101 protein-coding genes, 1 tRNA gene and 1 pseudogene are annotated in these 112,719 nt (G+C 71.8%); 52 read left to right on the top strand and 51 right to left on the bottom strand.

Annotated features, from left to right (window positions below; translation table 11 throughout):
- Window positions 1-39: 39 nt before the first annotated feature.
- The 3 genes from AC07DF_RS39475 to AC07DF_RS39465 form a co-directional block, all read right to left on the bottom strand.
- Window positions 40-906 (bottom strand): chaplin family protein, encoded by an 867-nt coding sequence (locus AC07DF_RS39475; RefSeq protein ID WP_478982084.1) that lies wholly within the window; start codon window positions 904-906, stop codon window positions 40-42.
- Between the two features lie 131 nt (window positions 907-1,037).
- The gene (gene chpH / locus AC07DF_RS39470) at window positions 1,038-1,271 is read right to left on the bottom strand and encodes a chaplin ChpH (RefSeq protein ID WP_030608446.1); all 234 of its coding nucleotides are present in this window, start codon (window positions 1,269-1,271) and stop codon (window positions 1,038-1,040) included.
- Window positions 1,272-1,420: 149 nt separating this feature from the next.
- The gene (locus AC07DF_RS39465; protein WP_478982081.1) at window positions 1,421-2,746 is read right to left on the bottom strand and encodes a M20/M25/M40 family metallo-hydrolase; all 1,326 of its coding nucleotides are present in this window, start codon (window positions 2,744-2,746) and stop codon (window positions 1,421-1,423) included.
- A 196-nt stretch (window positions 2,747-2,942) separates the two neighbouring features.
- Between AC07DF_RS39465 and AC07DF_RS39460 the strand changes: the two genes are divergently transcribed.
- The 4 genes from AC07DF_RS39460 (at window position 2,943) to AC07DF_RS39445 (ending at window position 8,960) form a co-directional block, all read left to right on the top strand.
- Window positions 2,943-3,027: transfer RNA gene (locus AC07DF_RS39460), tRNA-Leu, on the top strand.
- A 280-nt stretch (window positions 3,028-3,307) separates the two neighbouring features.
- Window positions 3,308-7,174 (top strand): Pls/PosA family non-ribosomal peptide synthetase, encoded by a 3,867-nt coding sequence (locus AC07DF_RS39455; protein WP_478982079.1) that lies wholly within the window; start codon window positions 3,308-3,310, stop codon window positions 7,172-7,174.
- Window positions 7,175-7,248: 74 nt separating this feature from the next.
- Window positions 7,249-8,580 (top strand): M1 family metallopeptidase, encoded by a 1,332-nt coding sequence (locus AC07DF_RS39450; protein WP_478982077.1) that lies wholly within the window; start codon window positions 7,249-7,251, stop codon window positions 8,578-8,580.
- Between the two features lie 5 nt (window positions 8,581-8,585).
- Entirely contained in the window at window positions 8,586-8,960 is a 375-nt protein-coding gene (locus AC07DF_RS39445; protein WP_478982075.1) for a YchJ family protein, read from the top strand.
- A gap of 13 nt (window positions 8,961-8,973) precedes the next feature.
- Here the strand turns inward: AC07DF_RS39445 and AC07DF_RS39440 are convergent, their stop codons facing one another.
- Entirely contained in the window at window positions 8,974-9,675 is a 702-nt protein-coding gene (locus AC07DF_RS39440; protein ID WP_478982073.1) for a FadR/GntR family transcriptional regulator, read from the bottom strand.
- Window positions 9,676-9,812: 137 nt separating this feature from the next.
- Here AC07DF_RS39440 and AC07DF_RS39435 point away from each other — a divergent pair, with 137 nt between their 5' ends.
- Genes AC07DF_RS39435 through AC07DF_RS39420 form a run of 4 tightly spaced genes read left to right on the top strand, consistent with a single transcriptional unit; the run spans window position 9,813 to window position 13,617 of the window.
- A complete protein-coding gene (locus AC07DF_RS39435; RefSeq protein WP_382497895.1) occupies window positions 9,813-10,331 on the top strand; it encodes a gluconokinase in 519 nt (172 codons plus the stop codon).
- 49 nt (window positions 10,332-10,380) lie between these two features.
- Window positions 10,381-11,778, top strand: coding sequence for a GntT/GntP/DsdX family permease (locus tag AC07DF_RS39430; protein ID WP_478982070.1), 1,398 nt, complete (start codon window positions 10,381-10,383; stop codon window positions 11,776-11,778).
- Window positions 11,779-11,791: 13 nt separating this feature from the next.
- The gene (locus tag AC07DF_RS39425) at window positions 11,792-12,556 is read left to right on the top strand and encodes an SDR family oxidoreductase (protein ID WP_193480350.1); all 765 of its coding nucleotides are present in this window, start codon (window positions 11,792-11,794) and stop codon (window positions 12,554-12,556) included.
- Window positions 12,557-12,585: 29 nt separating this feature from the next.
- Window positions 12,586-13,617, top strand: a complete 1,032-nt coding sequence (locus tag AC07DF_RS39420; protein WP_478982120.1) for an L-idonate 5-dehydrogenase — start codon at window positions 12,586-12,588, stop codon at window positions 13,615-13,617.
- 76 nt (window positions 13,618-13,693) lie between these two features.
- Here the strand turns inward: AC07DF_RS39420 and AC07DF_RS39415 are convergent, their stop codons facing one another.
- From AC07DF_RS39415 to AC07DF_RS39400, 4 genes are all read right to left on the bottom strand, one after another.
- Window positions 13,694-14,308, bottom strand: coding sequence for a cytochrome b/b6 domain-containing protein (locus tag AC07DF_RS39415; protein WP_478982067.1), 615 nt, complete (start codon window positions 14,306-14,308; stop codon window positions 13,694-13,696).
- Entirely contained in the window at window positions 14,292-15,017 is a 726-nt protein-coding gene (locus tag AC07DF_RS39410; RefSeq protein ID WP_478982118.1) for a molybdopterin-dependent oxidoreductase, read from the bottom strand. The genes AC07DF_RS39415 and AC07DF_RS39410 overlap by 17 nt, the downstream gene beginning before the upstream one ends.
- Window positions 15,018-15,176: 159 nt before the next feature.
- Window positions 15,177-16,715 carry an APC family permease gene (locus AC07DF_RS39405; RefSeq protein WP_478982065.1) on the bottom strand — a complete coding sequence of 513 codons (1,539 nt, stop codon included), beginning with the start codon at window positions 16,713-16,715 and terminating at the stop codon, window positions 15,177-15,179.
- Window positions 16,716-16,751: 36 nt separating this feature from the next.
- Window positions 16,752-17,702, bottom strand: a complete 951-nt coding sequence (locus AC07DF_RS39400) for a hypothetical protein (protein ID WP_478982063.1) — start codon at window positions 17,700-17,702, stop codon at window positions 16,752-16,754.
- A 348-nt stretch (window positions 17,703-18,050) separates the two neighbouring features.
- Here AC07DF_RS39400 and AC07DF_RS39395 point away from each other — a divergent pair, with 348 nt between their 5' ends.
- From AC07DF_RS39395 to AC07DF_RS39380, 4 genes are all read left to right on the top strand, one after another.
- On the top strand, window positions 18,051-18,974 hold the full coding sequence (locus AC07DF_RS39395; RefSeq protein WP_478982061.1) for a DMT family transporter: 924 nt from the start codon (window positions 18,051-18,053) through the stop codon (window positions 18,972-18,974).
- 81 nt (window positions 18,975-19,055) lie between these two features.
- A complete protein-coding gene (locus AC07DF_RS39390; RefSeq protein WP_478982059.1) occupies window positions 19,056-19,571 on the top strand; it encodes an NUDIX hydrolase in 516 nt (171 codons plus the stop codon).
- A gap of 45 nt (window positions 19,572-19,616) precedes the next feature.
- A complete protein-coding gene (locus AC07DF_RS39385; protein WP_215122459.1) occupies window positions 19,617-20,009 on the top strand; it encodes a YidH family protein in 393 nt (130 codons plus the stop codon).
- A complete protein-coding gene (locus tag AC07DF_RS39380; RefSeq protein ID WP_478982056.1) occupies window positions 20,006-20,341 on the top strand; it encodes a DUF202 domain-containing protein in 336 nt (111 codons plus the stop codon). Before AC07DF_RS39385 ends, AC07DF_RS39380 begins: the two co-directional genes overlap by 4 nt.
- Window positions 20,342-20,370: 29 nt before the next feature.
- On the opposite strand, the gene AC07DF_RS39375 is transcribed toward AC07DF_RS39380, so the two are convergent.
- On the bottom strand, window positions 20,371-21,315 hold the full coding sequence (locus tag AC07DF_RS39375; RefSeq protein WP_478982054.1) for an NADP-dependent oxidoreductase: 945 nt from the start codon (window positions 21,313-21,315) through the stop codon (window positions 20,371-20,373).
- Window positions 21,316-21,522: 207 nt separating this feature from the next.
- On the opposite strand from AC07DF_RS39375, the gene AC07DF_RS39370 reads away from it, so the two are divergent.
- Together AC07DF_RS39370 and AC07DF_RS39365 are read left to right on the top strand one after the other, a co-directional pair.
- Window positions 21,523-22,557, top strand: coding sequence for a phosphotransferase family protein (locus AC07DF_RS39370; RefSeq protein WP_478982052.1), 1,035 nt, complete (start codon window positions 21,523-21,525; stop codon window positions 22,555-22,557).
- Window positions 22,558-22,562: 5 nt separating this feature from the next.
- The gene (locus tag AC07DF_RS39365) at window positions 22,563-23,777 is read left to right on the top strand and encodes an acyl-CoA dehydrogenase (protein WP_478982050.1); all 1,215 of its coding nucleotides are present in this window, start codon (window positions 22,563-22,565) and stop codon (window positions 23,775-23,777) included.
- Window positions 23,778-24,009: 232 nt separating this feature from the next.
- Here the strand turns inward: AC07DF_RS39365 and AC07DF_RS39360 are convergent, their stop codons facing one another.
- The 3 genes from AC07DF_RS39360 to AC07DF_RS39350 are packed head-to-tail and all read right to left on the bottom strand — an operon-like array spanning window position 24,010 to window position 27,067.
- A complete protein-coding gene (locus AC07DF_RS39360) occupies window positions 24,010-24,603 on the bottom strand; it encodes a TetR/AcrR family transcriptional regulator (RefSeq protein ID WP_478982048.1) in 594 nt (197 codons plus the stop codon).
- Between the two features lie 29 nt (window positions 24,604-24,632).
- The gene (locus AC07DF_RS39355; RefSeq protein WP_478982046.1) at window positions 24,633-26,297 is read right to left on the bottom strand and encodes a class I adenylate-forming enzyme family protein; all 1,665 of its coding nucleotides are present in this window, start codon (window positions 26,295-26,297) and stop codon (window positions 24,633-24,635) included.
- Window positions 26,294-27,067, bottom strand: a complete 774-nt coding sequence (locus AC07DF_RS39350) for an SDR family oxidoreductase (protein WP_478982044.1) — start codon at window positions 27,065-27,067, stop codon at window positions 26,294-26,296. Before AC07DF_RS39350 ends, AC07DF_RS39355 begins: the two co-directional genes overlap by 4 nt.
- Before the next feature lie 173 nt (window positions 27,068-27,240).
- On the opposite strand from AC07DF_RS39350, the gene AC07DF_RS39345 reads away from it, so the two are divergent.
- Window positions 27,241-28,476: an exo-beta-N-acetylmuramidase NamZ family protein gene (locus tag AC07DF_RS39345; protein WP_478982042.1), complete on the top strand. Its 1,236-nt coding sequence runs from the start codon at window positions 27,241-27,243 to the stop codon at window positions 28,474-28,476.
- 106 nt (window positions 28,477-28,582) lie between these two features.
- Window positions 28,583-29,899, top strand: a complete 1,317-nt coding sequence (locus tag AC07DF_RS39340) for a serine-threonine protein kinase (protein WP_478982040.1) — start codon at window positions 28,583-28,585, stop codon at window positions 29,897-29,899.
- A gap of 28 nt (window positions 29,900-29,927) precedes the next feature.
- On the opposite strand, the gene AC07DF_RS39335 is transcribed toward AC07DF_RS39340, so the two are convergent.
- On the bottom strand, window positions 29,928-32,726 hold the full coding sequence (locus AC07DF_RS39335) for a penicillin acylase family protein (protein ID WP_478982038.1): 2,799 nt from the start codon (window positions 32,724-32,726) through the stop codon (window positions 29,928-29,930).
- A 261-nt stretch (window positions 32,727-32,987) separates the two neighbouring features.
- On the opposite strand from AC07DF_RS39335, the gene AC07DF_RS39330 reads away from it, so the two are divergent.
- Both AC07DF_RS39330 and AC07DF_RS39325 read left to right on the top strand, forming a co-directional pair.
- Window positions 32,988-33,593, top strand: a complete 606-nt coding sequence (locus AC07DF_RS39330) for a hypothetical protein (RefSeq protein WP_382589857.1) — start codon at window positions 32,988-32,990, stop codon at window positions 33,591-33,593.
- A 93-nt stretch (window positions 33,594-33,686) separates the two neighbouring features.
- Complete coding sequence (locus AC07DF_RS39325; protein WP_478982035.1) at window positions 33,687-34,430, top strand: 3-keto-5-aminohexanoate cleavage protein; 744 nt, start codon at window positions 33,687-33,689, stop codon at window positions 34,428-34,430.
- A gap of 142 nt (window positions 34,431-34,572) precedes the next feature.
- On the opposite strand, the gene soxR is transcribed toward AC07DF_RS39325, so the two are convergent.
- A complete protein-coding gene (gene soxR / locus AC07DF_RS39320; protein ID WP_478982033.1) occupies window positions 34,573-35,037 on the bottom strand; it encodes a redox-sensitive transcriptional activator SoxR in 465 nt (154 codons plus the stop codon).
- Between the two features lie 101 nt (window positions 35,038-35,138).
- Here soxR and AC07DF_RS39315 point away from each other — a divergent pair, with 101 nt between their 5' ends.
- Complete coding sequence (locus AC07DF_RS39315; RefSeq protein ID WP_478982031.1) at window positions 35,139-35,600, top strand: MaoC family dehydratase; 462 nt, start codon at window positions 35,139-35,141, stop codon at window positions 35,598-35,600.
- Here the strand turns inward: AC07DF_RS39315 and AC07DF_RS39310 are convergent.
- The 3 genes from AC07DF_RS39310 to AC07DF_RS39300 form a co-directional block, all read right to left on the bottom strand.
- Window positions 35,591-36,235, bottom strand: coding sequence for a TetR/AcrR family transcriptional regulator (locus AC07DF_RS39310; RefSeq protein WP_478982029.1), 645 nt, complete (start codon window positions 36,233-36,235; stop codon window positions 35,591-35,593). The two genes, AC07DF_RS39315 and AC07DF_RS39310, sit on opposite strands and share 10 nt — an antisense overlap.
- A gap of 70 nt (window positions 36,236-36,305) precedes the next feature.
- Window positions 36,306-36,551: a YiaA/YiaB family inner membrane protein gene (locus AC07DF_RS39305; protein ID WP_478982028.1), complete on the bottom strand. Its 246-nt coding sequence runs from the start codon at window positions 36,549-36,551 to the stop codon at window positions 36,306-36,308.
- 59 nt (window positions 36,552-36,610) lie between these two features.
- Window positions 36,611-37,762 (bottom strand): acyl-CoA dehydrogenase family protein, encoded by a 1,152-nt coding sequence (locus AC07DF_RS39300; RefSeq protein WP_478982027.1) that lies wholly within the window; start codon window positions 37,760-37,762, stop codon window positions 36,611-36,613.
- Window positions 37,763-37,830: 68 nt separating this feature from the next.
- Between AC07DF_RS39300 and AC07DF_RS39295 the strand changes: the two genes are divergently transcribed.
- The 3 genes from AC07DF_RS39295 to AC07DF_RS39285 all read left to right on the top strand — a co-directional run bounded on the left by AC07DF_RS39295 (window position 37,831) and on the right by AC07DF_RS39285 (window position 40,316).
- The gene (locus tag AC07DF_RS39295; RefSeq protein WP_454363484.1) at window positions 37,831-38,481 is read left to right on the top strand and encodes a TetR/AcrR family transcriptional regulator; all 651 of its coding nucleotides are present in this window, start codon (window positions 37,831-37,833) and stop codon (window positions 38,479-38,481) included.
- Window positions 38,482-38,527: 46 nt separating this feature from the next.
- On the top strand, window positions 38,528-39,238 hold the full coding sequence (locus tag AC07DF_RS39290; RefSeq protein ID WP_478982024.1) for an ArsR/SmtB family transcription factor: 711 nt from the start codon (window positions 38,528-38,530) through the stop codon (window positions 39,236-39,238).
- A 109-nt stretch (window positions 39,239-39,347) separates the two neighbouring features.
- Entirely contained in the window at window positions 39,348-40,316 is a 969-nt protein-coding gene (locus AC07DF_RS39285) for a DMT family transporter (RefSeq protein WP_478982022.1), read from the top strand.
- Here the strand turns inward: AC07DF_RS39285 and AC07DF_RS39280 are convergent.
- From AC07DF_RS39280 to AC07DF_RS39230, 11 genes are all read right to left on the bottom strand, one after another.
- A complete protein-coding gene (locus AC07DF_RS39280; protein ID WP_478982019.1) occupies window positions 40,305-41,678 on the bottom strand; it encodes an MFS transporter in 1,374 nt (457 codons plus the stop codon). The two genes, AC07DF_RS39285 and AC07DF_RS39280, sit on opposite strands and share 12 nt — an antisense overlap.
- Window positions 41,679-41,890: 212 nt before the next feature.
- Window positions 41,891-42,973: a Zn-dependent alcohol dehydrogenase gene (locus AC07DF_RS39275; RefSeq protein ID WP_478982017.1), complete on the bottom strand. Its 1,083-nt coding sequence runs from the start codon at window positions 42,971-42,973 to the stop codon at window positions 41,891-41,893.
- Between the two features lie 19 nt (window positions 42,974-42,992).
- Complete coding sequence (locus tag AC07DF_RS39270; RefSeq protein WP_478982015.1) at window positions 42,993-44,381, bottom strand: aldehyde dehydrogenase family protein; 1,389 nt, start codon at window positions 44,379-44,381, stop codon at window positions 42,993-42,995.
- A gap of 128 nt (window positions 44,382-44,509) precedes the next feature.
- Entirely contained in the window at window positions 44,510-45,844 is a 1,335-nt protein-coding gene (locus tag AC07DF_RS39265) for an ABC transporter ATP-binding protein (protein WP_478982013.1), read from the bottom strand.
- Window positions 45,845-46,027: 183 nt separating this feature from the next.
- A complete protein-coding gene (locus tag AC07DF_RS39260; RefSeq protein WP_478982011.1) occupies window positions 46,028-46,972 on the bottom strand; it encodes a class F sortase in 945 nt (314 codons plus the stop codon).
- Between the two features lie 814 nt (window positions 46,973-47,786).
- Window positions 47,787-48,368, bottom strand: a complete 582-nt coding sequence (locus AC07DF_RS39255) for a hypothetical protein (protein WP_391111242.1) — start codon at window positions 48,366-48,368, stop codon at window positions 47,787-47,789.
- Between the two features lie 93 nt (window positions 48,369-48,461).
- Window positions 48,462-49,727, bottom strand: a complete 1,266-nt coding sequence (locus AC07DF_RS39250) for an MFS transporter (RefSeq protein ID WP_478982009.1) — start codon at window positions 49,725-49,727, stop codon at window positions 48,462-48,464.
- 28 nt (window positions 49,728-49,755) lie between these two features.
- Window positions 49,756-51,216 (bottom strand): CitMHS family transporter, encoded by a 1,461-nt coding sequence (locus AC07DF_RS39245; protein ID WP_478982006.1) that lies wholly within the window; start codon window positions 51,214-51,216, stop codon window positions 49,756-49,758.
- A gap of 135 nt (window positions 51,217-51,351) precedes the next feature.
- On the bottom strand, window positions 51,352-53,595 hold the full coding sequence (locus AC07DF_RS39240) for a molybdopterin oxidoreductase family protein (protein ID WP_478982004.1): 2,244 nt from the start codon (window positions 53,593-53,595) through the stop codon (window positions 51,352-51,354).
- Window positions 53,596-53,688: 93 nt separating this feature from the next.
- On the bottom strand, window positions 53,689-54,306 hold the full coding sequence (locus AC07DF_RS39235; RefSeq protein WP_478982002.1) for a TetR/AcrR family transcriptional regulator: 618 nt from the start codon (window positions 54,304-54,306) through the stop codon (window positions 53,689-53,691).
- Complete coding sequence (locus AC07DF_RS39230) at window positions 54,303-54,914, bottom strand: hypothetical protein (RefSeq protein ID WP_478982000.1); 612 nt, start codon at window positions 54,912-54,914, stop codon at window positions 54,303-54,305. Before AC07DF_RS39230 ends, AC07DF_RS39235 begins: the two co-directional genes overlap by 4 nt.
- A 154-nt stretch (window positions 54,915-55,068) precedes the next feature.
- Between AC07DF_RS39230 and hmgA the strand changes: the two genes are divergently transcribed.
- From hmgA to AC07DF_RS39215, 3 genes are read left to right on the top strand one after another with little or no spacing between them, the layout of a single operon-like run.
- A complete protein-coding gene (gene hmgA / locus AC07DF_RS39225) occupies window positions 55,069-56,430 on the top strand; it encodes a homogentisate 1,2-dioxygenase (protein WP_478981998.1) in 1,362 nt (453 codons plus the stop codon).
- 26 nt (window positions 56,431-56,456) lie between these two features.
- Window positions 56,457-57,206, top strand: a complete 750-nt coding sequence (locus AC07DF_RS39220) for a GntR family transcriptional regulator (RefSeq protein WP_478981996.1) — start codon at window positions 56,457-56,459, stop codon at window positions 57,204-57,206.
- Window positions 57,207-57,232: 26 nt separating this feature from the next.
- Complete coding sequence (locus AC07DF_RS39215; RefSeq protein WP_478981994.1) at window positions 57,233-58,387, top strand: type ISP restriction/modification enzyme; 1,155 nt, start codon at window positions 57,233-57,235, stop codon at window positions 58,385-58,387.
- 113 nt (window positions 58,388-58,500) lie between these two features.
- Here AC07DF_RS39215 and AC07DF_RS39210 read toward each other — a convergent pair whose 3' ends face one another.
- Window positions 58,501-58,962, bottom strand: coding sequence for a GNAT family N-acetyltransferase (locus AC07DF_RS39210; protein ID WP_478982116.1), 462 nt, complete (start codon window positions 58,960-58,962; stop codon window positions 58,501-58,503).
- A gap of 139 nt (window positions 58,963-59,101) precedes the next feature.
- Complete coding sequence (locus tag AC07DF_RS39205; protein WP_478981992.1) at window positions 59,102-59,818, bottom strand: TetR/AcrR family transcriptional regulator; 717 nt, start codon at window positions 59,816-59,818, stop codon at window positions 59,102-59,104.
- A gap of 63 nt (window positions 59,819-59,881) precedes the next feature.
- Between AC07DF_RS39205 and AC07DF_RS39200 the strand changes: the two genes are divergently transcribed.
- Window positions 59,882-60,838, top strand: a complete 957-nt coding sequence (locus tag AC07DF_RS39200; protein WP_478981990.1) for an ATP-binding cassette domain-containing protein — start codon at window positions 59,882-59,884, stop codon at window positions 60,836-60,838.
- Window positions 60,835-61,617 carry an ABC transporter permease gene (locus AC07DF_RS39195; protein ID WP_478981988.1) on the top strand — a complete coding sequence of 261 codons (783 nt, stop codon included), beginning with the start codon at window positions 60,835-60,837 and terminating at the stop codon, window positions 61,615-61,617. Before AC07DF_RS39200 ends, AC07DF_RS39195 begins: the two co-directional genes overlap by 4 nt.
- Before the next feature lie 183 nt (window positions 61,618-61,800).
- On the opposite strand, the gene AC07DF_RS39190 is transcribed toward AC07DF_RS39195, so the two are convergent.
- From AC07DF_RS39190 to AC07DF_RS39180, 3 genes are all read right to left on the bottom strand, one after another.
- A complete protein-coding gene (locus tag AC07DF_RS39190; RefSeq protein ID WP_184562045.1) occupies window positions 61,801-62,067 on the bottom strand; it encodes a hypothetical protein in 267 nt (88 codons plus the stop codon).
- 126 nt (window positions 62,068-62,193) lie between these two features.
- Window positions 62,194-63,012: an anti-sigma factor gene (locus tag AC07DF_RS39185; RefSeq protein WP_478981985.1), complete on the bottom strand. Its 819-nt coding sequence runs from the start codon at window positions 63,010-63,012 to the stop codon at window positions 62,194-62,196.
- Window positions 63,009-63,551, bottom strand: coding sequence for a sigma-70 family RNA polymerase sigma factor (locus AC07DF_RS39180; protein ID WP_311124859.1), 543 nt, complete (start codon window positions 63,549-63,551; stop codon window positions 63,009-63,011). The genes AC07DF_RS39185 and AC07DF_RS39180 overlap by 4 nt, the downstream gene beginning before the upstream one ends.
- Window positions 63,552-63,778: 227 nt before the next feature.
- On the opposite strand from AC07DF_RS39180, the gene AC07DF_RS39175 reads away from it, so the two are divergent.
- From AC07DF_RS39175 to AC07DF_RS39160, 4 genes are all read left to right on the top strand, one after another.
- The gene (locus tag AC07DF_RS39175; RefSeq protein WP_478981983.1) at window positions 63,779-65,311 is read left to right on the top strand and encodes a DUF4331 domain-containing protein; all 1,533 of its coding nucleotides are present in this window, start codon (window positions 63,779-63,781) and stop codon (window positions 65,309-65,311) included.
- 106 nt (window positions 65,312-65,417) lie between these two features.
- Entirely contained in the window at window positions 65,418-67,001 is a 1,584-nt protein-coding gene (locus tag AC07DF_RS39170; RefSeq protein WP_478981981.1) for a tetratricopeptide repeat protein, read from the top strand.
- Complete coding sequence (locus AC07DF_RS39165; RefSeq protein ID WP_478981979.1) at window positions 66,998-68,593, top strand: HoxN/HupN/NixA family nickel/cobalt transporter; 1,596 nt, start codon at window positions 66,998-67,000, stop codon at window positions 68,591-68,593. Before AC07DF_RS39170 ends, AC07DF_RS39165 begins: the two co-directional genes overlap by 4 nt.
- 114 nt (window positions 68,594-68,707) lie before the next feature.
- A complete protein-coding gene (locus AC07DF_RS39160; protein ID WP_478981977.1) occupies window positions 68,708-70,354 on the top strand; it encodes a serine/threonine-protein kinase in 1,647 nt (548 codons plus the stop codon).
- A gap of 4 nt (window positions 70,355-70,358) precedes the next feature.
- Here AC07DF_RS39160 and AC07DF_RS39155 read toward each other — a convergent pair whose 3' ends face one another.
- On the bottom strand, window positions 70,359-71,165 hold the full coding sequence (locus tag AC07DF_RS39155) for an SGNH/GDSL hydrolase family protein (RefSeq protein WP_478981975.1): 807 nt from the start codon (window positions 71,163-71,165) through the stop codon (window positions 70,359-70,361).
- Window positions 71,166-71,445: 280 nt separating this feature from the next.
- Here AC07DF_RS39155 and AC07DF_RS39150 point away from each other — a divergent pair, with 280 nt between their 5' ends.
- The 6 genes from AC07DF_RS39150 (at window position 71,446) to AC07DF_RS39125 (ending at window position 77,763) form a co-directional block, all read left to right on the top strand.
- Window positions 71,446-72,651 (top strand): S8 family peptidase, encoded by a 1,206-nt coding sequence (locus AC07DF_RS39150; protein WP_478981973.1) that lies wholly within the window; start codon window positions 71,446-71,448, stop codon window positions 72,649-72,651.
- A 495-nt stretch (window positions 72,652-73,146) separates the two neighbouring features.
- The gene (locus tag AC07DF_RS39145) at window positions 73,147-73,968 is read left to right on the top strand and encodes a glycosyltransferase family 2 protein (RefSeq protein WP_478981971.1); all 822 of its coding nucleotides are present in this window, start codon (window positions 73,147-73,149) and stop codon (window positions 73,966-73,968) included.
- A complete protein-coding gene (locus tag AC07DF_RS39140) occupies window positions 73,965-74,993 on the top strand; it encodes a glycosyltransferase family 2 protein (protein WP_478981969.1) in 1,029 nt (342 codons plus the stop codon). The genes AC07DF_RS39145 and AC07DF_RS39140 overlap by 4 nt, the downstream gene beginning before the upstream one ends.
- Window positions 74,986-75,786, top strand: a complete 801-nt coding sequence (locus AC07DF_RS39135; protein ID WP_478981967.1) for a polysaccharide deacetylase family protein — start codon at window positions 74,986-74,988, stop codon at window positions 75,784-75,786. Before AC07DF_RS39140 ends, AC07DF_RS39135 begins: the two co-directional genes overlap by 8 nt.
- 75 nt (window positions 75,787-75,861) lie before the next feature.
- Window positions 75,862-76,956: a DUF5925 domain-containing protein gene (locus AC07DF_RS39130; RefSeq protein ID WP_478981965.1), complete on the top strand. Its 1,095-nt coding sequence runs from the start codon at window positions 75,862-75,864 to the stop codon at window positions 76,954-76,956.
- Window positions 76,957-76,989: 33 nt separating this feature from the next.
- Window positions 76,990-77,763 carry a DUF72 domain-containing protein gene (locus AC07DF_RS39125; protein WP_478981963.1) on the top strand — a complete coding sequence of 258 codons (774 nt, stop codon included), beginning with the start codon at window positions 76,990-76,992 and terminating at the stop codon, window positions 77,761-77,763.
- 188 nt (window positions 77,764-77,951) lie between these two features.
- On the opposite strand, the gene AC07DF_RS39120 is transcribed toward AC07DF_RS39125, so the two are convergent.
- Window positions 77,952-78,320, bottom strand: a complete 369-nt coding sequence (locus AC07DF_RS39120) for a GntR family transcriptional regulator (RefSeq protein ID WP_382497996.1) — start codon at window positions 78,318-78,320, stop codon at window positions 77,952-77,954.
- 71 nt (window positions 78,321-78,391) lie between these two features.
- Here AC07DF_RS39120 and AC07DF_RS39115 point away from each other — a divergent pair, with 71 nt between their 5' ends.
- Both AC07DF_RS39115 and AC07DF_RS39110 read left to right on the top strand, forming a co-directional pair.
- Window positions 78,392-79,321 (top strand): N-acetyltransferase family protein, encoded by a 930-nt coding sequence (locus tag AC07DF_RS39115; RefSeq protein ID WP_478981960.1) that lies wholly within the window; start codon window positions 78,392-78,394, stop codon window positions 79,319-79,321.
- A complete protein-coding gene (locus AC07DF_RS39110) occupies window positions 79,302-79,802 on the top strand; it encodes a ribonuclease FAU-1 family protein (RefSeq protein ID WP_478981958.1) in 501 nt (166 codons plus the stop codon). The genes AC07DF_RS39115 and AC07DF_RS39110 overlap by 20 nt, the downstream gene beginning before the upstream one ends.
- Before the next feature lie 8 nt (window positions 79,803-79,810).
- On the opposite strand, the gene AC07DF_RS39105 is transcribed toward AC07DF_RS39110, so the two are convergent.
- Window positions 79,811-80,443, bottom strand: a complete 633-nt coding sequence (locus tag AC07DF_RS39105) for a class I SAM-dependent methyltransferase (protein ID WP_478981956.1) — start codon at window positions 80,441-80,443, stop codon at window positions 79,811-79,813.
- A 138-nt stretch (window positions 80,444-80,581) separates the two neighbouring features.
- Between AC07DF_RS39105 and AC07DF_RS39100 the strand changes: the two genes are divergently transcribed.
- Window positions 80,582-80,716: a hypothetical protein gene (locus AC07DF_RS39100; RefSeq protein WP_478981954.1), complete on the top strand. Its 135-nt coding sequence runs from the start codon at window positions 80,582-80,584 to the stop codon at window positions 80,714-80,716.
- Between the two features lie 27 nt (window positions 80,717-80,743).
- On the opposite strand, the gene AC07DF_RS39095 is transcribed toward AC07DF_RS39100, so the two are convergent.
- Window positions 80,744-81,193, bottom strand: coding sequence for a GNAT family N-acetyltransferase (locus AC07DF_RS39095; RefSeq protein ID WP_478981952.1), 450 nt, complete (start codon window positions 81,191-81,193; stop codon window positions 80,744-80,746).
- A 190-nt stretch (window positions 81,194-81,383) separates the two neighbouring features.
- Here AC07DF_RS39095 and AC07DF_RS39090 point away from each other — a divergent pair, with 190 nt between their 5' ends.
- A complete protein-coding gene (locus AC07DF_RS39090) occupies window positions 81,384-82,388 on the top strand; it encodes a lytic polysaccharide monooxygenase auxiliary activity family 9 protein (protein WP_478981950.1) in 1,005 nt (334 codons plus the stop codon).
- Window positions 82,389-82,495: 107 nt separating this feature from the next.
- Here the strand turns inward: AC07DF_RS39090 and AC07DF_RS39085 are convergent, their stop codons facing one another.
- Both AC07DF_RS39085 and AC07DF_RS39080 read right to left on the bottom strand, forming a co-directional pair.
- Entirely contained in the window at window positions 82,496-83,353 is an 858-nt protein-coding gene (locus AC07DF_RS39085) for an esterase/lipase family protein (protein ID WP_478981948.1), read from the bottom strand.
- Between the two features lie 174 nt (window positions 83,354-83,527).
- A complete protein-coding gene (locus AC07DF_RS39080) occupies window positions 83,528-83,974 on the bottom strand; it encodes a MarR family winged helix-turn-helix transcriptional regulator (RefSeq protein ID WP_478981946.1) in 447 nt (148 codons plus the stop codon).
- 97 nt (window positions 83,975-84,071) lie between these two features.
- On the opposite strand from AC07DF_RS39080, the gene AC07DF_RS39075 reads away from it, so the two are divergent.
- Window positions 84,072-84,446: a cupin domain-containing protein gene (locus AC07DF_RS39075; protein WP_478981944.1), complete on the top strand. Its 375-nt coding sequence runs from the start codon at window positions 84,072-84,074 to the stop codon at window positions 84,444-84,446.
- A 16-nt stretch (window positions 84,447-84,462) separates the two neighbouring features.
- Here the strand turns inward: AC07DF_RS39075 and AC07DF_RS39070 are convergent, their stop codons facing one another.
- Window positions 84,463-85,446, bottom strand: a complete 984-nt coding sequence (locus AC07DF_RS39070; protein WP_478981942.1) for a DNA polymerase Y family protein — start codon at window positions 85,444-85,446, stop codon at window positions 84,463-84,465.
- Window positions 85,443-88,958 (bottom strand): DNA polymerase III subunit alpha, encoded by a 3,516-nt coding sequence (locus AC07DF_RS39065; protein ID WP_478981940.1) that lies wholly within the window; start codon window positions 88,956-88,958, stop codon window positions 85,443-85,445. The genes AC07DF_RS39070 and AC07DF_RS39065 overlap by 4 nt, the downstream gene beginning before the upstream one ends.
- Window positions 88,959-89,112: 154 nt before the next feature.
- Between AC07DF_RS39065 and AC07DF_RS39060 the strand changes: the two genes are divergently transcribed.
- Entirely contained in the window at window positions 89,113-90,141 is a 1,029-nt protein-coding gene (locus tag AC07DF_RS39060; RefSeq protein WP_478981938.1) for a DUF3533 domain-containing protein, read from the top strand.
- Window positions 90,142-90,202: 61 nt separating this feature from the next.
- Here AC07DF_RS39060 and AC07DF_RS39055 read toward each other — a convergent pair whose 3' ends face one another.
- The 3 genes from AC07DF_RS39055 to AC07DF_RS39045 form a co-directional block, all read right to left on the bottom strand.
- Entirely contained in the window at window positions 90,203-91,285 is a 1,083-nt protein-coding gene (locus AC07DF_RS39055) for a S1 family peptidase (protein ID WP_478981936.1), read from the bottom strand.
- 447 nt (window positions 91,286-91,732) lie between these two features.
- A complete protein-coding gene (locus AC07DF_RS39050; protein WP_382498022.1) occupies window positions 91,733-92,638 on the bottom strand; it encodes a S1 family peptidase in 906 nt (301 codons plus the stop codon).
- Window positions 92,639-92,905: 267 nt separating this feature from the next.
- A complete protein-coding gene (locus AC07DF_RS39045) occupies window positions 92,906-94,111 on the bottom strand; it encodes a DUF5685 family protein (RefSeq protein ID WP_478981934.1) in 1,206 nt (401 codons plus the stop codon).
- Window positions 94,112-94,399: 288 nt separating this feature from the next.
- On the opposite strand from AC07DF_RS39045, the gene AC07DF_RS39040 reads away from it, so the two are divergent.
- Window positions 94,400-94,837 carry a cell division protein SepF gene (locus AC07DF_RS39040; protein WP_184597617.1) on the top strand — a complete coding sequence of 146 codons (438 nt, stop codon included), beginning with the start codon at window positions 94,400-94,402 and terminating at the stop codon, window positions 94,835-94,837.
- Between the two features lie 51 nt (window positions 94,838-94,888).
- Here AC07DF_RS39040 and AC07DF_RS39035 read toward each other — a convergent pair whose 3' ends face one another.
- Together AC07DF_RS39035 and AC07DF_RS39030 are read right to left on the bottom strand one after the other, a co-directional pair.
- On the bottom strand, window positions 94,889-96,079 hold the full coding sequence (locus AC07DF_RS39035) for an acyl-CoA dehydrogenase family protein (protein ID WP_478981931.1): 1,191 nt from the start codon (window positions 96,077-96,079) through the stop codon (window positions 94,889-94,891).
- Window positions 96,080-96,527: 448 nt separating this feature from the next.
- Window positions 96,528-98,138: an MFS transporter gene (locus tag AC07DF_RS39030; RefSeq protein ID WP_478981929.1), complete on the bottom strand. Its 1,611-nt coding sequence runs from the start codon at window positions 98,136-98,138 to the stop codon at window positions 96,528-96,530.
- Window positions 98,139-98,403: 265 nt separating this feature from the next.
- Here AC07DF_RS39030 and AC07DF_RS39025 point away from each other — a divergent pair, with 265 nt between their 5' ends.
- Window positions 98,404-99,633: a glycosyltransferase family 39 protein gene (locus tag AC07DF_RS39025; RefSeq protein ID WP_478981927.1), complete on the top strand. Its 1,230-nt coding sequence runs from the start codon at window positions 98,404-98,406 to the stop codon at window positions 99,631-99,633.
- Window positions 99,634-99,859: 226 nt separating this feature from the next.
- A complete protein-coding gene (locus AC07DF_RS39020) occupies window positions 99,860-100,843 on the top strand; it encodes a phosphatase PAP2 family protein (protein WP_478981925.1) in 984 nt (327 codons plus the stop codon).
- A gap of 58 nt (window positions 100,844-100,901) precedes the next feature.
- Here the strand turns inward: AC07DF_RS39020 and AC07DF_RS39015 are convergent, their stop codons facing one another.
- On the bottom strand, window positions 100,902-101,117 hold the full coding sequence (locus tag AC07DF_RS39015) for an I78 family peptidase inhibitor (RefSeq protein WP_399021236.1): 216 nt from the start codon (window positions 101,115-101,117) through the stop codon (window positions 100,902-100,904).
- A 390-nt stretch (window positions 101,118-101,507) separates the two neighbouring features.
- Between AC07DF_RS39015 and ctaD the strand changes: the two are divergent.
- Window positions 101,508-103,079: pseudogene (ctaD, locus tag AC07DF_RS39010) on the top strand (aa3-type cytochrome oxidase subunit I); the annotation flags it as partial.
- On the opposite strand, the gene AC07DF_RS39005 reads toward ctaD, so the two are convergent.
- The 3 genes from AC07DF_RS39005 to AC07DF_RS38995 all read right to left on the bottom strand — a co-directional run bounded on the left by AC07DF_RS39005 (window position 103,078) and on the right by AC07DF_RS38995 (window position 106,015).
- Window positions 103,078-104,118: a helix-turn-helix transcriptional regulator gene (locus tag AC07DF_RS39005; protein WP_478981922.1), complete on the bottom strand. Its 1,041-nt coding sequence runs from the start codon at window positions 104,116-104,118 to the stop codon at window positions 103,078-103,080. The pseudogene ctaD and the gene AC07DF_RS39005 sit on opposite strands and share 2 nt — an antisense overlap.
- Before the next feature lie 72 nt (window positions 104,119-104,190).
- The gene (locus AC07DF_RS39000) at window positions 104,191-105,477 is read right to left on the bottom strand and encodes an ABC transporter substrate-binding protein (protein WP_478981920.1); all 1,287 of its coding nucleotides are present in this window, start codon (window positions 105,475-105,477) and stop codon (window positions 104,191-104,193) included.
- The gene (locus tag AC07DF_RS38995) at window positions 105,452-106,015 is read right to left on the bottom strand and encodes an MTB12 C-terminal domain-containing protein (RefSeq protein WP_478981918.1); all 564 of its coding nucleotides are present in this window, start codon (window positions 106,013-106,015) and stop codon (window positions 105,452-105,454) included. The genes AC07DF_RS39000 and AC07DF_RS38995 overlap by 26 nt, the downstream gene beginning before the upstream one ends.
- A gap of 140 nt (window positions 106,016-106,155) precedes the next feature.
- Here AC07DF_RS38995 and AC07DF_RS38990 point away from each other — a divergent pair, with 140 nt between their 5' ends.
- Genes AC07DF_RS38990 through AC07DF_RS38980 form a run of 3 tightly spaced genes read left to right on the top strand, consistent with a single transcriptional unit; the run spans window position 106,156 to window position 110,066 of the window.
- Window positions 106,156-106,632, top strand: a complete 477-nt coding sequence (locus AC07DF_RS38990) for a hypothetical protein (RefSeq protein ID WP_478981916.1) — start codon at window positions 106,156-106,158, stop codon at window positions 106,630-106,632.
- A gap of 9 nt (window positions 106,633-106,641) precedes the next feature.
- Entirely contained in the window at window positions 106,642-109,428 is a 2,787-nt protein-coding gene (locus tag AC07DF_RS38985; protein ID WP_478981914.1) for an ABC transporter permease subunit, read from the top strand.
- On the top strand, window positions 109,425-110,066 hold the full coding sequence (locus tag AC07DF_RS38980; protein WP_478981912.1) for an ATP-binding cassette domain-containing protein: 642 nt from the start codon (window positions 109,425-109,427) through the stop codon (window positions 110,064-110,066). Before AC07DF_RS38985 ends, AC07DF_RS38980 begins: the two co-directional genes overlap by 4 nt.
- An 88-nt stretch (window positions 110,067-110,154) precedes the next feature.
- On the opposite strand, the gene AC07DF_RS38975 is transcribed toward AC07DF_RS38980, so the two are convergent.
- The gene (locus tag AC07DF_RS38975) at window positions 110,155-110,793 is read right to left on the bottom strand and encodes a LysM peptidoglycan-binding domain-containing protein (RefSeq protein ID WP_478981910.1); all 639 of its coding nucleotides are present in this window, start codon (window positions 110,791-110,793) and stop codon (window positions 110,155-110,157) included.
- A gap of 543 nt (window positions 110,794-111,336) precedes the next feature.
- Between AC07DF_RS38975 and AC07DF_RS38970 the strand changes: the two genes are divergently transcribed.
- Together AC07DF_RS38970 and AC07DF_RS38965 are read left to right on the top strand one after the other, a co-directional pair.
- Complete coding sequence (locus AC07DF_RS38970; RefSeq protein ID WP_478981908.1) at window positions 111,337-112,119, top strand: hypothetical protein; 783 nt, start codon at window positions 111,337-111,339, stop codon at window positions 112,117-112,119.
- An 85-nt stretch (window positions 112,120-112,204) separates the two neighbouring features.
- A complete protein-coding gene (locus AC07DF_RS38965; RefSeq protein ID WP_478981906.1) occupies window positions 112,205-112,594 on the top strand; it encodes a hypothetical protein in 390 nt (129 codons plus the stop codon).
- Window positions 112,595-112,719: the final 125 nt, after the last annotated feature.

The following is a 112,719-nucleotide window of genomic DNA, read 5'->3' as shown; positions in this document are numbered from 1 at the left end:
CGGGGCCCGCTCCGTTTGGCTGGGTGTCTGCCGCGGGTGTCAGGCCGAGGCACGCGCCTTGCGGTAGAGGATCGCGCCCGCCAGCAGCGCGCCCGCGCCGGCCGGCAGGGTGAGGCCGAGCGGCAGGCTGCTGCCGGTCTCCGCGAGCTGGGCGTCGCCCTTGGGCTGGGTGACGAACTGGCCGCCCGGCTCGTTCCCGGGGTTCTCAGGGTTGCCCGGGTTGCCGGGCTCCCCCGGGTTGCCAGGGTTCCCGGGCTCCCCCGGGTTGCCAGGCTCACCCGGGTCACCGGGCTCCCCCGGGTTTCCGGGCTCACCGGGATTCCCCGGCTCACCAGGGTTTCCGGGCTCACCCGGCTCACCAGGATTTCCGGGCTCGCCCGGGTTGCCAGGCTCACCCGGCTCACCGGGGTTCCCCGGCTCGCCCGGCTGCCCGGGCGTCTCGTATCCGCCGCCGGGCGGGTCGGTGTGATGCCCGCCGGAGCCGTTCGCGCAGTCGTTGCCCGTGGTGGAGTTGCCGACGCCGATGACGTCGACACTGTTGCCGCAGGCGTTCACCGGCACATGGACCGGCACCTGGACGTGGTTGCCCGAGCCGACGCCGGGCGAGTCACTGGCGTGGCCGCCCGCGTGCGAGCCGCCGTGGCCGCCCGGCGACGATCCACCGCCCTTGTTGGCACACGAGTTGCCCACCGACGGGTTGAGGACACCGATGACGTTGACCGTGTTCCCGCAGACGTTGACCGGCGCGTGCACCGGCGCCTGCACCGTGTTCCCGGAGAGCACGCCGGGCGAGCCCGAACTGGAGCCCTGCGCGCCCGAGTCGGCGTAAGCGGAGCCGCCCGCGGCGGCGATCACGCCGGTCGCGGCCGCCACGGTCATCAGACCCTTGCGGGTGACCTGTCGCATTGCTGAATACCTACCTTCGACCCTGTCTCGAATTCTTCTCGAATTCATCGAAAGAAGCGTTCGGTCCCGGAGCGCATGGCACGCGCTCCGGGACCGATGGCTTTTTGTCTCCCCTCAGCGAGGGGAAAGCATCACTTGTTGATGCAGGTGTTGCCGAAGGCGGGGTTCAGCAGCCCGATCACGGAGACCGTGTTGCCGCAGACGTTCACCGGGACGTGAACGGGCACCTGAACAACGTTGCCGGACAGGACACCCGGGGAGTGCACGGCGGCACCCTGGGCACCCGAGTCGGCGACGGCCAGGCCCGCGCCCGCGAGAACCAGCCCACCGGTGGCAGCCGCAGCAGCGACGACCTTCTTGATCATTATTCCTCCTAGTTGGCAAAGCGACCCATCTTGCGATCGCATTACCTGTAACGAGGAGGGAGTAATGAGGCTACGAGCTTATGGTCGCATTCACTCTTCCTAGTCGGTTCCGTACGGGCGAGCGAATAATTCCGTACGGCGGGGCCGATTCAGGACGCGTCGATGAACCGGTCGAGAACCCGCACGCCGAACTTCAGGCCGTCCACCGGCACCCGCTCGTCGACACCGTGGAACATGCCCGCGAAGTCCAGCTCCGGGGGAAGCTTCAGCGGTACGAAGCCGAAGCCCCGGATGCCCAGGTCGTCGAAGGACTTCGCGTCGGTGCCGCCGGAGAGCATGTAGGGGACGGCCTTGGCGGTCGGGTCCTCGGCCAGCAGCGAGGACTGCATCGCCGCCACGAGCGCCCCGTCGAAGGTGGTCTCGACGGCCTTGTCCGCGTGGACGTCCTCGCGCCGCACGTTCGGGCCGAGGATCCGGTCGAGGTCGGTGAGGAACTCCTCCTCGTACCCCGGCAGGAACCGGCCGTCGACGTGGGCGGTCGCCTCGCCCGGGATGACGTTGACCTTGTAGCCGGCGCCGAGCTGTGTGGGGTTGGCCGTGTTGCTCAGCGTCGCGCCGATGAGCTTGGCGATGCCGCCGAGCTTCGCCAGGGTCGACTCCATGTCCTCCGGGTCGAGCTCGGTGCCGAACGCGTCGCCGAGCTCGTCGAGGAAGGCGCGGGTGGTCTTGGTGACCCGCACCGGGAACTTGTGCCGCCCCAGCCGCGCGACGGCCTCCGACAGCTCGGTGATCGCGTTGTCGCGGTGGATCATCGACCCGTGCCCCGCCGTGCCGGCCACGGTGAGCTTCATCCAGTGCATGCCCTTCTCGGCCGTCTGGATCAGGTACAGCCGCCGCTGCTCGCTCACGGTGAAGGAGAACCCGCCCACCTCGCTGATCGCCTCGGTGACGCCCTCGAACAGGTCGGGGTGGTTGCGCACGAGGTGCTTGGCACCGTACGTACCGCCCGCCTCCTCGTCCGCGAGGAACGCGAGGACGATGTCGCGCGGGGGCTTGCGCCCGCTGCGCAGCCGGTCCCGGACGACCGCGAGGGTCATCGCGTCCATGTCCTTCATGTCGACGGCACCGCGGCCCCAGACGCAGCCGTCGGCGACCTCGCCGGAGAAGGGGTGGTGGGTCCAGTCGTCCGCGTTGGCCGGTACGACGTCGGTGTGGCCGTGGATGAGGAGCGCGGGCCGGGAGGGGTCCTCGCCCTCGATCCGGGCCACCGTGGAGGCGCGGCCCGGGTGCGACTCGAAGATCTGCGGTTCGAGCCCTACCTCCGCGAGCTTCTCGGCGACGTACTCGGCCGCCTTGCGCTCGCCCGGACCCGAGTGGTCGCCGTAGTTGCTGGTGTCGATCTGGATCAGCTCGCGGCAGAGGTCCACGACCTCGTCCTCGCCGGTGACGCTCCTGGCCGTGTCCGTCTCGCTCACGTGCTTCCTCCCGGTGTCACTGCTGGTGGGTCCCTCTCATCCTCTCTCTCCACGGCCCGCTCCCCAAGACCGCTTGCGGCCCGTCACGCGCCGTTCACACCCCGCCGGGGCTCGGGCGGGGGGTGATCGGCCACCCCTGAAAGCCTGGTAATGTTTACGTCGTCGCCGCGGGGAGAACCCACGCGACAGACACCTTGTCCGGGTGGCGGAATGGCAGACGCGCTAGCTTGAGGTGCTAGTGCCCTTTATCGGGCGTGGGGGTTCAAGTCCCCCCTCGGACACAGATCGAAAAGCCCCTCTCCTCGAGGGGCTTTTCGTCGTTTCCGCCCGGGACGCGAGGAATGTGGGCGATGTCTCGCCCGCCGGGAGAAGCGCAGGTGGGAGGGGGCGGCGCCGCGCCTGAGCGGTGTCTCGCGTTTGCCTCCGAGTGGCGGACATGACAGGACGAAGTCACCCGACCACTAGAGTATTGGGCTTGTTCGCGCCGGATCGGAACATCCCCAGGCAGACCTGCGGCCCGACGGCGCCCCGGATCGTCCGGGTTCGAGACGCGAGGATCCGATGGCCGCCCTGCACGAAAGCCCCGACCTCACTCTGCTGGACGGGGAGTGGAGCACAGGACTGCGCGACGTGGCCCGCTTCTCCGCCGGCCCCGCGGCCTCGCCCCGCACCCTGGTCGACATCTTCGAGGCATCCGTACGGGCGTATCCCGACGAGCCCGCGCTCGACGACGGCCACCGGCTGCTCACCTACCGCGCGCTGGCCGTCGAGGTGGAGAACCTGCGGCGGCGACTGGCCGCCGCGAAGGTCGGGCTCGGGGACCGCGTCGGGGTCCGGGTCCCGTCGGGCACCAACGACCTCTACGTGGCGATCCTCGCCGTGCTGGCCGCCGGTGCCGCCTACGTGCCGGTCGACGCCGAGGACCCCGACGAGCGGGCCGCGCTGGTCTTCGGCGAGGCCGGGGTGCGGGCGGTCATCGGGACCGGTCACGAGCTGACCGTCGGCGATGCCGCCGGGCACACCGCCGCCCGGCCCGGTGCCGGGCACGACGCGTGGATCATCTTCACCTCCGGCTCCACCGGGAAGCCCAAGGGCGTGGCCGTCGGCCACCGCAGCGCCGCCGCCTTCGTGGACGCGGAGGCCGCGCTGTTCCTGGCCGACGAGCCGATCGGGCCCGGTGACCGGGTCATGGCGGGGCTGTCCGTCGCGTTCGACGCGTCCTGTGAGGAGATGTGGCTGGCGTGGCGGCACGGCGCCTGTCTGGTGCCGGTGCCGCGCTCGCAGGTCAGGAGCGGTGCCGATCTCGGTCCCTGGCTGGTCGAGCAGGAGATCACCGTCGTGTCCACCGTGCCGACGCTGGCGGCGCTCTGGGAGCCGGAGACGCTCAACGACGTACGCCTGCTGATCTTCGGCGGCGAGGCGTGTCCGCCCGAGCTGGCGCAGCGTCTGGTGACCGAGGGGCGCGAGGTGTGGAACACCTACGGGCCGACCGAGGCGACCGTCGTGGCGTGCGCGTCGCTGATGAGCGGCGAGGAGCCGATCCGGATCGGGCTGCCGCTGGACGGCTGGGAGCTGGCCGTCGTGGACGAGGCCGGGGAGCCCGTGGCGATGGGCGGCAGCGGTCAGCTGGTGATCGGCGGGGTCGGGCTCGCCCGGTATCTCGACGCCGAGAAGGACGCGGAGAAGTACGCGCCGCTTCAGTCGCTGGGCTGGGAGCGGGCGTACCGCAGCGGTGACCTGGTGCGGGCCGAGCCGGAGGGGCTGGTCTTCCTCGGGCGGGCCGATGAGCAGATCAAGCTCGGTGGGCGCCGTATCGAGCTCGGTGAGGTGGATGCGTCGCTTCAGGCGCTGCCCGGGGTGGCCGGGGCGGCGGCCGCGGTGCGTACGGCCCGCAGCGGCAACGAGCTCCTCGTGGGCTACGTCGTCGTCCAGGACGGCTGGGACCACTCGGCCGCCGTCGAGCGGCTGCGCGCCGAGCTGCCCGCGGCTCTGGTGCCGTTGCTCGCGCCGGTCGACGAGCTGCCTACGCGCACGTCGGGCAAGGTGGACCGGAACGCGCTGCCCTGGCCGCTGGAGGGTCTGGAGACGGGCGGCCCGGCCGAGCCGCTGTACGGCACCGAGGCCTGGCTCGCCGAGCAGTGGACGGATGTCCTCGGCATTCCGGTGACCTCGGCCTCCGACGACTTCTTCGCGATCGGCGGGGGCAGTCTGGCCGCCGCCCAGCTGACGACGAGGCTGCGGACGCGCTACCCGAGCGCCGCCGTCCTCGACATCTACCAGCGGCCCGTCCTGCGGAAGCTGGTCCGGCATCTGGAGGAGTCGGTACAGGACGACAACGCCCAGCGGGTCGTGGCCCCGGTGCCGAGGCGTGCCCAGCTCGTCCAGCTCCTGCTCCTGGTTCCGCTGTTCACACTGCTCGGGCTGCGCTGGACCGTGCCGCTCGCCGCGCTCGGGAACGTGCTGCCCGGCTACGCCTGGCTGCCGACCGCGCCCTGGTGGCTGGTCGCGGCCGGTGCCGTGGTGCTCTTCAGCCCGCCCGGGCGTCTGGCGCTCGCCGCGGGCGGGGCCCGGTTGCTGCTGCGGGGGGTGCGGCCCGGCCGTTACCCGCGTGGCGGGAGCGTCCATCTGAGGCTGTGGGCGGCCGAGCGGCTGGCCGAGTTCAGCGGGGCGACCTCACTGACCGGATCCTGGCTGGAGCGGTACGCGCGGGCGCTGGGCGCCAGGGTCGGGCAGGACGTGGACCTGCACTCGCTGCCGCCGGTCACCGGCATGCTCAAGCTGGGCCGGGGCGCCGCCGTCGAGTCCGAGGTGGACCTGTCCGGGTACTGGCTGGACGGTGACCGGCTGGAGGTCGGGCCGGTGAAGGTGGGCGCGCACGCCGTCGTCGGCACGCGCAGCCTGCTCTTCCCGGGCGCGCGGGTGGGCAAGCGGGCCGAGGTGGCGCCGGGTTCGGCGGTCACCGGACAGATCCCCACCGGGCAGCGGTGGGCGGGCGCGCCCGCGGTCAAGCTGGGCCGGGCCAAGCGCAACTGGCCGAAGGACCGGCCCGGGCGGGGCGCGTTCTGGCGGGTGATGTACGGCGTGACGGGTTTCGCGCTGACCGCGTTGCCGGTGGTCTCGGCGGCTGCCGCGCTGCTGGTGGCGGGGCTGTTCGTCGGTCCGGGCGCCGGGCTCGGTGCGGCCCTGCGTGGTGCCGTGCTCGCGTTGGTGCCTGCGACGCTCGCCTTCGGGCTGGCGTACGCGCTGCTGCTGGTGGTCGGCGTTCGGCTGCTGAGCCTGGGGCTGCGGGAGGGCACGCACGCCACGCACAGCCGGGTGGGCTGGCAGGCCTGGACCGTGACCCAGCTGATGGACCGGTCGCGGGACACGCTCTTCCCGCTGTACGCGGGGCTGGTCACGCCGGTGTGGCTGCGGCTGCTCGGGATGCGGATCGGGCGGCGGGCCGAGGTGTCCACCGTGCTGGCCCTGCCCAGTCTGACCACGGTCGGTGAGGGCGCGTTCCTGGCGGACGACACCCTGACCGCGCCGTACGAGCTCGGCGGCGGCTGGCTGCGGATCGGGCGCGCGGAGATCGGCCGGCGTGCCTTCCTCGGCAATTCGGGGATGACCGCGCCGGGGCGCAGCGTGCCGGACGGCGGCCTGGTGGGTGTGCTGTCGGCGACGCCGAAGAAGGCCAAGAAGGGCAGCTCGTATCTGGGGCTGCCGCCCGTGAAGCTGCCGCGGGCCGCGTCCGACGGCGACCAGAGCCGTACCTACGACCCGCCCGCGCGGCTGCTGTGGGCGCGCGGTCTCGTGGAGCTCTGCCGGATCGTGCCGGTGTTCTGCTCGGCGGCGCTGGCGGTGGGGACGGCGGCGGCGCTGTGCGCGCTCGGGGTGTGGGCTCCCCTGCTGTCCGGTCTTGTGCTGCTCGGGGCGGGCTGCGCGGCGGGGCTCGTCTCGATCGCTGCGAAGTGGCTGCTCGTGGGCCGGCATCGCCGGGCCGAGCACCCTCTGTGGAGCTCCTTCGTGTGGCGCAACGAGCTGGCGGACACCTTCGTCGAGGTGCTGGCCGTGCCGTGGCTGGCCGGTTCGGTGCCGGGTACGCCGCTGCTGTCGGCGTGGCTGCGCGGACTCGGCGCGCACATCGGCCGGGGGGCGTGGGTGGAGAGCTACTGGCTGCCGGAGACGGATCTGGTGACGCTCGGGGACGCGGCGACCGTGAACCGGGGCTGTGTGCTCCAGACCCACCTCTTCCACGACCGGATCTTGCGGACGGATACTGTGGTCCTCCGTGAGGGCGCCACTCTGGGCCCGGGCGGAATCATCCTGCCCGGCAGCGCCGTCGGGGCCCGCGCCACGCTGGGTCCGGCGTCCCTGGTGATGGCCGCGGAGTCCGTGCCCGACGACACGCGCTGGCTGGGCAACCCGATCGAGGCATGGCGTCGCTAGGCACAACCCCCGCGGGGCGGGGGCCGGCGGACGGCAGGCATCGTACGAGCGCAGCGCAGGGAGCAGACGCAACAGTGGCGGTTCAGCAGTCAGTGGGTCAGGACCCGTATTTCCCGGGCAACGGTGACCTCCGGTACCGGGTGCACCGGTACGAGCTCACGCTGGACTACCGCCCCGCGCCGAACCGGCTGTCGGGGACCGCGCGGATCAACGCCATCGCGGGCCGCGGGCAGCTCACCGAGTTCCAGCTGAACCTCGCGGACTTCCGGGTGGGCCGGGTGAAGGTCGACGGCCGCACGCCGCACTACACGCACCGGGGCGGCAAGCTGCGCGTGCGTCCGGCGAAGCCGGTGCGCGCCGGTGCGGCCTTCACCGTCGAGGTGCAGTGGTCGGGCAACCCCCGGCCGGTGAACAGTCCCTGGGGCGGCCTCGGCTGGGAGGAGCTGGAGGACGGGGCGCTGGTGGCGAGCCAGCCGGTCGGGGCGCCGTCGTGGTACCCGTGCAACGACCGGCCCGCCGACAAGGCCTCGTACCACATCTCGGTCACGACGCCGTCGGCCTACGCGGTGGTGGCCGGTGGACGCCTGCTGACCCGCACGACGAAGGCCTCGACGACCACCTGGGTGTACGAGCAGGCTGCGCCAACGTCCAGCTATCTGGTGGGGCTGTCGATCGGGAAGTACCAGACCGTGCTGCTGGGCGACCCGGGGCCGGGCGGGGTTCCGCAGCACGGGCACATCCCGGCGCATCTGCTCCCCCGGTTCGCCCGGGACTTCGCACGGCAGCCCGCGATGATGGACCTGTTCCAGGAGCTGTTCGGGCCGTACCCGTTCGACGAGTACGCGGTCGTCGTGACCGAGGAGGAGCTGGACGTCCCCGTCGAGGCGCAGGGGTTGTCGCTGTTCGGGTCCAACCACGTGGACGGGGAGCGGGGTTCGGAGCGGCTGGTCGCGCACGAGCTGGCGCACCAGTGGTTCGGCAACAGCGTGTCCATCGCCGACTGGCGGCAGATCTGGCTGAACGAGGGGTTCGCGAAGTACGCCGAGTGGCTGTGGTCGGAGCGCTCGGGAGGGCGCAGTGCGCAGCAACTGGCCGCCGGTGCGCACCGGTTGCTGTTCTCGCTGCCTCAGGATCTCCGGCTGGCCGATCCGGGGCGGAAGTCGATGTTCGACGACCGTCTCTACCAGCGGGGCGGGCTCGTCCTGCACGCGGTGCGGTGCGCCCTGGGCGACGACGCGTTCTTCCGCATGCTGCGCGGATGGGCGGGGCAGCATCGGGGCGGGGCCGTGACGACGGCGAACTTCACCGCGCACGTGGGGCGGTTCACGGACGAGCCGCTGGACGGGCTGTTCGACGCCTGGCTGTACGGGACCGCGCTGCCACCGCTGCCCGGTTCGGGAGAATGAGCGGCATGACCACGCGTTCCTGCCCGTGCGGGCTGTCCCGGACCTACGAGACGTGCTGCGGCCGGTTTCACTCCGGTGCCGCTGCCGCGCCGACCGCCGAGGCGTTGATGCGCTCGCGGTACAGCGCCTTCGTGAAGGGGGACGCCGGGTATCTGCTGCGGACGTGGCATCCGCGGACGCGGCCCGGGCGGCTCGAGCTGGACGCGGGGATGCGGTGGACCGGGCTGGAGATCCTGGACACGAGTGGCGGGTCCGCGTTCCACACCAGCGGGACCGTGACCTTCCGAGCCTCGTACCGGGGCGGATCGCTGCACGAGCGGAGCCGGTTCGAGCGGGTGGACGGGGCCTGGGTCTACGTCGACGGAGACATCCTCGGCTGACAGCCGCTGAGAACTAGGGCGCCAGGATGTCCAGTTCCTGGAGGGCGCCGACCGTGATCTCGCGGGTCAGTTCCTCCGCACGGGCCGCGTCGCCCGCGCGGACCGCCTCGGCGACCTGGACGTGCAGGGTGACGGCGGCCGGGTCGGGGTCCTCGAACATCACGTCGTGGTGGGTGCGGCCGGCCAGGACCTCGGCGACGACGTCGCCGAGGCGGGCGAACATCTCGTTGCCGGAGGCGGCCAGGACGGCGCGGTGGAAGGCCACGTCGTGGACGAGGTACTCCTCCAGCTTGTGACCGCGGGAGTTGGCGACCATGCCGAGGGCGCACTCGGTGAGCTCGGCGCACTGCTCGGCGGTGGCGTGCCGGGCGGCGAGGCCCGCCGCGACCGGTTCGATCGCCGAGCGCAGCACCGTGAGGGACCGCAGCTGCTGTGGCCGGTCGGCGCCGGCCAGGCGCCAGCGGATGACCTCGGGGTCGTAGACGTTCCACTCGGACTTGGGGCGGACCGTCACGCCGACGCGGCGGCGGGACTCGACCAGGTGCATGGACTCCAGGACGCGGACCGCCTCGCGCATCACGGAGCGCGACACGTCGAAACGCTGGGCCAGCTCGTCGGTTCGCAGCACGCTGCCCGGCGGGTACTCGCCCGCCGTGATCTCGGGGCCGAGGGTGTCCAGTACATGGCCGTGCAGCCCTCGACCCGGTGTGCTCATGCACTCAGCGTACGGGGTAGATCACGGAGACAAAAAGTCAGACTTATTTGTCACGGCCTCTTGAATTAGTCGTACCTAATGGGTTTCAGTTGCGTCGACATCACGTGTCGACGAAGACAGCAGACAGTGAGGCAGCGATGAACACCCCCCACGTCGTCGTGGTCATGGGCGTCGCGGGCACCGGCAAGACCACCATCGGTCCCCTGCTCGCGGCCCGGCTCGGCGTTCCCTACGCCGAGGGCGACGACTTCCACCCGCAGGCCAACATCGCCAAGATGTCGGCCGGTACGCCCCTCACGGACGAGGACCGCTGGCCCTGGCTGGACGCCATCGGCGCGTGGGGGCACGGACGGGCCGGGCTCGGCGGGGTGGTCAGCTGCTCGGCACTGAAGCGGTCGTACCGCGACCGGCTGCGGGCCGCCGCGCCCGGCGTGGTCTTCGTGCACCTCGCGGGCGACCGCGCGCTGATCGAGGACCGGATGTCGCACCGGCAGGGGCACTTCATGCCCACGGCGCTGCTCGACTCCCAGTTCGCCACGCTCCAGCCGCTGGAGAGCGACGAGGCGGGGGTCCGGGTGGACGTCCTGGGCAGCCCGGAGGAGATCACCGAACGGGCCGCGAGCGCGCTCGAGGATCTCCCCGAGCCCGTCCAGTAGCCCCTGCCTCCCTTCCTACGACTCCCCTCACCCCAAGGACACCTCACCCGTGACCAGACTCAGCGTCGAGATGCTGGCAGCGGACGCACCCGAGCCGATCACCTCGGCCGGCCACGCTCAGCTGGGCATCGCCGTTCTGGCGGGCATCGCCGTCATCGTCCTGCTCATCACCAAGTTCAAGCTGCACGCGTTCCTGGCGCTGACCATCGGGTCACTGGCGCTCGGCGCGATCGCCGGGGCTCCGCTGGACAAGGTCCTCACCAGCTTCAGCGCCGGGCTCGGCACCACGGTCGCCGGCGTCGGCGTGCTGATCGCCCTGGGCGCGATCCTCGGCAAGATGCTCGCCGACTCCGGGGGCGCCGACCAGATCGTCGACACCATCCTGGAGAAGGCCGGCGGGCGGTCGATGCCGTGGGCGATGGTGCTGATCGCCTCCGTGATCGGACTGCCGCTCTTCTTCGAGGTCGGCATCGTGCTGCTGATCCCGGTGGTGCTGATGGTCGCCAAGCGGGGCAACTACTCGCTGATGCGCATCGGCATCCCGGCGCTCGCGGGCCTGTCCGTGATGCACGGCCTGGTGCCCCCGCACCCCGGTCCGCTGGTCGCGATCGACGCGGTCGGGGCCGACCTCGGCGTGACGCTGGCGCTCGGTGTCCTGGTCGCCGTTCCCACGGTGATCATCGCCGGTCCGGTGTTCTCGAAGTACGCCGCCCGCTGGGTGGACGTGCCCGCCCCCGACAACATGATTCCGCAGCGCGCATCCGAGGACCTGGAGAAGCGCCCCGGCTTCGGCGCCACGCTGTTCACGGTCCTGCTGCCGGTGATCCTCATGCTGGCCAAGGCACTCGTCGACATCGTCATCGACGATGTGGAGAACCCGGTCCAGCGCGTCTTCGACGTCATCGGCGCCCCGATGATCGCGCTGCTCGCCTCGGTGCTGGTCGGTATCTTCACGCTGCTGCGGCCCGCCGGGTTCTCCAAGGAGCGGATATCGCCGCTCGTCGAGAAGAGCCTCATGCCGATCGCGGGCATCCTGCTGATCGTCGGCGCGGGCGGCGGCTTCAAGCAGACGCTGATCGACACCGGCGTGGGCCAGATGGTCCTGGAGATCTCCGAGGACTGGTCGATCCCGGCGCTGCTGCTGGCCTGGCTGATCGCGGTGGCGATCCGGCTGGCGACCGGTTCGGCGACGGTGGCGACGGTCTCGGCGGCCGGTCTGGTCGCCCCGCTCGCGGCCGACATGTCGACGACGCACGCCGCCCTGCTCGTCCTGGCCATCGGCGCCGGCTCGCTCTTCTTCAGCCATGTGAACGACGCCGGGTTCTGGATGGTGAAGGAGTACTTCGGGCTCTCCGTCGGCCAGAACATCAAGACCTGGTCCGTCATGGAGACGATCATCTCGGTGGTCGCCGGCGGCATCGTCCTGCTGTTGTCCTTGGTGATCTAGGAGAGGTACGGCCATGACTGCTCACCCCCTGTTCGACATCGGCGGCCGTACGGCCCTGGTGACCGGCTCCAGCCGGGGCATCGGACTCGCCCTCGCCCGTGGTCTGGCGGAGGCCGGCTGCACGGTCGTCCTGAACGGACGCGACAAGGACCGCCTCGCCGAGGCCGCCGCCGGGCTGCCCGGCGACAAGGTGCACACGGCCGCGTTCGACGTGACCGACGGATCGTCCGTGGCGGACGGGATCGCCGAGGTCGAGGAGCGGGTCGGCCCGCTCGACATCCTCGTCAACAACGCGGGCATGCAACTGCGCGCCCCGCTGCTGGAGTTCACCGACTCCGACTGGCACCGGATCCTGGACACCAACCTGACCAGTGCCTTCCTGACCGGCCGTGAGGCGGCGCGCCGGATGACGGAACGCGGCCACGGCAAGATCATCAACATCTGCTCGCTGCAGAGCGAGGTCGTACGGCCCGGGATCGCGCCGTACGCAGCGACCAAGGGCGCGCTGAAGATGCTCACCAAGGGCATGTGCGCGGACTGGGGCCCGAGCGGTGTGCAGGTCAACGGGCTCGGCCCGGGCTATATCGAGACCGAGCTGACCAAGCCCCTCGTCGACGACGAGGAGTTCAGCGCCTGGGTGCGGCGGCGGACCCCGGCCGGGCGCTGGGGCCGTACGCAGGACCTGGTGGGCGGGGTGCTGTTCCTCGCCTCGCCTGCCGCCGACTTCATCAGCGGGCAGGTGCTGTACGTCGACGGCGGTATGACGAGCGTGCTGTGACCATTGCTGTGACCGATCAGGAGGTTTCGATGCTGGGTTGTGTGATTCACGGTCAGGACGACCTCCGGGTCGCGGAGTTGCCGGTCCCCGAGCCCGGGCCGGGGCAGGCGCTGGTCGCCGTCCGGTACGGCGGGGTGTGCGGGTCCGATCTGCACTACTGGCGGCACGGCGGCGTCGGGGACTTCCGGCTCAGGGAGCCGATGGTGCTCGGGCACGAGGTCGTCGGCACGGTGCTCGCGTACGGGGACGGTGCCTCGGGCCCGGCGCCGGGTACGGCCGTGGCCGTGCACCCGGCGACCCCGTGCGGAGTGTGCCCGGAGTGCTCGGGCGGGCGGCGGAACGTGTGCCGGGACACCAGCTATCTGGGCAGTGCGGCGCGTTTCCCGCATGTGCAGGGCGGGTTCGCGGCGCGGGTGGTCGTGCCGAGTGAGCAGTTGCGGGCGTTGCCGGACGGTCTGGAGCTGCGCCGGGCCGCGCTCGCCGAGCCGCTGTCCGTCGCGCTGCACGCGGTGCGGCGGGCCGGGGACGTGGCCGGGCGGCATGTTCTGGTGACCGGTGCCGGGCCGATCGGGTGTCTGGTGATCGCGGCGGCGAAGGCGGCGGGGGCGGCGCGGGTCACGGTGACGGACCTGCTGCCCGAGGCGCTGGAGTATGCCCGGGTCGCCGGGGCGGAGACGGTTGTGCGGGCCGATGACCCGGATGACGCCGGGTGGCCCGATGAGGTCGATGTGGCGATCGAGGCGTCCGGGGTGGCGGCGGGGCTTGACGCGTGTCTGCGGCGGGTGCGGCGGGGTGGGGTCGTCGTGCAGTTGGGGATGTTGCCGCCGGGGCAGAGTCCGTTCGCGGGGAACCTTGTGGTGAGCCGGGAGATCGAGCTTCGGGGGGCGTTCCGGTTCGATACGGAGTTTGACGCGGCGTTGGAATTGCTGGCTGTGGAGCCCGCGTTTGATGGGCTTGTCAGTGCGGTGGTTCCGGCCCGGGAGGCCGAGTCTGCCTTTGCGTTGGCCGCTGACCGGACTCGGTCCTGCAAGGTGCTGTTGGATTTCGCCGTTGCGCCGTAGGTGGTTGATGTTGTCCGGGGGCTGCGGGTGCGTTGTGGCTTGTCGCGCGGTTCCCCGCGCCCCTGGAGGGCGTGAACTACGAGCGCCATAGAGAGTGCTGTCGGGTTGCCCAGTCTTTGCTCACCCTGCCCGTTCTCATCCCTCTGCGCGCCTCCGGGTCGGCCACCGCCATGCCGATGTGGCCGGCCAGGACTATGCCGATGGTGAGGGCCAGCCAGTCGTGGACGAAAGTCGCGCTGGTGCGCCAGAGCAGGGGGGTGAGGTGGGTGAACCACATCATCAGGCCGGTGGCGAGCATGACGAGGGTGGCTCCGGCGATCCAGGCGGCGTAGATCTTCTGGCCGGCGTTGAACTTGGCGGCCGGGCGGGAAGCGGGCCGTTTGTCGCGGTGCAGGGCGGCGCGCAGCCAGATGCGGTCGTGGGGGCCGAAGCGGTTGAGCCGGCCGAGGTCGGCTCGCAAGGCGCGGGAGGCGAGGCCTGCCAGGACCGGGACGGGCAGGGCGAGGCCCGACCACTTGTGCAGGGTGACGACCAGCGCGCGGCGGCCCACGAGTTCGGCGAGCTGGGGGACGTAGAGGCAGGCCGCCGTCAGGACGCAGACGCCCATCAGGGCGGCCGTCGTGCGGTGGATCCAGCGCTCGGCCGGGGTGAAGCGGCTGACCTCGGCCGCGGTGTCAGCTCGTGGGTGCATCGTCGCGTCCGTTCGAGCGGCCCACCCAGGCGTCGATGTCGTAGCCGCGCTCCTCCCAGTAGCCCGGCTCGACGTCGTCGGTGAGGGTGATGCCGGAGAGCCACTTGGCGGACTTGTAGAAGTACATGGGCGCGACGTAGAGCCGGGCCGGGCCGCCGTGGGAGTGGCCGAGGTCCTTGTCCTGCATGCGCAGGGCGACCAGGACGTCGGCGCGGCGGGCCTGGGCGAGGGTCAGGCTCTCCGTGTAGGTGCCGTCGAAGCAGGTGAAGCGGATCGCCTTCGCGGTGGGGCGTACGCCGGCCGCGTCGAGGAGCCGGGACAGGCGTACGCCTTCGAACGGCGTGTCCGGGACCCGCCAGCCGGTGACGCACTGGACGTCGCGGACCAGGCGGGTCTGCGGCAGGGCTTTCAACGCGTCCAGCGTGTAGGTCGTGGGCCGGTCGACCAGGCCGTCCACCTTCAGGCGGTAGGTGGCGGCGTTCTTGCGCGGGACGGACGAGGCGACCGAGTAGTAGCGGAAGCCGCCGCCGTTAGGGAGCAGTCCGGTCAGGCCGGTGGGGTCCTTGTCGGCGGCGCCGCCGAGGAAGCCCTCCAGGCCGCGCTGCAGCTTGGGCGCGGCGGCGACGCCGAGGGCGCCCAGGGCGAGGGTGCCGAGGAAGACGCGGCGGCCGACCGGGGTGCCCCGCTCCTCGGGGTGTCCGTCGTTCACGCCGTCTTGTACGTCCTCGGGCACGCCCCCATTCACGGCCTTGTCCGGGTTCTCGTTCACGTTCTCATTCGAACACCCGCGGCCCCGGCAGGACAGGGATCGCGGGTGCTCGTCAGAGTTCCGTAACCACTTCTTACGCCGGGTCCTGCGTGGGGTGCCTCAGGACGACGCCGCCTTGTCCAGCTGGAACGCCTCGTTGCCGAGCCCGATCCGGGCGTGCCTCTCGGGGGCGCGGGCGCGCAGCACCAGGCCCAGGACCAGGCCCGCGACCAGGGCGAGCCCGATGACGCCGGGCAGCACCCAGCTCAGCGAGGAGTCCGGGCCGGCGCCGACCAGCACCTCGAAGTCCTTCACGGTGTAGCCGGCGATCACGAGCAGGGCGAGACCCGACAGCGTGGCGGTGACCAGCCGCCAGGCCTGGGCTCCTGCGGCGCCGCGGCGGACGAAGAAGACGACGACCGACAGGGAAGCCGCGGCCATCAGGACGATCACGCCGAGGGCGCCGATGTTGCCGAGCCACGTGAAAAGCTGCAGCACGGGCGCGGTCGGGTCACCGACCGGCTTGTCGTCGGCGAGGGCGAAGGCGATCACGACCACCACGGCCACGACGGTCTGCAGCAGCGAGCCGGTGCCGGGGGCGCCGCTGGTGCCGCTGGTGCGGCCGAAGGCGGCGGGCAGCAGGCCCTCGCGGCCCATGGCGAAGGCGTACCGGGCGACGACGTTGTGGAAGCTGAGCAGGGCGGCGAACATGCCGGTGACGAACAGGACGTGCAGGACGTCCGTGAAGGTGCCGCCGAGGCGGGACTCGGTGAGGAAGAACAGCAGTCCGGCGCTCTGCTTCTGGGCCGTGCCGACGATCGCGGAGGGGCCGGTGGCGACCGTGAGGGCCCAGCTGCTCAGCGCGAAGAAGACGGCGACCCCGCCGACGGCGAAGAACATCACGCGCGGCACCAGGACGTGCGGGCGGCTGGTCTCCTCGGCGTAGACGGGGGCCTGCTCGAAGCCGAGGAACGCGGCGATGCAGAAGCACAGGGCGGTGCCGACGCCCGCGCCGGTGAGCGTGTCGGGGTTGAAGGCGTGCAGCGACAGGCCCTCATTTCCGGGGTCGGCGAGGGCGGCGACGTCGAAGATCACGACGAGGAGCACCTCGATGACCAGCAGCACGCCGAGCACCCGTGCGTTGACGTCGATCTTCAGCCAGCCGAGCAGTCCGACGGCGAGGGCGGCCACCAGGGCCGGTATCCACCAGGCGATCTCCACGTCGGCGTAGGTGGCGAGGAGCCCGGAGACCTCGAAGCCGAAGATGCCGTAGATGCCGATCTGGAGGGCGTTGTAGGCGACGAGGGCGACCAGGGCGGCCCCGGCGCCGGCCGTGCCGCCGAGGCCGCGGGAGATGTAGGCGTAGAAGGCGCCCGCGTTGTGGACGTGGCGGCTCATCTCGGCGTAGCCCACGCTGAACAGGATCAGGACGACGCCGAGGACGACGAAGAGCAGCGGCTGGCCGACGATGCCCATCACCGCGAATGTAGTGGGCATGACACCAGCGACCACCATGAGCGGGGCGGTCGCCGCGAGGACGGAGAGCAGCAGCCCCCCGGTGCCGAGACGGTCGGCACGCAGGGCGCGCTCCTGCCCCTTGAACGTACTGATGCCGCCGCCGGCGGCGGACGTGCTCGTACTCGAACTGTCCGTGGTCATCGGGAGAGCGTCCTCACTTCTGGGGGGTGGCGGGGGTCAGGCCGTGCCGAGCGCGCCGGCGCGGGCGGCGGCGAAGGCGGTGTGCGGGTCGCGGTCCGGGTACGACCAGGGCGCCGGGGTGGCGTACCGGCCGATCCGGTGGAACAGGGCGGCGGCCTCGGCGCCCCGCCCCTCGCAGAACTTGGCGTGGGCGAGGAAGTTCAGGTCGATCAGCCGGCGCGGGTGGCCCTCCAGCTCCCACTCCAGCCACCAGTCGAAGGCGGCCTTCATCACCTGCCGGGCGCGGCGGCCGGCCCAGTGGCCCGAGGCCGCCGGATCGGCGGGCTCGTACCCGGCGGCGGCCAGCACGCGGTAGCGCTCGGCGTGGGCGATGACGGGCAGGATCGCGAGCGGGGAGTCGGCCGGTGCCTGTTCGGCGGCCCAGTTGGCGAAGTCGTAGACCTCGTGCAACGGGTCCGGGCCGGCCTCGGTGCGGCGTGCGGCGAGCCGGGCGACCATCAGGTGGTGGGCGTGGTGGTGGTCGGCGTACCGGCCGCGGACCGCCTCGAACTGCCGGACCACGTCCATGTCCCTGCCGGTAGCGCACTCCAGCATGAGCAGGCCGAGCCAGGGGGTGGGATCGGCCGGGGCGCGGGCGACGGCACTCTCGCAGGCCTCGCGGGCGCGGACCGGCTTGCCCTTGCCGCGCAGCACCCGCCTGACCTCGGCGAGGGCGAGCAGGACGGAGGCGTCGGCGGACTCGGGTTCGGCGAGCAGCCACTCACGGGCCCAGGCGGCGCAGTAGGACTCCCCCGCGAGGACCGTGATCCGGTGGCCGCGGCGGTCCCAGTCGTCTCCGGTCCGGACCAGCAGGGAACGGACGTGCTGCCAGCGGCCCTGCGCCAGCGCGGCGCGCGCGGCCACGAGGTCGGCGTCGTCGAGGGCCTCGTCGAAGGCCTGTGCCGCACGTCTGCGGCCACGGCCGAGGGGAGGCGGGGGTGGGGACACCGCGGAACTTCCTCACGCGCTCTTCTTGTGTTTCGGCTCACGGCGGTCGATGGGGGCGCGGGTGTGCGCAATGCCATGAACTGATCACGCACAGCCAACCCCCAGCCAACGGTTGACGTCAAGGGTCGCCGTGGCGTTACACGCGTCAACTGGTGCTACTTGTGAGGCTCTTGTGATCAAGGGGGAAGTGGAGGACCCAGTGGTCGGCATCCGATTTATCCGTTTCGCCCTTTGTGACGTACGTCATAGCGTCTGCCGGGTTCGCCCCGGACCATGGCAGGACGTACGGGCGCGCCGGGCGGAGCCGGCCGGTACAGTCGGCCCCTACGCAACCGTGAACCCGACCTGATGATCGAGGTACACCGCGTGTCGGTTCTAGTACTCGTGCTCGCCCTGAGCGCCGCCTGCTGTCTGGGCTTCGGCTTCGTCCTGCAGCAGAACGCGGCACAGCGGGCCCCGCTGAGCGACTTCCTCTCCTTCCGCCTGCTGATCGACCTGGTGAAGGTGCCGCGCTGGCTCGGCGGCATCGCGCTGATGGTGGTCGGCATGGCACTGGGCGCCGCCGCCCTCGGGCAGGGCGAGCTGTCCCTGGTGGAGCCGCTGCTGGCGACGAACCTGCTGTTCGCGCTCGCGCTGTCCCGCCGGCAGACCAAGCAGTCACTGGGCCGCCAGGGCTGGGCGGGCCTCCTGCTGCTGGCGGGCGGAGTGACCGCGTTCATCGTGGCGGGCCGGCCAGAGGGCGGAGCCGCGACGGCGGATCCGGTGCGGCAGTGGCTGATCATCGGGGCCATGGTCGGTCTCGCCCTGTTGCTCACGACCCACGCCAAGCGTTCACGGCTGAGTTCCGGACCGGTGCTGCTGGCCCTGGCCGCCGGGCTGCTGTACGGCGTGCAGGACGCGCTGACCCGGGTGAGCGGGCAGAAGTTCTCCGAGGGCGGCTTCGCCGAGCTGCTGACCGGCTGGCAGCCGTACGCGGTCCTCGCGCTGGGCGTCACGGGGCTGGTCCTCGTGCAGAGCGCCTTCGAGACCGCCTCCCTGCGCAAGTCGCTGCCCGCCCTGACCGCGGCACAGCCGCTCGCCGGGATCATCTGCGGCGTCGGCTTCCTCGGCGACCGGCTGCGGACCGACGCGGTGGCCCTGAGCTGGGAGGCGGGCGGTCTGCTGGCCGTGGTCGCCGGGATCGTGCTGCTGGGGCTGCATCCGGCGATGCCGCACGGGCTGGCGGAGCGGGCCCGCGTCGGGAAGCTGCAGGCACAGCCGCAGCCCCAGTGATTCCGGCGCCGCGCACTGCTTGGATGCGCGCATGAGTGCTCTGCTTGGATGCGCGCATGAGCGCTCTGCTTGGATGAGGGCATGAGCGCTGCTGACGAGATCCTCGACGTCGTCGACGAGAACGACCAGGTCATCGGGCAGTCGCCCCGAGGCGAGGTCTACTCCGGGGGCCTGCGGCACCGCTGTGTGTTCATCCAGGCCCGGGACGCCGAGGGCCGTCTCTTCGTGCACCGGCGGACACCCACCAAGCTGGTCTTCCCCTCCCTCTACGACATGTTCGTCGGCGGCGTGGTCGGCGCGGGCGAGGCCTACGACACGGCGGCCCTGCGCGAGGCCGAGGAGGAACTGGGCGTGACCGGCCTTCCGGATCCCCGGTACCTCTTCAAGTTCCTCTACGACAACGGCGCCGGCCAGAGCTGGTGGTCGGCGGTGTACGAGGTCCGCTGCGAGCTTCCCGTGCGGCCGCAGGCCGAGGAGGTGGCCTGGCACGACTTCCTGCCCGAGGAAGAGGTGGAGCGACGGCTCGGGGACTGGGAGTGGGTGCCGGACGGGCTGGCGGCGTACGAGCGGCTCAAGGCGTTCCGGGCGAGGCCGTAGCCGGCGCCGGCGACCGGCGATCGCCTCCCGGGTAGGGTCGCGCACGTGATCGAGTTCGTACGGAACGTCCGGTTGTGGTTCGCGCCCGCCGAGGTCCGGCAGGACGGCGAGACGCCCGACTACCGGTTCTCGCTGGCGAACGAACGCACCTTTCTCGCCTGGCTGCGCACCGCGCTCGCGCTGATCGGCGGCGGCTTCGCCGTGGACCAGTTCCTGCCCGACCTGCGCTGGGGCTGGCGGGTGGGGCTGGCCCTCGCGCTGCTCGCCGCCGGGGTGCTGTGCTCGCTGCGGGCGGTCAACCACTGGGTGCGCTGCGAGCGGGCCATGCGCCGGGGCGAGGATCTGCCGGTGTCCCGGTTCCCGGCGCTGCTGAGCCTCGTCGTCGCGGTCGTGGCCGTCGCGATGGTGCTCGTGGTGCTCGTGGGGTGGGAGGGGTGAGCGCGACCGGCAGCGCGGCTCGGACCCCTGACCGCGATCCCGGGCTCCAGCCCGAGCGGACCCGGCTCGCGTGGCGTCGTACGACCCTCTCCGGCACGGTCTCGGCCGTGCTCGCCGTGAAGACCGCCCTGCACGGGAGCGCGTCGGTGGCCGGGGTCGTCGCGTGCGCCCTGTGCTGCGTCCTGTGGCTGGGCTTCCTCGGCGTCGCCCACCGCCGGATCCGCACCCTCTCCGCCTCCGGCAGCCCGGCGGCGTTCGCGCCCCGGCACGCCACGGCCGCGGTGCTGTGCACGGTCGCGATGGCGGTGTGCGGGGCCGCCCTCGTTCTCTAGAAATGCCCGGGGGGCGGCTACGGGCGGCGCTACTCCCCCTCCGTCTCCCAGTCCACCGTCACGACGATCTTGCCGCGGGTCCGGCCCTCCTGGTTCAGCCGGTGCGCGTCCGCCGCCCGCTCCAGCGGGAACGTCTCGGAGACGTGCACGCTCACCACGCCCTGTTCCGCCAGTTCGGACAGCCGCTGCAGGTCCTCGGCGTCGGGGCGTACGAAGTAGTAGCGGCCGCCGTAGTTCACGACGTCGACGTCCGCGATCGACACCAGGCGGCCCTCGGGGGCCAGCAGGTTCGCCGAGACCTTCAGCGCGTCACCGCCGACCGTGTCGAACACCGCGTTCACACCCTCGGGCGCCACCCCCCGCACCCGCTCGCCCAGGCCCTCGCCGTACGTCACCGGTTCGCCGCCGAGGCCCCGCACGAAGTCGTGGTTGGACTCACTGGCCGTACCGATCACCCGGGCGCCGAGGTGGGTGGCGAGCTGGACGGCGAGCGAGCCGACGCCGCCGGCCGCCGCGTGCACCAGGACGGTCTCGCCCCGCTTCACCTGGAGCACCTTGAGCAGCACCTGGTAGGCGGTGAGCCCGACCAGCGGCAGTCCGGCAGCCTCCTCGAAGGAGAGGTTGCGCGGCTTGCGGGCGAGGGTGCGCAGGGGTGCGGCCACGTACTCGGCGAAGGTGCCGCGGGAGAGGAAGTCCTCGCGTACGTACCCGATGACCTCGTCCCCGACGTCGAACTCCGAGACGGCCACACCGGGCCGTACGACGACGCCCGAGACGTCCCAGCCGGGCACCACGGGGAAGGCGGGTTCGAGGATGGCGTCGAGGTGGCCCTCGCGGGCCTTCCAGTCGACGGGGTTCACGGCCGCCGCCCGGACCTTCACCAGCACCGCGTCCGGGCCGACCTTGGGATCGCGGACCTCCCCGAACGCCAGCACCTCGGGTCCGCCGTACCGTGAGTAGCTGATGGCCTTCATGGCTCCGACCTTCCGGGCTCCCCGCACGGCACGCAAGCCGGATGGCCTGAACGAAGCGGCCGGGGGTCCTTGGGCCTCCCCGGCGTCTGGCGGGAGGAGCCGTCGGCCTATCGTGGCTCCGATCACGTTTCGGCCCCCCTCTGGACGACATACCGACCGGTCGGCATCATGAGTCGGGAACCGTCCATCTGCCCGTAGGAGCGACGCATGAGCCCCGACCACCCGCCCGGACTCGATCTCGACCGGCTGCGCGGCCTGCTCGACCGGGAACGCCCCGGCCTGGTGAACGGCCCGCTGTCCGGCCGGCTGATCGAGGGCGGACGGTCGAACCTCACGTACGCGGTCTCCGACGGCGTCGCACGCTGGGTCGTGCGGCGGCCTCCGCTCGGCCATGTACTGGCCACCGCGCACGACATGAAGCGCGAGCACCGGGTGATCAGCGGGCTGTATCCGACCGCCGTGCCGGTTCCGCGGCCGGTGCTGCTGTGCGAGGACGAGGAGGTGCTCGGCTCGCCCTTCTACGTCATGGAGTTCGTCGAGGGCACCCCCTATCGCACCGCCGACCAGCTCGCCCCGCTCGGTCCGGAGCGGACCCGGGGCGCGGTGCTGAACCTGGTGGACACGCTGGTGGAGCTGCACGCGGTGGACCCGGGCGAGGCGGGCCTCGCGGACTTCGGGCGGCCCGAGGGCTTCCTGGACCGGCAGCTGCGGCGCTGGGGCAAGCAGCTGGACGCCTCCCGCAACCGTGACCTGGACGGCATCGACGAACTGCACGCCGCCCTCGGCCGGGACCTGCCCCGCTCCCCCGCCCCCGCCGTCGTGCACGGCGACTACCGGCTCGACAACGTCCTCATCGGTGAGGACGACCAGATCAAGGCCATCCTCGACTGGGAGATGTCGACGCTGGGCGACCCGCTCACCGACCTCGGCCTGCTGGTCATGTACAGCATGCCCCTGGGTATGCCCGAGTCCCCCGTCTCCACGACCGCCGAGGCCCCCGGGCATCCGGCGCCGTCCGAGCTCATCGAGCGGTACGCCGCGCGCTCGGGGCGCGACGTCTCCGCGGTCTCCTGGTACACGGCGTTCGCCTGGTTCAAGCTCGCCGTGATCCTCGAGGGCATCCACTACCGCTACACGCTCGGCCAGACGGTCGGGCGCGGGTTCGACCGCATCGGCGACCTCGTGCCCGTCTTCGTCCGGCACGGGCTGACCACGCTTCACGAGGGCCTTCAGGAGGGCTGATCCGTATGGACTTCGCGTTCGACGCACGCACCGAGGAGCTGCGCGCCAAGCTGCTCACCTTCATGGACGAGTACGTCTACCCGGCCGAGGCGGTCGCGGACGAGCAGCGCGCCGGGCTCGCCTCGCCGTGGGAGACGGTGCCCGTGGTGGAGGAGCTGAAGGCCGAGGCGCGCAGGCAGGGCCTGTGGAACCTCTTCCTGCCGGACTCCGAGTACGGGGCCGGGCTCACCAACCTGCAGTACGCACCACTCGCCGAGATCATGGGCCGGTCCCCGCAGCTGGCTCCGACGGTGACGAACTGCGCGGCTCCCGACACCGGGAACATGGAGGTGCTGACCCAGTTCGGCGACGAGCAGCAGCGCAAGCAGTGGCTGGAGCCGCTGCTCGCGGGCGAGATCCGCTCGGCGTTCGCCATGACCGAGCCGGAGGTAGCCTCCTCGGACGCCACCAACATCACCACGCACATCGAGCGGGACGGCGACGAGTACGTCATCACCGGCCGCAAGTGGTACATCTCCGGGGCGATGCACCCGGACTGCAAGATCTTCATCGTGATGGGCAAGACGGACCCGGACGGGGAGGACATCCGCCGCCAGCAGTCGATGGTGCTGGTGCCGCGTGACACCCCGGGCGTCACCATCAAGCGGGCCATGCAGGTGTTCGGCTACGAGGACCACTACCACGGCGGCCACGCCGAGGTGATCTTCGACCAGGCGCGCGTGCCGGCGTCGAACCTGATCGGCGAGGAGGGCGGCGGCTTCGCCATCGCCCAGGCCCGGCTCGGTCCCGGCCGGATCCACCACTGCATGCGGCTGATCGGCATGGCGGAGCGGGCGATCGAGCTGATGTGCCGGCGGGCGGTGTCCCGTACGGCCTTCGGGAAGGCGCTGGCGCAGCAGGGTGTGGTGCACAACTGGATCGCGGACGCGCGGGTGACGGTCGAGCAGTTGCGGCTGCTGGTGCTGAAGACGGCGTGGCTGATGGACACGGTCGGGAACAAGGGCGCGCACACCGAGATCCAGTCGATCAAGATCGCTACGCCTCGGGCCGTGGTGGACATTCTCGACCGGGCGATCCAGTTGCACGGTGCGGGGGGTGTCAGTCAGGACTTCCCGCTGGCGGAGCTGTACGCGGGGGCGCGGACGCTGATGATCGCGGACGGGCCCGACGAGGTGCATCAGCGGTCGCTGGCCCGGCGGGAGTTGAAGAAGTACGTGTGAGGCGGTGCGGGCGGTGGGGGATTTTCGCCCCCACCGCCCCTACCCGTCCCACACCCAGGGGCTCCGCCCCTTCGACCCCGCCATGGGGCTACGCCCCCTGGACCCCGATCGGCCTGGACGGCCTCGTCCTCAAGCGCCGGACGGGCTGGTGGGGGCGAGCCCGGCCTCTTGGCTCACCTCGTCGGGTGGTGGGTGGGCATAGGCCGGGGGTCCAGGGTGCGGAGCCCCTGGGTCAGGGGCGCAGCGCCCGCATCAACAGGTCGGCCAGGTGGTCGGCTACCTGTTGAGGGCTCATGGGGCCGTCCGGCCGGTACCACGTCGACAGGTGGTGGACCGAGCCGAAGTGGTAGTCCACCACCAGGTCCGCCGGTGTCGTCTTCGAGAAGACGCCCGACTCCTGGCCCTCCTCCACCAGCGCGCGGAAGCGCTCGTGGTAGCGGCGGCGCTCGGAGCGGACCTGCTTGTTCTTCTCGGGGCTGAGATGGTGCATCGACCGCCAGAAGATCATCGCGTCGTCGAGGTTGTCGATGGTCGTCACCACGACGTCCGCGGCCGCGGACCGCAGCCGCTTCTCCACCGGCTCGTCCGCGTCCGCGACGGCGTCCAGCCGCTCCTGCTGGATGCGCAGCACACGCGCGTACACCTCGTGCAGCAGGTCGTCCTTGGAGCCGAAGTAGTGGTACAGCGCCCCCTTGGTGACGCCGGCCGCCTCGACGATCTCCTGCACCGAGGTGCGGTCGTAACCCCGCTCGGCGAAGAGCCGGGTGGCGGCGGCCAGGAGCCGCTGAGGCACGGGGATGCCGTCCGAGTCCATGGTCCTGGGCACTGCCGCCACCTGCCTTTCCGTACTGCTGGTCAATTGTCTTGCGTCCGGGAACGCAGTTCCCGACGGAGGATCTTCCCACTGGCCGTCTTCGGCAAGTCGGGCAGGATCTCCACCTGGCGCGGGTATTTGTAAGCGGCCAGTCTCTCCTTGCAGTACGCGGCGAGTGCATCCGGGTCCGTCTCGGCGTCCGGACGCAGGCTGATGTACGCCTTGACGGTCTCCCCGCGATAGCCGTCGGGCACCCCGACCACGGCGGCCTCGCGCACCGCCGGGTGCGTGTAGAGCACGTCCTCGACCTCGCGCGGCCACACCTTGAAGCCGGACGCGTTGATCATGTCCTTCTTGCGGTCGACGACGTACAGCCAGCCCTGCTCGTCCATGAAGCCGATGTCGCCGGTGCGCAGTTCGGCTCCGGGGAAGGTCTCGGCGGTGGCGTCGGCGCGCCGCCAGTAGCCGGGCACGACCTGCGGACCGCGTACGGCGATCTCGCCCTGCTCACCGAAGGGCACCTCGTCGCCGTTGTCGTCGACGATCCGTACGACCGTGTCCGGGCCGGGCAGGCCCACGGCGAGCGTCCCGGAGGCCGGGTCGACGGGCGCCTCCAGACCGGGCGGCACGGAGGCGCAGGGCGCGGTGCACTCGGTCAGCCCGTAGCCGTTGCGGATGTACGGGCCGAAGCCCGCCCGGAACTTCTCCACCAGCGCGGGCGGCAGCGGGGCGCCGCCGGAGGAGATCACCCGGAAGGAGGAGAAGTGCTCACGGGTGACGGAAGGGTGGGCCGCCAGCGCCATGAAGGCCGTGGACGGGCCGACCGTGTAGTGCGGCGCGTGCTCGGCGAACGCGTCCAGCACCGTGCCCGCCTCGAAGCGGTAGGCCAGCACGAGCGTGCCCCCGCTGTTCAGACAGGCACCGAACTGGCAGACCATGCCCGTGATGTGGAACAGGGGCGCCATCGCGAAGTACACGGGCCGCTCCGGCAGCCCCAGGCCGGTCCGCTGCCGCTCGGCGTTGTACATGATGTTGCCGTGCGTGTTGGTGGCGCCCTTGGGCGTGCCGCTGGTGCCCGAGGTGTAGCTGATCAGCGCGATGTCGGAGGGGCCGGGTTCCCGGTCCTCGGGCGCCTTGTGCCCGGCCCGCGCCACAGCCACGAGGTCATCGGCGTCCGGGGCCTGCGGCAGCCGCTCGAAGCTGAGCACGCGCGCGTCGTCACGCGTCTGGAAGTCCAGCTCGCACCCGGTGAGCACGATCCGCACGGGCGAGTCCGCCGCCGTCTCGCGCAGATACGACTCCCACGCCCGGTCCGAGCAGATCAGCGCGGCCACCTCGCCGTCCCGCAGGACGTGAGTCACCTCGCCCGCCTTGTACATCGGGTTGACGGGCACGACGATCGCGCCCGCCTTCCACGCGCCGAGCACGGCGAGCACGAAGTGCGGGGAGTTCTGGAGCAGCACCGCGACCCGGTCACCGCGCTCCAGGCCGCGTGCCGCGAGGTGCCCGGCGACGGAGTCGCTGAGCTCGTCGACGTCCCGGTAGGTCAGCCGGCCGTCGAAGTAGGCCAGGAAGTCACGGTCCGGCGTCTCGGCCATCACCCGCCGCAGGGCGTGTACGAGGGAGCCGGCGGGGCTTATGGGGCCCTTCTGGGCCTCGTCGAGCAGGTCCAGCCAGGGCTTGGCGGCGTAGCGGGACTCGGTCATCGGGTCTCCTCCCACTGCTGCTGGATGCGGTTCATGCCGGTCAGCCACCGGTCGGGGTCGGCGGCCCGGGCCTGGTGGTAGGCGGCGACCTCCGGGTGCGGCAGGATCAGGAACCGGTCCTCCTCGATGCCCTTTACCAGGGCGTCCGCGACGGCCTCCGGCTCGATCGCGGTCGGCTGCAGCACCAGGTCGCCCGCGCTGCCGGAGGCGGCGAGCATGTCGGTGCGGACGCCCTGCGGGCAGATGGCGTGGACCTTGACGCCCCGGTGCCGGTAGGTCAGCGACAGCCACTCGGCGAAGGCGAGGGCGCCGTGCTTGGTGACGGCGTAGGGGGCGGCGCCGATCATGGTGAGCAGCCCGGCGGCGGACACGGTGGAGACGAACCGGCCACTGCCGCGCTCCAGCCAGGCGGGCAGCAGTTCCTGCGCGGCCCGCACGTGGGCCATGACGTTCACGTCCCAGGAGAGGGCCCACGCCTTCTCGTCCAACGGCTGCCCGGGCTCGATGCCGTCGGCGGCGACACCGGCGTTGGCGCAGTACACATCGACGGTCCCGCCGAGCGCGTCCCGGGCGTCCCCGACCACCGCCGAGGCATCACCGGGCACGGCGATCCCCCCGACCTCGTCCGCGACGTGCTTGGCCCGCTCGGCGTCCAGGTCGTTGACGACGACCCGGGCCCCTTCGGCGGCGAACCTCCGGGCCAGCGCGGCCCCGATCCCGCCAGCGGCCCCCGTGACAACAACCCCGGCCCCTTGAAAGGCTCCCACCATCGGTCTCCTCAGTCGCGGCTCAGCAATGGCGCCAGACTAACCGGTCGGTATGTTTCAAGGAAGGGGGTGGAGCAGCACCCTAGGGGCGCGAGGCTGTACCGATTTGCGGCTCCGCCGCGTGGGCGCGACCAGCCACGGCGAAGCGGCACAAAACGGACCACGGAGGTCACCGCATGCGCCCTTCCAGACGAGCCGTACTCACCACCGCCACGGCGGCAGCCGTATCAGCCACCTCGACCGCGGCCGCCGCCCAGCGCCGCAGGCACCTGCGCACCGGCTTCGAACGCCTCGCCCACGACGGCTACACCCTGCTCGACGGCCAGAAGGCCGGCATCGTCACCAACCCCACCGGCATCACCCGCGACGCCCGCCACATCGTCGACGTCATGCACGCGGACGACCGCGTCGACCTCACCGCCGTCTTCGGTCCCGAGCACGGCTTCCGGGGCACGGCCCAGGCCGGCGGCTCCGAGGGCCGCTACGACGACCCGGCGACCGGCCTGCCGGTCTACGACACGTACCTCAAGAGCGGCCGGCCCCTCGCCGACATCTTCACCGCGTCCGGCGTGGACACGGTCGTCTTCGACATCCAGGACGTCGGCGCCCGCTTCTACACGTACATCTGGACCCTGTACGACTGCATGGAGGCCGCGCGGCTCGCCGGCAAACGGTTCGTGGTCCTGGACCGGCCCAACCCGGTGACCGGGCGGGCGGCGCTGGGACCCGTGCTGCACAAGGAGTTCGCCACGTTCGTCGGGCGGCAGCCCATCTCCCAGGCCCACGGGATGACCGTCGCGGAGCTGGCACGGCTGTTCAACGGCGAGTTCCTGACCGACCCCGTGCCGCTGGAGACCGTGCCGATGTCGGGCTGGAAGCGCTCGGAGTTCTACGACGCCTCCGGCCTGCCCTGGGTGCCGCCGAGCCCGAACATGCCCACGCCGGATACGGCCCTGGTCTACTCGGGGACGTGTCTGTTCGAGGGCACGAACCTGTCGGAGGGGCGGGGCACGACCCGGCCGTTCGAGCTGCTGGGCGCGGAGGGCGTCGACCGGCGCTGGGCGGAGGGGGCGAACGAACTCGGGCTGCCCGGCGTGCGGTTCAGGGAGGCGTACTTCGCGCCCACCTTCTCGAAGTTCCAGGGCAAGACGATCGGTGGTGTGCAGGTCCATGTGCACGACCGGGCCGCGTTCGACCCCGTGCGCACGGGGATCGCCCTCCTGGTGACCGCCAAGCGGGTCTGGAGCGGTTTCGCCTGGCGCCCCGACAACTGGATCGACAAGCTCACCGGCTCCACGCGCGTGCGCACGATGATCGACGCGGGCGCGGGCACCGACGAGGTCGTGGCGGGGTGGCAGCAGGACCTGGCGGCGTTCCGGCGGACGCGGCGGGAGTACCTCGTCTACCGCTGAGCGAGGCATACGGCACCCAATGCGCCCGTGACGTATGGCCAATTCGCCCCGTTGGCAGGACGATGCGCCCAGATCGTGGCGTCACCCGGGGGCTAGGGGGCCTGTCATGGCGGATCCGGCGATGAGTGTGGCTCCCTACTGGGAGCTGACCTTCGACGCGGACGGGGACCCGGCGGGCCGCCAGCGGGACCGGTTGCTCGCCGGGGTGACCGAACGGAAGGTGCGCGACCTGATCGTCTTCGCGCACGGCTGGAACAACGACCGCTCGGGCGCGACCCGGCTCTACGACCGTTTCCTCGCGCCCGTCCCACGGCTGGCCCCGTCGGCCCGGCTCGGGTACGTCGGGGTGCTGTGGCCGGCGATGCGGTTCTCCGACGAGCCGATCCCGGACCTGCCGCGGGCCGTGGCGGCCGGGGCTCCCGGGCGTCCCGCGCTCGACAAGGACACGCGGCACGCGCTGCTGGAGACCTTCCCGGGCCGGGCGATCCTGGTCGACCAGATCGCGCGGCTGCTGGAGCAGCAGCCGCGGGAGGAGTCCGAGCTGGAGGAGTTCGGGCGGCTGGTGCGGCTGCTGGTGGAGGTGGTGGCGCCCGGACCCCAGGAGCTGTTCGCGGCGGACACGGTGGCGGAGGGGGTGCCGCAGAGCGAGCCGGAGATGTTCGCCGGATCCTCGGCGGCGGCCTGCGAGGAGTTCGCGCAGGCGCTCGCGGAGCTCGAAGCGTCCGGCGCACGGCGGGACTTCAGGCTCCCGAACCCCTGGGACGGTGCGCACGAACTGCTGCGGCAGGCGGCGTACTACGCGATGAAGCGGCGCGCGGGAACCGTCGGTGAGCGCGGTCTGGGCCGGGTCGTCGGGCAGCTCGCGAAGGCGGCGCCGGACGTGCGTGTGCACCTCGTGGGGCACAGCTTCGGTGCCCGGCTGGTGTCGTTCGCGCTGCGCGGACTCCCCGAGGGCGTGCGCACGGTGAAGTCCGTGACGCTGCTCCAAGGGGCGTTCTCGCACTACGCGTTCGCGGCCCGGCTGCCGCACGACGCGCGCGCCGGAGGGGTGCTGCAGGGGCAGCAGAACCGTGTCGACGGCCCTGTGGTGTGCTGCCACTCCCGGCACGACTCGGCCCTCGGCACGTTCTATCCGCTGGCGTCGCGGATGGCGGGCGACAGCCGGTCGGCCTCCGGCCTCGATCTGAGCCGGGCCCTGGGCGAGAAATGGGGCGCGATGGGCTGCGGCGGGGTGCGGGCGGTGCCGGGCACGCGCGCGTACACCCTCGCCAAGGCCCTGACGGTGGAACTGCCCGCCTCGGGGTGCGTGAACGTCGACGCGTCGGCGGTGGTCAGACGCGGCGGCCCACCGGCCGGCGCCCACAGCGACATCCTGCACGAGGAGCTGGCGCGCCTGGTGCTGAGGGCGGGCCGGGTCCGCTGACCCGCCGTCAGCATCAGAGATCCTCCCGTCACCGGTGCGAGGTGAACTCCACGACCTGCTGGTAGGTCGGCCGGTTCTGCCAGCTGATCTTGCCGTGCTTGATGCCGCCCAGGGTGCGGTGGATGACCGAGTCGGCGCACCACTGGTCGCCCGCCGAGCACTGGTCGTCGCCGGGGTAGACCTGGGCAGCGGTCTTGCCTGCCGCCTCCTTCAACGTGCTGATGAGAGTGTCACGACAGGCACCGAGGCTGCCGTCGCCGCAGTACTTCCTGGCGAGCGGACCCTGCACCTGCTCGCCGAGCACGGCCCGGATGTCCTTGTCGACATAGCTCCACCAGCCGTACTGGAAGGAGCTTCCGGCATGTGAGCCGGTCGGGCCGTGGGCGGCCGACGGGGACTCGTCGACGGGCAGGTTCGCGGTCATGGCGGTGTAGAGCTCACGGCCGAGGCCCGGTTCGAACTCGGCCTTGACCAGCAGCGGCCACCAGGCGTCCAGGATGCGGATCGCGTCGGCGTCTGCGTACTTCTTGGAGCCGGCCGAGCTCTCCGTGCGCTTGCCGCCGGCCGCGACCCAGGCCTGGAGCTTGCTGACGGCAGCGGCCGCGGCGGAGTCGGTGACCGGTGAGCTGTTGACGACCTTCAGCAGCTTCGGCAGGACGTCCTCCGCCCGCAGATCGGCCGTTCCGGCGTCGGCCATGGCCTTCACCAGCGCGGCCCGGGTCACCCCGCCCTGCCGGACCAGCTTCTGCACCCGGTCGTCCAGGAGGTTGCCGCGGTGCACGGACCCGTTGCCCCAGGGAGCTGTCGTGTAGTCCTTGGCCTGCTTGTTGTTCCAGGAGATGTAGTAGTCCTGGTCGGTCGAGTTCGGGTGGGCGGAGGGCGGGGTGTAGTCGGCCGTGTTGGTCGCCGGGTCCCAGCCCCGCCACTCGTACGCCGGCCGCGCCCACGCCGGGAACTCGGCGTCGACGCCGTTCGCGCGCACCGGGTTGTCGCCGCTGTTGTAGTACGCGGTGTGCTCGGAGTCGGCGTAGAACCAGTTGAAGGTGTAGTTGATGTGCTGCACCGCCTTCTGGAAGGACTCCGGGCCCTTGACATAGCCGGGGTCGTTCAGCATCTGGAAGCCGATGATGGAGTCGGCCTCGTGCAGGAAGGACGAGCGCAGGGTGGTGTAGGCGACCTTCTTGCCGCCGACCGTCGCGCGGTACTCGACGGGGCCGTACTTCGTGCGCCACACGCGCATCGTGTAGGAGCCGGCCGCGGTGCCGTCGGCCGTGGTCGGCTTCCAGGCGTTCTTCTGCTCGACCTTCTCCATCGGCGTGCAGGTGCCGCGGTACAGGTAGTGGTAGTCGTCCTGGCACAACTCGACGGCGTAGGTGTCGATGATGTCCTGGCCGGAGGTCGTGGCGCTCCACGCGTAGTCCTGGCCGCGGCCGAGCTCGACGTACATGCTCAGGCCGGCGAAGGAGGCACCCCGGGCGCTGATCCCCGGGCCCTGGATCTCCTGGAGCAGCAGCAACTGGGGGGCGAAGTAGCCGGTCTGCGGGCCGAACACGGCGACGGGGTGGCCGCTGGCGGTGTGCTCGCCGCCGACCACGAGGGCGTTGGACATGCCGCGCTTGGCGGACGACAGGGCCGTCCTGGCCGCCTCGCCGGACGCTCCGGTGGCACTGGGGCTCGTGGCGCTGCCGGTGCGGTCGTGGACGAGCGGCTCGGGCTTTACGGAACCGGCGTCGGGCAGGGCCGTGCCCTGCGGGTCGTCGGGCTTGGTCGCGTACGGGAAGCTGCCGTCGCGGACGGTGAGGACGGCCTCCGGGTCGTTGCGCTCGCGGAAGGACTCCCAGACCTTGGTGCCCTCCGCCACGCCGTACTTCTCCTGGGCGGCGAGCAGCGAGAGCGCGTTGTTGACCTCACCGCCGCCGCCGGAACCGAACAGCGCGCCGATGACCGAGCCCAGCGCGACGAGGTCGGTGATCTTGAAGTGCTCGATCTTCCCGGCGTTGGTGACGGAGTCCTTGTGCCCGGTGAGGACGTACTCGCCCGGGAAGTAGCGGCCGCTGTCCGAGGCGCCGATGTAGGAGTTGATGCCGTCGAGATAGGCCGTGGCGTCGGCGAGGGCCTGCTTGCCGCGCTCGCCGTTGGTGGCGACGGCGTTGTCGATCTGCGCCTGGAGATCGGCCTCGGTGTACGGGGCGTGCCGCCAGAACTGCTGCTCCAGGCCCTGGTTGGAGGGCGCGCCGCCGGCGAAGGAGGTCAGCTGACCGCGCCCGACGTGCCGGAAGACGTCCATCAGCCACAGCCGGTCCTGGGCGGCCGCGTAGCCGGCTCCGAACTCGGTGCCGTACCGAGTGGTGCCGGTGATGTGCGGCACGCCCGTCTTCTTGTCACGGACGATCGTCACGTCGCCGCGCCCGGCGGGCTTGACCGTGGAGGCGACCTGGCCCGCCGGGACCCCGAAGGACGCGTCGTTGAAGAAGTTGTTGATCTTGTCGTTGGTGAGGCCGGTGTAGCCCTTGGCGAGATTCGCGTAGGGCCCGAGCTGGTCCTCGGCGTGCTCGGGCTGGGTGCCGAAGGCCTGGTTGAGGAGGATCTGGGCGAGGGTGGCGTTGCCGTTCTGGCCGGGCGGGAGAATGTCCGAACACTGGTTGCCGCAGTGGTCGTTCGCCGCGGCGGCGGCCCGCGCTGTCGGTGTTTCCGCGGCGGCGGCCGGGGCAAGCGGCGACAAAAGACCTGCGATCAGGGCGCATACCGAAGCGGTCTTCAGGAACCCGGGGAATCCCCGGGGAGTTCTCATTCTGCCGAGAACGGTGTGTGGGGTACGCCGTTGCATGGGGGCTCCTCCCGAGGGGGTGGCCGGATGTTACCGCCGGTATCCCCGGGTTTGAAGATGAACAAGCGTCACTTCTTGGAGTCAGCACAACAGGCACACGGACCACGGCAGTCGACTTGCGAGCCTCTTAGGACGGCTTATGGAGGGCATTTGAAATCGGATGGAGCCGATTCGCTTGTCGATACGTCTATTCGGCGACGTCCGTACGACGACGCCGAAGTGACCGGATTACAGGTGCAGGTGTGACGGAGGTGCAGGACGATGGCCGGTTTCCGGAGTCTGGCGAGACAGGTCCGTGATCCGCGGTGCGATCTGGCTTTGCGGCGCTATTCGCTGCGCAAGTGCCTTGAGAGGTTCGCCCCTTACGGGCACAGGGCGACCTGGGACCATTTGTGCGCCCGGGCGGGATTCGGTCCCGAGGACCGGTCCCCCGATCCAGTGCGGCTCGTGGCCGCACTGGACGAACTGGAGGAGGCGCGGGCGGTCTGGCTGGCCTACGAGGTCGAGTTCGCCGAGCGCCGCAAGAAGGAGAAGCACGACGGACTGCGCCGGCCGGGCAGCGTGGACGACTGGCACCGGCTGACCTGGGGCGGTTTCGGCGTGGCGTGGTGCGACGATCCGGCGGTCCATCCCCGTGAACCGCTGGCCGAGGTGCTGCGCCGGCTGATCGCCGCGCTGGAGCGCGAACCGGGCTCGGCGTGCCCGGTGTGCGGCGGGGAACAACTCGCCTGGAAGTACGACCTGGACCACGAACCATCGGCGGGTCCGGTCTGCACGGACTGCGGAATCCTGGTACCGCGTCCCGTGCTCACGCCCGAGTCCCTGGCGTACGCCAGGCGGGCACGGCCACTGTTGATGTCGGCTTGACGAACGCGGGTGCGCGGGGGGTGCGCCGGGGATGCCGCACCCCCACTGTCGCCGCCGGGGCCGGCTGTCAGTGGTGACTGGCACCATCGGGACATGGTGCAGGTGTGTCTGAACGGGACGCGGGGAGCCGCCGACGGTATGGCGGTGCCGCTGTCGCCCGAGGCGATGGCCGAGTCCGCGGCGGAGGCCGTCGCGGCCGGGGCGACGGACATCCATGTCCATCCCAAGACGCCGTGCGGGCGGGACACGCTGTCGCCGCGGGTGCTCGCGGTGACGCTGGAAGCGATCCGGGCGCGGGTGTCGGTGCCGGTCGGTGTGACGACGGGGGCGTGGGCGGAGCCGGACCCCACCGCCAGGCTGGACCGGGTCCGGGGCTGGACCGTGCTGCCCGATCACGCGTCGGTCAACTGGCATGAGCCGGGGGCGGAGGAGGTGGCCGCCGCGCTTCTCGATCTCGGGGTGGGGGTGGAGGCCGGTATCTGGTCGGGGACGGACGGGGCGGAGCGGTTCGCCGCGTCTCGGCTCGGGCCGAAGGTACTGCGAGTGCTGGCCGAGGTGATGGACACGGAGCCGTTGAGCGCGGTGGCTTCCGCGCGGGCGTTGTTGTCCGAGATCGGTTCTGCCCATGGCCGTCCTGTGCTGCTGCATGGGGAGGACGGGGGTGCTTGGCCTGTGCTGCGGCTCGCGGGGCGGTTGGGGGTGGCTACGCGGGTCGGGCTGGAGGATGTGCTGGTGCTGCCGGACGGGAGGCGGGCCGGGTCCAATGCGGAGTTGGTGGGGGCGGGGTTGGGTGAGTACGCCCTTGGTCAGGCGGCAGATGCTCGGCGTTGTCACTGAGGTCGGGGCGTTGCGCAGCCCGGCGGAGCTGGGTGCCTCCCCCACTCTCGGCTTCGCTCGAGCGGGGGGACCCCCACCGCCCACCCGTGCCGCCCCCAGCGGCACGCATGCCCGCAGGGCGGCGAGCTGCCCGCAGCTACAGCTACCCGCGGTTCTTGTCCACCATCAGGCGGGAGCCCGTGCGGCGTTCGCCGAAGGCGTCGTCCGGGTTGGAGAGGACACAGCCTTCGAGGGAGAGGCAGCCGCAGCCGATGCAGTCGGTGAGGTGGTCTCGAAGGCGGTTCAGCTGCTTGATGCGTTCGTCCAGTTCGGAGCGCCAGGCTTCCGAGAGGTGGGCCCAGTCCTCCTTCGTCGGCGTCCGCTCCTCGGGGAGTTCCGCCAGCGCCTCGCGGATCGTGGCCAGCGGGATGCCGACCCGCTGCGCGGCCCTGATGAAGGCGACCCGGCGGAGCGTGTCACGGGAGTAGCGGCGCTGGTTGCCGGAGGTCCGGCGACTGCCGATCAGGCCCTTGGACTCGTAGAAGTGCAGCGCGGAGACGGCCGCGCCACTGCGCGCCGCGAGCTGGCCGACCGTGAGCTCATGGATCTTCTCTGGAATCTGGGGCACCCATCGAACCCTACCCAGTCCGTTGACACGACCCCCCGGCGCCGACCATGCTAAGCAGTCGCTTAGAAAAACAGCATCCCTGACATGCGAGAGGCCGGGACATGGCACAGCCGAGGATCTTCACGTCCGTCGACGACCTGAAGTCGGCGGTGGGCGAGCATCTGGGGTACACCGACTGGCTCGACATCGACCAGAAGCGGATCGACCTCTTCGCGGACGCCACCGGTGACCATCAGTGGATCCACATCGACCCCGAGAAGGCCGCCGCGGGCCCCTTCGGCACGACCATCGCGCACGGCTATCTGACCCTGTCGCTGCTCCCCCTCTTCGGGCCGCAGCTGATCGCCGTCGAGGGCGTGAAGATGGGCGTCAACTACGGCACGAACAAGGTGCGTTTCCCCGCGCCCGTGCCGGTCGGTTCCCGGCTGCGCGCGACCGCCACGATCACCGGCGTCGAGGAGGTGACCGGCGGTGTCCAGGTCACCGTCGCCTTCACCCTGGAACGCGAGGGCGGCGACAAGCCCGTCTGCGTCGCCGAGTCCGTGGCGCGCTACTACTTCTGAGCCGGCGCCGGCTCCCCGGCTCCGACCATCCGCAGCACGAGGTCGGCGTACAGCGCGCCGACCTCGTCCGGCGTCCACGGCCCGTCGACGTTGAACCAGCGGGCCACGTCGATGCAGAGGGAGAGCACCGCGAGGGTGGTCCCCTTGACGTCGAGCACGTCGAACTCGCCCGACGCCACGCCGTCCTCGATGACCTGGTGCACCTCGTCGTCGCACTGCCGGCGCAGCGCGAGGATCTCGGCCCGGGCGTCAGGCCCGAGCGAGTCCAGCTCGTACTGGACGACCCGCGCCGTGGTGCGCCCGCCGGCGTGCCAGCGGACGAAGGAACTGACCGCGTCGGCCAGGCGCTCACGGGCGCTGCCCTCGCGCCGGGCCGCCGTCCGCAGGATCTCCAGGGCCTTCGCGTGCCCGATCCTGCTGATGCGGTGCAGCAGCTCTTCCTTGGTCTTGTAGTGGATGTAGAGCGCCGCCGGGCTCATCCCGGCGCGACCCGCGATGTCACGGGTCGTCGTGGCGTGGTACCCGCGCTCGGCGAAGGCCTCCACCGCGGCGATCAGCAGCCGCCGCGCCGCGTCGGGCGTGACCTCGCCCCACGCCTGCGCCTCGCCGCCGGCCGTCTCCTCCGCCGTACCCATCACGTGCCCCTCTCCACTGGCAGGGGCACCACCATACCGTTGAAGGTGAGCGGGCGCTTAGTGCGGCCGGTCAGTGCTTCTCGAAGGGGGTGTAGGCGGGGGCCGCCGCCCCCTCCTGCCGGTCCCGGATCACCTTGGCCAGGGTGAAGGAGGAGGTGACCAGGTAGAGGACGGCGATGGCGAGGAAGCCCCGGACCCAGGCGTCGGCGCTGAGATGGTAGATGCCGATGGCGGTGGCCGCCATGGCGACGGCGAACGAGGCGACGGCCTGGCCGTAGAAGGCCGCGGTGTTCTGCTTACCCGGTGTGTCACTCATGGGGGCAAGCTTCGGCCGAAGTGGCCAGCGCCACATCCGCCGACGTACTCAGAAGGTACTCAGAACGCCGAAACTCCCGTCAGCGCACGCCCGATGACCAGCTTCTGGATCTGACTGGTGCCCTCGTAGAGGGTCATCACACGGGCGTCCCGCAGCAGCTTGCCCGCCGGGTACTCGTCGATGTAGCCGTATCCGCCGAAGACCTGGAGCGCGTTGTTCGCGGCGCGGACGGCCGCCTCCGAGGCGAACAGCTTGGCCTTGGACGACTCGACGGCGAACGGACACCCCCGGTCGATCAGATCGGCGACCCGCCAGGTCAGCAGCCGGGCGGCGTCGACGTCCACGGCGATGTCGCTGATCAGCTCCTGGACGAGCTGGTGCCGGGCGATGGGCTTCCCGAACTGCTCGCGCTCGCCCGCGTACCGCACCGCCGCGTCCAGCGCGGCCTGGGCTATGCCGACACAGCCCGCGGCGACCGACATCCGGCCCTTGGCCAGGGCGGACATGGCGACCGAGAAGCCCTTGCCCTCCTCCCCCAGCAGCGCCGAGGCGGGCACGCGTACGTCGTCCAGCACCAGTTCGGCCGTTGCCTGGCCGCGCAGCCCCAGCTTCCCGTGGATCGTGCGGCGCGTCAGGCCGGGCGTGCCGGTGGGGACGAGGAAGGCGGAGACGCCCTTGTGGCCGGGGGCGTCCGTGGAGCGGGCGAAGAGCAGGACGACGTCGGCCCAGGTGCCGTTGGTGATGAACATCTTGGTGCCGCTGATGACGTAGTCGTCGCCGTCCCGGACCGCTCGGGTCGCGAGGTTGCCCGCGTCCGAGCCCGTGCCCGGCTCGGTCAGGCCGAAGCAGCCGACCGTCTCGCCGGAGGTGAGCCCGGGCAGCCACCGCCGCTTCTGCTCTTCGCTCCCCCACGCGGCGACGGTCTTGGCGACGAGCCCCAGCGAGACGGAGACGATGCCGCGCACGGACGAGTCACCCCGCCCCAGTTCCTCAGTGACCAGGCAGTACGCGAGGTGGTCGCCGCCGGATCCGCCGTACTCCTCGTCGACGGTCAGGCCCAGGAAGCCGACCTCGCCGAGCTTCTTGACGATCGCGCGGTCGACTTCCTCGGCGCGGTCCCAGGCGATGACGTTCGGGGTGATCTCACGCTCCACGAAGTCGCGTGCGAGCCGCCGGACCGCGCTCTGCTCCTCGCTGAGCTCCAGGTTCACCACGAGTCACCCCACTTGAAAACCGTACATTTAAATTAGCACTGCTAGTTTCCAGCCGCAGCCCTACTATGTGCGCCATGGCCCGACCGCGCAAGCCCTTGCTCAGCACAGACCGGATCATCGAGACCGCTCGTGTGCTCGTGGACGCGGAGGGCCTCGCGGCCGTCTCCACCCGACGGCTCGCCGCCGAACTGGGCGTCAGCGGGCCCTCGCTGTACAACCACTTCCGCACGAAGGACGAGATCCTGGAGGCGGTCGCCGACTCGGTGAGCGGTCAGGTGGACCTGACGATGTTCGAGGACGGCCGCGACTGGCGGACCGCGCTGCACGACTGGGCCGTCTCCTACCGGGCCGCGCTGCGCGACCACCCGAACATCGTCCCGGTGCTGGCCCGCGGCCCCGGCCGCCGCCCGGCGGGGCTGCGCCTCGCGGACGCCGTCTACGGCGCGATGGTCGCCGCGGGCTGGCCGCCGGCGCAGGCCACGTCCATCGGCGCGCTGATGCGGTACTTCGTGATGGGCTCCGCGCTCGGCTCCTTCGCCGGGGGCTTCGTGGACGACGCGAGCGCCTACGACCCCGCCGACTACCCCCATCTCCAGCAGGCCCATCTCCTCGCCGAGCAGCAGGAGAAGATCGACGAGCGGGCTTTCGAGACGGGGCTGACGGCCCTGCTGGACGGGCTGGCACGGCAGTACGAGCAAGTGCGGCGGACCGCGTAGGGACACTTCGGCGGCGGCCGAACGGTCCGTGTCCCATGCTGGGGCCATGACGACGAGGGACCCGCGGGCCACGAGCCTGGCACGGCTCGCCGGACTGTTCGCGGACGAGACCCGGGCCGCGTGCCTGCTGGCGCTGCTCGACGGACGGGCCTGGACGGCGGGCGAGCTGGCGCGGCACGCGGGTGTCGCCGCTTCCACGCTGAGCGAGCACCTGAGCAGGCTCGTCGCGGGCGGGCTGCTCGCCGAGGAGCGGCAGGGCCGGCACCGGTACGTCCGGCTGGCCGACGCGCGGGTCGCGCAGCTGGTGGAGGACCTGGCCGCACAGGTCGCGCCGGGCACGGCCGTACGGCCGCGGAGCCTGCGGGAGTCGAGCGCGGGTTCGGCCATGGCCCGGGGCCGCACCTGCTACGACCATCTCGCCGGCCGGCTCGGCATCGCGGTCACCGACGCACTGACGGCACGCGGGCTGCTGCAGCAGGAGACCGGGTTCGCGCTCACCGACACGGGCCTGGCGTGGTTCGCGTCGGCCGGTATCGGCCTCGAACGGCGCGGCCGGCGTCCCCTGGCGCGGGCCTGTCTCGACTGGACCGAACGCCGGCCCCATCTCGCGGGCGTGGCGGGCGCGGCCCTGTGCCGGCACGCCCTGGACACGGGGTGGTGCGTGCGCATCGGCTCCGAGCGTGCCGTGAAGGTGACGGCGGCCGGTGAACGGGCCCTCTTCGATCTGCTGGGTGTGGAGGCGGCGGCGCTGCGCTGACCTCGAATCCTGGCCGGACCGGCCCGGACACACCACCGCCCGGCATGCCTCGACGCCCGGTCCGAAAACCGCGAGCGTCCGCCCCTCCACCCCTCCTAGCCTCTGGAGCATGATGAACACCTCCCCGTCCCGTCCCGGCCGCCGGGCGGAACTGCTGGCCGCCGGGGCGGCCGCGGTCACCGTCGTGCTGTGGGCGTCCGCCTTCGTCTCGATCCGCAGCGCGGGCGACGCGTACTCGCCGGGCGCGCTGGCGCTCGGGCGGCTGCTGGCCGGGGTGCTGACGCTGGGCCTGATCTGCCTGCTGCGGCGGGAGGGACTGCCGCCGCGCTCGGCCTGGCGCGGGATCGCGATATCGGGGCTGCTGTGGTTCGGCTTCTACATGGTCGCGCTCAACTGGGGCGAGCAGCAGGTCGACGCGGGTACGGCCGCCCTGGTCGTGAACACCGGGCCGATCCTGATCGCGCTGCTGGGTGCCAGGCTGCTCGGGGACCCGATGCCGCCGCGGCTGCTGGCGGGGATGGCGGTGTCGTTCGCCGGCGCGGTGACGGTGAGTCTCTCGATGTCGGGCGAGGGTGGGTCCTCGGTGCTCGGGGTGGTGCTGTGCCTGCTGGCGGCGGTCGCGTACGCCGGTGGTGTCGTGGCGCAGAAGCCCGCGCTGGGCACGGCGAGTCCCTTGCAGGTGACGACGTTCGGGTGCCTGGTCGGCGCGGTGCTGTGTCTGCCGTTCGCGGGGCAGCTGGTCCAGGAGGCCGCCGAGGCGCCTGCCTCCGCGACGCTCAACATGGTGTACCTGGGCGTCTTCCCGACCGCCCTCGCCTTCACGACGTGGGCGTACGCCCTGTCCCGGACGACCGCGAGCCGGATGGGCGCGACGACGTACGCGGCGCCCGCGCTGGTCGTCCTGATGTCCTGGCTGTTCCTCGGCGAGGTGCCGGGACTGCTGACCCTGGTCGGCGGCGTGCTGTGCCTGGCGGGTGTCGCGGTGTCCCGGTCGCGGTCGCGGGCGGCGGCTCGGGGCGGGGCTCCGGGAGCGGCTCCGGAGCCCCGGCCCGAGGAGGCCGCGGACTCAGCCCGCTGACTCGGCCTCCGTCGCCGGCTCGGTCGCGGGTTCCGCCGCCGGTTCCGCCGCACGGGCACGGTCCGCGAGGACTTTGATCGAGACCAGCGCGATCACCGAGAGCACGATGATGTAGCCGGACACGGCCATCGACGTTCCCGTCGCCTCCAGCAGCAGCACCATGACGAAGGGCGCGAGCCCGCCGCCGGCCACGGCCGCGATCTGGTAGCCGAGGGAGGCGCCGGTGTAGCGCATCTCGGGCGTGAACAGCTCCGCGAACAGGGCGGCCTGGGGGCCGTACATGATGCTCAGGAAGCAGCTGGCGACGAACGTGCCGACGGCGAGCCACAGCAGCGAGCCGGTGTCGATCAGCAGGAAGAGCGGTACGGCCCACAGCGCGATGCCGACGGCGCCGAGGGCGTAGATCCGGATGCGGCCGACACGGTCGGAGAGCGCGGCGGCAGCCGGGATGAGCACGAGCTGGGTGAGGCTGACGCAGAGCGAGACGGTGAGCACCGCGCTCTTCTTCATGTCCAGCTCGCGGGTCGTGTAGTCGAGGACGCCGGTGATCAGGATGTAGAAGGTCGCGGTGTTGACGGCGAAGGAGCCGCCGGCGAGGAGGACCGTGCCGAGGTGGCCGCGCAGGATCGTGCGCAGCGGCGAGCTCTGCTCGGTCTTCTCCTTCTCCGCGAGGGCACGTTCGGCCTCCCGGAACGCGGGGGTCTCCTCGACGCGGGTGTGGATGTACCAGGCGAGTCCGAGGACCAGCAGACCGACCAGGAACGGCACGCGCCAACCCCAGGCCGCGAACGCCGAGTCGGTGGTGAGGGCGCCGGCGGCCAGGAAGACCGTGTTGGCGGTCACCACGCCGATGGGGACGCCGAGCTGGACGACACTGCCGTAGACACCGCGCTTGCCCTCCGGGGCGTACTCGGTGGCCAGGAGCATCGCGCCGCCCCACTGGGCGCCGACGGCGACGCCCTGGGCGACGCGGAGCAGGACCAGCAGGATCGGGGCCGCGACGCCGATCGTTTCGTACGTCGGCAGCAGGCCGATGCCGGTGGTGGCCACGCCCATCAGGGTGAGGGCGAGGACCAGCATCGGCTTGCGGCCGCGCTTGTCGCCCAGGTGGCCCGCGACGATGCCGCCGATGGGGCGGGCGAGGAAGCCGACGGCGAAGGTGGCGAACGAGGCCAGGACGCCGGCGGTGGGGCTGCCCGCGGGGAAGTAGAGATCGCCGAGGACGAGGGCGGCGGCGATGCCGAAGACGAAGTAGTCGTACCACTCGACGGCCGAGGCGAGCGCTGCCGCGGTGGCTACCCGGCGGCGGTTGCCGGCGGCCGGGGTGGTGGTGGCGGGCTGAGCGGAAGGGGCCGTGTCCATGCGGTGCACGCTCCGGTGGGTGCGGGGACGGAACGGGGGGTGGCTCGGATGGGAACAGGGGCTGACTCGAGTCCGGGGAACGTACTGACCGGACGGTATGTACGTCAACGGGTCGCGCACCAGGACTTTTACCTGTACTTGGCACCGACCGCGTGTGCGGGCACGCCTGAGGCCCCGGCCTCGCGTGGAGGCCGGGGCGTGGGGGAAGCGGGCTAGAAGACGACCAGTGCCCGGCCGCCCTTGCCCGCCAGCATGTTCTCGAACGCGGCCGGGATGCCCTCCAGGGAGATCCGCTCCGTCACCAGCGCGCTCAGGTCGAGGCGGCCCGCCCGGACGTGTTCGGCGAGCACCGGGAGGTCCTCGGCCGGGTTGGAGTTGCCGTAGACGCAGCCGGCGAGGGTGCGGCCCCAGTGGAAGATCTCGAGGGCGTTGAAGGTGACCTGCTGGTCCTTGCCGCCGATGCCGACGACCGTGGTGCGGCCGCCGCGCCGGGTGGAGTCCCAGGCCGTGCGGATGGTGACCGCGCGGCCGGCGCACTCCACGGCGACGTCGACGCCCTGTTTGCCGGTGAGGGCGCGGATCTCGCGGGCGGTGTGCTCGGAGGCGATGACGTAGTCGGTGGCACCGGCCGCCCGGGCCAGTTCCTCCTTCTCGGCGGAGACGTCCACCGCGACGATCTTCGAGGCACCCGCGATCCGGGCGGCCTGGAGGGCTGCGAGGCCCACTCCCCCGACGCCGAACACCGCCACCGTCTCGCCGGGCCGGACCTGCGCCGAGTGGTGGACGGCGCCGTAGCCGGTGAGGACGGCGCAGCCGAGGAGGGCCGCGTCGGTGAGCGGTACGCCCTGGGGCACGGGCAGGACGCAGGCGGCGGACACGACCGTCTCCTCGGCGAACGCGGCGACGTTCAGGCCGGGGTGGAGGTCGGTGCCCTCGGTGGTGCGGGCGTAGACGTCGGCGGCGCCGTTGAGGGCGTTGGCGCACAGCCAGACCTCGCCGAGCGAGCAGGCGTGGCAGGCACCGCAGGACGGGGCCCAGTTGAGGACGACCCCGTCGCCGGGCGCGACGTGGGTGACGCCCTCGCCGACGGCGACGACCGTGCCGGCGCCCTCGTGGCCGAGGACGGCGGGGACGGGCACGCGCATGGTGCCGTCGGACAGGGACAGGTCGGAGTGGCAGACCCCGGCGGCGGCGAGCCGGACGCGGACCTGGCCGGGTCCGGGGTCCGGCAGGTCGATGCCGGTGATCTCCAGCGGGGAGCCGACGGCGGGCAGTACGGCGGCGCGGACAGCCATGACGGAAGGAACTCCCTGACTAGAACTGGAGGGACTTGGTCTGGAGGTACTCGGCCAGGCCGTGCACGCCGAGTTCGCGGCCCACGCCCGACTGCTTGTACCCGCCGAAGGGCGCGAGGGGGTTGAAGCGGCCGCCGTTGATGTCGACCTGGCCGGTCTCCATCCGGCGTGCGAAGGCCACCGCCTCTGCCTCGTCACCGGCCCAGACGGCACCGGCCAGGCCGTACACCGTGCCGTTGGCGATGCGCAGGGCGTCCTCCTCGTCGTCGTAGGGGAGGATCGACAGGACCGGGCCGAAGATCTCTTCCTGGGCGATGGTCATGTCCGGGGTGACGTCGGCGAAGACGGTCGGGCTGACGAAGTAGCCCGTCTCGCGCGGGGATTCGGGGCCGCCTGCGACCAGGCGGGCGCCTTCCGCGACGCCCTTGTCGATGTAGCCGCGCACCCGGGCCTGCTGCTTGGCGTTGACGACCGGGCCGATGCGGTCGCCGTACTTGGCGGCGGCGGCAGCGGCGAGCTCGACGGCCTCGTCGTACCGGTCGCGGTGGACGAGCATGCGCGTCCAGGCGCTGCACGTCTGCCCGGAGTTGGACATGACATTGGCGACCCCGACGTTGACCGCCTTGGCCAGGTCGGCGCTCGGGAGGATGACGTTGGCGGACTTGCCGCCGAGTTCGAGGGCGACCTTCTTGACCTGCCCGGCGGCGATCGCGGCGATGTGGCGGCCGACGGCGGTGGAGCCGGTGAAGGAGACCAGGTCGACGTCCGGATGTTCGGCGAGGGCCTGGCCGGCGACCGGGCCGAGTCCGGTGACCAGGTTGAAGACGCCCGCCGGGATCCCGGCCTCGTGCACCGCGCCGGCGAACAGGCGGGCGACCAGCGGGGTGTCCTCGGCGGGCTTCACGACGACCGTGCAGCCCGCCGCGAGGGCCGGGGCGACCTTGGCGACGATCTGGTGCAGGGGGTAGTTCCAGGGCGTGATCGCTGCCACGACACCGACCGGCTCGTGGTGCACCACCGAGTTGCCGGTCTTCTCCTCGAAGGCGTACGTGGCCGCCAGTTCGGCGTAGGAGCCCGCGACCGCGATCGGCACGCCCGCGTGGACGGCCTGCGAGAACTTCAGGGGTGAGCCGAGTTCGGCCGTGACGGTCTCGGCGATCTCGTCGGCGCGGGCCACGAGCACGTCCCGGAGGGTGGCCAGGCGCGCCGCACGCTCGGCGGGCGGGGTCGCGGCCCAGGCCGCGAGGGCGGCGCGGGCGGCCCGTACGGCGGTGTCGACGTCCTCGGCGGTGCCCGCCGGGACCGTGCCGATGACCTTCTCGTCGACCGGGTTCACGACCTCGATCACGTCCTGGCCTGCGGCCGGGCGCCAGGCGCCCCCGATGTACATGCCGTCGTGTGCCTTCATCGCGCTTCCTCCGGGGCGGGGCGTCGTCGTCCGGCACATAAACTAGCGGCGATAGTTTTCTGACGCCAGACGTCCCGGTCACCCCGTCATCACAGCACGGAGCGGGCTCCGCCCGGGTGTGCGGCTCCTCACTCCCCCAGGTCGGGCAGGCGCGCCGGGTGCGGGCAGATGCGGTCGCCGTTCTGGTCGAAGACGAAGAGATGGGCGAGGTCGACGAGGAGCGGCACCTGCATGCCGTGGCGGAGGGCCAGGTCCGGGGTGGTGCGGACGATGAGGTCCCCGGGCAGGCGGGGTTCGGCGGTGGCGGGGGCGGCGGCCTCGGGGTGGTCCAGGGCGACCACGGGTCCGGCCCGCCCGGCCGCGGACCGCTCCCGCAGCCGGGTGAGCACCGAGCCCTCGCGGCGGCGCCGCCGGGCGGGGCGGCCGGGGCGGGGGCGCGGGGCCTCCAGTTCGGGGACGACGGCGGGGCTGGAGCCGGTGTTGAAGTGGACGAGGATCTCGTGCCCCTGGAACTCCACATGCTCGACCAGGCCGGTGATCGGCACCTCGCCGGGGCGGGCCGAGGAGTGCTTGGCGATCCGGACGGCCTCCGAGCGCAGGCCGACGATGACCTCGCGGCCCTGCTGGACCCGCAGCAACTGGTGGTCCAGGGAGAGCGGTTCGGGCAGGCGCAGGAACTGCTTGCCCAGGCTGATGGTCATCGCGCCGTCCAGCGGGGCACGCACCAGGCCGCGCAGCAGGTTGATGCGCGGGGTGCCTATGAAGGCGGCGACGAACACATTGCCGGGCATCGCGTAGACCGCGCGCGGGCTGTCGACCTGCTGGAGCACGCCACCGCGCAGCACCGCGACCCGGTCGCCCAGCGACATGGCCTCGGCCTGGTCGTGGGTGACGTAGATGGTGGTGACGCCCAGCTCCCGGGTGAGCTGGGATATCTCGGCCCGCAGGTGGTTGCGGAGCTTGGCGTCGAGGTTGGACAGCGGCTCGTCCATCAGGAAGGCCGAGGGGTGGCGGGCGATGGCCCGGCCCATCGCGACGCGCTGGCGTTCGCCGCCGGAGAGCTGGCCGGGCAGGCGGTCCAGGAGGTCCTCGATGCCCAGCATGCGGGCGGTGGCGTCCACGCGTGGGCGGGGGTCCGTGCCGGGGGCCTCGATGCGCAGCGGGAAGCCGATGTTGGCCCGGCTGGTCATGTTCGGGTAGAGGGCGAAGTTCTGGAAGACCATCGCCATGTCCCGGCCGGACGGCGGCAGGTCGTTGGCGTACTCGCCGTCGAGCAGCAGTTGGCCGTCGTCGATCTCCTCCAGCCCGGCGATCATTCTGAGCACGGTCGACTTGCCGCAGCCGGACGGGCCGAGCAGTACGAGGAACTCGCCCGGCGTGATGTCCAGCGACAGCCGGTCCACCACGCGGGCGCCTCGCGTATAGGCCTTGCTCACGTCGTGCAGGGAGATGGCGCGTGTCATGAGATGCCCCCGAGGGGTCTTCAGGGCGCTGGTGCTCCGCGGGCCGGAGGCCCCGCACGGGTCGCACGGGGCTGTGGGTCACGGAAGTTAACGGAATGTGTGCGGCCGGGGGAAGACACCGGGCGGGATCGGGGGCTTCGGTCCATCTGGTGAGAAGGCGGACGGCCTGATTCGGCCAGGGCGTCAGCGGACGGCGGTGAGATGGGCGAACACCACGACGTTCCCGGAGTAGCCCTTCCTGCGGTCGTAGGCGCCGCCGCAGGTGATCAGGCGCAGCTCGGGGCGGCCCCGGGCGCCGTACACCTCCTGGCTCGGGAAGTGCTCCTTCTCGTACGACTTGATCGCGTCGACCGTGTAGACGGCGATCCGTCCGTCGGCGCGGCGGGCCTTGATCTCCCGGCCCCGCTTCAGCTCCGTCAGCCCCGCGAAGACGGCGGGGCCGCGATCCGTGTCGAGATGCCCGACGGCGACGGCGGTGCCCTGCTCGCCGGGCGAGGCGCCGTGCTGGTACCAGCCGACCAGTCTCGGGTTGTCCTCCGGGGGCGCTGTGAGCCGTCGTTCGCGGTCGAGGCCCAGGGGCATGATCGGGGCGTCGACGCGGAGGTAGGGGATGAGGAGGCGCGTGGCGCGGGAGCGGGGCAGGGAGTGGGGGGTGGCGGGGCGGGGTGGTTGGGCGGTGGGGGGCTGGGGGCGCTCGGAGGCCGGGGGGCGGTTCGGGTGGGGGGTGCCGGTTGCGGGGCGACGGCCCGGCGCGGGGTGGCTGCCGGTGGGGGGTCTGGAGGTCTGGGCGCCGGGTCCCTGAGCCGGGGCGGTACGGGATGTGGGTGCCTGTGGTGTACGGGTACCGGGCCCGGGGGATCCGGAGGGGCCGGGCCGGGCGGGCGGGGAGCCGGTGGGGCGGCCTGGAAGGGCAGGGGTGGAGGCGGCGTTGCCCGGCTGGGCGGGTGTGGACGCGGAGCGGCTGGGCCAGGCGGAAGTGGCCGAGGCGCCGGCCGGGGCGGTGTCGGAGTCGCCCGGCAGGGCGTCCGCGGCAGCTTCGGCGGAGCCGGTCGGCAGAGCCGTGACGGATTCGCTGGGCTCGTCGCCCGGGTCCCAGCAGACACCGAGCAACAGCAACGAGAAGGCCACGGCGATCGTCCGCGCCAGCCGGTAGGCACGCGTCCGGTACCAGGGCCTGCGCGGCCGCCGGGGCCAGGCCGTGGGGCCACCGCCCCCGGCCCCACCGGGGCCACTGCCTCCCGCCCCACGGCGTCCACCGGCCCCACCAGGACCGCTGCCCCCGGCCCCACGGCGGCCTCCGACCCCACCGAGGCCACTGCCTCCCGCCCCACCGCGGCCTCCAACCCCACCGGGGCCACTGCCACCGGCCCCACGGCGGCCTCCAACCCCACCAGGACCGCTGCCCCCGGGCCCACGCCGAACCACGGGCGCAGCACCGGAACCCGCCCCACCCGTTCGCCGACCCACCGGAGGTGCGGCACCCCCAACTCCGGCCCCCCGCCGCACAGATGTGGCAACGGATCCAGAACCAGCCCCACGCCGAGCCACCGGAGCGTCAACGGACCCGGACCCAACACCACGCCGAGTTACCGGCCCAGCTTCAGCCTCCGCCCCACGCCGCCCCACCGAACCAACACCAGAACCGGCCCCACCCCCACGCCGAGCCACCGGCTCAGCCCCAAACCCCGCCCCGCCCCCACGCCGCCCCACCAAAGCGCCGTCAGAACGGCACCCAGCCGCCCGCCGCCCCGCCGCCCCGCCGTCAGAACCGGACACAGCCTCACGCCACCCCACCAGGCGGCCGTCGTAGCCGGACCCACCCCCGCGCCGACCCCCGGGGGCAGCTCCAGGGCCGCCCCCGCCCCACCCCGCCGGACCCGCACCACCGCCCGCCCCGGACTCGCGCCGCCCCACAGGAGCGGCGCGATACGCGGATGGTGTCCTACGCCGCGCCATCAGGGCGGCGGCGGAGGCGGAACCAGACCGCTCCGGCGACGGCGGCCAGGCCGACGGCGGCGGCGCCGGCGACCGGGGTGAAAGCCTCGGCACGGGCGATGCCGCCACCACCCGCCGGGGCGCCGCCGTTCGGGGTGATGGTGGCCTTGGAGTCCGGGCAGGCGACCTGGAACACCTTGAACTTGCCCGCGCCGTGGGCCCGGTCGGTGAGCCATGTCAGCTTGTACTGCCCGTTGGGAAGGTCGATGAGCGGGCTGCGGCCCGCTCCGGCCGCGTTGAGGGTGACCGAGCCGCTCTTGGCCGGGACCTCGGGCAGCGCCTGGATGGTCCAGTTGACCGTCTCGCCCGCCTCGAAGTCGAACGCGGCGAGGTAGAAGTCGCAGACCTTCGAATCGTTGCGGCGATCAGTGGCGGCCGTCTCGGTGGCGTGGATCTTGACGTCCCCGTTGTCCCCCGGAGCGGCGACAGCGGGCACCCCGCTCAGGGTGGTGCCGGCGAGGGTGAGAGCGGCGAGGACGGCGGTGCGGGTGCCGGCACGGCGTGCGAGGGGTACGACGGGCATGAACATGCCTCCAAGTCAGATGATTTTCATACAAACACCTCGTCACCTGACTATCTGCTACATGTCACCCGGAAACGCCGGAGCAGCGCCCACGACGCGTCAGATGTCGCTCTTCCGGCCCAACCGCATCCCGTTCCGCCGGGGTTCGGGGTCGTCCGCTCCGCCCTCCTCGTCCGGCTCCCGCCCCGCCTCGTCCGGCTCCCGCGGCGACCGCACCGCGACCCCCGACGACACCAGCAACAGCACCCCCAGCATCACGAACGGCGCCGCTACCCCCGCGACCCCGGCGATCAGCCCGGCCGCGGCGGGCGCGGCGACCTGCCCGAGCCGATTGCCGGTCAGACGCAGGGCGAGAGCGGTGGAACGGGCCTCGTCGGGTGCCGCCTGGACGACCGTCGTCATGGACAGCGGCTGCCCGACGCCCAGGCAGAAGCCGAGCAGTACGAGCAGCAGACCGAGCGCCCACACCGGCACCGGCAGGGCGATGCCCGCGCACAGAAGGGCCGCCAGCAGACACGTCACGGTGAGCAGCATGGTCCGGCCGAGCAGCCGCAGCAGGGGCGTCAGCACCAGGCGGCAAGCGATGGTGGCCGCCGCGCGCAGGCTGAGCAGGAGGCCGATCACGGACGGCGCGATGCCCCGGTGCTCGCCGACCACCGGGAGGTACGCGGTGAGGATGTCGGTCGCGGACAGCACGGCGAGGCTGATGAAAATGCCGGCGGGCACGCCCCGGGTGCGCAGGATGCCCCGGACCGGGACCCGGTCGCCCTTGTCCGCGCGGGACGTGGCCGCCGTACGGCGGTGCTCGATGCGCCACAGCGAGGTGAACGCGACCGCGCCGATCCCGCCCGCCACGACCAGGGCGAGCGCGCTGGTGCCCGCCATGTCCTCGCCGCCGATCAGCGCGCCCGCGGCGATGGGGCCGACCAGCTGGCCGAGCGCCGCGCCGATGGTGAAGTGACCGAAGTTGCGGTCCTGGTCGTGCGGCGCGGACTGACGGGCGACGAGGGACTGGGAGCCGATGACGAAGCAGAGGTGGCCGAGGCCCATCACCCCGCTCCACAGGGCCATCGCCCCCAGGGAGCCGGCGACGCCGCTGAGGGCGCAGCCGCCGGAGATGAGGACCACCCCGAAGGGCAGCAGGGGCGCGCAGCGGCCGTGGTCGGTACGACGCCCCAGGGGGACGGCGGCGAACAGCGGAAGCAGCGCGTAGACACCGGCGATCACACCGACGGCGCGTTCGTCCGCGCCCAGCGCGAGGGCCCGGTAGGAGACGGCGGGCCGGGCCATCGACACCGCCGCCTGAGCGAAGCCGAAGGCGATGACGAGGCGGAGCAGCCAGCCGCGATTCCCACCGGGCCTCACGATGTCCTCCAACTGGAGTCGAACAAGGTCAGATGATTCCGAACAGGATGCCCGCGCCGAGGATGACGAGGCATGTGAGGGCGGCCCACTTGACCACGAACCTGGTGTGGTCGCCGAACTCCACCTTGGCCATGCCGACCAGGACGTAGACGGCCGGGACGAGCGGGCTCGACATGTGCAGCGGCTGGCCGACCAGCGAGGCGCGGGCCATCTCCACCGGGGAGACGCCGTGCGCGGCACCGGCTTCGGCGAGGACGGGCAGGACACCGAAGTAGAAGCCGTCGTTGGACATGAAGTACGTCAGCGGCAGGCTCAGCACACCGGTGACGAGGGCCATGTGCGGGCCCATGCCCGCGGGGATGACGTCCACCATCCACTTGGCCATGTTGTCGACCATGCCGGTGCCCTGGAGGACGCCGGTGAAGACGGCGGCGGCGAAGACCATGCCGGCGACGTTCAGGACGTTGTCGGCGTGGGCGGCCAGCCGGGCCTTCTGGTCGGGGATGTGCGGGAAGTTCACGGTGAGGGCCAGCGCGGCACCGAGCAGGAACAGCACCGGGATCGGCAGCCACTCCATGATCATGGCGGTGAGCAGGACGACCGTGAGCAGCGCGTTGAACCAGTAGAGCTTGGGGCGCAGGGTGGCCCGGTTCGGGTCGAGACCCTGGAAGCCGTCGTCCTCGGCGTCGCCCTCGGCGCCCGCTCCGGTGCCGGTGCCCGCGTCCGCGCCGGTGCCGGAGCCCGCGTCCGCGCCGGTGCCGGAGCCCGCGCCGCCCTTGCGCATGGAGACCTTGCCGTCACCGGAACCGGAGCCGGAGCCCACGAGGACCGTCTCGCTCTCCTTCTCCTCCTCCAGCACCTCGTCCAGCGTCAGCATCCCCAGCCTCCGGCGCTCACGCACACCGAGCACGTAGGAGAGACCGAAGACGAAGAGCAGACCCACCAGGAGCGCCGGGATCATCGGGACGAAGATCTCGCTGGCGTCGAGCTTGAGCGCGGTCGCGGCGCGGGCGGTCGGGCCGCCCCAGGGGAGGGTGTTCATCACGCCGTTGGCCATCGCGGCCACACCGGTCATCACGACCAGGCTCATCTTCAGGCGCTTGTACAGCGGGTACATCGCCGAGACGGTGATCATGAAGGTGGTGGAGCCGTCGCCGTCCAGCGAGACGATCGCGGCGAGCAGCGCGGTGCCCACGACGATCCGCATCGGGTCCGCTTTACAGAATTTGAGGATCCCGCGGACGATCGGGTCGAAGAGACCGACGTCGATCATCACGCCGAAGTAGACGATCGCGAACATGAGCATCGCCGCGGTGGGGGCGAGGTCGGTCACGCCGTCGAGGACGTAGTCGCCGAGCTTGGCGCCCTTGCCGACGAACACGCAGAAGAGAGCGGGAATCAGCACGAGCGCCGCGATCGGCGACATCTTCTTCATCATGATCAGGACCAGGAAGGTCGCGATCATGGCGAAGCCGAGGATGGTCAGCATGAGTGGGTACCTAACGTTCGCCCTTGAACATTCCACCAGGGCCGGCGGTTCCCGAGACGTTAGGGCCCGTCAAGCAGCGTTAACAAGACGTTGACGTGCGAGCAATAAGCGCAAAACTGCTGGTCACAGCTTTGCTCAGGTCAGCGGCATGAGCTTTTCGGCCGCCGGGGCGCATTCGACGGGCACTCCGTTGAGGACCGCGTTGCCCGACAGCGGGTCGAGCAGACGGCCGTCGAGCAGCTGGTTGACGTTGACGCCTGGGTCGGTCGAGGCGTGGCTGAGGCGGGTGCCAGGCCGGTCATGGCCCCAGCCGTGCGGCAGGCTCACCACACCCCTGCGGATGGCATCCGTGACCTCGGCCGGTGCGGTCACCTCTCCCCCGGCGCCCTTGACCCGTACCGGCGCACCGTCCGCCACGCCCAGCCGTTCGGCGTCCGCGGGGTGGATGTGCAGGGTGCAGCGGTTGGAGCCGCCGGTCAGGGCGGGCACGTTGTGCATCCAGCTGTTGTTGGAGCGCAGATGACGGCGGCCGACCAGGACGAGCCCCTCGGGGCGTTCGGTCAGGGCCGCGCGCAGCCGGGGCAGGTCCTGTGCGATCGGCCCCGGCAGCAGCTCCACCAGGCCGCTCCGCGTCTTCAGCGGCTGCGGGAGCCGGGACCGCAGGGGGCCGAGGTCGATGCCGTGCGGATGCGCGAGCAGCTTCTCCAGGGAGAGCCCGTCCGGTCGTACGCCGAAGCCGTCGCCGTAGGGGCCGAGGCGCAGCATCATGTCCAGCCGTCGTTCGGGGCCGGTGTCGCCGGTGAGCCGGGCGGCGAGCTCGCGGGGATCGCGGCCGTATACGGGCGAATGGGCTTCCTTGACCGCCTTGCCGAGGGTCTGGTCGATGACCATCTGGTCGACGGCGGCGGGGTCGGCCCCGTGCATCCCCGTCGCGGCGAGGATCAGCCGGGCCAGGATCTCCGTCTCCGCCATGCGGCCCGGCTCCAGCGGGACCGCGGGGCGGGTGTAGCGGACCTGGTTGCGTACGGCGAGGGTGTTGAAGGCGAAGTCGTGGTGCGGGCTCTGGGAGGGCGGGGGCGGGGGCAGCACGACGTGGGCGTGGCGTGAGGTCTCGTTGAGGTAGGGGTCGACGCTGACCATGAAGTCGAGCGAGTCGAGCGCCTTGTCGAGCCGGTCGCCGTCGGGCGCGGACAGCACGGGGTTGGCGGCGACGGCGATCAGCGCGCGGACCGGCTCGCCCTCCTCGGTGGCGGTGTCGATCTCCTCGGCGAGGGCCGACAGGGGCAGCTCGCCCTTCGCTTCGGGGTGCCTGCTCACCCGGGAGAGCCAGCGGCCGAGGGCGAAGCCGCGGCCGGGTCCGGCGGGGCGCGGGGTCTTGTCGGTGGCGGCCTGCGGGAAGAGCGCGCCGCCCGGCCGGTCGAGGTTGCCGGTGAGGATGTTCAGGACGTCGACGAGCCAGCTGGCCAAGGTGCCGTGCGGGACGGTGCAGCTGCCGATGCGGCCGTAGACGGCGGCGGTGGGGGCGGCGGCGAGTTCGCGGGCGAGGGTGCGGATGAGGCCGGCGTCGACGTCACACGCCGGGGCCACGGCTTCGGGGGTGAACTCCCGCAGGGCGTCGGCCAGTTCCTCGACGCCCTGGACGTGCGGGGTCGGCTCGACCAGACCCTCGGCGTAGAGCACCTGCGCCATCGCCGCCAGCAGCAGCGCGTCGGTCCCGGGCCGCACGGCGATGTGCCGGTCGGCGAGCTTGGCGGTCCGGGTGCGCCGCGGGTCGATGACGACGAGGGTGCCGCCCCGGGCCTTGAGCGCCTTGAGCTTGCCCGGGAAGTCGGGGGCGGTGCACAGACTGCCGTTGGACTCCAGCGGGTTGGCGCCGATGAGGAGCAGATGGTCGGTGTGGTCGAGGTCGGGCACGGGGATGGCGTTCGCGTCGCCGAAGAGCAGTCCGCTGGAGACGTGCTTGGGCATCTGGTCGACCGTGGAGGCGGTGAAGACGCTGCGGGTGCCGAGTCCGGCGAGCAGCACCGTCGGGTAGAGGGCGCCGGCCATGGTGTGCACGTTGGGGTTGCCGAGGACGACGCCGACGGAGTTCGGGCCGTAGCGCTCGACGACCGGGCGAATGCCGGCGGCGACGGCGTCGAAGGCCTCCTCCCAGGTGGCCTCGCGCAGCTCCCCGTCCCTGCGCACCAGTGGGGCGCGCAGCCGGTCGGGGTCGGAGTCGACGGCTCCGAAGGAGGCGCCCTTGGGGCAGATGAAGCCTTCGCTGAACACGTCGTCGCGGTCACCCCGGGCACGGGTGACGCGCGTCCCCTCGATGGTGAGCGTCAGGCCGCAGGTGGCCTCACACAGGGGACAGATACGCAGGGCGGTGCGGGACACGGGTCCTCCCGGGGGCGGCGGCTTCGGTGGCGCACGAACGCGCCCGAGCATACCGACCGGTATGCATGGAGGGGAGGCCCCGGCGGCATCGGGTCAGTCGAGTACCCGGGACAGATACGCCCGGAGCATTTCCCGCATCTCCTCGATGATCTTGGGGTCCCCTTCCGGCATGACCCGGAACGCCAGGTGCACGAGGGTGTCGGCGGTCTCGACGGCGATGAGGAACACCCGGCGCAGCTCCTCGTCGGGCTCGCGGTCGAGGTAGCCGGAGAGGAGCTCGGTGAGGCGGTCGGCGACGCGGTGGTTGGGTTCGGTGTGGCGGGAGCCGACCGGGATCTGGTTGCCGAAGTCGACGAGGGAGAAGCCGGGCGCGGTGCGCTTCATCTCCAGGTACTCGTCGAGCACGGCGTCCATGGCCACGCGCCAGCCCCCGTCGCCCGTCTCCCGCAGGCGCTCGGTGACGCGGGCGGAGTACCGCTCGAGGTTGCGCTGGGCCAGCGCGTCGGCCATCTGGCGTTTGTTGCCGAAGAAGCGGTAGACCGAGCCGATGGGGACGCCGGCCCGCTGGGCGACGGCGCGGGTGCTCAGGGCGTCGTAGCCGACCTCGTCGAGAAGGTCGGCGCAGGCGTCGAGGATCCTGGTCAGGCGTTCGGCACTGCGCCGCTGCACGGGCGCACGACGGAGCGATGTCGCGTGGGGCACGGGCTTCATGATGCCTTTCCGGCGCGATCCGGTGAACCTCGCCCCCCGATCCGGGACCGGTGGTCCGTCGCGTGCGTGCGCGCTTCCCCCGGGGCGCTCGCACTCGGCGTCGCGCCCGGGCCGGGCTCCGACGCGGTGATGTCGGCCGTGCTCTCCACGGGCCTGCCGTCCACCGCCCAGGCGGTGCCGTCGTCGGCGTAGAGGCGGGCCGTGACGTGGTGCGTGCCGCGCGGGACGAGGTGGGCGGCCAGCCGGTACTCGGTGGTGCGGAGCCGGGTGACGAGACGGCCGTCCACATAGAGGTGTGCGAGTCCGCGCCCGGCCACCGCCTCCCCCGCCGCACCCGCCCGCGAGAAGCGGAACTTGCGGACAGCCAGCCGGACGTCCCAGCCGCCGCCCGCGTCGGGCTGCACCTCGATGCCGACGTCGGGCGCGTCCCGCCGCGCCACCTGACGGAAGGGCCGCCCCTCGGGGTCCCGGTCCTCCAGGAGCGTGCCCGCGGGCGTGGACGAGGCCCCGCTCCCCCGCTCCCGCGCGTCACCGGAGCCGCAGCCCCCGGCTCCGCCCAGCAGGACGCAGACCGCGAGCAGGGCGAGAGGTCCACGTGTCCACGTCATGTCCGCGAGCGTAGAACGCACGTCCGACCCGGCGGATCGTCCTCAAGTCGGGTTCAGGTCATCCCTCGAGAGGAGGGCGCGTGTCCCTCTTGCGCAGGGGAAAACGCAATCCTACGGTGTTACATAGGAATCGACCGCAAGGGAGCAGCGATCAATGGGTGATGGGGGTACCTCCCGCACGAGCGGGTTCGAGCGTGGGGGAGCGCGGAAGACCGCCGAAGGGCTGACCTATCTCTCCGGCTTCGGCAACGAGCACGGCTCCGAGGCCGTGCCGGGCGCGCTGCCCGAGGGCCGCAACTCACCCCAGCGGGCCCCGCTCGGGCTGTACGCGGAGCAGCTGAGCGGTACGGCCTTCACCGAGCCGCGGTCCCACAACCGCCGCTCGTGGCTGTACCGGATCCGCCCGTCGGCCGCGCACCCGGCGTTCACCCGGGCCCACAACGGCTCGATCCGCACGGCTCCGTTCACGCAGACCGTGCCCGACCCGAACCGCCTGCGCTGGGACCCCCTTCCCGACCCGGCCCCCGAGACCGACTTCCTGGCCGGACTGTGGACGCTGGGCGGCAACGGCGACGCCACCCAGCGCACCGGCGTCGCCGTGCACCTCTATGCCGCCAACGCCTCGATGGAGCGGGTGTTCAGCGATGCCGACGGTGAGCTGCTGATCGTCCCGGAGCGCGGCGGGCTGCTGCTGCGCACCGAGTTCGGTCTGCTCCATGTGGAGCCGGGCCATGTCGCGCTCGTCCCGCGTGGGGTCCGCTTCCGTGTGGAGCTGCTGGACGCTTCAGCCCGCGGCTATGTGTGCGAGAACTACGGCGCACCCTTCCGCCTCCCCGACCTGGGCCCGATCGGCGCGAACGGGCTCGCCAATCCCCGGGACTTCCGCGCCCCGGTCGCCGCCTACGAGGACGTCGAGGGCCCGGTGGAGGTGGTGAACAAGTTCTGCGGCAACCTCTGGACGGCCACCTACGACCACTCCCCCCTCGATGTCGTCGCCTGGCACGGCAACCATGTGCCGTACATCTATGACCTGCGCCGTTTCAATGTGCTCGGCACCATCACCTACGACCACCCGGACCCGTCGATCTTCACGGTGCTGACGTCCCCGTCGGACACCCCGGGCCTGGCCGGTGTCGACTTCGTGGTGTTCGCGCCGCGCTGGCTGGTGGGCGAGGACACCTTCCGGCCGCCGTACTTCCACCGGAACGTGATGAGCGAGTACATGGGCCTGATCGAAGGCGCCTACGACGCGAAGACGGCCGGAAAGGGAGGTTTCGTGCCGGGCGGCGGTTCGCTGCACAACATGATGTCGGCGCACGGCCCGGACCGGGAGACCTTCGACCGGGCGAGCGCCGCCGAGCTGAAGCCGCAGAAGATCGACGACGGACTGGCGTTCATGTTCGAGACCCGCTGGCCGCTGACCCTCACACCGCACGCGGCCCGGGCGGAACACCTGCAGCAGGGTTACGACGACGTCTGGCAGGGCCTGGAGCGGCACTTCCGTCCCTTGCACTGAACCCCCCTGACCGGTACGGATGGCCCGTGACCTCCTTCGCCCCGGACTCGATCGTCCTGAACCGCAAGCTGCCGCTCTGGTACCAGGTGTCGCAGTCGCTGCGGGCCTCCATCCTCGGCCGCTCGCCCCAGGACCCGCTGCGCCTGCCCACCGAGGAGCAGCTGGCCGGGCACTACGGCGTGAGCGTGCTGACGATGCGGCAGGCGCTGAAGGAGCTGGAGGACGAGGGGCTGATCACCCGCCACCGCCGGCGGGGCACCTTCATCGAGCCGCACGCGCGCAGGGGTTCCCCGGTCCGTCTGCTCGGCTCGGTGGACGCGATCGTGGCCCAGCAGTCCGGCATGACGACGGCACTGCTGGACCACGGCACGACCCCGGTGCCGGGCGAACTCGCCGAGTTCTTCCCGGAGGTGCGGGAGGTCTCGACGTACCACCGGCTGCGGAGCGATGAGAAGACGGGTGAGCCGACGAACCACGCCCGGAACTACGTCCGTCCCGAACTGGCCGCGCGGATCGACCTGGACGACCTCGTCCGGTGGCCCATGACCAAGGTGCTGCGGGATGTCGTCGGGGTGGACATCAGCCGCATCACGGACACGGTGGAGGCCCGGCTGGCCGACCCGGAGACCGCGAAGCTGCTCCAAGTGCCGCTGCTCAGCCCGATCCTGCACTACACGGGCGTGACGTACGACGGCGAGGGGCGGCCGCTGGACGTGGCCGTCATCCAGTACCGGGGGGATCGGTTCTCCTTCACGGTGACGCTGGACGCCACCTGACCCGCGTGTCGGAGCCACACCGTACGATGCCCAGCGTGACGCACGACGACGCTCCGCTGCTGGCGGACCTCATGCCGTGGTCCGTCGCACCGCCGCGGCTCGGCCGGGGGTGGCCGGCGGGCCCCGACCCGGCGTCCCTGAAGGCCCGCTGGGACGCTTTGGTGAAGGCCGGGGGACCCGACCGCGAGACCCTGTTCGAGCCGACCCGCTCGCGCACGCTGCACACGGCGGTCGGCCAGTTGCCCGGCCGGCCGGGCGGCACGGAGAAGCTGGTCCGCGCCTCGGGCCCGTGCCCCGAGCCGGTGCGGGTGCTGCTCGCGCCCTTCGACGAGCAGTGGCTGATCCCCGACCAGCGGCTGATCGACGCGGCCCGCCCGGAGCTGTGGCGGGTGGCGGACGAGCGGCAGGTCTTCGTGGTGGAGGCGCCCGAGGCCGTCCACCCTCCGCTGCTCGTCACCTCTCTGCTGCCGCTGCTCCGCCCCGGCCGCGTCCGCCCGCTGTTCCGGCGTCCGGGCGGCCTGGAGCCGAACCTGGCGCCCGGCCTGCTGGACCTGCTGCGCACGCGCCTGGGCGGCGCCCCCACCCCGCTGGACGTACTGGCCTGGATCACCGCCACGACCCGCCCGGACCTCACCGTCCCGCTCACGGGCGACGCCGGCGCCTGGGCGCGGGGGCTGGAGCTGGGGCACCGGCTGCTGTGGCTGATGCGCCGCGACGGTGAGCGGCCGAAGCTCCCCGGCGGCCGCCGCCCCTACGTCCGCTCTCCCCTGCCCACCCGCCCCCTGACCCTGCGCTACGACCGGGACGAGGAGGCCCTGCTGCTGGACGAGGGCCGCATCTCCCCCGTGCCGCCAGAGGCCTGGGACGTCGAGGTCGGCGGGGTCCGCGTCCTGGAACAGTGGTTCGCGGCACGGATCCCGGACCCCGAACCGGGCACCCTCGCGGCGATCCGCCCTGCCACCTGGCCCCAGAGCTGGACCTCGGAACTGCTGGAACTGATCACGGTCCTGGCGCTGCTGGCCGAGCTCCGCCCGCTGGACGAACCGACGGTCCCCGACCCGATCACGGCGACGGAGCTGCGGGAGGCAGGCGTCCTCCCGGCACCGGCGTCGGCCCGCCGCCCGGCATCGGTCCTCGCCGCCCCCGAGGAGGGCCCGGAAGGGCAACTCGCGCTGCTCTAGCGCGGACCGGGGACGCTCGAGGGCGTGTTTGGAAAGTGGATCTTGACGTGTCCCCCGTCTCGGACCGGGCCGGCCGCCGAAGTTCGACCCACAGGGGGCCATGACTGACCACGTCACGATGGCGCGGCGTAACAGCGGATGGCCACCGTCTGGTGCGGACTCCACTGCTGCTCGACTGTGGCCATCAGCTCCCAGCCCAACCGCTCGTACAGGGCTGCCGCCGCGGTATCGGATGCGACGACGTCGAGCACCGGATGCAGGCCACGACGCCGCGCTTCCTCCACTGCTTCGCCGATCAGCAGTGCACCGATCCGATGTCCCCTCGCCTGCGGGGCGACGAACAGTCTGCTGACCACGGCGGCCATACCCCGCGTCACCCCGTTCCGCTCGCTCCACAGCGTCGGGGCCAGATCGCCTTCGTCGCCTTGCGACAAACTGACGTGCCCGACCAGGCCGCCTTCGAGTTCGGCAACCCAGGAGCCCAGCAGGGGACCACGTGACAGCCACTCGCCGGGCTGATCCGGCCAGTTCACCGGATAGCCGTCGCGCGCATGGATCTCCGCGAGGACCCGCACGCACCCCTCGACATCACCTTCGGCCCTCTGCCGGACCCAGCGGCGCGGCCTCTCGTCCGGCACCCCGGAGCTCTCGATGTCCACTCCGGCATCGAAACACAGGCCACAGAGCCACAACCAGTCACTTTCGATACATGCCCTAGCGCAGCTCCGGGTCATAGGCGTCCAGGATGCGCTCCAGCGCCCGCCGGAACACCGCCTCCAGATCGACCGGCCCGCTCTGCTCCATGAAGGCCGCGGCCAGTCGCGGATAGGCGCCGGTGGCCACCTGGCTGCCCAGATAGGCCATACGCACCGCGTTCTCCTCCTCCTCGGACCACGGCACGGAGCGGGTGCGCTCGACGGTCGCGATGTCGTTCGCGGTGTAGGTGCTCACGACACCGTTGAGCAGCGCGATCAGCTCCGTCTTCGTACCGGCCGGCACGTCGAGCGGTTCGAGGCAGGCCAGGCAGTGCTCCAGGTAGCGCAGGGTGTTGGGGCTGAAGCCGTGCACCCCCGCCATCAGGCGCGGCACCCAGGTGTGGCGGTACATGATGGCCCGCGTCTCCTCCGCGTTGCGGAGCATGTCGGCGCGCCAGTCGCCCGTGGGCTCGAACAGCTCGTGCTCGACACCGACGGCGTCGATCATCAGCTCGTACAGGTCCTCCTTGCGGGGGACGTAGTTGTACAGCGACATCGTGCCGCAGCCCAACTCCGCGGCGACACGCCGCATGGACACCCCGTCAAGACCCTCCGCGTCGGCGATCCGCACCGCGGCCGCCGCGATGCCGGCACGGGTGAACGCCGGTTTCGGCCCACGGCCGGTGCGCTCGGGACGCGCCCAGATCACTTCGGGAACGGCCGCTCGGTCCGCCATCGATCATCACCTCGGCCACCATCCTAGTTACGTACAGCGTACGTAGTGCGCTATGGTCGTGCCATGACTTCTACGTACGCTGTACTTAGTGAAGGTCTCGAGAAGCGATTCGGGGAGGTCCACGCCGTGCGCGGACTGGACCTCGCGGTGGCCGAGGGGACGGTGTGCGGGGTCCTCGGACCGAACGGGGCGGGCAAGACCACGGCCGTACGGCTGCTGACCACGCTGCTGCGGCCGGACGCGGGCTCCGCGCGGGTCGCCGGGCACGACCTCGTCCGCGAGGCCGCCGCCGTGAGGAGCCGGATCGGTGTCACCGGGCAGGACACCTCGATCGACGGGGACCTGACCGGACGCCAGAACCTGAAGCTGTTCGGCCGACTGCACCGGGTGCGCGGTCCGGCAGGCCGGACCACGGAACTCCTCGACCGCTTCGGGCTGGCGGAGGCCGCCGACCGGCCCGCGTCCACCTACTCGGGCGGCATGCGCCGCCGCCTGGACCTGGCGGCGAGCCTGATCCGCCGCCCCGACGTGCTGTTCCTGGACGAGCCGACCACCGGCCTCGACCCGGCCAGCCGCAACCTCATCTGGGACGCGGTGCGCGATCTGACCGCCGAGGGCACGACCGTGCTCCTCACCACCCAGTACCTGGAGGAGGCCGACCAACTCGCCGACGACATCGCCCTGGTGGACCGCGGCCGGGTCGCGCACACCGGGTCGCCGGCGCAGCTCAAGGCACTCGTCGGGGCGCACGCCGAGGTCGTCGTGGCGGACGCGGACGTGCTCGTGAGGGCGGCGGGCGTGCTCGACCGGCTCACGGGCGCGCAGCCGTCGTTCGACCACGAGCGCAACGCCGTCGGCGCGGTCAGCAAGGACCCGACTCTCACCCTCCCGCTGCTGGTGCGCGCACTGGACACGGCGGGCGTGCCCTTGCTCGACGCGAGCCTGCGGCCACCGACGCTGGACGACGTGTTCCTGCGCCTGACCGAGACCACCACCGAGGAAAGGGAGGCTGCCGCATGAGCATGCTGGCGTACGACGGGACCGCGATGCTGGGGCGCCAGTTGCTGCGGATGCGGAATAACCCGGGGCTGCTGATCCTCACCCAGACGATGCCGGTCAGCATGCTGCTGTTCTTCGGCTATGTGTTCGGCAGCGCGCTGGCGATGCCGGGCGAGGCGTACCGGTCGTTCCTGGTACCGGGCCTGCTGGTGGCGACCGCCGCGGGCGGCATCATGACCGGTATGTTCCAGGCGGCCCAGGACACGCACCGGGGCGTGACGGACCGCTTCCGTACGCTGCCGATGAGCCGGGCGGCCGTACCGCTCGGACAGGCCGCGGCGGACGTGGTGGTCACGGCCGTCGGGACGGTGCCGTTCCTGCTGGTGGGGCTCGCGGTGGGCTGGCGGATCGAGAGCGGCCCGCTCGAAGCGGCGGGGGCCGTCGGGCTGTTGATGCTGTTCCGCTTCGCGTGCACCTGGGCCGGGATCTACCTCGGCCTGCTCACCCGGAACGAGGAGGCGGCCGGTCAGCTGGGCGGGGCGACCTTCCTGCTGCCGCTGCTCTCCAGCGCGTACATCCCGGCGACCGGGCTGCCGGCGTGGCTGCGGACGGTCGCCGAGTGGAATCCGATCAGCGCGGTGGCGACGGCCCTGCGGGATCTGTTCGGCAACGCGCCCGTGCCCGACGGAGCCGCCTGGCCGGTGGCCCACCCCGTCGCGGGGTCGCTCCTGTGGTGCGCCGTGCTGCTCGGGATCTTCGTACCGCTGGCCGTGCGTCAGTACGCGCGCGGGGAGCGGTGAACGGGCGGCCGGGAGTACGGAGCCGGGCGACGCCCCCGGTCGCTGCCGGGCGGGGATGAGGCACCGACAGGGGGACATACCGCGCTCGGGAACACACCTGGCGCTGCTGCGTGCCGTGGGGATGACGGACGACGAGTGCGCAGCGTGACGCCGGGGTCGGTGTGACCGCCCGAGCGCGGGCCCCTACCTGCCGCCGAACAGCGAGCGGCGCAGTCGGCGCAGCGGTGCGAAGAGCGAGACGCGGCGCACGCGCGCTCCCCTGCCACTGCGGTCGTGCGGCTGGCGCGCGGTCAGTTCACGCATCAGCGAGGTCGCCTCGACCGTCTCCCGCTGCGGGACGGCAGGACCGCCCAGCACCGAGAGATGGCGGTCGAGGCGCGAACTGGTCGCGCTGCTCCCGCAGGTGATCGCAGGGACCCTCGCCCTGCTGCGCACTGTTATCTGTTCCATGTCACTCCCCACCCGTACGAGTCCACCCGGCCCGGGCAGGTTAACCCTATCGCCCCGCCCGGGCACTCGTGTATCGCGGTCACAGGATTCACCTTCCCCATAAGGGGGTTGACGATGTATCTCCGATTACTCTCCGAATCCAACAGATTTCAGGGCGAGTTGGACGATGGGCTGGGTAGTGGGCTGCGGGGACCCGCCGGCGGGCTCGACGGTTACGGCCAGTGACGTCGCGGAGGAGCCGAGACTGGTCGCGACCAGGGGCGTGTCGCCTTCGAGGAGCCCCAGGGAGCGTGGTTGCGCGCCCGGGCGCATGAGCCACAACTGGTGCGCTCGGCCGCCCGGCGGGGTGCCGTATCCGCCGAGGGTGACCACCGCGCTCCCCTCCGTCGCGGAAGCGATCACTCCGATGGTTCTGCCCCGCCCGTCCCGGCCGCTGCTCGCACGGGCGTCCGGAGCCGCCAGAACGTGGGCGATCTCACGTGACCGGTCGCGCTCTGCGGTCAGTTCGTCCTGGGTCCGGTTCGCCTGGACGGCGAACAGCGAGGCGACCACGAGGGCCGCGGCGGCGGTGGCAGTGGCGAAGGGCACGAACAACGGGATCCGGCGCCGCCCCCGCTGGCGCGGCGGAGGCTGGTTGCCCCACACGTGCGGCGGCAGCTGCGTCGCCCGCGCGCGGGCCGGCTCGCGCGCCGCCTCCTGGGGCACCGGGTCCTGCGGAGTCGTCCGTACGGCGGCCATGACGCGGTCGCGCATCGCGGCCGGGGCCGGGGCGGCCGTCGACCAGGCGAGCCGGACGGCGTCCTCGGACAGGTCACGCACCTCGGCGGCACAGCGGTCGCAGTCCTTCATATGCCTCTCGAAGCGGACCCGCTCCGGGGGTTCCAGGGCGTCGAGCGCGTAGGGCGCGGCCAGCGAGTGCGGGTCCTCGCGGCGGAAGAGGCTCATGCCACGCCTCCCAGGCATTCGCGCATCCTCGTCAGCCCGTCGCGCATGCGCGTCTTGACGGTGCCCAGCGGCAGGGAGAGCCGCTCGGCCACCTCACGGTAGGTGTAGCCCTCGTAGTAGGCGAGGGTGACGGACTGGCGCTGGAGTTCGGTGAGGCGATCCAGGCAGCGGCGCACCCACTCGCGTTCCAGTCCCGCCTCGACCTCCTCGGTCACCTGGTCGAAGGCCGGGAAGTGGGCGCGCCACGCCTCGCGCTGCTCGCGCTCCCCCGCCGCACGGGCGCTGCGTACCCGGTCGACGGCACGGCGGTGGGCGAGGGTGAGGATCCAGGACAGCGCACTCCCCCGGTCCGGGTCGAACTTCGCGGCGGACCGCCACAGTTCGAGCAGCACCTCCTGAGCCACCTCCTCCGACTGGGCCGGATCGCGCACCACCCGTCGTACAAGACCGAACACCGGGCCGGACACCAGTCCGTACAGCTCCTCGAAGGCCTGGTGGTTCCCGCCCGCCACGAGCAGCAGCAGTTCGTCCGCCTCCACTCGTTCCCCCTCTCCGAGGCCACATCGGGCCTGTCCCCTCACACGAGGTATTCGCAACGCACACACCTCCGGATGGGGTTACGGATCAACTCGCCGAAAACGCGGGTCGCCTGGCGATGAAACAACTTTTCAGTCGCGCCGTAAGAACGTTTGAGATTCGACCAATCCGCTCTGCCGACCACTCCGAATGGCGTGTGTCAGGCAAGTTGGCACCGAGGACGGACGGCATGACACCTAGCTTCAGGACCGGCGCGGGGCGCCGGAGCATCGCGACTGTGATCTGTGGTGCGCTGGCCACCGGTGGGCTCACCGCCGCCGGTGTGACCGCGCTGGCACCTGAGGAGGCCTCCGCCTCCAGCCACCGCGAGGCCCCGCTGATCTCGGGGACCCCGCAGTTCGACAACACCGACGTGTACGCGTTCGTCAGCCCGGACAAGCCGGACACGACGACCATCGTCGCAAACTGGATCCCGATGGAGGAACCGGCGGGCGGGCCCAACTTCTTCACGTTCGCCGAGGACGCCGAGTACGACCTGCGCATCGACAGCAACGGCGACGCGCAGGAAGACCTGCTGTTCCGGTACACGTTCAAGACGCACACGAAGAACGACAAGACGTTCCTGTACAACACGGGTCCGGTCGAGAGCCTCGACGACCCCGACCTCAACATCACGCAGACCTACGACCTCGAGCTGATCAAGCTGAAGGACCTGAAGGCGGTCTCGAAGACCAAGGTCGCCGACGACGTGCCGGTGGCGCCGTCGAACGTCGGCAAGGCGTCGATGCCGGACTACAACACCCTGCGCAAGCAGGCGATCCACAAGCTCGCCGGGGGCGCCCAGACGTTCGCCGGGCAGGCCGACGACCCGTTCTTCCTGGACCTGAGGGTCTTCGACCTGCTGTACGGCGGGAACCTCTCCGAGGTCGGCAACGACACGCTCAAGGGCTACAACGTCAACTCGATCGCCCTGCAGGTCCCCAACAGCTTCATCGCCGAGTCGCACGAGCAGCCGATCGTCGGCATCTGGTCGACGACGCAGCGCAAGAACGCCAAGGGCTACTACTCCCAGGTCTCGCGCCTCGGCATGCCGCTGGTGAACGAGGTCGTCAACCCGCTGAAGGACAAGGACAAGTTCAACGCGTCCGCGCCGCGGGACGACGCCCAGTTCCTGGAGAACGTGACCAACCCGGAGCTGCCCAAGCTCATCGAGGCGATCTACAAGATCCCGGCGCCCGACGAGCCGCGCAACGACCTGGTCGACGTGTTCCTCAAGGGCGTCAAGGATCTCAACCAGCCGCCGCACGTGACGCCGTCGGAGCAGCTGCGGCTCAACACGTCCATCAAGCCGGCCGCCAAGCCCAAGCGGCTGGGTGTCCTGGACGGTGACAACGCGGGCTTCCCGAACGGGCGTCGGCTGACCGACGACGTGATCGACGCGTCGCTCCAGGTCGTCGAGGGTGAGCTGCTCGGCGCCAAGAACGACCTCGGGGACGCGGTGAACGAGAACGACAAGAAGTTCGGCAAGTCCTTCCCGTACCTGGCCAACCCGACCGAGGGGTCGCGCGGCCCGCTCGCCAAGGGCGTGGACGGCGGCAACGACGTCCGCAGCCAGCTGGGCGACGCGCTGCAGCCGGCCGGCGCCGAGGGCTCGGACGACATGCGCCTGATCGCCGCGTCCGCCGGGGCCGGCGCGGGCGGCATCGTCCTGATCGGCGCGGCCCTGATGTGGTGGCGCCGTATGCGGAACCGGGCGTACTGACCCGTTCCGTTCCCCTTGCTGGCGCGGCCCGTTCCCACCCATCCCCCACGGCACGGGCCGCGCCGCCCACTCCCACCCGCACTTGCACAGCCGACTGAGGAGACCCATGCCTCCGCGTACGACGGACAGCGCACCGGAGAGGCGCGACGACGACCGCCCACGCCCGGACCACGAGCCGGCCGCGGAGGCAGGGCACGAGCAGGACCCCAGGCCGGACACCGGCAGCGACACCGACACCGACACCGACACCGACACCGACACCGACACCGACACCGACAGCACATCCTCCGCCGGCGAGGGTGTCGACCAGCGCGTGGCCGCGATGCGGCGGACCGCCGACGGCGCGCGGCGCTGGCGGGCGGCTCATCTGGCAGGGTGCGCCGCGCTGCTGGCCGTCGCGCTCACCGGCGGGGCCATCGCCTTCGGGGGTGCGGGAAGGGGTCCGGCCGGCGGCGACGTGGCCGCCGTGTCCGCGGCCGGGGCGTTGTCACCGGGCGCGCTGGCCCGAGGGGATCTCGACTCGGGGATCGCGTCCCTGCAGAAGCACCTCCGGGCCCAGCCGAGGGACTTCGGCAACTGGGCCACCCTCGGCCTCGCCTACGTCGAGCAGGCCCGGACGAAGGGCGACCCCTCGCGCTATCCGCAGGCCGAGCGCGCGCTGAAGCGGTCCCTCGGACTGAAGCCCGGCAACGACCCGGCCCTGGCCGGCCAGGCCGCCCTCGCCGCGGCCCGGCACGACTTCCCCGGCGCCCTGAAGTACGCCGACCGGGCCCTGAGGCAGAACCCCTACAACGAACGTGCCCTGTGCACCCGTATCGACGCCCTCGTCGAACTCGGCCGGTACGACGACGCCGAGAAGGCCGCCGACACCGCCGACGACAGGCGTCCCGGCGTGCCCGTCTTCACGCGGTACGCGTACGTGCGGGAGCTGCGCGGCGACGTCCGCACGGCGCGTGAGGTGCTGGAACGCGCCCTGGACTCCGCGCACTCGCCCGCCGACATCGCGTACGTCGCCACCGCGCTCGGGCAACTCGCCTGGAACCAGGGCGACTACAAGGCGGCGCGCGGCCACTATGCCCGGGCGCTCGCCGCCGACGACTCCTACCTGCCCGCCCTGGAGGGCCGCGCCCGCGCCGAGGCGGCGGACGGCGACCGCGCGGCCGCCGTGCGGGGCCTGGAGCAGGTCGTCGCCCGCTTCCCGTTGCCCGGCCCGCTCGTCGCCCTCGGCGAGCTGTACGAGGACCGCGGCGGCGACGGCGACCGGGCGAAGGCCGGCGACCAGTACGCGCTGGTCGACGCCTGGACGGCACTGGCCCGCGCCGGCGGTGTCAACGCCGACCTCGACTCGGCCATGGCCGCCGCCGACCACGGCGACAAGAAGGAGGCCCTGCGCTCCGCCCGCGCCGAGTGGGACCGCCGCCACAGCGTGCACACCGCCGACGCGCTCGCCTGGGCCCTGCACGTCAACGGCCGCGACGAGGAGGCCCTGCCGTACGCCCGCCGGGCCACCGCCACCGGCTACCGCAACGCGACCTTCCTCTACCACCGCGGGATCATCGAACGCGCCACCGGCGACGAGCGCGAGGCCCGCGACCACCTCAAGGCCGCGCTCGACCTGAACCCCGGCTTCTCGCCCCTCGGCGCCCGCGAGGCCCGTACCGCGCTCAAGGACCTGGAGAAGAACCGGTGACCCTGCGCCGACTGTTCGCGTCCGGCGCCGCCGTCCTCACGGCCGCCTGCGCGCTCACTGTGCTGCCCGCCGCCACGGCGAGCGCCCACCCGCTGGGCAACTTCACCGTCAACCGCTACGACGGTCTCGTCGCCGCCCCCGGCGAGCTCCGGGTCCAGCACGTCGAGGACCTCGCCGAGATCCCCGCGACCCAGGCGAAGCCGGACATCGAGCGGCTGGGCATCGCCCTGTGGGCCCGCGAGCGGTGCGCCACGGCCGCCGCGGACAGCAAGGTGACCGTCGACGGCCGGACCGCCGCCCTCACCGCCGAGCGCAGCCGGGCGCGGGTGCGGCCCGGGCAGGCGGGGCTGGACACCCTCCGCGTGGAGTGCGAGCTGACCGCTCCCCTCCCGTCCGATGAGGAGAGTGTGTCGCTCGGCTTCCGCGGCGCGGGCGCCTCCTCCGGCCCGGGCTGGCGGGAGGTCACGGCCCGGGGCGACCGTATGACCCTCACCGCGTCGGACGTACCCGAGAAGTCGATATCGGCCGAACTGACCAAGTACCCCGAGGAGTTGCTCTCCTCTCCGGCCGACACCGCGTCCGCCGCCCTGCGGGTGCGCCCCGGCGGGGCGGCGCTGGCCGAGGAGGAGTCGGACGCCCCCGCCGCCTCCGTGCTGCCGCGCGGCGCCGACCGCTGGACGCGTGCCCTGGACGACCTGGTCGCCCGGCACGACCTCACCGCGGGGTTCGCCGCGCTGGCTCTCGGCATCGCCGTCGTCCTCGGCGCGATGCACGCGCTCGCCCCGGGTCACGGCAAGACCATCATGGCCGCGACCGCGGCGGCCCGGGGCGGTGCCGCCCGGATGAAGGACGTCCTGCCCATGGCGGCCTCGGTGACGGTCACCCACACCCTGGGCGTGGTCGCCCTGGGCCTCCTGGTCACGGCCGGTTCGGCGGCGGCCCCCTCGGTGATCGCCTGGCTCGGCGTCGCCAGCGGTCTGCTGGTGACACTGGCGGGCGCGAGCCTGCTCCGCCGCGCGCTGCGCAGCCGCGCGCCCCACCCCCACGCGCACACACATGACCACGATCACGAGCACGATCACGACCACCGGCATGAGCACACCGGCCACAGCCCTACGCCCGATCACCACCACCACGATCACGCGCACGACGATCACCACCACCCGCACGACCACGCTCACCCCCACTCGCACCCGCACACGGTCGTGCACACCCACGGCGGCTTCACCCACTCCCACCCCGTCGCCCCCACCCTCCGCGGCACGATCCTCATGGGCTTCGCGGGCGGACTCGTGCCCAGTCCGTCCGCCGTGGTGGTGCTCGTCGGCGCCGCGGCCCTCGGACAGGCCTGGTTCGGTCTGCTGCTCGTCGTCGCGTACGGGGTCGGGCTGGCGCTCACCCTGACGGCCGCCGGGTACGCCGTCGTCAAGGCGGGCAGCGGGATGACACGGCTCCTGGACCGGCGCCCCCGCTGGACGGCGGGCCCGATGGTGGCCCTGATACGCCGCACCGCGCCGCTCGGTTCGGCCTTCGCCGTGGTGGTGCTCGGGGCCGGACTGGTGTTCAAGGGGGCGGCATCCGCACTCGGCTGAGTTACGTTCGTGAGAAAACAGGCGTCAAAGGGAAAGCGGACGTCGTGAGGAAATCCGACCTCGTGGGGAAAACAGACCTCGTGGAGATTTCGCCCGGCTGCGAATGGGGGCGCCGTGTCCGAAGAACCGGGCCATGAGCGTGTGATCGCGGGCCGCTACCGGCTCCTGGCGCCGCTCGGCGAGGGCGGCATGGGGACGGTGTGGCGCGCCCGGGACGAGGTGCTGCACCGCGAGGTCGCCGTCAAGGAGGTGCGCGCCCCGGCCGGACTGGCCGGCGACGATGTGCAGCGGATGTACGCCCGGCTGGAGCGGGAGGCGTGGGCGGCTGCCCGGGTCGCCAGCGGGAACGTGGTGACCGTATACGACGTAGCCACGGACGGCGGCCAGCCGTGGATCGTCATGGAGCTGGTCCGCGGGCTCTCGCTGGCGGAGGTGCTGGAGGCCGAGGGCCCGATGCCGCCGCAGCGGGCCGCGCACGTCGGCGCCGAGGTGCTGGCCGCACTGCGGGTCGCCCACGAGGCCGGGGTGCTGCACCGGGACGTGAAGCCGGCCAACGTGCTGATCTCGAACGACGGCCGGATCGTGCTCACCGACTTCGGGATCGCCATGGTCGAGGGCAGCTCCGCGCTGACCATGACCGGGGAGGTCATCGGCTCGCCGGAGTTCCTCGCCCCGGAGCGGGCGCTCGGCCGCACGCCGGGCCCGGAGTCGGACCTGTGGTCGCTCGGGGTGCTGCTGTACGCGGCGGTCGAGGGCCACTCCCCCTTCCGCCACGACACGCCGCTGAGCACGCTGCGCGCGATCGTCGACGAGGAGCTGCCGCCGCCGTACCGGGCCGGTCCGCTCGCCCCGGTCATCGAGGGACTGCTGCGCAAGGATCCCGAGCAGCGGCTGCCGCCCGAGCGGGCCGAGCAGGAACTGCGGGTCATCGCCGCGGGCGGCACGCCGAGCGCGGACACCACGCGGGCGGTCCCGTACCCGCCGCCGTTCGCCACCCGCGCCGAGCCCGCCGCCACGCCCCCGATGCCCTTCCCGGGGCAGCCGATGCCCTCCGGCTCGGGCGCGACGACGACGGCCGCCCGTCAGGATCGCGACCGCCGGACCGGCCGGGTGCTGGTCGCGGGCGTGGTCGCACTGGCCCTCGCGGTGGGCGGGCTGACGTACGCGCTGCTGAACAACGGGGGCGGTGACGGCTCCCGGGACAACGACCAGGGGGCCGGGACGAGTACGCCGGCCGAGACCGGTCCGAAGGAGAACACCGGGAGCGGGAAGTCGAGCCCCTCCCCGACGCCGAGCGAGAGCGAGAGCGAGAGCGAGAAGAGCAGTCCGCCGCCGCAGTCGGTGCGGGTGGCTCTGGACGGCAAGCGCACGGACTACGCGGGCCCGTGTCCGCCACCGAACGCCGAGGCGCCGCAGTTCACGGCGACGTTCACGGTGGGCCGGCTGCCGGCCGAGGTGCGCTACCGCTGGGTGACGCAGGACGGCTCGGTGCTCGACGGGGGCTGGAAGACGCTCTCGTTCGCCGAAGGGGGCGGGCGTACGAAGCAGGACTCGGTGAACGTGACGACCCGCGAGGAGTCCGGGACGATCGAGAACGAGATCAGCGTCGAGGTGCAGGAGCCGGTGCGCACGGCGTCCGAGGCGGTGCCGTTCTCTCTGACCTGCGAGACGGAGACCCCGACGGGCGGGGCCTCCCCTTCTCCTTCGGACACGGACTCGGACTCCGGTTCAGGCTCGGACTCGGACTCGGACTCCGGATGACCGGTCAGTCGTTGGCGTTGAGCACCGGCAGATAGCCGCCCGACTGGCCGGGGGCCTTCGGGTGGTAGGACTCGCCGATGTTGAGCCAGCTGACGCTGTGCAGCCAGGAGTCGCCGGAGCAGATCTCGTGGCCGGTGAAGGTGGTGCGTACGTCGCCGAAGACGAAGCCGTGGTCGGCGACGCGCTTGGCGATGGCGGTGTTCAGGTAGTCGGAGGCGTCGTTGATGGCCTTGCGCTTGGTCTCGGACAGGCCGAGGCAGGTCGCGCCCAGCTTGTAGAAGCGGGGATAGCCGAGCACGACGACACGGGCGTTCGGTGCCTTGGAGCGGATCGCCGAGTACACGCCGTCGAGCTTGCCGGGCAGCGTGGAGTCGACGTACGCCCGGGCGGTGTTGATGCGGGAGACGCAGGCGCCGTCGGACTGGGTGACACAGGTCGTCATGACGTCGGCGAATCCGGCGTCATTGCCGCCCACGCTGACGGAGACGAGGGCGGTGGCGCTGCTCAGAGGGCCGAGCTGACCGGACAGAACATCACCCGTTCGGGCGCCCGAGCAGGCCGTGAAGTCGAAGGTCGAGGGTGAGTGGGCGGCTGCCCAGAGGTAGGGGAAGGCCTTTGTGCTGCGCTTGCAGTCGCCGCTGGAACTGATGTAGCTGCCGGCACCCACTCCGGAGGAGTAGGAGTCACCGAGCGCCACGTAGCCGCCAGTTGCTGCGAGTGAGGACGCCTGCGCCGTCGCGGCCCCGGTGAAGGCGGTGCCGACGGCGAGGAGGAGCGAGCTCACGAGGACGACAAGTCGGGAACGTCTCATGGAACCTCCCTTTAGCAGGATCTCTGCCATAACCGTCGTAGCAGCTACGCGTGTTGACAGGAAGTGTCCATGCCAAGTCTGTTGATTTATTTCGTGCTCATGACAGATTTGTTGACTAGTGCTCAACTCTCTTGTTCTACGCCGGTAGATGGCCGACGCTTTACTCCGGCCGGGAGCGGAACGCGACGCTCCCCGGCCGGAGTGCGCGAGCACGCGCACCACCCCCACATGACGCGCGCCCCACCCAGGCGCGCGCCGCCTAGAGGAGGACTCCCTCGTAATGGCACAACTGCGTAGCAAGAGACTCGGACTCACCGCGATCACCTTGTCGGCGACCGCCGCCCTCGTGGGCGGGATCACCGCCCTGCCCGCCCAGGCCGCTCCCGCCGAGGGCCGGGTGCTCGCCGCGGACTCCCCGACCGCCGTCAAGGACAGCTACATCGTCACGCTCAAGAAGAGCGCGGGACTGAAGGCGTCCTCGGCCGCGGGCAAGAACCTGGTGAAGGAGTACGGCGGCACGGTCGACAAGACCTTCGGCAAGGCGCTGAACGGCTACTCCGCCGTCCTCTCCGCCACCGAGGCCAAGCGGCTCGCCGCCGACCCGGCCGTGGCCGCGGTCGAGCAGAACCAGCGCGTCCGGCTCGCCGCCACCCAGACCAACGCCCCCTGGGGTCTGGACCGCATCGACCAGACCTCGCTCCCGCTCTCCGGCACCTACACCTACCCGGACAGCGCGGGCAGCGGCGTGACCGTCTATGTGATCGACACCGGTGTGCGCGTCACCCACCAGCAGATCAGCGGCCGTGCCGCCCACGGTTACGACGCCGTCGACGGCGACAACAACGCCTCCGACGGCAACGGCCACGGCACCCATGTGGCCACCACGATCGCGGGCACGACCTACGGTGTCGCCAAGAAGGCGAAGATCGTGGGCGTGCGGGTGCTGAACAACAGCGGCTCCGGCACCACGGCCGGTGTGATCGCGGGCATCGACTGGGTGACCCAGAACCACTCCGGCCCCTCGGTCGCCAACATGTCGCTCGGCGGCGGCGCCTCGGCCTCGCTGGACACGGCGGTCCGCAACTCCATAGCCAGCGGCGTCACGTACGCCGTCGCCGCGGGCAACAGCAGCACCACCGCCTCCTCGTCCTCCCCGGCCCGGGTCGCCGAGGCCATCACGGTCGGCGCCACCACCAGCACGGACGCCAAGGCGAGCTACTCGAACTACGGTTCGGCCCTGGACATCTTCGCGCCCGGCTCGTCCATCACGGCCGGCTGGCACACCAGCGACACCGCGACCAACACCATCTCCGGCACCTCGATGGCGACCCCGCACGTCGCGGGCGCGGCGGCGGTCTACCTGGCGGGCCACACCTCCGCCACCCCGGCCCAGGTCACCTCGGCCCTGGTCGCCGGCGCCACCACCGGCAAGGTCACCAGCGCGGGTTCGGGCTCGCCGAACCGGCTGCTGAAGCTCGTGCAGTAACCGGCACGGACGTCGGCACGGACGCCGGCACCTGAACAACTGTTCCCCGGAGGCGGGTCGCGCCTGCGGGGAACAGCTGCTTCCGCGACCGGAAGCTTTCAACTTACGGCCCACAAAGGACATCCCGTAACGGCCAAACCAACAAAAACGTGAGGGGCCGTTCCAGGTCTTGCCATACGGGTTCAATCGTCAATACCGTCATACATCTCACCCGCATCGGTCCGTCAGTACGCGGCTCTAGGGGAGGGCTCAAGGACCGCGACGTACCGGCGCGGGGCGCGGTAGGGGGGTGCCGTGCTCGGTGACCGCACATGGTGGCCGGGCCGTGCCGCGCGGTCGGCTGCCGTTTTGCGGCCGGCCAGCTTTGCCAGCTCACCCGGCGTGCCCGAAGCTCCATCTCGGCGTGCGTGCCACGGGTGAGAACCCCCCTTTCGAACCGGATTGGATCCGGACTGCCCTGGGGGGGCGGTCCACCGGACGAGAGGGACCAGACTCATGAGCTCAGTTCTGCAGCCGGCTGCCGCGGAGCAGCATCCGCCGGTCGCCGGGAAGTACCGGCCCGTCTCCTCTCACCTGGCCATCGCGCCGCCGGTGAGCGTGGTCATCCCGGCCATGAACGAGGCGGAGAATCTCCCGTACGTCTTCAAGACCCTGCCCGACTGGATACACGAAGTGGTCCTGGTCGACGGCAACTCCACCGACGACACCGTCCAGGTGGCCCGCGAGCTGTGGCCCGAGGTGAAGGTCGTCGAGCAGCGCGGCAAGGGCAAGGGCGACGCCCTGATCACCGGATTCCAGGCCTGCACCGGCGACATCATCGTGATGGTCGACGCGGACGGCTCGGCCGACGGGGGCGAGATCCTGTCGTACGTCTCCGCCCTGGTCTCCGGCGCGGACTTCGCCAAGGGCTCCCGCTTCGCCAACGGCGGCGGCACCGACGACATGACCTTCATCCGCAAGCTCGGCAACTGGGCGCTGTGCACGGCCGTCAACCGCAAGTTCGGCGCCCGTTACACCGACCTGTGCTACGGGTACAACGCGTTCTGGCGGCACTGCCTCGACAAGATCGACCTCGACTGCACCGGCTTCGAGGTCGAGACCCTGATGAACATCAGGGTCGTCAAGGCCGGGCTCAAGGTGCAGGAGATCCCGAGCCACGAGTACCTGCGCATCCACGGCGTCAGCAATCTGCGGGCCGTGCGGGACGGGCTGCGCGTGCTGAGGGTGATCCTCCAGGAGCGCTCCAACCGCCGTGCGCTGCGCCGCCGTTCGCCCCAGTCGCCGATGATGGACGCCATGCGGGGAGAGGTGTCTTGAGCGGTCCCGGCATCTCCGTCGTGATCTGCGCGTACACCGAGGACCGCTGGGAGGACATCCTCGCGGCGGTCTCCTCGGTGCGGGCGCAGTCACGGCCCGCCCTGGAGACGCTGCTGGTCGTCGACCACAACGACACGCTGCGGGAGCGGCTGGCCAAGGAGTACAAGGAGCCCTCCCAGGGCGCCGTGGTGCGGGTGCTCGCCAACGCGGGCCCCCGTGGCCTGTCCGCGGGCCGCAACACCGGGATCGCGGCGGCGCGCGGCGAGATAGTCGCCTTCCTCGACGACGACGCCGTGGCCGAGCGCGACTGGCTGCGGCACTTCGCCGAGGCGTACACCGACCCGCGGGTGATGGCGGTCGGCGGGCGCACGGTCCCGGTCTGGGCGTCAGGGCGGCGGCCGGACTGGTTCCCGGAGGAGTTCGACTGGGTGGTGGGCTGCACCTACCGGGGCCTGCCCCGCGGCCGGGTCCGGGTGCGCAATGTGCTCGGCGGCAACGCCTCGTTCCGCCGCAGCGCGTTCGACGCGGCGGGCGGCTTCGCCACCGGCATCGGCAGGGACGGCGACAAACGACCGCTGGGCTGCGAGGAGACGGAACTGTGCATCCGCCTCAGCCGCGCCCGGCCCGACGCGGTGCTGCTGATCGACGACCGGGCGGTGATCCACCACCGCGTGCCCGAGGTCCGCGAGCACTTCCGCTACTTCCGTACGCGCACCTATGCCGAGGGCCTGTCCAAGGCCCTGGTGGCCCGGAGTGTCGGCGCCGAGAAGGGACTCGAGTCGGAGCGCCGGTATACGACCCGGGTACTGCCGGCCGGGGTGGCGCGGGGCCTTCGGGACGCGCTGCTGGCCCGGCCGGGCGGCGTGGGCCGGGCGGGCGCGATCGTCGCCGGGGTGCTCACGGCGGCGGGCGGATACGTGGTGGGGAGCGTGCGGGCCCGCCGGGGCGGGGCCACGTTCTCGGTGCCCGCGGTGGAGACGGCGCAGCCGTCGTCCGTGCCGGAGGAGGTGCGGGTCCGTGAGTGACGTGCGCGTACCGGTCCTCATGTACCACGCGGTCGCGACCGATCCGAACGACGCGACCCGCGCTCTGTCCGTGACCCCGGAGGCGTTCGCCGAGCAGCTGGCGGTGCTCGCGGACCGGGGGCTGCGGCCCCTCACCACGGCCGAACTGGCGGCGTGCTGGCGCTCCGGCCGGCCGCTGCCCGAGCGGCCGGTCCTCATCACCTTCGACGACGGCTACGAGGGCGTGCACCGGCACGCCTTGCCCGCGCTCGCCAAGCACGGCTTCCCGGCCACCCTGTTCGCCTCGACGGGGTGGCTGAAGGGGCCGTACGACACCGGCGGCGGCCTGGACACCATGCTGGACTGGGATCAGGTCCGTGAGCTCGCCGCGGCGGGCGTCGAGATCGGCGGGCACAGCCACAGCCACCCGCAGCTCGACCAGGTCTCCGATGCCACGCTGCGGTTCGAGCTGATCCACTGCAAAGAGATCGTCGCGGACCAACTGGGCACCGTACCGACCTCGTTCGCCTACCCCTACGGCTACTCCAGCCGCCGGGTCCGGCGGGCGGTACGTGAGACGGGGTACGCCCAGGCACTCGCCGTGGGCAACGGCCTGGCGCGTCGCGCGCAGGGGCCGTACGCCCTGCGGCGCGTGACGGTGCGCCGCGGCACGGACATCGACGAGTTCGAGCGGGTGATCGAGGGTCGTGCGATCGCCCGTACGTTCGCCAGGGACCGTGCCCTGACCAAGGGGTACGCGCTGGTCCGCAGGACCCGGCAGGCACGCCGGCTGGTGTCCCGCTCCGGGGTCTGACCTGCGCGGGGGGAACCTGCCGCGTGCACCGGGAAACCGGGTGCACGCGGCGCCCCGGTGCCGGATCATGGCGGCATGTCTGGAAACCCGCACGAGGCGCTGCCGATCCGGCTCAACGTCGACGACTCCGACTCCCCGTCCGATGTCGTCGACGCGCTGTTCCTCGGCCGCTTCGCGACGGGCGAGCAGCCGTACTCGCACGCGGCGAACATCGACCGCGTACGGTCCGGGGCGGCGCTGATGCCGCCCGGCGCCCGCGTGCTGCGCGTCGCCCGGGACGACGACCGCAGCGCCACGCTGGCGGAGGGCGACGGCTGGACGCTGCTGGTCTCCCGCTGGAACCGGGGCGCCGACGTCACGGTCACGGCGACCAGCGCGGAGCTGGCGCAGAAGGTCCTCGACCAGGCCACGGACGGCGCGGCGGACGAACCCGAACCGCAGCCGGAGAACGTCACGATGGGCTTCTGGTACGTCTCCCCGCGACGCGGCCCGCACCGCACGACCCGCCAGATCGCGGCGGGCACCTGGGACGAGGTGCGGCCCAACTACACCGCGCCGGTGGCGGACGCCATGGACCGCCTGATGAAGACCACCCCTGAGGACATCGCGGGCCGGCTGCTCCTGCTGCACGGCCCGCCCGGAACCGGCAAGACGTCCGCGCTGCGCACCCTGGCCCGTTCCTGGCGGGACTGGTGCCAGGTGGACTGCGTCCTGGACCCCGAGCGGCTCTTCTCCGACGTCGGTTACTTGATGGACATCGCGATCGGCGAGGAGGACGCGACGGGCAAGGGCCGCTGGCGGCTGCTCCTGCTGGAGGACTGCGACGAGCTGATCCGCGGCGAGGCCAAGCACACGGCGGGCCAGGCCCTGTCGAGGCTGCTGAACCTGACCGACGGACTGCTCGGCCAGGGCCGCAACGTCCTGGTCGGTGTCACGACCAACGAGGACCTGGAGCGCCTGCACCCCGCCGTCGTCCGCCCCGGCCGCTGCCTCGCCCGGATCGAGGTGGGTCCGCTGACCCGGTCGGAGGCGGTGGGCTGGCTGGGCCACGAGGACGGCGTCGGCCGCGAGGGCGCGACCCTGGCCGAGCTGTACGCGCTGCGCCGGGGCACGTCACCGACCGCCCTGCCGGAGCCGCGCGGGGGCGCGGACGCGGGGCTGTATCTGTAGAAGGTCGGTACCGGCCGGTGTTTTGATGGGGTTATGACCCTGTTCGTCGGCACGTCCGGGTGGCAGTACAAGGACTGGCGGGACGTCCTGTACCCGTCCGGGCTGCCGATGCGGCTCTGGCTGGAGGAGTACGCCCAGCACTTCGCGACGGTCGAGATCAACAACGCGTTCTACCGGCTGCCGGCGCGGGAGACCTTCGAGGACTGGCGGAGGCGGGTGCCCGGGGACTTCGTCGTGGCGGTCAAGGCGAGCCGCTACCTCACCCACATCAAGCGGCTCAAGGACCCCGAGGAGCCGGTGCAGCGCCTGATGAGCCACGCGGCGGGCCTGGGGAGCCGCCTCGGCCCGGTCCTCCTCCAGCTCCCGCCCAACCTGCGCGCCGACCCGGGGCTCCTGGACGCCTGCCTCGCCTGCTTCCCCGCCTCGACCCGGGTCGCCGTGGAGCCCCGCCACGACTCCTGGTGGACACCGGAGGTCCGCGCGGTCCTGCGCTCCCGTGGCGCCGCCCTGTGCTGGGCCGACATCCTGGCCCGTCCCGTGACACCGCTGTGGCGCACCACCGACTGGGGCTACGTCCGCTTCCACCAGGGCCGCGCCCACCCCTGGCCCCGCTACGGCCGACGATCCCTCGCCACCTGGCTCGACCGCATCGCCACGACCTGGCCCGACGGCGAGGACGTCTACGCGTACTTCAACAACGACCCGGGCGGCGCGGCGGTGGAGGACGCGAGAACGTTCGCACGGGTGGGGAGATCGGCGGGCCTGGAGATCACCCGGACGCCGGGGCGACTGGCGCGGGCCGGCTGACGGGACTTTCCTCTCCGGCGACGGTGTGCGGCGGAAGGCCGTACGCCGACTGCGGCGCCGTTGTGGCCGGTCGCGCAGTTCCCCGCGCCCCTAGGGCGACGCCCCCTAGGGGCGCGGGGAACTGCGCGAACAACCCCCACCGGCCCGCACCCGGACGACAACCCAACCCGAACCAGCAGCCCGACCCCCTACTCCCCGTAAGCCGCCCGCAGGGCGTCCCGTACCGCCGCCAGTGCGTCGGCCTCCGTGAGCCCGAGCCGTCGGGCCCGCTCCACATAGGCCTGCGCCGCGGTCGCCAGTTCCCGGTCCGCCGCCGCGCCGGCGGCTGCCACGAACGTGCCGTGGCGCCCTCGCGTCTCGATCACGCCGTCCGCCTCGAGCGCCCGGTACGCCTTGGCGACGGTGTTCGCGGCGAGTCCCAGCGACTCGGCCAGACCCCGCACGGTCGGCAGCCGGTATCCCACCGGCAGCGCCCCCGACCGGGCCTGCTCGGAGATCCGCGCCCGCACCTGCTCGTACGGCGGAGCACTGTCATCGATGTCGATCTTCAACGTCACAGGCCGATTGTCCCGTACCCGACGGAAAATGAGAGGCACCCGGGGTGTGCCTCCACGTAACGTCCGCCTCCATGACTGTGATCGTGCGCGACCTGCGTCCCGACGTCCGAGCCGACGCCGAGGGGTTCTCCGACACCCGTCGCCTCGCCCTCCCCTACATGTTGTCCACCCCCGAGTCGGTGGTGCACACCCTGACGCACGTCCATCCGGACGCCCACTTCGGACAGCTCATCGCCGAGGAGGACGGCGAGATCATCGGCACGGCCCAGATCAGCGTCGCCCACGACAGCCCGGAACCCGGCCAGGGATCCGCCAATATCTACGTGCGCCCCGACCGCAGGCACCGCGGCGCCGGTTCGCTGCTGCTGCGCACCGCCGAGGAACGCCTGGCCGCACTGGGCGTCAGGAAGCTGTTCGCCTGGGTGCTGGACGAGCCGGAGAACCTCGCCTTCGCCGAGCGGAACGGCTTCCGGGCCAGCCGCTCCGCCTACTTCCTGCGCCTGGACCTGGCGGCCGGCACCCTGCCACCACGCCAGGAGCCCCCGGCGGGCGTCGAACTGCGCACGGCCGCCGACTTCGCGGACGACCCGCGCCCCATGTTCGAACTGGACGCGGAGACGACGTCGGACGAACCGAGCGACATCGACGTCGAGTTCACGGACTACGAGGCCTGGCTGGCGGAGACCTGGAGGCACCCGCTTCTGAACCGCGACCTGACCACGGTCGCGGTCGTCGACGGCCGCCCCGCCGCCTTCAGCGTGGCGTACACCGACGGCGGCACCCGCTACGCCACCGCCATGACCGGCACCGCCCGCGCCTTCCGCGGCCGGGGCCTGGCCAAGCTCGCCAAGAACGACTCCCTGCACCGGGCCCGCGCCGCCGGATACGAGGAGGCGTTCACCGGCAACGACACGGGCAACGACCCGATGATCGCCATCAACAAGTGGTTCGGCTACGAGATCTGCGCGAAGGAAGTGCGCCATGTCCGCGAACTCGGCTGACCGGCCCGGCGAGGTGGATGTCGTCCTCGTCAAGGCGGGCCGTACGAAGATCCGTTACACCGGCGAGCTCCTGGCGGACGACGGCACCCGCGTCACGGTCCGCGCCCCGTGGGCGGGCAGCGGCGTACGCGACTTCGGGTTCGTCCGCTTCGAGCCCGGGGACGTCTTCACGGAGTACTACTGGAGGAACCGCTGGTACGCGGTGAAGGAGGTCCGCTCCGCCACGGGCACGCTGAAGGGCTGGTACTGCGACATCACCCGCCCCGCCGTTCGGTCTGGCCAGGAGCTACTGGTCGAGGACCTCGACCTGGACCTCTGGCGCTCCGCCGACGGCACGGACGTACGCCGCCTCGACGAGGACGAGTTCGCCGAGAGCGGCCTCGCCCAGACCGACCCGGAGGCCGCGACCGCCGCTCTGGCCGCACTCGACGAACTGGAGACCCGGGCCCACGGCGGCGACTTCGCCGCGCTCCTGGCCTGACCCCCGCCTCAGCCCGTCACCGCGACCACCGCATACCGCTCGTCGGTCACCTCCCCGCCCCACAGCAGCGGATCGTCCGACAGCCGCTCCACACGCACCCGCCCGGCGATCGGGGCGAGGAGGGCGGTGAGGCGCTCCGCCGGTATACCGACCGGATCGGCCGTCCCCCACACGCCCTCGACCAGCACGAGCCGCCCTCCCGGCCGCAGCAGCCCGGCCCAGTGCCGCAGGGCGCGGCCGGGGTCGGGCAGGGCCCACAGGACGTGCCGTACGAGAACGACGTCGAAGCGCTGCTCCCCGACCGGCGGGGCCGCGGCGTCGCCGACGAGGAACACCGCGTCGCGCCCGGCCAGTTTCTCCCGGGCGAGCGTCACCATCGCCTCGGAGAGGTCCACGCCCGTCACCTGGTGTCCCTGCTCGGACGCGAGGAGCGACAGGCTGCCGGTGCCACAGCCGAGATCGAGGAGGTCGCCAGCGCTGCCGGGCAGCCAGTCGCGCAGCCGCCCGGCCCAGGCGCGGCGCACCCCGGGGTCGCGCAGCCCGTGGTCCGGCTCCTCGTCGAAGGAGGCCGCCCGCGCGTCCCAGTCCACGCCCGGGCGAGGGGTGTTCGCCGAGGTCACAGGTTCACCGTCATGCGTCATGGGCCCAAGAGTGACACCCGCCACTGACACTCGAATGGTGACAGCCGCCACAGACAGACCGGGAGCGATGAGGAACTCTCCCCCGAAAGGTCTACCTCCGTGAGAACGCGGAACCCGGTAGCCCCTAAGGAGGCAGCCATGCGCCGTGTGACCGTGCAGAAGCCCCTGAAGAAGTCGGACGTCCGCAAGCTCCGCGAGGAGGCCGACGAGCGCCCCGGCGGGCGCCCGGAGGTCCGCAAGGACGTCGCGCGCACATGGTGGCCGGACAGCTGACCGGCCGGTGCCGGTCATGAGACGCGTTCAGAGCAGCCGCTTGCGGTAGTGGACACGGTCGTAGGGCCCGTCCACACGGCGCTCCACCAGCTCGTAGCCGTACCTCGGGTAGATTTTCTGGTTCTCCCACATCATCGCGTTCGTGTAGAGCCTGATCTCCGGCAGACCCAGCGCACGCGCGCGTGCCTCGACGAAGCGAAGCAGCCGTCGCCCCACTCCCCTGCCGTGCGCGGTGGGGTGGACGGCGATGATGTCGAGGAAGAGATGGTCCTCGAAGGCCTCGACCACCACGAGGCCGATCACGGGCTCGCCCGTCACGAACACCCTGCCCGCGGCCACGTTCGCCGCGTGGTCCTCCTCCATGGGCTGCGGCACCTGGCCGATGCGCTCGATGTAGGGGCGGAAGGCCGCGTCGATCACGCCCTCGACGACCGGTACGTCGGCGGCTCCGGCCGGCCGGATCTCCTCGTCTGCCATGCCGCGACGGTACCTACCTGATGCCAGTCTGAGCACTCCCTTAACGCGGCCATAAGGATCTCCTCCACCCGTCCCCAGCAGGCGATTTCACGGTTCTCCGGGGTTAGTTTCGGATCACCCCACGGGATCCGGCCCGCTCGGGCCGGGGCCTGTCCCCACAACCGTATGAGCCGTTTCGAGGAGTTCCCGCATGCCCGCACGCCGCACGGTAGCCACCGTCGCCGCCCTCGGCAGCCTTCCGCTCGCCCTGACCGCACTGACCGCCACTCCGGCGGCCGCGCACGGATCCATGGGCGACCCGGTCAGCCGGGTCTCGCAGTGCTACGCCGAGGGCCCCGAGAGCCCCAAGTCGGCCGCGTGCAAGGCGGCCGTCGCGGCGGGCGGCACCCAGGCTCTCTACGACTGGAACGGCATCCGCATCGGCGACGCGGGCGGACGGCACCAGCGGCTGATCCCGGACGGCAAGCTGTGCAGCGCGAACAACGCGCAGTTCAAGGGGCTCGACCTGGCCCGCGCCGACTGGCCCGCGACCAGCGTGCGCAGCGGCTCGCACACCTTCAAGTACCGCGTGACGGCGCCCCACAAGGGCACCTTCAAGGTGTACCTCACCAAGTCCGGCTACGACCCGGCCAAGCCTCTGGCCTGGAGCGACCTGGACCTGAAGAACCCGGTGGCGACGTCCACCGACCCGGCCGCCACGGGCGGTTTCTACACCTTCTCCGGCACCCTGCCTGAGCGTTCGGGCAGACATCTGCTGTACGCGGTCTGGCAGCGGTCGGACAGCCCGGAGGCGTTCTACTCCTGCTCGGACGTCACCTTCCAAGGCAGCGGCGACACCGCGAAGGGTGGCACGGCCCCGGCCCCGACCGCCTCGGCTCCCAGCGAGAAGCAGATCAAGGACGGCAACGCCAAGTCGACCGTCGAGCACCACGGGCACGGCGACAACGACCCCAGCACCTCGGCGGAACCGGCCGCGGCTTTGAAGGAGAGCACGCCGAACCGGCCGAAGGCCGCCCCACCCGCGCCCAACCGGCCGGAGGCGGCCGGTGCCACGGAGAACCTCGCCGAGACCGGCGGTGACAGCACCACCCCGTACGTCGCGATCGGCGGAGCGGCGGCACTGGCACTGGGTGCCTCGGCCCTGTTCCTCTCGGCCAGGCGCCGGACGGTGAACGACGGCCGGCGGAGCCGCTGACCCCCACCGCCCCACGCCCCGGGGCCTGTCCGGCGGCTCAGGCCGGACAGGCCCCGAAACGTCTCTTGGCACGTGTCAACAGGCGACACGTCAACTGGTGACACGTGTCATTCGAAGGCCGACGCACAGGTGGTGGGCCGAGCCCGCCCCGGATCCAGTGCGTTGGCCACCTCATGGAAGGCGATCCGGTCGAACAGCCCGATCGCCACATGCTCGGAGAGGTCGACGGGGCACAGGTCCTGGAGCAGGACGTTCCGCACGTCGGGCCCGCTCAGGTACTGGCTGCGCCACGGCGTGACCACCTCGTCGTACTTGGTGGCGATGACGGTGTAGCGCACGCCCGGGACGGTGTCGCCGCCCGCGTTCAGCCGCTCCAGAAAGTCGGAGCCGGCGACCTGGTCGGCGAGGGCGGGGGTGTTCTTCGCCAACAGGTCCGCGGCACCCGGGAAGTAGGGCAGCAGGTTGGTGAAGCCGCTCAGGGTGGTGCCGTGGTTGGAGGGTGCGATGCCGACCAGGGCGTTCACCTTGGCCGCTCCGCCGAGGAACCTCAGGTAGTAGCGGGGCATCATGCCGCCCTGCGAGTGTCCGACGACGTCGGTCTCGGCGGCGCCGGTCGCGGCGAGCACCTTGTCGACGAAGTCCTTCAGCTGTCCGGCGGACTTCTCGACGGGCCCGAGGCCGTGGAAGAAGGGGACGCCCTCGAGCTGGCCGTAGTCCAGGGAGAAGACGCAGTAGCCGCGGACCTTCAGATAGGGGGCTAGGCCCAGCCAGTTGTCGACGGAGTTCCCGAGGGTGCCGTGGACCAGGACGACGGGGCGGGGATGGGCGGCGGACGGCTCGCAGGAGTAGTCGTTCCAGCCGGCGCCGGGGGCGGCGGCCTGGGCGGTGGTGGCGGGGACGGTGACGGCCGCGGCGGTCAGCAGCAGCGCGGCCAGGGGTCTGAGCACTCGTTTCCAGGGCAGCATCGAGTGATCTCCTTGCGGGTCAAGGGAAGTGCGACGGCACGACGCCTGTGATCCGGATCACGAGGATGCTGTTCACTCGTCAAGTTACGAGCGAGTAGCCAGCCTGGGAAGTTACGCGTCAGTAAAAACTTCCAGCGGTAACCGGCACCGACCACCCCACCCCTGCCACCGCCCTCACCAGGCGGGCCGCACAGGACCCTGTGGCGCGATCCGCAGCAACTGCTCCCGCAGCACCCGCGCTTCGCCCTCCCCCAGCACCGCACCCCACTCCCGCACCGCCTCCGCGGCCGCCTCCTCGGCAGCCCGAGTGCAGGCCCACCCCCGCCCCGTCAGCACGACCAGCCGCGCCCGCGCGTCCTCGGGGTGGGGCCGCCGCTCGGCGTACCCCTTGCGCACCATCTCGTCGACGAGCTGACTGGCGGCCTGTTTGGTCACCCCGAGGTGGACGGCGAGGTCGGTGACCGTCGCACCGTCGGGAGCGAGCCGGGCGAAGGCGAAGCCGTGCGCGGGCCGCAACCCCTCGAAGCCGCGCGCGACCACGCCCTCATGGATGCGCTGCGTGAGTCCGCCGGCGGCGGCGAGCAGGGCGGCGGACAGGGCCATGGCCTCGGAGTTCTGCACCCGTGCATTGAAACACCCTTGACGTGACGGTCAAGCAGCTTGACCATATAGTCAAGCTACTTGACCAACTGACCCCACTGATCGACCGGAGGCAGCCATGCCCGTCATCCGCTCCTCGGACGCCGTCACACACGAGATCCACGGCGCCCGTTTCGTCTCGTACGCCACACCGCTGAGCGGGAGCAAGGAGTTGTGCGCCTGGCGTGGTGAGATTCCCGCCGGCCTCAAGGCTCCCGCGCACACGGTCAGCCGGGAGGAGATCTTCCATCTGCTCGACGGCGAGCTGCTGATCACCCTCGACGGCCGCACCGACCGGATCACGGCGGGCGACACGGTGATCATCAACCCCGGCGCCACCCTGACCGTGGAGAACCCGACCGGCCGGACCGCGTACTCCTGGGTCACCACCTCCATCGGCCTGGAGGCACACCTGGCCGACGGCACCCGCATCGCACCGCCGTGGGCCAACTGACGTCACATGGAGGGATTCACGCCGCCAGTCCCCCTAGTCCCCCGGGCATCACCGCCCGCGGCCCGAACTTCGCTCGCGCGCGGTCCGCGACCTCCTCGATACGGCGGACCCGCTCGTCCACGGGATCGAAGGTCAGCTGATGGGAGGCCTGGTCGGCGGGGTCGAGTCCCTCGGCGCGCAGGACGAGCGCGCGCACCCGGGCGCGCTGCAGCCCGAGCGCCTCGTACATGCCGTACGCGGTCCTGGTCAGCGCCGGTGAATGCGCGGTCGGTTCGGTCAGCGTGCGACTGCGGGTGGTGGCCGACCGGTCGGCGTAGCGCACGGTGAGGGTGAGCGTGCGACAGACCTTGCCCAGGGCCCGCAGCCGGGCGCCGATCTCCTCGGCGGCCGACAGCAGCGCCCGGCGGTGCCGGTCCGGGTCCAGTTCGTCGCGCTCGAAGGGGCGTTCCGTGGCGAGCGAGCGGGAGACGGCGTTCGGGACGACCCGGCCGCGGTCGACGCCGTTCGCCTTCTCGTGCAGCTCGCGGCCGGCCTTCGCGCCGACCAGCCGCTGGAGCGTGGACAGCGGCGCGGCGGCGACCAGGCCGAGGGTGTCGAGGCCGTAGTCGCCCAGCGTACGGGCGGTCCTGGTGCCGACACCGGGCAGCGCGGCGACGGGCTTGACCGCGAGGAACTCCGCGATGGCGTCCCGCCCCTCGGGCACCACGGACGTCATCCCGGGCACGGCGTCGCCCAGCGCCATACGGGCCAGCATCGGCCCGGGTCCGGCGCCGATCACACAGTCGACGCCGTGCAGCGCGAGCGACCGCACCCGGATCACCGAGGCCAGTTCGACGGCGTCCCGCCCGAAGTACCGCTCGGCGCCCCCCAGGTCGGCCAGCGCCCCGTCCGGTGGCAGGGCCTGGACGACCGGCGTGAACTCCTCGAGCATCCCGAGCAGTCTGGGCAGATCGGCCTCGCGCGTCGGAGGCAGCTGGAAACGTACGCAGAGGATGGTCATCCCGCACTCCCCGGACTCTGGTGCCACAACTTCCGTCCCACCGCGGGCCCTTCGCCCGCGGGACGCAGATCGGCCCAGGGGTGCATCTCGTACCCCGTGGGCATGCGGATCTTCCGCTGCTCCATCGGATCCTGGGCCGCGGAGCCCGCCGGTGCCGGCGCCCCCTCCGATCCGGCGAGCCGCCGGCGCGCCGCTCCCTCACCGTCGTCCTCACCGTCGCCACCGGAATCGCCCCCGGCGTCACCACCGCCGGCCAGCCGGGCCGCGACGCCCTCGAGGCCCTCCTCCCGGCGTACCTCCAGCAGTTCCGCGAGGTTCCAGGCGGCGGCGCCCACCACGCTGAGGCTGCGCGGGCCGCGCCGCTGCACCACCCCGCGCACCAGCAGCAGCCAGGAGTGGAAGACGGTGTGGGCGCAGGCGTCGTGGGAGTCGTCGAAGAAGGCGAGGTCGACCAGGCCCGTGCCGTCGTCCAGGGTGGAGAAGATGACCCGCTTGCCGGACCGGATCGGCGGTGTCTGGGTGGCCGCCTTGGCGCCCGCGACCAGCACCGTCTCCCCGTGCCGGGCCTCGCGCAGCCGCCGCGCCGAAACGACGCCCAACTCGTCGAGGAAGGCACGGTGGTCGTCCATCAGATTGCGCGAGGTGTCCATGGACAGCACGCCCAGCTCGGCACTGAGCCGCTCCGACGAGGTGAGGTCGGGCAGCCCGGCCGGGGCGGTCTCCCGCCCTCCGGCCATGGGGAGCTGGCCTCCGCCCGCGCCCCGCGCGCCCCGGTGCAGCTCGGTCAGATGCAGTTGCAGATCACGGCGGTTGGCGCCGAACGCGTCGAGCGCGCCCACCTGGGCGAGCCGCTGGGCCAGCGGACGGCTGGGCCGGCCGCGCTCCCAGAAGTCGACCAGCGAGGCGTACGGCTGCCCCTCGGCGATCCGTGCCGCCTCGGCCTCGCTGATGCCGTGCACATCGGAGAGAGCCAGCCGCAGCCCCCAACTACCGGACACCAGTTCGATACGGTGTGCGATCCCCGACGCGTTCACATCCAGCGGCAGCACCGGCACCCCCCGCCGCCGCGCGTCCGCCAGCAGCAGCCGCTTCGGATACATCCCCGGGTCATGGGTGAGCAGCCCGGCGTAGAAGGCGGCAGGATGATGCGCTTTCAGCCACGCCGACTGGTACGTCGGCACGGCGAAGGCGACCGCGTGCGCCTTGCAGAAGCCGTACGACCCGAAGGCCTCGACGATCTCCCAGGTCCGCTGAATCGTTTCCGCGTCATACCCGTTCGCCGCCGCGTGCTGCGCGAACCACACCTTGATCCGCCCCTGCGACTCCGGATCCGACAGCCCCCGCCGCACCCGGTCCGCTTCACCACGACCGCACCTGGTCATGATGTCGACGATGTCGATGATCTGCTCGTGGAAGACGACGACCCCGTACGTCTCCTTCAGCGGCTCCTCCAGATCCGGATGCGGATAACGGATCGGCGCCCGCCCGTGCCGCGCCTCGATGAACGGCCGCACCATGTCGGCGGCGACCGGCCCGGGCCGGAACAGCGAGATGTCGACGACGAGATCGTGGAACGTGGCCGGCTGGAGCCGCCCGACCAGGTCCCGCTGCCCCGGCGACTCGATCTGGAAGCACCCGAGCGTCTCGGCGGACCGCACCAGCCGGTACGTCTCCGGATCCCCCGGCGGCAGGGCGTCCAGATCGACCCGGGCACCCGACACCCGCTCCACTTCCGCCACCGCGTGCGCCATCGCCGACTGCATCCGCACACCCAGCACGTCCAGCTTCAGCAGCCCGAGGTCCTCGACGTCGTCCTTGTCGAACTGCGACATCGGAAGACCCTCGCCGCTGGTCGGCATGACCGGCGTACGCGCGAGCAGCGAGGCGTCCGACAGCAGCACCCCGCACGGGTGCATGGCCACCCCGCGCGGCAGGGCGTCCAGCCCCTCGACCAGCTCCCACAGCCTCCCGTACTTCTCCTTCTCCCCCGCCAGCGCACGCAGCTCGGGCAGCTCCTCCAGCGCCGCACGGGCGTCCCGCGCCCGGATGTGGGGGAAGGACTTGGCGACCCGGTCGATCTCGGCCGGGTCCATGGACAGGGCGGCCCCCACGTCCCGGATCGCGTGCCGCACGCGATACGTCTCCGGCATCGCGACCGTCGCGACCCGCTCGGTGCCGAACCGGCCGATGATCGCGCGGTAGACCTCCAGCCGGCGCGCGGACTCCACGTCGATGTCGATGTCGGGCAGTACGACCCGCTCCTTCGACAGGAACCGCTCCATCAGCAGCCGGTGCTCGATCGGATCGGCGTGCGCGATCCCGAGCAGATGGTTGACGAGCGACCCCGCCCCGGACCCCCGGGCGGCGACCCGGATCCCCATCCCCCGGACATCGTCGACCACTTGGGCGACGGTCAGAAAATAAGAGGCGAAGCCGTGATGGGCGATGATGTCCAGCTCATGGTGCATCCGCTCCCAGTACTCCCGCCGCCGGTCGTACCCGCGCAGCACCATCCCCGCCACCGCCCGCGAGGCCAGCGTCCGCTGGGCGGTACGACGCCCGGCGCCGACCAGCTGCGGCTCGGGAAAGTGGACGGTACCGATCCCGAGGTCGTCCTCGGGATCGACCAGACACTCGGCGGCCGTGGCCTCGGTCTGTTCCACCAGCCGATGAGCGGTGTCCCGCCGGAACCCCGCGGCCTCCACGATCCGCTCCGCCACCCCGAGCATGGCCCCCGCCCCCTTGAGCCAGGCCTCGCCGGAGTCCAGTTCCTTGGTCGGGTCGATGGGCACCAGACGCCGGGCGGCGTCCAGGACGTCGGCGACCGGGCCCAGCCCCGAGTCGGCGTACCGCACGGCGTTGCTGAGCACGGGCCGGATCCGCTGCTCGGCGGCGAACCCGACGGTGCGGGCGGCCAGCCGCAGGGACCCTGGACCCGTACCTTTTCGGCCATGCCAGACGGCCTCCAGCCGCAGGTCGTCGCCGTAGACCTCACGCCAGGGCACGAGCAGCCGCGCCGCACGATCGGGACGCCCCGCGGCCAGGGCACGCCCGACATCCGACTCGGGCCCGAGCAGCACGGTCAGCCCCTCGGCGTGACGGTGCTCCCAGGGCAGCAGCGGCGTAGGCCCCTCCCCGGCGTGCGCCGCCGAGACGAGCCTGCACAGCTCGGCCCACCCCCGGGCACCGTCCCGGGCAAGAAAGATCACGCGGGGAGCCGACTCGTCGACGAAGGCCCCGCCCCGCACCGGGGTCCGACGCCGCCCCCGCCGGTCCCCGCTCTCCGGAGCCCGGGCGCCCGCCACCGCCAGATCCGCCCCGAACACCGGACGGACCCCCGACTTCGCACAGGCCTTCGCGAACCGGACGGCACCGGCGAGCGTGTCGCGATCGGTGAGAGCCAGGGCATCCATGCCCCGCTCGGAGGCACGCTCGGCCAGCCGCTCCGGATGCGAGGCTCCATATCGCAACGAGAATCCGGAGACGGTGTGCAGATGCGTGAACCCCGGCACACGCACCTCCCGCACTCGTGAGCCACACCAGCTCTCGAACATCTGTTCCCAGCTACCTCACCCCCACCATAGACCAATTTTCGAATGCATGTGCGACATCCGTTCGGCCCCGCCCCACCTGCGGAAACACCCGGCCGCCCCCGACCGTGGAGGCATGCCGCACAGCTCGTTCCTCGACGAGGTGAAGGACGCCGTCACCCCGCGGGCCACCCTGCTCATCCTCGGCGTGATCGCCCTCCAGCTGCTCTTCATCGCGTCCTACGTGGGGGCACTGCACGACCCGAAACCCAAGGACGTGCCCTTCGCGGTGGTCGCCCCACAGGCCGCCTCCGCACAAGCGGTGACCCGTCTGGAACGGCTGCCCGGCTCCCCGCTGGACCCCCGCGCACTGCCCGACGCGGCAGCGGCCCGGAACCAGATCATGAACCGGGACATCGACGGCGCCCTGATCATCGACCCGGCGGGCACCGACACCCTCCTCGTGGCCTCCGGCGGCGGCAGGGTCCTCGCCGGCACCCTGACGAACCTCGTCACCACCCTGGAGAAGTCGGAGAAGCGCAGACTCCGCACGGTCGACGTCATCCCGTCCGGCGCCCACGACCCCAACGGACTCACGCCCTTCTACCTGGTGGTCGGCTGGTGCGTGGGCGGCTACCTGGGCGCCGCGGCCCTGGCCATCAGCGCGGGAGCGAAACCGTCCACCCCCGAACGCGCCGCGATCCGCCTGGCGGTCATGGCCCTGGTCGCGATCACCGGCGGGCTTGGCGGAGCCCTCATCGCCGGCCCGATCCTGGACGCCCTCCCCGGCGGCACGGTAGCCCTCTGGGGTCTGGGCGCGCTGATCATCTTCGCCGTGGGCGCGGCCACCCTCGCCCTCCAGGGCATCTTCGGCACGATCGGGATCGGCCTGGTGATCCTGCTGGTGGTGATCCTCGGCAACCCGAGCGCCGGCGGCGCACTCCCCCCGCCCCTGCTCCCGCCCTTCTGGAAGGCGATCGGCCCGGCACTCCCCCCGGGAGCGGGCACCTGGGCCACCCGCTCGATCGCCTACTTCGAGAACAACGCCATGACCACATCACTCCTGGTGCTGGCCGCCTGGGCGGTGGCGGGAGCAGCCCTCACGCTGACGGCCGCCGCGCTGCGAAAGCGAGCAGCCACCCCGCTCCCGGCGCACGAGCCGTAGGACACACGCGAAAGCCCCGCCCCTCACACAAGGGGCGGGACTTCGCGAAGCCGTGCGGGTGTCAGCCGATCTCGGTACCGGTCGCCGACAGCGCCTCGGTCACCGGCTGGAAGAACGTCTCCCCACCGGAGGTGCAGTCACCGCTGCCACCGGAGGTGAGCCCGATCGCCTTGTCGCCGGAGAACAGCGAGCCGCCACTGTCGCCGGGCTCGGCGCAGACGTCGGTCTGGACCAGGCCGTTGACGATGTCACCGTTGCCGTAGTTCACGGTGGCGTCCAGCCCGGTGACCTTGCCTTCGTGCACCTGGGTGGTCGACCCGCTCCGGGTGACCTCCATGCCGACGGTCGCCTCGGCGGCACCCGAGATCTTCTGGGTCGAGCCGTTGTAGAGGTTCACCTCGCTCGGGTGAGCCACCTCGGCGGTGTACTTGACCAGCCCGTAGTCGTTGTCCGGGAAGCTGGAGTCCGCGTTGGTGCCGATCTCCTTGCCGCTGGAGTCCGACCAGGTGGAGATGCCCTCGGTGCAGTGACCGGCGGTCAGGAAGAACGGTTCGCCGCCCTTGACCACGTTGAAGCCGAGCGAGCAGCGGCCGCTGCCACCGGTGATCGCGTCGCCACCGGCGATGAAGGGCTTGTACTCCCCCTTCGACCTCTTCAGTTCGGCCTTCGTCCCGAGCCCGTCGACGACCTTCGTCAGCGTCGCCCACTCGGCCTTGGAGACCGTACGGTCGGCGGTCACCACGACCTTGTTCGTCGTCGGGTCGGTCACCCAGGCGGTCCCCGGGATCGTCGCGTCCGCCTTCAGCGTGCTGCGGGCGCTCTTCAGCTCGGCGAGAGAGTTCGCCACGACTCTCGCCTTGGCCCCCGCCTTCTCGACGGCCTTGGCCGCGGCCTCGTCGAGCACGTTCACCACGAGGTTCTTGCTCTTGGTGTCGTAGTACGTACCGGCCGAGTCGGCGCCCAGGTCCTTGGCCAGCGTCGAGGCGAGCTTTCCGGCCGCGGAGACAGACAGGGTCTCGGGCGCGGAGGCCTTCGCGGGCTCACTGGCGTTCGCAGACTGGAAGGTCACTCCAGCGGCGACGAGTGCGGCGACACCCGCACCTGCCAGGGCTGCACGTCGCTTGGGTATGCGTCGGTGCTTCAACTCATGTCCTCCTGTGGGGGGTCGACCCGGGAGGTTGTGGGGACCTCGCGGGCCGGAAGGCCTTGTTGACGAGCGCCCACTATTCCGAGGACAACGGGGAGCACACAAGGTCGAGTTCAGGACGCGCGTAGATTGCCGACCCCGCGCCCCCACATTTTGACCGCGCACGGTCAAATCGGACCCAACTCGCACGCGCTTCACACGCGTTCACACTGCAAACATTACGCGTGAGTAATGTGTGTGCACTCTGCGAGGTCTGGCCATGGCTGAAAATCGCCCAACCAAGTGGCCCCAATCGACATCCGAGGGGCGGACATTGGCTTACCTTTCCCTGCACTCTCCTTAAGGCATGACAAGCAGCCACAAACTGCCCCACCCCACAAGGGAAAGCCCCCGCACGCAATGCGTGCGGGGGCACAAACGCTGCCTACTGCTGCCCGGTAGGGCCTAGTACACGCTGACCCCGTAGGCGCTCAGGGCCTCCGTGACGGGCTGGAAGAACGTCGTACCGCCGGAGGAGCAGTTGCCGCTGCCGCCGGAGGTCAGACCGTACGCGGTGCCGTTGCTGCCGTAGAGCGAGCCGCCGGAGTCACCGGGCTCGGCGCAGACGGTGGTCTGGATCAGGCCGGAGACGATGTCGCCGCCGCCGTAGTTGACGGTGGCGTTGAGGGCGGTGACCCGGCCGCTGTGCGTACCGGTCGTGGAGCCGTCGCGGATGACGGTGGTGCCCACGCTCGGGGTGGCCGCGCGCGTGATGTCCACGCCGTTCGCGGTGCCGGGCCGGCTGACGGACCCGCTGTAGCGCACGAGGCCGTAGTCGTTGCCCGGGAAGCTGGAGCCGGCGGTCGAGCCGATCACCGTGGTGCGGCCGGAGTTGGAGTACCAGGTGCCCGCGCCGTCGGTGCAGTGACCGGCGGTCAGGAAGAACTGCTGACCGCTGCTGTTCTGGACGTTGAAGCCGAGGGAGCAGCGCCAGCTACTCGCATAGATGGCGTCGCCGCCCTGGATGAGCTTGTTGAACTTGCCGGGGGTGCGCTTGATCGTGAGCGCGTCGGCGTTGGCGCCGGCCTGCTGCTTGATCTTCGCGATCTCGGCCTGGGTGACCGTGCTGTCGACGGTGACGAGCACACGGTCGGTCTTGCTGTCGACGGCCCAGGCGGTGCCCGGGATGTCGGCCTTCAGTATCGAGCCGCTCGCGCTCTTGAGTTCGGCGGCGCTGAAGGTGGTGGGGGTGTCGGACGCGTTCGCGCTGGGGATCGCGATCGCTGCGGCGGCGACGAGGCCGGTGGAAACGGCGATCAGCCGGGTCCGTCTCGAAATGCCGCTGCGGGGGGTGGTGCGCTTGATCCTCACTTTTCGTTCCTCCACAGGGGAAGTAGGGGGCCCTCGTGGGGTCTCGGGCCCGTGAGGCGCAGCCTGGGACCGCGCGTCCGGTTCCCGAACACGCCGTGCCCCTGACAAGCGCTGTGGGGGAGTATTCGGCCGAACGGCCGGTAGGCGCAAGAGGGCCTTTCGGCCTTCAACCTTGGAACGACCGTTACACCGGGCCCGGGCCGGCCCCGAGCCGCACCTCGCCGCCGGCCCGTTCCGCGGCCGTTCCGCGGCCGTCCCGCTCGTGCCTCAGCAGCTGCAGCCGCAGTCGCAGCCGTCGCAGCCGCAGTTGTCACAGCAGTTGCCGCAACAGTCGCAGCAACTGCAGCAGTCCCCGCATCCGCTGCAGTCGCAGTTGCCGCACTGCCCTTCCTTGCGCTCGCCCGACCACGGGTCGTGGTACGTGCCGCAGCACATCTGACACGTACAGGCGAGCCCGACCCACACCGCGCACCCGGCGAGCAGCCCGCGCCGGTTGCCGCGCGGCGGCTCCGGCGGCAGCGGGGCGCCTGGACCGCCCGGTGCGCCGGTGCCGGGCGGCGCATGGGGACCGGCCGCCTCGGGACCGGCGGTGTGGGCGCAGGCGGTCGTGCCGAAGGCCCGGTCGACGGAGGTACGCAGCTCGTGCACCAGCAGCCGGTGCACCAGCCGCCCGTCGGTGAACTCCGCCTCCCGCAGCGCCAGCCGGACGCCGTGCACCGCGTCGTCGGCGAGCCGCCGGGCCTCCGCGAGGGAGGTGCCGGTCGCGGTGATCGGGTTCCAGGCGCCTGACGCGGCGTCAGCGTGCCGGTCCTCCACGGCGTCCAGGAGGTGGGCGAGCCGCCCGAAGAGGCGACCGGCCTCGGCGAGCGGCCCGGCGTTGTACGGCCGGCCGGCGAGGACCGCCGTGTGCGCGAAGGCGGCGGCGGTCGCGGTCTCGGTCGGCTCGGTCACCGTCAGGAGCGGTGTCCCGGGCCCGGCGAGCGCCTCGATGCCGCCCTGCCGGTCCACGGCATCGACCAGGACGGCCGTGTCGAACCCTACGGCGGAGCCGGTCCGGGCCCCTGCCCGGTCCCAGCCCGCCGCGACCCGGCGCGCGGCACGCGCCACCGGCGCCCGGGCCAGCAGCCCGTCTCCGTCGGCGACATGGTCGCGCACCTTGGCGGAGGCGAGCACCAGCGACACGGCCGCGGCGAGTCGCGCCCCCTCACCGTGCGCGACGGACGCGGTGCGCATCCCGCGCAGCGGACACGGACCCGCCGTACGCCGTCCCACACCACCCGACGCACCGGTCACAGGGCGTGTCTGAGCCTCCGTCAATACAGAGACGAGAAGCCCGTCATAGTTCGTCACGATGCGCGCGAGCTGACCGTGATCCCCGCGCAAAGCGAGACACAGCCCACACAAATGCGCCATCCACTGGGCGGTGAGACTCTCACCGAGCCGATGCCGACAGGGCCTGACCATTCCGAACACGACGTCCCCCGCGCTCCGTACGATGTTTGGGCGCCGCATAATATCGGCCAACCCGTTCACCCGTACGCACTGCCCATCACCCGTACGCCGTGAAGAATCATATTTCACTCACAGTCAGCAGTCGTTTACGACAAGGCCCTTGGGAAACACGGACTCTCGACGGAATCGCTGTGCACCAGTACCGTCACAAACCCCCCGTGCGGCGTCTATCCACTTGGCGCGCCATCCGCATCATGGACGACCATAGGGATGCGGAAAGCAGAAAGACCGCTGTGAGAGGAGGCGTCCATGGGATCGGTACGCAAGGCAAGTGCCTGGCTTGGCCTCGTCGACGACAACGAAGACGAGCGTTACTACGACGACGACTACTCCGACGGGACCGAGTCCGGGGAGGCCTGGGTCACCGATCCGCGTGTCAAGGTGGCCTCGGACGTCGCCGAGGAGAGAGGCCGTCGCATCGGCACGGTGACCCCGGACAGCTTCCGGGACGCCCGCGCGATCGGCGAGCTGTTCCGCGAGGGCGTGCCGGTCATCATGAACCTCACGGCCATGGACGCCGCCGACGCCAAGCGCGTGGTCGACTTCGCGGCCGGGCTGATCTTCGGCCTGCGGGGTTCGATCGAGCGGGTGTCGACCCGCGTGTTCCTGCTGACCCCGGCCAACACGGAGATCGTGAACGGCGACCCGGCCGGGCACCGCACGGACGGCTTCTTCAACCAGAGCTGAGGCAGGGCCGCTCACCGGCCCTGCCCCCGCGCAGGGTTCACCGGACGGCGTCTACCGGAAGGCGTCGAGTCCGGTGAGCGCCTTGCCCAGCACGAGCTGGTGCATCTCGACGGTGCCCTCGTAGGTGAGCACCGACTCGAGGTTGGTCGCGTGCCGCATCACGGGGTACTCGAGCGAGATCCCGTTGGCGCCGAGAATGGTGCGGGCCGTGCGGCAGATCTCGATCGCTTCTCGTACGTTGTTGAGCTTGCCGAAGCTGACCTGTTCGGGACGCAGGCGGCCGGCGTCCATACGCCGCCCCAGATGATGGGCGAGCAGAATCCCCTTGTGCAGTTCGACCGCCATGTCGGCGAGTTTGGCCTGGGTGAGCTGGAAGCCGCCGATGGGCCGCCCGAACTGCTCCCTCGACTTCGCGTAGTCGACCGCGGCCTCGAAACAACTGCGGGCCGCGCCCATGGCGCCCCAGACGATTCCGTACCGGGCGTGGGACAGACAGCTGAGCGGTCCGCGCAGGCCGGCGCCCTCCGGAAGTACGGCGTCGGCGGGCAGTCGTACGTCGTCGAGGACGAGCTCGCTGGTGACCGAGGCGCGCAGGGACCACTTGTGCTTGATCTCCGGCGCGGAGAACCCACCGCTGCCGGTGGGCACGACGAACCCCCGGACCCCGTCGTCCGTCTGCGCCCACACGACGGCCACCCCGGCCACGGACCCGTTGGTGATCCACATCTTGCGCCCGTTGAGCACCCAGTCGGAGCCGTCGCGCTTGGCGTAGGTCCGCATGGAGGCGGGGTCGGACCCGTGGTCGGGCTCGGTCAGGCCGAAGCACCCGATGACCTCGCCGGAGGCCATACGGGGCAGCCATTGCCGCTTCTGCGCCTCACTCCCGAACCGGTGGATGGCGTACATGGCGAGGGAGCCCTGCACGGAGACGAGGGACCGGATACCGGAGTCGGCCGCCTCCAGCTCCAGACAGGCGAGCCCGTACTGCACGGCGGAGGCGCCGGCGCACCCGTATCCGCTCAGCGACATCCCGAGCGCGCCGAGCCCTCCGAGCTCCCGGGCCAGCTCCCGGATCTCCGGCAGCTCCCCCTTCTCGTACCAGTCGGCCACATACGGCAGCACCCGGTCCGCGGCCCAGGCCCTGACGGTGTCCCTGATCCCGAGGTCCTCCGCATCCAGCAGGTCGTCGAGACCGAGGGGGTCGACGGGGTCGAAGGGGGGCAGCTTGGACGACACGGACATGACGACACCCTCCGAGGCTTCTTTAACTAGCACCGCTAACCAAGACGCTACGACCTCCGCCCACCCACGCACCACCCATAGCTGCCAACTGAGAGGTGAAGGTCGCCCGTGGGGCCGGGGCGCCATCGGCGGCTGCGGGCTTGATCCCGGGGAGCGCGCTTGATCCCGGGAAGCGCCAACGCCGAAACGGCGGAACGCACTCTGCCCAGGAGCAACGGCCCTGCGGCATGGGCCGGAGCCGGACGCGGCGCGAGCGCAGCACCTGCTGAGCGAGGACCGCCAGGAATACGAGCGGATCCTCGATGAGGTGCTGCAGCCACAGACGCCGCGCGAGCGGGACGCGACCCCGCGGCGCGGAACCCTCCACCGCAAGCCGCCGACGTCTCCCGCCCCCACGGGCGGCCTCGGCCCCTCGGCCGGCAGTTACGGGCGGTGCGTGGGTGGGCGACTACACGGAGACGCGCGACTCCGCGGCGTCCCTCTGCGCGGGCACCTCCACGGCCCCCGCGTCCGCCTCCTCGCACTGCATGACCCGCGGCAACCGCAACGCCATCACCGCTCCGAGCAGCAACAACCCCGCGCTCACCAGCAACGTCACATGCAGCCCGTGCACGAACGCGTCCCGGGCGGCATGCCGCAGAGCGGCCCCGGCCGACCCGCCCAGCTGCGCGGCGACCTCGTAGGCCTCCCCCAGCGAATGCCCCGCCGATGAGGACGCCGACTCCGGCACCCCCGAGACACCCGACAGGCCGGGCGCGTACGCCGCGTTCATCACGCTGCCGAGCAGCGCGATCCCGATCCCCGCCCCGAGCTGGTACGACGTCTCCCCGATCGCCGCCGCCCCGCCGGCCTGCTCCTGCGGCGCCTCGCTCAACATCGACTCGTACGCCCCGAACAGCGTCGTCTCCAGCCCGAAGCCCAGCAGCACGAACGCGGCCAGCATCAGCCCCCAGTCGTCGGTCCGGCCCAGCGCCGTCAGCAGCAGCACCGCGAACGCCGTGAGGCAGAACCCGACGCTCACCATCCGCCGCGGCCCGAACCGCCGCAGCATCCGCGCACCGGCCAGCCCGGCCGCCATCGCGGCGAACGTCAGCGGCAGCAGCCGCAGCCCCGTCTCCAGCGGCGACAGCCCAAGCACCAGCTGGAGGTACTGCGCCGCGATCAGCTCGAGACCGACCAGCGCGAGCATCGCCAGCACGATGCAGCCGACCGATGTACTGAACGCCGGCCGCGCGAACATTTTGAGGTCGACCAGCGGAGACGCCCGCCGCCGCTGCCGCCGTACGAAGGCGACCAGCAGCGCCGCGCCCAGGACCAGCGGCAGCACGGTGAACATGCTCCACACCGGCTCCCCGCCCCCGAGCCGCTTGACGCCCAGCACCACGCCGAACAGCCCGGCCGCCGCCATCAGGGCGCCGATGACGTCCCAGGGGCCGGTGCCGTCGCCCTTCGACTCGGGCAGCAGCAGCCGCCCCACCGGAAGACTGACCAGCATCAACGGAATGTTGACGAGGAAGACCGAACCCCACCAGAAGTGCTCCAGCAGGAAGCCGCCGAGCAGCGGCCCGACCGCCGCGCCCACCGCGGCCACGGCGCTCCAGATGCCGATCGCGAGCGCCCGCTCGCGCCGGTCCGGGAAGACCTGCCGCAGGATCGACAGGGTCGCGGGCATGATCATCGCGCCGCCCACACCGAGCAGCGCCCGCGCCGCGATCAGTACCTGGGCGTTGTCCGCCAGGGCCGCGAGCCCCGAGGCGACGCCGAAGAGCGCGTAGCCGAGGAGCAGGACCCTTCGGCGGCCCACGCGGTCGCCCAGTGTGCCGAACAGGATCAGCAGCGAGGCGCAGACCAGCGGGTAGATGTCGACGATCCAGAGCAGCTCGATCCCGCCGGGCTTCAGGTCCTCGGTGACGGCGGGGACCGCCACGTGCAGCACGGTGGCGTCGACGGCGACCAGCAGCAGGCTGACGCAGAGGACGACGAGAACCACCCAGCGGTTGGCACCGGCCCCGGCCGCCCGACGGCGCAGCGCAGCGGCAGCCGTGGTCGTCCCGGACATGTACGTACCTCCCAGATGTTCCCTCGCGATCGGCGGGCTCACGGGGTGGGGGACGCCCCCGCGACTCGGCCGGAGAGGAGCGGTGGGTCTCCGGCCCGCGCAAACGAAAAGCGAGTGACACGTCAGAGTACGCGAGTCCCCGCCGGAGCCTAGTGGCGGACCTCTCACAGTCCCGGCGGAACGATGTGGCGTACGCCACTCTGCTCTGGGTCGACCACGCCCCCGGCCGGCCGTCCGGTTCCGCCGCGGGTCGATAATCGGGCCCGTGACCGATCTCGAGACGCGCGCGGCTCCGTCCCGCGCCGGGCCGCTGCGCCGGGCGGCCCCGGCCCTGCTGGGGTACGCGGCCGTGCGCGCCCTGGGCCTTGTCGCCCTGGCCCTGTGGAGCGCGGCGCGGGACAAGAACGCGTACACGCTGCTGACCGCCCGCTGGGACTCGCTCTGGTACACCCGGGTCGCCGAGCTGGGCTACGGCTACGAGGTGCGCCTGGCGAACGGCGACGTGCACTCCAATCTCGCCTTCTTCCCGCTGCTGCCCTGGCTGGAGCGACTGGTGACGGCGGTGTCCCCGCTGTCGTACGCGGACGGGGGTTTCCTCGTCAGTCTGTTCGCCTCTCTCGCCGCGGCCTGGGGGATCTTCGCGGTGGCCGACCATGTGTACGGCCGCCGGGCCGGGGTGTGCGCGGTGCTGCTGTGGGCCGTGCTCCCGGTCGGGATCGTGCAGTCGATGGCGTACAGCGAGTCCCTGTTCACGGCGCTCGCCGCGTGGGCGCTGTACGCGGTCCTGACCGCCCGCTGGCCGTTGGCGGGGACGCTGGCCCTGCTGGCGGGGCTGACCCGTCCGGTGGGGATGGCGGTGGTGGCAGCGGTGTGGGTGGCCGCCCTTGCCTCTTTCGTGCGGGACCGACGCGCGCGCGAGCCGGACGGCGCGCGGATCACACCAAGCGCCCCTGCCCTCGTCTTGCCGTCGGTCTCCGCCTCCCCCTCCGCTTCGGCCGACGCCTCCCGCGTCCTCGGCATGCTGCTGGCCCCGCTCGGCACCGCCGGCTACGTGCTGTGGGTCGGTCACCACACGGGCAAGGGGCCGCTCGGCTATCTCGACGTGCAGGCGGGGTGGCGCAACGGCTTCGACGGCGGTTACGCCTTCGCCCGGTTCATCGCCGAGAAGTTCACGTCGTTCCCCTCGGCCCTGGCCGGCGTGGGGCTGATCGTCGGGGTCGCGTCAGTCATCTGGCTGTATGCGGTCGGGGTACGTCAGCGTCAGCCGCTCCCGCTGCTGGTCTACACCGGGGTCGTCACCGCGCTCGCGCTGTGCGCGTCGAGCTACTTCGGCTCGAAACCGCGCCTGCTGGTGCCCGCCTTCCCGCTGCTGCTGCCCCTTGCGCTGGCCCTCGCACGGTTGCGTACGCGCAGGTCAGCGTTGGTGCTGGGGGTGGTGGCGGTAGCCTCCGCGGTGTACGGGGCGTTCTGGCTGAACGGCTCCGGTCCGCCCTGACCCGCTGTGAGCGCCGGGGGAATTCCGCGCCATGCTCCGGTGAACGAATTCAAAAGCGCAATAAACCCCCATCCGGAATGATCAAAGGAATTGAAGGCCGCAGCGGCCGACGATTGCAGATTCGGTGGAAATAAACCTCCTCCTGAGAGGAATCCCACATCACATCGTCATCACAAAGCCGTTGATTCGCCCGGCATCAGAGCTCACTCGCTGTAACGTCGATTGGGTGCGTACCGAACCGAAGCTCACCCGTCTGGACCGGGTGTTCGCCCGGCTGGATCGTGAGCCGGAACGACCCGCCCACATCGATGTGCCGAAGATGAGCAGGCACCGCATCGTGCTCGTCGCCGCCACCGCGGCGTTCTACGGCGCGATCGTGTGGGCCGTGGTGATCACGTCCTGGCTGGTCCGGCTCGACTGGCAGGTCATGTTCTTCCGGCCGTACCAGCAGTGGTCGGAGATCCACTGGTTCGTCGACTACTACGTGGTGCTCGGCCAGCGCGGCCCGACCGCGGTGATGGTCGCGGCCTGGCTGGGCTGGCGCTCGTGGCGGCAGCACACCCTGCGTCCGCTGCTCGCCCTCGGCGTCTCACTGCTGCTGCTGAACATCACGGTCGGCGCCGCCAAGTACGGCATGGGCCGCCTGGGACCGCACTACGCGACCGTGATCGGCTCCAACGAGATGTGGCGCGGCGGCGATATATTTCCGAGCGGTCACACCGCCAACGCCGTGGTGACCTGGGGAATCCTGGCCTACCTGGCTTCCAGCGGGAGAGCGCAGCGCTGGCTGTCCGCCGTGTCCGCCGTGACCTCGCTCGGCGTCGGGCTGGCCACCGTCTACCTGGGTACGCACTGGCTGAGCGATGTCCTCCTCGGCTGGGTCGCGGGACTGCTGATCATGCTCGCCCTGCCGTGGTTCGAGCCGCTGATCGCCCGAGCCGAGGCCAGGATCTTCGAGCTGCGCGACCGCTGGCGGTCCCGGCGGAGCAGTACGGCTCCCGCCCCGGTCAGCGCGCCGCCCGTGGCGGTCACGCCGCTGCCCGCCGACCGGGACGACGTCGCGGCCCGTTCGCCCCGGGCCCCGGCCTACCTGGCCCCGGGTCCGCACACGGCCCGCTCGGAGCGCGCCCCGGTCACCCCGGCCGGCAGCCGCCGCCCGCCGCACCCGGAGCGGCTCCCGCGCGGCTCGGCCTCCTCGGCCCACCCCTGACGGGCCTCGGCGTGCGAAGGCCCCGGTTCCGGAGCGGAACCGGGGCCTTCGCCGTGTCTCAGCCCTTCCAGGCGCGCGCCACCCGGCCGTCCTTCACTTCGAAGTTCAGCCGTCCCACGCGGTACTCCATCGTGATGATCGCCCCCGGCGGCAACGAACGCACCGTCGGCCAGCCGCGCTCACGCGCGAGGTGTTCGGCCCGGTCGGCCGGCAGGCCGACATAGGTGTCCGGGCTGTCGTCGGGTTCCGCGGAAGGTGTCGGAATCGGTGCCATGCCGCCACGCTACCCCCGGTGGCTGTCCGGCCCCGGTCACACTTCTGTCACAAGATCACGACAGGTGTTTCCGGCGCTGTCCGTCACACGGACGAGCGGTTCCGTAGGCCTTCCGCAGGCATTCGATCGTAATTCCCGCGTGTCACATGAGCTCCTGTAAAAGCCCGGCGGAAAGTTCCGGAAGAAGTACCCCCGGAGCTCCATTCCATTCCGGCGCCGCCACCGGTCCGGCCGTGCCGGCGCCGTACAGGAAATGCGTGGATCGGGCACGGAGAGACCGATACGCCCCTGTCGGAGCGCGTGGTGACCCGAGCATCATGGCGTGAGCTCGCGGGCACGTGCGGCGCGGGTTTCGGCGGGCCCGGTGCGCGATGAGCGAAGGGGCGAGCGATGGGGACGCAGACCGTACAGGCGGCGGCGCGGACCGCGCCGAGGACGCGGCACGGGCGGGTGGTGGTCGACTGGCTGACGACGACGGACCACAAGAAGATCGGCCACCTCTACCTGGTCACGTCGTTCCTCTTCTTCCTGGTCGCCGGTGTGATGGCGCTGCTGATGCGTGCCGAACTGGCCCGCCCGGGACTCCAGATCATCGACAACACCCAGTTCAACCAGGCGTTCACGCTGCACGGCACGATCATGCTGCTGCTGTTCGCGACGCCGACCTTCGCGGGCTTCGCCAACGAGCTGATGCCGCTGCAGATCGGCGCGCCCGACGTCGCCTTCCCCCGGCTGAACATGCTCTCGTACTGGCTGTTCCTGTTCGGCGGGCTGATCGTGCTCGGCTCTCTGCTGGTGCCCTCCGGTCCGGCGGACTTCGGCTGGACCGCCTACGCCCCGCTCAACAGCGCTGAGCGCACGCCGGGCCTCGGGGCCGACCTGTGGATCATGGGGCTGGCGCTGTCCGGGTTCGGCACGATCCTCGGCGCGGTCAACTTCGTCACGACCATCATCGGGATGCGGGCCCCCGGCATGACGATGTTCCGGATGCCGATCTTCGTCTGGAACACCCTGTTCACGTCGATCATGATCCTGATGGCGTTCCCGGTGCTGGCGGCGGCGCTGCTGGTGCTGGAGGCGGACCGGCGGTTCGGCTCGCAGGTCTTCGACGCGGCCAACGGCGGGGCGATCCTGTGGCAGCACCTGTTCTGGTTCTTCGGGCATCCCGAGGTGTACATCATCGCGCTGCCGTTCTTCGGGATCATCACGGAGATCATCCCGGTCTTCAGCCGCAAGCCGATGTTCGGCTATCTGACGCTGGTGGGCGCGACGATGGCGATCACCGGTCTGTCGATGATCGTGTGGGCGCACCACATGTTCGCCACGGGCGCGGTGCTGCTGCCCTTCTTCTCCCTCATGAGCTTCCTGATCGCCGTGCCGACGGGCGTGAAGTTCTTCAACTGGACCGGCACCATGCTCAAGGGCTCGCTGTCCTTCGAGACCCCGATGCTCTGGGCGACGGGCTTCCTGGTGACGTTCCTGTTCGGCGGGCTGACCGGGGTGATCCTGGCGTCGCCGCCGATGGACTTCCATGTGACGGACACGTACTTCGTGGTCGCGCACTTCCACTACGTCGTCTTCGGCACCGTCGTGTTCGCGATCTTCGGCGGCTTCTTCTTCTGGTGGCCGAAGTTCACCGGGAAGATGCTCGACGAACGGCTCGGCAAGATCCAGTTCTGGGTGCTCTTCACCGGCTTCCACACCACGTTCCTGGTGCAGCACTGGCTGGGCGCCGAGGGCATGCCCCGCCGGTACGCGGACTACCTCGCCGCGGACGGGTTCACCGCGCTCAACACCGTCTCGACGATCGGCGCGTTCCTGCTCGGCATGTCGACGCTGCCGTTCCTCTACAACGTGTGGAAGACCGCCAAGTACGGCCGGAAGGTCGAGGTCGACGACCCCTGGGGCTACGGCCGCTCCCTGGAGTGGGCCACCTCCTGCCCGCCGCCCCGGCACAACTTCACGACGTTGCCGCGGATCCGGTCGGAGTCGCCGGCGTTCGACCTGCACCATCCGGAGTACGCGGCGGTGACTGCGCAGCCCGAGCCAAAGCGCCATCAAGCCGGTCGCGAGTCCTCCTGATCGCCTCGATCAGCTCCACCGGCTCCAGCACCTCGAACTCGAAGCCCAGCATCATCACGTGGATGACCATCACGTCGAGGCTGCCGGCGCCGCAGCGCAGCAGGCAGCTTTCGGGGCCCTCGGCCTCCAGTACCCCGGCGGAGGGCGAGATGTGGGCGACGGCCTCCTCCAGGGGCACCAGGAGCCGCACCACGGCGTGGGTGGCGTACGCGCGCGTGGAGACGCCCTGGGAGACATAGGCGGCCAGGTCCTCGGCGGGCGGCTCGCGCGGCACGAAGCGCGGGCCGTGCGGCGGCCGGGGCGTGACGCGGTCCACGCGGAAGGTGCGCCAGTCCTCCCGCTCCAGGTCCCAGGCGACCAGGTACCAGCGGCGTTCGGTGCACACCAGGCGGTGCGGTTCGACGCTGCGGCGGCTGAGGGTGCCGTCGTGGCCGCGGTACTCGAAGCGCAACCGCTCGGCGTCCCGGCAGAGGTGGGCGAGCTCGGTCAGCACGACGGGGTCGACGGCGTCGGGCACGGGGCCGCGCAGCATCGGCACGGTGAAGGCGTTGAGGGCGCCCACCCGGCGGCGCAGCCGGTTCGGCAGCACCTGTTCCAGCTTGGCGAGGGCCCGTACCGAGGTCTCGCCGATGCCCTCGATGCCGTGCCCGGCGGCCGTGCGCAGCCCGACCGCCACCGCCACGGCCTCGTCGTCGTCCAGCAGCAGCGGCGGCAGTTCGGCGCCGGCGCCCAGCTGGTAGCCGCCGCCCGTGCCGGGGCTGGCGTTGACCGGGTAGCCGAGCTCGCGCAGCCGGTCGACGTCGCGGCGCAGGGTGCGGGCGCTGACGCCGAGCCGGCCGGCCAGGTCGGCCCCGGACCACTCGCGGTGGGCCTGGAGCAGGGACAGCAGACGCAGCAGGCGTGCCGAGGTCTCCAACATGGGGCGAGTCTGCCAGCCCTTGCGGACAGCCACTGTCCTAAAGGCCCGGCTGTCCTCAAGGCCCCGCTGTCCTCAGGGCTCATAGGCCAGTTGCGGTACGTCGAAGCAGGTGCGGTTCATGTCGCCCTGGCCGACCCAGCCCTCGCCGTCCTGCCAGCGGGCCACCGACAGACAGGTCTCGCGGGTCTTCGGGGGCTCGGCGAGCCGCTGGAATTCGACGGGCAGGAGCAGTCCGCCCGCCGTGTAGCCCTGGCTGCGGTTCATGTAGCCGTCGACGCACGCGCGCGTGATGCCCGTCTTCGCGCAGGACTTCGCCGCGTCCGTGAACCAGCGTGCGGCGGCCCACCCCTCCAGCTGCCACTGGGAGTGCGTCTTCAGGTCTTTGGTCGCCTCGCGGAACTCCCGTACGGCCGGGTGGCCGGTGTCGTCGAAGGCGCGGCTGGAGCCGGTCGCCCAGAGGGCGTTGCGGCAGCGCGGGGCGTCCTCGTAGTCGTCGGGGACGGTGGACGTCCAGTTCTGCACGTTGGTCACCTTGGCGGTGACATGGGCGCCGACCTCGTCCATGGCCTGGCAGAGCCGGGCGTTGCCGTGCGAGTCGATGGCGTCGAAAACCAGATCTGCGCCCTGTTCCTTCAGGTCGGCCGCGACGGCGCGGAAGTTGGGCAGCGCGAAGTCGACCTGCTCGGTGACGACCTGGTAGCCCTCGGCGCGCAGGCCCCGCTCGACGAGCCGGGCGTAGGCGGCGGACGCGGACTGGTTGTAGGAGACGACGGCGGCGGTGCGGGCGCCGTGCTCGCGTTTGAAGTAGCGGTAGACCTCGGTGCCGCCGTACAGCTTGCCGTCCCAGCCGGTGGTGCCGTCGCGGGGCGCGAGGCTGCCGTAGATGCCGTAGAGGTGCGGGTAGGTGTCGTAGGCGCCGCCGATGGGCTGGCCCCCGATGTCGGGCACGCGCGCGCGGGAGACCCGGGAGGCGCCCGCGTAGTCCAGGGCGGTGGTGGCGACCAGGGCGACGACGTCGTCCTCCTCGACCAGCTTGTGCACGCACTCGTTGTTGCCGACGCCGCTGCCGCCGTCGTCGCACAGGCGCACCTCGACGCGGCGGCCGTCGATGCCCCCGCGCGCGTTGAGCCGGTCGAACCAGGCCTTGGCGCCGTCGCGCGGGCCGGTGAAGGCGCTGCCGCCGACCGGGCTGGTGGCGCTGGTGATGATGCCGACCCGCAGGGGCGCGGAGTCGCGGGGCGCCGGGGTGCGGTCGTCGCGCTCGAAGTCGCTCTCCGGGAGCCGGCTGCCGCAGGCCGCGCTCAGGGCGAGCAGCAGCACCGCGGCGAAAATCTCAGCAGCCCGGGACCGGCGACCCATTGCCGCTCATCTGCACCAGCGAGCACAGCGTCTTGACGGACACCTTCCAGGTGCCCTCCTGCTCGACGGCTGTCCCGGAGGCGTCCGGCAGAGCGGTGGCGCCCTTCAGGGTGAGCGTGTACGTCACGTTCGCCTCGGTGGCCGAGGTGAACTCGATCTTGGTGACCTTCGCCTGGACCTGTCCGCCGCGCTCGTCACCGCTGAAGGCCTGGAGGACCGGGCCCATCCGGTCGCCGTTCTCCAGGACGGCCTGTTTGTCCTCGGTCGAGGTCTTCGGATCGAAGAATGTCTCCCAGTTCTGCTTGATCTCCTGCTCGGCCGCGGCGCGGTCCGCCGGTGCGCTGGCCGGTGCGCTCGCTGTCCGCTCCGCGGTCGGTGTGGGCGGCGTGCTCTCGCTGCCGCCGCCGCTGTCGTCACTGCACGCCGCGAGGGCCGGGGCGAGGGCCAGGATCAGGGCGGCCGCGATCGCCGTGCCCCGTCCCGCGGCTCGCGGGCCCTCTGTCGCTTTACCCCGCCTGAGGTCGCTGCCGAGAACCATCTGGCTCACCACCGGGTGTCGGTCCGGGCCATGTGCGCCCGGTGCTTTCAGGGTCAGCTTCCACAGGGCATAGTGCAAGCGATCGCCGGACTTGAACAGGCAGCCAGGCACACAGCCGAACCGACGTGTGGGAGCCAGCGATGCGGACAAGCCGACTGCGGACCGTGCATCCCGTCCTGTGGACCGGCTGGGCCGCGCTGGCCGCGGGCGCGGTGTTGTGCGTCGTCGGCTGGTACGGCGTCTCCGGCGAGCGCTTCGCGGAACGGCAGCTGCCCTATCTCGCCTCCTGCACGGTCCCTGGAGCCGCGCTGATCGTCTCCGGGGCGGTGTTGCTGGCCCACGGCCGGGGCTCGATCGCTGCCGCGCGCGTGGAGGAGCTGTACGGCCTGCTGGTGGCCGCCGAGCCCGCCGAAGCGGACGAGACCGGGCAGGTCTCCCTCGCGCCCCTGGCGGTCAGCGGCGAGCAGCTGATGGTGCCGGGCGGCACGCTGTGGCACCGCGCGGACTGCCCGCTGGTCGCGGGCAAGGCGGAGGCGGTTCCGGTGGACTCCAAGCTGGTGGCGAGCGGTGAACTGGGCCCCTGCCCGATCTGCGAGCCCACCGGGGAAACCGACTGAGCCCGGCCGATGTCCTCGCTGACGTACGACCTCACCCTCGCCGGCCTCTCGGTCGGCAGCGCGGCGGCGCTGACCGGAATCGGCCTGATCGTGACGTACCGCGCGACCGGGGTGCTGAATTTCGCGCACGGCGCGATCGCGATGGTGTGCGCGTACGTGCTGCGGCAGTGCGTGATCGAGTGGGGCTGGCCGCTGTGGCTCGGGGCCACGGTGACCCTGCTGGTGCTGGCGCCGGGGCTGGGTGTCGTACTGGAGCGGTTCGTCTTCCGGCCGCTGGCGGTCCTCGGCGGTGACCCGGCGCAGACGCTGGTGGCGTCCATCGGGGTGTTCGTGCTGCTGGTGGGCGGGGCGGCGCTGCTGTGGGGGCAGGGGGCGCGGGAAGACGCGCCGGAGCTGGTGCCGGACGAGCCGTGGGGGCAGCTGGCGGTGGTGCTGATGCTGGCCGCCGGGGTCGCGGCGGTGGTCCGCCGGACGCGGTTCGGGCGGGAGTTGCGGGCCGTGGTGGACGACCGGCAGCTCGCCGTGCTGGGCGGGATCGACGCGGACCGGGTCGCGGCGGCGGGCTGGGCGTTCGGCTCGTTCACGGCGGGTCTGACGGGCGTGCTGCTGGCGCCGTACGTGCGTCTGGACCCGTACGGGCTGCCGCTGCTGGTGATGGAGGTCGTGGCGGTCGCGGTGGCCGCGCGGATGCGGAGCCTGCCGGTCGCGGTGGTGGTGGCGCTGGGCATCGGGGTGGCGCAGAGCCAGCTGACACGACTGCATCCGTCGGGCTGGGGCGAGCCACTGCTTCAGGCGGCCGGCACGAACCTGTTCGTCGTCGCCCTGCTGATCGCGGCGCTGGCACTGCCGGGGGCCGATGCCCGTGACGCGCTGCCGCGCACGGCCACCGCGCGCGTGCGGACCCCGCCGGGCGCCTGGATCGTGGCGCTCGTCCTGTTCCTGCTGCCGCTGGGCCTCGCCGGCCGGGATCTGCACACCTCGGTCCAGGTGCCGGCGCTGGCCGTGATCCTGCTGTCCTTGGTGGTGGTCACCGGCCGGGGTGGCCAGATCTCGCTGGGCCAGGCGGCGTACGCGGGTCTGGGCGCCCTGTTCACCGCGCTGCTGGCGGCGGGCCGCTTCCCGGGGCTGCCCCGTCTGCCGGAGCTTGCGGCGCTCGCGGTGGCGGTCGTCCTGGTGGCGCCGCTCGGTCTGCTCACCGGCTGGCCGGCGATCGGCCGCCGGGGCCTGGCGCTGGCACTGGCGACGTTCGCCGTCGGCGTGGGGGTGAGCCGCTTCGTCTTCGCCCAGCCGTACGCCACGTCGGGCCTGGCGCTGGGCCGCCCGGCGGGCTTCGACGGGGACCGTGCCTACTACGTCCTGGAGCTGCTCCTGCTGGCGGTCGCGCTGCTGGCGACGCACGCCCTGCGCCGGGGGCGGACGGGCCGGGCCCTGGCGGCCATGCGGGACCACGAGCGGGGCGCGCAGGCGGCGGGCGTCCAGGTGCCGTCCCTCAAGCTGCTGGCCTTCGTCGCGGGCGCGGCGCTGGCCGCGCTGGGCGGCGGCATGCTCGGCATGGGCCTGCGCGCCTTCGACGCCGCCGCGTACGACCCGGTGCGCGGGCTGCTGTGGTTCGCGGCGGTCGTGGTGCTGGGCGCCGACAGCACCCTCGGCGCCCTCGCCGCCGCGGCCCTCCTGGTCGGTCTGGACGCGGGCACCCGGGGCGGTTTCGCCGCTGCGCTGATCGGTGTCCTGGCGATCCTCGTGGGCCGCTTCCCCGGCGGCCCGTACGAGGCTCTGCGCACGGCGGCGGAACGCCTGCGGTTGCGCCGGGCACCGGCCCTGACACCACTGGGTGCCCGGGCCCGCGCGCTGCTGCGCCCGGCGGAGCCACGGGCGGCCCGGAGCGCGCCGGTACCGACGGGGGCGACGCGGGTGGGGCTGAGGGCGAAGGGCACGGGGGCGGCCGGGCGCCGCGAGCACCGAAACGGCGAGAGCGGCACGGAACGCGGCCCCTCGGGCCGGGCACTGGCACCCCGGGCACCCCACCGCCCGCCGTCCGACCGGCCGCGTGCGGCCTCCCGAGCCACCCCACCGCCCACGGGACCGGCCGCCACCGCCGCCACTCCCCTCCTCACCGCCCGTCACCTCCACGCCCGCTACGGCGGCTTCACCGCACTCGACGGAGTCGACCTGGACCTCTCCCCCGGCCGGATCACCGCCGTCGTGGGCCCCAACGGGGCCGGGAAGAGCACCCTGTTCCACTGTCTGGCCGGGACCCTGCGGCCCGCGCGCGGGACCGTGCGGCTCGGCGGGCGGGACATCACCGCGCTGCCCGCCCATGCCCGCACCCGGCTCGGTGTCGCGCGGACGTTCCAGCAACTGGCCGTCTTCCCGTCGCTGACCGTGGCCGAGAACGTCCGGGTCGGCGCCGAGCAGGGCCGGGTGACCGACCCGGGCGCGGTGGAGCGGACGCTCAGGCTGCTCGGGCTGGACGGGCCGGTGCGGGCAGTGCCCGCCGCCGGGCTGCCCACCGGGACACTGCGCCGCGTCGAACTGGCCCGGGTCCTCGCGGGCGGCCCCCGCGTGCTGCTGCTCGACGAGCCCGCCGCCGGCCTGGACAACGCCGAAGTGGCCGCCCTGGCCCGGGTCCTGAAGGCCCTGGCCGCCGACGGCACGGCCCTCCTCGTCGTCGAGCACGATCTGGACCTGGTCGCGGGCCTCGCCCATGTCGTGCACGTGATGACCGCGGGTCGGATCGTCGCCTCCGGTCCGCCCGAGCGCGTCCTGGACGCCCTGGGAACGGCGGCCGGCCGATGACGACGATCTCCCTGCGCCACGCGCGCGTGCGCTACGGCCCCCTGGAGGCCCTGCACGGCGTCACCCTCGCCGCCCCCGGCCCCGGCCTCACCGTCCTGCTGGGCCGCAACGGCTCCGGCCGCACGACCGCCCTGCGCGCGCTGGCCGGCACCGTGCCCCTGTCCGGCGGGGCGGTGGTGTGGGACGGCGCCGACGTGACCCGCGTACCGGCGTACGAGCGGGCCCGGCGCGGGCTGTGCCTGGTGCCGGAACGGCAGGCCGTGTTCGGCTCGCTCAGCGTGCGCGAGAACCTCGGACTCGCCGCCCCGGACCACGCCCCGGCGCTCGAGGCCTACCCGCAGCTGCGTCCCCTGCTGGAGCGGCGCGCCGGCACCCTCTCCGGCGGGGAGCAGCGCATGCTCGCCCTGTCCCGGGCCTTGCTGGCACGCGCGCGCGTGGTGCTCGTCGACGAGCCCGCCCAGGGCATGTCGCCCTCGGTCGCGGCCCGGACCTACGAGCTGCTGAGCGCGCTCGACGCGTGCGTGGTGATCGCCGAGCAGCGGCTGCCGCCCGACCTGCGGGACCGGCCCGCCCTCATCTACGAACTGCGCCGCGGATCGGTCGTGTTCGCCGGAGAGGCGGTCGAGCTCAGGAGCTGACCGGGGGTCCGGCGCCCCGCACGGCCGAGGTCCCGTCCGGTCGGGCGACCGGACGGGACCCTGTGTCCCGGCGAGGGGGAGCAGCGGCTCAGATGTCGAGGCGCAGGCCGGGCACGATCATGTGGGGATCACCGCCGATGGCGGCCTTGTTGGCGGCGTAGAGGCGCTGCCAGGTGGTCCCGTGCCGGGCGGCGACGCCGCTCAGGGTGTCGCCTTCGCGGACGGTGTAGTCGCCGCGGGACGAGCTGCGGTCCGGGTGCTCCGCGGAGCGTGCCGGCGCCTTCCACTGCTTCGCCGGAGCGGGCTTGGTGGTGACCGGGCCGGACGCGGAAGCCGCGGGTGCGCTTCCGCTCGCCCCGGCGCGAGCCGAGCAGGTCGGCCAGGCGCCCCAGCCCTGGGCGCGCTGGACCTTGGTGGCGACGGCGATCTGCTGGGACTTGCTCGCCCGGTCGGCGGTGGGCGCGTAGGCCGTGCCGCCGTAGGCGTTCCAGGTCGACGGGGCGAACTGGAGTCCGCCGTAGTAGCCGTTGCCGGTGTTGATGTGCCAGTTGCCGCCGCTCTCGCACTGGGCGATGCGGTCCCACACCCCGCTGTCAGCCGCCGCGGCGTTGCCGGTCGCCGCCAGCAGTCCGAGGGGCGCGAGCAGGGCCGCCCCGGCGAGGACCGCCGTTTTGCGAACCGGGTTCTTCCGGGCGCTGTCACGGGTGGTATAGGCACATTCGGACATGTAGTTCCCTCTCGAAACACCCGGGGTCCCCCAAGGCGGAGCGCCACTCCCCGCGCCATGGGGCACGTGGGTCGCGCTCGCCCCGCCCGCCGGTGGTGGTGCTGCCCGGTTCCGGAGAACCGTGCGGCCGGCGGACGTACCCGAGCGGTGCTCGCTGCACACGGCGGAGGAATCTAAGGAGTTGACGGCCTGTCATCAACCAGCGGCCCGTCACGCCAGGCCAGTTCACCGATACCTCGGGTAACGGCAATTTCCGGACACCCACTTCATTCCTGGATTTCATGATTTGTCGACCAACCGGCTCGCTGAGGTGTGACCCAGTTCACCACTCCAACGTCCTTTACAAATCGGGGACTTGACCGTGAGTGCGCGATTCCGTGCCGAGCGTGACCCTGCGCGCTGGTTGGTTCGATTCCGTTCGCCCTGGGGCGTGACTCCCGCCACAGATCGCCCGTTGTCTTCTTCATGAGCCGGGACCTACCCGGACCACGGGCCGGGAGCCACCCGGCTTTGCCACGCACCGCATCCCCGAGGGAGCCACCCGTGCCGCGCATGCTCGACGTCAGCGACGAGGTACGCGCCGAGATCGGCGACGAAGAAGCAGACCGACTGCTCGCCGGAGAGACCGCCCCGGGCAGTTACGACTGCACGTCCTGCCGCACTCCGGGCGACTCCGAGCAGGAGCGCACCAGCACCGTCCTCTTCATCGGGGACGAGACGGCCGTCCTCGCCTTCGCCCACTCCGGCTGCCTGCCCTCACAGGTCGTCCAGGTGACCGAGGAGCAGCTCCGGGGCGCAGTGAAGTCCATCGCCGGCGACACCGGCGGCATGACGTCCGACCAGTCGGCGCCCGAGCCGGCGGTGCTCGGCGTGACCAGCGGGCTCGTCCTGATCGCCGGGGAGCTGCACCCGGCCCTGGTGGTGGAGCCGACCGCGCCCATCGCCCGGGCCGGCACCACCGGCTCCGGCGACGACTTCCTGCCGCTGCTCATCGAGCAGGGCTTCATGCCACTGGCCGACCTGTCCGCCGTACCGCCGGTGCTGCACGGCTGGTCGGTGCTGCTCGCCGTGGGCCAGCTGCACGCGGTGCTCCAGCCCGGCACCAACGGCGGCCAGCCGGTGGCCTGGTGGCAGGCGCACCAGCCGCTCCAGGTGACCGACCCCTGGCGCGCGGCCGCCAACAAGCACCAGCAGGTACTGATGTTCGCCGCGCCCGTCGGCTCGATCGGCCGCCAGCCGCGCGAGGACCTGATGCGGGACGCCCTGGACAAGGCGGCGGCGACCGGAAAGCTGGTCGGCGCGGCCCTGCCGCTGGCCGGCACCTGACCTGAGGGTCACCCGCCTGCGCCGTACTCCGGCGAAAGCCGTACAAGGGCCGCATCCCCTGACCCGCGGGGTCGTTTGGACATACGTGCACGCATACGACGTTCCCCGCCGCCAGTCCTTCTCGCCGATCCCCTCCGCGCGGTCGGCTCAGGACTCCCTGGGCGGCCCATCGGCCACGCCGATCTACGACGCGCTCTACGCCGAGTACGTCAAGTCCTTCCGCGCACTGCCCGGCGACCGCAGCGGCGAGGAGAAGCTGGGGTTCACCGCCTTCGGGACCATCCCGCACAGTACGGGCTCGTACAGCCATTCGTACGGCAGCTCGTACAGTGCGTACAGCGCGGGGGCCCAGAGCGCCCGCCATGCCGCCGGACAGCAGCCGCACTGGCAGCGTGTCGGGACCGTCAGCGCACACGGCACGGCGATGCACTATGTGCCGGCCGCCCTGCCGCCGGTTCCTCGAAGCGGCGTCTGAGCGAGCACCGGACAGTGGAGGGGGGGGGCCGCGGGGGGAGCCCCCCCCCCCTTTTTTTTTTTTCTCCCCCTTCTTCTTCCCTCCTCTTCTCTCCTCCCCTCCCCCCCCCCCACACCTCTATTTCT

Source organism: Streptomyces sp. NPDC044719 (assembly GCF_056433405.1).
The sequence above is the reverse complement of the archived record's forward strand: the minus strand, read 5'-3'. Positions and strand labels throughout refer to the sequence as shown.

Excerpts from the sequence above, each read along its gene's own strand:
- AC07DF_RS39475 (WP_478982084.1), bottom strand. The coding sequence starts at position 906 with ATGCGACAGGTCACCCGCAAGGGTCTGATGACCGTGGCGGCCGCGACC.
- chpH (WP_030608446.1), bottom strand. The coding sequence starts at position 1,271 with ATGATCAAGAAGGTCGTCGCTGCTGCGGCTGCCACCGGTGGGCTGGTT.
- AC07DF_RS39455 (WP_478982079.1), top strand. The coding sequence starts at position 3,308 with ATGGCCGCCCTGCACGAAAGCCCCGACCTCACTCTGCTGGACGGGGAG.
- AC07DF_RS39445 (WP_478982075.1), top strand. The coding sequence starts at position 8,586 with ATGACCACGCGTTCCTGCCCGTGCGGGCTGTCCCGGACCTACGAGACG.
- AC07DF_RS39440 (WP_478982073.1), bottom strand. The coding sequence starts at position 9,675 with ATGAGCACACCGGGTCGAGGGCTGCACGGCCATGTACTGGACACCCTC.
- AC07DF_RS39435 (WP_382497895.1), top strand. The coding sequence starts at position 9,813 with ATGAACACCCCCCACGTCGTCGTGGTCATGGGCGTCGCGGGCACCGGC.
- AC07DF_RS39425 (WP_193480350.1), top strand. The coding sequence starts at position 11,792 with ATGACTGCTCACCCCCTGTTCGACATCGGCGGCCGTACGGCCCTGGTG.
- AC07DF_RS39420 (WP_478982120.1), top strand. The coding sequence starts at position 12,586 with ATGCTGGGTTGTGTGATTCACGGTCAGGACGACCTCCGGGTCGCGGAG.
- AC07DF_RS39415 (WP_478982067.1), bottom strand. The coding sequence starts at position 14,308 with ATGCACCCACGAGCTGACACCGCGGCCGAGGTCAGCCGCTTCACCCCG.
- AC07DF_RS39405 (WP_478982065.1), bottom strand. The coding sequence starts at position 16,715 with ATGACCACGGACAGTTCGAGTACGAGCACGTCCGCCGCCGGCGGCGGC.
- AC07DF_RS39395 (WP_478982061.1), top strand. The coding sequence starts at position 18,051 with ATGATCGAGGTACACCGCGTGTCGGTTCTAGTACTCGTGCTCGCCCTG.
- AC07DF_RS39390 (WP_478982059.1), top strand. The coding sequence starts at position 19,056 with ATGAGCGCTGCTGACGAGATCCTCGACGTCGTCGACGAGAACGACCAG.
- AC07DF_RS39375 (WP_478982054.1), bottom strand. The coding sequence starts at position 21,315 with ATGAAGGCCATCAGCTACTCACGGTACGGCGGACCCGAGGTGCTGGCG.
- AC07DF_RS39370 (WP_478982052.1), top strand. The coding sequence starts at position 21,523 with ATGAGCCCCGACCACCCGCCCGGACTCGATCTCGACCGGCTGCGCGGC.
- AC07DF_RS39365 (WP_478982050.1), top strand. The coding sequence starts at position 22,563 with ATGGACTTCGCGTTCGACGCACGCACCGAGGAGCTGCGCGCCAAGCTG.
- AC07DF_RS39355 (WP_478982046.1), bottom strand. The coding sequence starts at position 26,297 with ATGACCGAGTCCCGCTACGCCGCCAAGCCCTGGCTGGACCTGCTCGAC.
- AC07DF_RS39350 (WP_478982044.1), bottom strand. The coding sequence starts at position 27,067 with ATGGTGGGAGCCTTTCAAGGGGCCGGGGTTGTTGTCACGGGGGCCGCT.
- AC07DF_RS39345 (WP_478982042.1), top strand. The coding sequence starts at position 27,241 with ATGCGCCCTTCCAGACGAGCCGTACTCACCACCGCCACGGCGGCAGCC.
- AC07DF_RS39340 (WP_478982040.1), top strand. The coding sequence starts at position 28,583 with ATGGCGGATCCGGCGATGAGTGTGGCTCCCTACTGGGAGCTGACCTTC.
- AC07DF_RS39335 (WP_478982038.1), bottom strand. The coding sequence starts at position 32,726 with ATGCAACGGCGTACCCCACACACCGTTCTCGGCAGAATGAGAACTCCC.
- AC07DF_RS39330 (WP_382589857.1), top strand. The coding sequence starts at position 32,988 with ATGGCCGGTTTCCGGAGTCTGGCGAGACAGGTCCGTGATCCGCGGTGC.
- AC07DF_RS39325 (WP_478982035.1), top strand. The coding sequence starts at position 33,687 with ATGGTGCAGGTGTGTCTGAACGGGACGCGGGGAGCCGCCGACGGTATG.
- AC07DF_RS39315 (WP_478982031.1), top strand. The coding sequence starts at position 35,139 with ATGGCACAGCCGAGGATCTTCACGTCCGTCGACGACCTGAAGTCGGCG.
- AC07DF_RS39310 (WP_478982029.1), bottom strand. The coding sequence starts at position 36,235 with ATGGGTACGGCGGAGGAGACGGCCGGCGGCGAGGCGCAGGCGTGGGGC.
- AC07DF_RS39305 (WP_478982028.1), bottom strand. The coding sequence starts at position 36,551 with ATGAGTGACACACCGGGTAAGCAGAACACCGCGGCCTTCTACGGCCAG.
- AC07DF_RS39295 (WP_454363484.1), top strand. The coding sequence starts at position 37,831 with ATGTGCGCCATGGCCCGACCGCGCAAGCCCTTGCTCAGCACAGACCGG.
- AC07DF_RS39290 (WP_478982024.1), top strand. The coding sequence starts at position 38,528 with ATGACGACGAGGGACCCGCGGGCCACGAGCCTGGCACGGCTCGCCGGA.
- AC07DF_RS39285 (WP_478982022.1), top strand. The coding sequence starts at position 39,348 with ATGATGAACACCTCCCCGTCCCGTCCCGGCCGCCGGGCGGAACTGCTG.
- AC07DF_RS39280 (WP_478982019.1), bottom strand. The coding sequence starts at position 41,678 with ATGGACACGGCCCCTTCCGCTCAGCCCGCCACCACCACCCCGGCCGCC.
- AC07DF_RS39275 (WP_478982017.1), bottom strand. The coding sequence starts at position 42,973 with ATGGCTGTCCGCGCCGCCGTACTGCCCGCCGTCGGCTCCCCGCTGGAG.
- AC07DF_RS39270 (WP_478982015.1), bottom strand. The coding sequence starts at position 44,381 with ATGAAGGCACACGACGGCATGTACATCGGGGGCGCCTGGCGCCCGGCC.
- AC07DF_RS39265 (WP_478982013.1), bottom strand. The coding sequence starts at position 45,844 with ATGACACGCGCCATCTCCCTGCACGACGTGAGCAAGGCCTATACGCGA.
- AC07DF_RS39255 (WP_391111242.1), bottom strand. The coding sequence starts at position 48,368 with ATGTTCATGCCCGTCGTACCCCTCGCACGCCGTGCCGGCACCCGCACC.
- AC07DF_RS39245 (WP_478982006.1), bottom strand. The coding sequence starts at position 51,216 with ATGCTGACCATCCTCGGCTTCGCCATGATCGCGACCTTCCTGGTCCTG.
- AC07DF_RS39235 (WP_478982002.1), bottom strand. The coding sequence starts at position 54,306 with ATGAAGCCCGTGCCCCACGCGACATCGCTCCGTCGTGCGCCCGTGCAG.
- AC07DF_RS39230 (WP_478982000.1), bottom strand. The coding sequence starts at position 54,914 with ATGACGTGGACACGTGGACCTCTCGCCCTGCTCGCGGTCTGCGTCCTG.
- hmgA (WP_478981998.1), top strand. The coding sequence starts at position 55,069 with ATGGGTGATGGGGGTACCTCCCGCACGAGCGGGTTCGAGCGTGGGGGA.
- AC07DF_RS39215 (WP_478981994.1), top strand. The coding sequence starts at position 57,233 with ATGCCCAGCGTGACGCACGACGACGCTCCGCTGCTGGCGGACCTCATG.
- AC07DF_RS39205 (WP_478981992.1), bottom strand. The coding sequence starts at position 59,818 with ATGGCGGACCGAGCGGCCGTTCCCGAAGTGATCTGGGCGCGTCCCGAG.
- AC07DF_RS39200 (WP_478981990.1), top strand. The coding sequence starts at position 59,882 with ATGACTTCTACGTACGCTGTACTTAGTGAAGGTCTCGAGAAGCGATTC.
- AC07DF_RS39195 (WP_478981988.1), top strand. The coding sequence starts at position 60,835 with ATGAGCATGCTGGCGTACGACGGGACCGCGATGCTGGGGCGCCAGTTG.
- AC07DF_RS39190 (WP_184562045.1), bottom strand. The coding sequence starts at position 62,067 with ATGGAACAGATAACAGTGCGCAGCAGGGCGAGGGTCCCTGCGATCACC.
- AC07DF_RS39185 (WP_478981985.1), bottom strand. The coding sequence starts at position 63,012 with ATGAGCCTCTTCCGCCGCGAGGACCCGCACTCGCTGGCCGCGCCCTAC.
- AC07DF_RS39175 (WP_478981983.1), top strand. The coding sequence starts at position 63,779 with ATGACACCTAGCTTCAGGACCGGCGCGGGGCGCCGGAGCATCGCGACT.
- AC07DF_RS39170 (WP_478981981.1), top strand. The coding sequence starts at position 65,418 with ATGCCTCCGCGTACGACGGACAGCGCACCGGAGAGGCGCGACGACGAC.
- AC07DF_RS39155 (WP_478981975.1), bottom strand. The coding sequence starts at position 71,165 with ATGAGACGTTCCCGACTTGTCGTCCTCGTGAGCTCGCTCCTCCTCGCC.
- AC07DF_RS39150 (WP_478981973.1), top strand. The coding sequence starts at position 71,446 with ATGGCACAACTGCGTAGCAAGAGACTCGGACTCACCGCGATCACCTTG.
- AC07DF_RS39145 (WP_478981971.1), top strand. The coding sequence starts at position 73,147 with ATGAGCTCAGTTCTGCAGCCGGCTGCCGCGGAGCAGCATCCGCCGGTC.
- AC07DF_RS39130 (WP_478981965.1), top strand. The coding sequence starts at position 75,862 with ATGTCTGGAAACCCGCACGAGGCGCTGCCGATCCGGCTCAACGTCGAC.
- AC07DF_RS39125 (WP_478981963.1), top strand. The coding sequence starts at position 76,990 with ATGACCCTGTTCGTCGGCACGTCCGGGTGGCAGTACAAGGACTGGCGG.
- AC07DF_RS39115 (WP_478981960.1), top strand. The coding sequence starts at position 78,392 with ATGACTGTGATCGTGCGCGACCTGCGTCCCGACGTCCGAGCCGACGCC.
- AC07DF_RS39110 (WP_478981958.1), top strand. The coding sequence starts at position 79,302 with ATGTCCGCGAACTCGGCTGACCGGCCCGGCGAGGTGGATGTCGTCCTC.
- AC07DF_RS39105 (WP_478981956.1), bottom strand. The coding sequence starts at position 80,443 with ATGACGCATGACGGTGAACCTGTGACCTCGGCGAACACCCCTCGCCCG.
- AC07DF_RS39100 (WP_478981954.1), top strand. The coding sequence starts at position 80,582 with ATGCGCCGTGTGACCGTGCAGAAGCCCCTGAAGAAGTCGGACGTCCGC.
- AC07DF_RS39095 (WP_478981952.1), bottom strand. The coding sequence starts at position 81,193 with ATGGCAGACGAGGAGATCCGGCCGGCCGGAGCCGCCGACGTACCGGTC.
- AC07DF_RS39090 (WP_478981950.1), top strand. The coding sequence starts at position 81,384 with ATGCCCGCACGCCGCACGGTAGCCACCGTCGCCGCCCTCGGCAGCCTT.
- AC07DF_RS39085 (WP_478981948.1), bottom strand. The coding sequence starts at position 83,353 with ATGCTGCCCTGGAAACGAGTGCTCAGACCCCTGGCCGCGCTGCTGCTG.
- AC07DF_RS39075 (WP_478981944.1), top strand. The coding sequence starts at position 84,072 with ATGCCCGTCATCCGCTCCTCGGACGCCGTCACACACGAGATCCACGGC.
- AC07DF_RS39070 (WP_478981942.1), bottom strand. The coding sequence starts at position 85,446 with ATGACCATCCTCTGCGTACGTTTCCAGCTGCCTCCGACGCGCGAGGCC.
- AC07DF_RS39060 (WP_478981938.1), top strand. The coding sequence starts at position 89,113 with ATGCCGCACAGCTCGTTCCTCGACGAGGTGAAGGACGCCGTCACCCCG.
- AC07DF_RS39040 (WP_184597617.1), top strand. The coding sequence starts at position 94,400 with ATGGGATCGGTACGCAAGGCAAGTGCCTGGCTTGGCCTCGTCGACGAC.
- AC07DF_RS39035 (WP_478981931.1), bottom strand. The coding sequence starts at position 96,079 with ATGTCCGTGTCGTCCAAGCTGCCCCCCTTCGACCCCGTCGACCCCCTC.
- AC07DF_RS39030 (WP_478981929.1), bottom strand. The coding sequence starts at position 98,138 with ATGTCCGGGACGACCACGGCTGCCGCTGCGCTGCGCCGTCGGGCGGCC.
- AC07DF_RS39015 (WP_399021236.1), bottom strand. The coding sequence starts at position 101,117 with ATGGCACCGATTCCGACACCTTCCGCGGAACCCGACGACAGCCCGGAC.
- AC07DF_RS39005 (WP_478981922.1), bottom strand. The coding sequence starts at position 104,118 with ATGTTGGAGACCTCGGCACGCCTGCTGCGTCTGCTGTCCCTGCTCCAG.
- AC07DF_RS39000 (WP_478981920.1), bottom strand. The coding sequence starts at position 105,477 with ATGGGTCGCCGGTCCCGGGCTGCTGAGATTTTCGCCGCGGTGCTGCTG.
- AC07DF_RS38995 (WP_478981918.1), bottom strand. The coding sequence starts at position 106,015 with ATGGTTCTCGGCAGCGACCTCAGGCGGGGTAAAGCGACAGAGGGCCCG.
- AC07DF_RS38990 (WP_478981916.1), top strand. The coding sequence starts at position 106,156 with ATGCGGACAAGCCGACTGCGGACCGTGCATCCCGTCCTGTGGACCGGC.
- AC07DF_RS38985 (WP_478981914.1), top strand. The coding sequence starts at position 106,642 with ATGTCCTCGCTGACGTACGACCTCACCCTCGCCGGCCTCTCGGTCGGC.
- AC07DF_RS38980 (WP_478981912.1), top strand. The coding sequence starts at position 109,425 with ATGACGACGATCTCCCTGCGCCACGCGCGCGTGCGCTACGGCCCCCTG.
- AC07DF_RS38975 (WP_478981910.1), bottom strand. The coding sequence starts at position 110,793 with ATGTCCGAATGTGCCTATACCACCCGTGACAGCGCCCGGAAGAACCCG.